93 protein-coding genes and 3 pseudogenes (2 of these 96 cut by a window edge) are annotated in these 115,343 nt (G+C 68.2%); 54 read left to right on the plus strand and 42 right to left on the minus strand.

The window, feature by feature from the left end:
- Positions 1 to 499: the 5' portion of a hypothetical protein gene (locus tag RJ1_RS04560; RefSeq protein WP_073358789.1), read on the minus strand. 131 nt of this gene lie to the left of the window's left edge; only the first 499 of its 630 coding nucleotides appear in the window; it begins with the start codon at positions 497 to 499; its stop codon lies beyond the left edge, outside the window.
- Positions 500 to 605: 106 nt separating this feature from the next.
- On the opposite strand from RJ1_RS04560, the gene RJ1_RS04565 reads away from it, so the two are divergent.
- On the plus strand, positions 606 to 1,055 hold the full coding sequence (locus tag RJ1_RS04565; protein WP_073358790.1) for a PPOX class F420-dependent oxidoreductase: 450 nt from the start codon (positions 606 to 608) through the stop codon (positions 1,053 to 1,055).
- 53 nt (positions 1,056 to 1,108) lie between these two features.
- Entirely contained in the window at positions 1,109 to 1,591 is a 483-nt protein-coding gene (locus tag RJ1_RS04570) for a hypothetical protein (RefSeq protein WP_073358791.1), read from the plus strand.
- Positions 1,592 to 1,670: 79 nt separating this feature from the next.
- Here RJ1_RS04570 and RJ1_RS04575 read toward each other — a convergent pair whose 3' ends face one another.
- From RJ1_RS04575 to RJ1_RS04600, 6 genes and pseudogenes are all read right to left on the minus strand, one after another.
- A complete protein-coding gene (locus RJ1_RS04575; RefSeq protein WP_073358792.1) occupies positions 1,671 to 1,898 on the minus strand; it encodes a hypothetical protein in 228 nt (75 codons plus the stop codon).
- A 110-nt stretch (positions 1,899 to 2,008) separates the two neighbouring features.
- Positions 2,009 to 2,764 (minus strand): AIM24 family protein, encoded by a 756-nt coding sequence (locus tag RJ1_RS04580; protein ID WP_011595185.1) that lies wholly within the window; start codon positions 2,762 to 2,764, stop codon positions 2,009 to 2,011.
- Positions 2,761 to 3,462: an AIM24 family protein gene (locus RJ1_RS04585; protein ID WP_073358900.1), complete on the minus strand. Its 702-nt coding sequence runs from the start codon at positions 3,460 to 3,462 to the stop codon at positions 2,761 to 2,763. The genes RJ1_RS04580 and RJ1_RS04585 overlap by 4 nt, the downstream gene beginning before the upstream one ends.
- A gap of 5 nt (positions 3,463 to 3,467) precedes the next feature.
- Entirely contained in the window at positions 3,468 to 4,091 is a 624-nt protein-coding gene (locus RJ1_RS04590; RefSeq protein WP_073358793.1) for an AIM24 family protein, read from the minus strand.
- Positions 4,092 to 4,171: 80 nt separating this feature from the next.
- Positions 4,172 to 5,313 (minus strand): annotated as a pseudogene (locus RJ1_RS04595) (DUF475 domain-containing protein).
- 118 nt (positions 5,314 to 5,431) lie between these two features.
- Positions 5,432 to 6,007: a TerD family protein gene (locus RJ1_RS04600; RefSeq protein WP_009475137.1), complete on the minus strand. Its 576-nt coding sequence runs from the start codon at positions 6,005 to 6,007 to the stop codon at positions 5,432 to 5,434.
- Positions 6,008 to 6,265: 258 nt separating this feature from the next.
- Here RJ1_RS04600 and RJ1_RS04605 point away from each other — a divergent pair, with 258 nt between their 5' ends.
- From RJ1_RS04605 to RJ1_RS04635, 7 genes are all read left to right on the plus strand, one after another.
- The gene (locus RJ1_RS04605; RefSeq protein WP_073358794.1) at positions 6,266 to 7,387 is read left to right on the plus strand and encodes a hypothetical protein; all 1,122 of its coding nucleotides are present in this window, start codon (positions 6,266 to 6,268) and stop codon (positions 7,385 to 7,387) included.
- A 12-nt stretch (positions 7,388 to 7,399) separates the two neighbouring features.
- Positions 7,400 to 8,599: an HpcH/HpaI aldolase/citrate lyase family protein gene (locus tag RJ1_RS04610; protein ID WP_073358795.1), complete on the plus strand. Its 1,200-nt coding sequence runs from the start codon at positions 7,400 to 7,402 to the stop codon at positions 8,597 to 8,599.
- Positions 8,596 to 9,879, plus strand: coding sequence for a phosphoribosyltransferase family protein (locus RJ1_RS04615; RefSeq protein WP_073358796.1), 1,284 nt, complete (start codon positions 8,596 to 8,598; stop codon positions 9,877 to 9,879). Before RJ1_RS04610 ends, RJ1_RS04615 begins: the two co-directional genes overlap by 4 nt.
- Positions 9,876 to 10,985: a cysteine protease StiP family protein gene (locus RJ1_RS04620; protein WP_073358797.1), complete on the plus strand. Its 1,110-nt coding sequence runs from the start codon at positions 9,876 to 9,878 to the stop codon at positions 10,983 to 10,985. Before RJ1_RS04615 ends, RJ1_RS04620 begins: the two co-directional genes overlap by 4 nt.
- Complete coding sequence (locus RJ1_RS04625; protein ID WP_073358798.1) at positions 10,982 to 11,857, plus strand: HAD family hydrolase; 876 nt, start codon at positions 10,982 to 10,984, stop codon at positions 11,855 to 11,857. Before RJ1_RS04620 ends, RJ1_RS04625 begins: the two co-directional genes overlap by 4 nt.
- 62 nt (positions 11,858 to 11,919) lie before the next feature.
- Positions 11,920 to 13,173 (plus strand): TerD family protein, encoded by a 1,254-nt coding sequence (locus RJ1_RS04630; RefSeq protein WP_073358799.1) that lies wholly within the window; start codon positions 11,920 to 11,922, stop codon positions 13,171 to 13,173.
- An 8-nt stretch (positions 13,174 to 13,181) separates the two neighbouring features.
- On the plus strand, positions 13,182 to 14,738 hold the full coding sequence (locus RJ1_RS04635) for a TerD family protein (protein ID WP_073358800.1): 1,557 nt from the start codon (positions 13,182 to 13,184) through the stop codon (positions 14,736 to 14,738).
- Between the two features lie 22 nt (positions 14,739 to 14,760).
- On the opposite strand, the gene RJ1_RS04640 is transcribed toward RJ1_RS04635, so the two are convergent.
- The 3 genes from RJ1_RS04640 to RJ1_RS04650 form a co-directional block, all read right to left on the minus strand.
- A complete protein-coding gene (locus RJ1_RS04640; RefSeq protein ID WP_073358801.1) occupies positions 14,761 to 16,167 on the minus strand; it encodes an ABC1 kinase family protein in 1,407 nt (468 codons plus the stop codon).
- 117 nt (positions 16,168 to 16,284) lie between these two features.
- Positions 16,285 to 17,139 carry an LLM class F420-dependent oxidoreductase gene (locus tag RJ1_RS04645; protein WP_073358802.1) on the minus strand — a complete coding sequence of 285 codons (855 nt, stop codon included), beginning with the start codon at positions 17,137 to 17,139 and terminating at the stop codon, positions 16,285 to 16,287.
- Between the two features lie 237 nt (positions 17,140 to 17,376).
- Positions 17,377 to 17,697 carry a GYD domain-containing protein gene (locus RJ1_RS04650; RefSeq protein ID WP_073358803.1) on the minus strand — a complete coding sequence of 107 codons (321 nt, stop codon included), beginning with the start codon at positions 17,695 to 17,697 and terminating at the stop codon, positions 17,377 to 17,379.
- Positions 17,698 to 17,780: 83 nt separating this feature from the next.
- Here RJ1_RS04650 and RJ1_RS04655 point away from each other — a divergent pair, with 83 nt between their 5' ends.
- Both RJ1_RS04655 and RJ1_RS04660 read left to right on the plus strand, forming a co-directional pair.
- Entirely contained in the window at positions 17,781 to 18,596 is an 816-nt protein-coding gene (locus RJ1_RS04655) for a DUF72 domain-containing protein (RefSeq protein ID WP_073358804.1), read from the plus strand.
- 92 nt (positions 18,597 to 18,688) lie between these two features.
- Positions 18,689 to 19,162: a hypothetical protein gene (locus tag RJ1_RS04660; protein WP_073358901.1), complete on the plus strand. Its 474-nt coding sequence runs from the start codon at positions 18,689 to 18,691 to the stop codon at positions 19,160 to 19,162.
- 5 nt (positions 19,163 to 19,167) lie between these two features.
- Here RJ1_RS04660 and RJ1_RS04665 read toward each other — a convergent pair whose 3' ends face one another.
- On the minus strand, positions 19,168 to 19,485 hold the full coding sequence (locus RJ1_RS04665; protein WP_073358805.1) for an ArsR/SmtB family transcription factor: 318 nt from the start codon (positions 19,483 to 19,485) through the stop codon (positions 19,168 to 19,170).
- A gap of 90 nt (positions 19,486 to 19,575) precedes the next feature.
- Between RJ1_RS04665 and RJ1_RS04670 the strand changes: the two genes are divergently transcribed.
- Positions 19,576 to 20,631, plus strand: coding sequence for an SDR family oxidoreductase (locus tag RJ1_RS04670; protein WP_378379668.1), 1,056 nt, complete (start codon positions 19,576 to 19,578; stop codon positions 20,629 to 20,631).
- A gap of 11 nt (positions 20,632 to 20,642) precedes the next feature.
- Here the strand turns inward: RJ1_RS04670 and RJ1_RS04675 are convergent, their stop codons facing one another.
- The gene (locus RJ1_RS04675; protein WP_073358807.1) at positions 20,643 to 21,167 is read right to left on the minus strand and encodes a MarR family winged helix-turn-helix transcriptional regulator; all 525 of its coding nucleotides are present in this window, start codon (positions 21,165 to 21,167) and stop codon (positions 20,643 to 20,645) included.
- A gap of 66 nt (positions 21,168 to 21,233) precedes the next feature.
- Between RJ1_RS04675 and RJ1_RS04680 the strand changes: the two genes are divergently transcribed.
- Positions 21,234 to 22,646, plus strand: coding sequence for an FUSC family protein (locus RJ1_RS04680; protein WP_073358808.1), 1,413 nt, complete (start codon positions 21,234 to 21,236; stop codon positions 22,644 to 22,646).
- A gap of 6 nt (positions 22,647 to 22,652) precedes the next feature.
- Here the strand turns inward: RJ1_RS04680 and RJ1_RS04685 are convergent, their stop codons facing one another.
- Together RJ1_RS04685 and RJ1_RS04690 are read right to left on the minus strand one after the other, a co-directional pair.
- Entirely contained in the window at positions 22,653 to 22,961 is a 309-nt protein-coding gene (locus tag RJ1_RS04685; protein ID WP_073358809.1) for a hypothetical protein, read from the minus strand.
- A gap of 89 nt (positions 22,962 to 23,050) precedes the next feature.
- Positions 23,051 to 23,650 (minus strand): TetR/AcrR family transcriptional regulator, encoded by a 600-nt coding sequence (locus tag RJ1_RS04690; protein WP_073358810.1) that lies wholly within the window; start codon positions 23,648 to 23,650, stop codon positions 23,051 to 23,053.
- A 95-nt stretch (positions 23,651 to 23,745) separates the two neighbouring features.
- Here RJ1_RS04690 and RJ1_RS04695 point away from each other — a divergent pair, with 95 nt between their 5' ends.
- From RJ1_RS04695 to RJ1_RS04710, 4 genes are all read left to right on the plus strand, one after another.
- Positions 23,746 to 24,780, plus strand: coding sequence for a hypothetical protein (locus RJ1_RS04695; RefSeq protein ID WP_073358811.1), 1,035 nt, complete (start codon positions 23,746 to 23,748; stop codon positions 24,778 to 24,780).
- Positions 24,781 to 24,800: 20 nt separating this feature from the next.
- Complete coding sequence (locus tag RJ1_RS04700; RefSeq protein ID WP_073358812.1) at positions 24,801 to 25,469, plus strand: SanA/YdcF family protein; 669 nt, start codon at positions 24,801 to 24,803, stop codon at positions 25,467 to 25,469.
- 68 nt (positions 25,470 to 25,537) lie between these two features.
- Positions 25,538 to 26,614 carry a VIT1/CCC1 transporter family protein gene (locus RJ1_RS04705; RefSeq protein WP_073358813.1) on the plus strand — a complete coding sequence of 359 codons (1,077 nt, stop codon included), beginning with the start codon at positions 25,538 to 25,540 and terminating at the stop codon, positions 26,612 to 26,614.
- A gap of 182 nt (positions 26,615 to 26,796) precedes the next feature.
- Positions 26,797 to 28,269, plus strand: coding sequence for a glycoside hydrolase family 183 protein (locus RJ1_RS04710; RefSeq protein WP_073358814.1), 1,473 nt, complete (start codon positions 26,797 to 26,799; stop codon positions 28,267 to 28,269).
- 8 nt (positions 28,270 to 28,277) lie between these two features.
- On the opposite strand, the gene RJ1_RS04715 is transcribed toward RJ1_RS04710, so the two are convergent.
- The 3 genes from RJ1_RS04715 to RJ1_RS04725 form a co-directional block, all read right to left on the minus strand.
- Positions 28,278 to 29,489, minus strand: coding sequence for an SfnB family sulfur acquisition oxidoreductase (locus tag RJ1_RS04715; RefSeq protein WP_073358815.1), 1,212 nt, complete (start codon positions 29,487 to 29,489; stop codon positions 28,278 to 28,280).
- Positions 29,490 to 29,569: 80 nt separating this feature from the next.
- Positions 29,570 to 30,793, minus strand: coding sequence for an acyl-CoA dehydrogenase family protein (locus tag RJ1_RS04720; RefSeq protein ID WP_073358816.1), 1,224 nt, complete (start codon positions 30,791 to 30,793; stop codon positions 29,570 to 29,572).
- Complete coding sequence (locus RJ1_RS04725; RefSeq protein WP_073358817.1) at positions 30,790 to 32,055, minus strand: acyl-CoA dehydrogenase family protein; 1,266 nt, start codon at positions 32,053 to 32,055, stop codon at positions 30,790 to 30,792. The genes RJ1_RS04720 and RJ1_RS04725 overlap by 4 nt, the downstream gene beginning before the upstream one ends.
- A 100-nt stretch (positions 32,056 to 32,155) precedes the next feature.
- Between RJ1_RS04725 and sfnG the strand changes: the two genes are divergently transcribed.
- Positions 32,156 to 33,271: a dimethylsulfone monooxygenase SfnG gene (gene sfnG / locus RJ1_RS04730; RefSeq protein ID WP_073358902.1), complete on the plus strand. Its 1,116-nt coding sequence runs from the start codon at positions 32,156 to 32,158 to the stop codon at positions 33,269 to 33,271.
- Between the two features lie 43 nt (positions 33,272 to 33,314).
- Here the strand turns inward: sfnG and RJ1_RS04735 are convergent, their stop codons facing one another.
- The 3 genes from RJ1_RS04735 to RJ1_RS04745 all read right to left on the minus strand — a co-directional run bounded on the left by RJ1_RS04735 (position 33,315) and on the right by RJ1_RS04745 (position 37,116).
- The gene (locus RJ1_RS04735; protein ID WP_073358818.1) at positions 33,315 to 34,970 is read right to left on the minus strand and encodes an FAD-binding dehydrogenase; all 1,656 of its coding nucleotides are present in this window, start codon (positions 34,968 to 34,970) and stop codon (positions 33,315 to 33,317) included.
- On the minus strand, positions 34,967 to 35,674 hold the full coding sequence (locus tag RJ1_RS04740) for a TetR/AcrR family transcriptional regulator (RefSeq protein ID WP_073358819.1): 708 nt from the start codon (positions 35,672 to 35,674) through the stop codon (positions 34,967 to 34,969). The genes RJ1_RS04735 and RJ1_RS04740 overlap by 4 nt, the downstream gene beginning before the upstream one ends.
- 116 nt (positions 35,675 to 35,790) lie before the next feature.
- Entirely contained in the window at positions 35,791 to 37,116 is a 1,326-nt protein-coding gene (locus tag RJ1_RS04745) for an MFS transporter (protein WP_073358820.1), read from the minus strand.
- A gap of 135 nt (positions 37,117 to 37,251) precedes the next feature.
- Between RJ1_RS04745 and RJ1_RS04750 the strand changes: the two genes are divergently transcribed.
- From RJ1_RS04750 to RJ1_RS04760, 3 genes are read left to right on the plus strand one after another with little or no spacing between them, the layout of a single operon-like run.
- On the plus strand, positions 37,252 to 38,421 hold the full coding sequence (locus tag RJ1_RS04750; RefSeq protein WP_073358821.1) for an LLM class flavin-dependent oxidoreductase: 1,170 nt from the start codon (positions 37,252 to 37,254) through the stop codon (positions 38,419 to 38,421).
- Between the two features lie 19 nt (positions 38,422 to 38,440).
- Positions 38,441 to 38,854 (plus strand): helix-turn-helix transcriptional regulator, encoded by a 414-nt coding sequence (locus RJ1_RS04755; protein WP_143048929.1) that lies wholly within the window; start codon positions 38,441 to 38,443, stop codon positions 38,852 to 38,854.
- Between the two features lie 53 nt (positions 38,855 to 38,907).
- Complete coding sequence (locus RJ1_RS04760; RefSeq protein WP_073358822.1) at positions 38,908 to 39,339, plus strand: VOC family protein; 432 nt, start codon at positions 38,908 to 38,910, stop codon at positions 39,337 to 39,339.
- Positions 39,340 to 39,349: 10 nt separating this feature from the next.
- On the opposite strand, the gene RJ1_RS04765 is transcribed toward RJ1_RS04760, so the two are convergent.
- Positions 39,350 to 39,862: a CGNR zinc finger domain-containing protein gene (locus tag RJ1_RS04765; RefSeq protein ID WP_073358823.1), complete on the minus strand. Its 513-nt coding sequence runs from the start codon at positions 39,860 to 39,862 to the stop codon at positions 39,350 to 39,352.
- 263 nt (positions 39,863 to 40,125) lie between these two features.
- Between RJ1_RS04765 and RJ1_RS04770 the strand changes: the two genes are divergently transcribed.
- Genes RJ1_RS04770 through RJ1_RS04785 form a run of 4 tightly spaced genes read left to right on the plus strand, consistent with a single transcriptional unit; the run spans position 40,126 to position 43,861 of the window.
- Complete coding sequence (locus tag RJ1_RS04770) at positions 40,126 to 41,976, plus strand: hypothetical protein (protein ID WP_073358824.1); 1,851 nt, start codon at positions 40,126 to 40,128, stop codon at positions 41,974 to 41,976.
- On the plus strand, positions 41,973 to 42,167 hold the full coding sequence (locus tag RJ1_RS04775; RefSeq protein WP_073358825.1) for a hypothetical protein: 195 nt from the start codon (positions 41,973 to 41,975) through the stop codon (positions 42,165 to 42,167). Before RJ1_RS04770 ends, RJ1_RS04775 begins: the two co-directional genes overlap by 4 nt.
- Positions 42,168 to 42,530 (plus strand): hypothetical protein, encoded by a 363-nt coding sequence (locus tag RJ1_RS04780; protein WP_073358826.1) that lies wholly within the window; start codon positions 42,168 to 42,170, stop codon positions 42,528 to 42,530. It begins immediately after the preceding gene.
- Positions 42,527 to 43,861, plus strand: a complete 1,335-nt coding sequence (locus RJ1_RS04785; protein WP_073358827.1) for a hypothetical protein — start codon at positions 42,527 to 42,529, stop codon at positions 43,859 to 43,861. Before RJ1_RS04780 ends, RJ1_RS04785 begins: the two co-directional genes overlap by 4 nt.
- A 14-nt stretch (positions 43,862 to 43,875) precedes the next feature.
- On the opposite strand, the gene RJ1_RS04790 is transcribed toward RJ1_RS04785, so the two are convergent.
- Positions 43,876 to 44,682, minus strand: a complete 807-nt coding sequence (locus RJ1_RS04790; RefSeq protein WP_073358828.1) for a family 1 encapsulin nanocompartment shell protein — start codon at positions 44,680 to 44,682, stop codon at positions 43,876 to 43,878.
- Positions 44,679 to 45,737 carry a Dyp-type peroxidase gene (locus tag RJ1_RS04795; protein ID WP_073358829.1) on the minus strand — a complete coding sequence of 353 codons (1,059 nt, stop codon included), beginning with the start codon at positions 45,735 to 45,737 and terminating at the stop codon, positions 44,679 to 44,681. Before RJ1_RS04795 ends, RJ1_RS04790 begins: the two co-directional genes overlap by 4 nt.
- A gap of 155 nt (positions 45,738 to 45,892) precedes the next feature.
- On the opposite strand from RJ1_RS04795, the gene RJ1_RS04800 reads away from it, so the two are divergent.
- From RJ1_RS04800 to RJ1_RS04820, 5 genes are all read left to right on the plus strand, one after another.
- Positions 45,893 to 46,318, plus strand: a complete 426-nt coding sequence (locus tag RJ1_RS04800; protein WP_073358830.1) for a pyridoxamine 5'-phosphate oxidase family protein — start codon at positions 45,893 to 45,895, stop codon at positions 46,316 to 46,318.
- Positions 46,319 to 46,513: 195 nt separating this feature from the next.
- Complete coding sequence (locus RJ1_RS04805) at positions 46,514 to 47,866, plus strand: MFS transporter (protein ID WP_073358831.1); 1,353 nt, start codon at positions 46,514 to 46,516, stop codon at positions 47,864 to 47,866.
- Complete coding sequence (locus tag RJ1_RS04810; RefSeq protein ID WP_073358832.1) at positions 47,863 to 48,891, plus strand: Gfo/Idh/MocA family protein; 1,029 nt, start codon at positions 47,863 to 47,865, stop codon at positions 48,889 to 48,891. The genes RJ1_RS04805 and RJ1_RS04810 overlap by 4 nt, the downstream gene beginning before the upstream one ends.
- Positions 48,888 to 49,940: an alcohol dehydrogenase catalytic domain-containing protein gene (locus RJ1_RS04815; protein ID WP_073358903.1), complete on the plus strand. Its 1,053-nt coding sequence runs from the start codon at positions 48,888 to 48,890 to the stop codon at positions 49,938 to 49,940. Before RJ1_RS04810 ends, RJ1_RS04815 begins: the two co-directional genes overlap by 4 nt.
- A gap of 101 nt (positions 49,941 to 50,041) precedes the next feature.
- Positions 50,042 to 51,055: a LacI family DNA-binding transcriptional regulator gene (locus RJ1_RS04820; protein WP_073358833.1), complete on the plus strand. Its 1,014-nt coding sequence runs from the start codon at positions 50,042 to 50,044 to the stop codon at positions 51,053 to 51,055.
- A 6-nt stretch (positions 51,056 to 51,061) separates the two neighbouring features.
- Here RJ1_RS04820 and RJ1_RS04825 read toward each other — a convergent pair whose 3' ends face one another.
- The gene (locus RJ1_RS04825) at positions 51,062 to 51,865 is read right to left on the minus strand and encodes a sugar phosphate isomerase/epimerase family protein (protein ID WP_073358834.1); all 804 of its coding nucleotides are present in this window, start codon (positions 51,863 to 51,865) and stop codon (positions 51,062 to 51,064) included.
- Position 51,866: 1 nt separating this feature from the next.
- Positions 51,867 to 53,024: a dihydrodipicolinate synthase family protein gene (locus RJ1_RS04830; protein ID WP_073358835.1), complete on the minus strand. Its 1,158-nt coding sequence runs from the start codon at positions 53,022 to 53,024 to the stop codon at positions 51,867 to 51,869.
- A gap of 118 nt (positions 53,025 to 53,142) precedes the next feature.
- Between RJ1_RS04830 and RJ1_RS04835 the strand changes: the two genes are divergently transcribed.
- From RJ1_RS04835 to RJ1_RS47520, 15 genes and pseudogenes are all read left to right on the plus strand, one after another.
- The gene (locus RJ1_RS04835) at positions 53,143 to 54,705 is read left to right on the plus strand and encodes a CoA-transferase (protein ID WP_073358836.1); all 1,563 of its coding nucleotides are present in this window, start codon (positions 53,143 to 53,145) and stop codon (positions 54,703 to 54,705) included.
- Positions 54,706 to 54,715: 10 nt separating this feature from the next.
- Positions 54,716 to 55,885, plus strand: coding sequence for an acyl-CoA dehydrogenase family protein (locus RJ1_RS04840; protein ID WP_073358837.1), 1,170 nt, complete (start codon positions 54,716 to 54,718; stop codon positions 55,883 to 55,885).
- Positions 55,882 to 56,640, plus strand: coding sequence for an SDR family NAD(P)-dependent oxidoreductase (locus RJ1_RS04845; RefSeq protein ID WP_073358838.1), 759 nt, complete (start codon positions 55,882 to 55,884; stop codon positions 56,638 to 56,640). The genes RJ1_RS04840 and RJ1_RS04845 overlap by 4 nt, the downstream gene beginning before the upstream one ends.
- A complete protein-coding gene (locus RJ1_RS04850) occupies positions 56,637 to 57,464 on the plus strand; it encodes an aldo/keto reductase (protein WP_073358839.1) in 828 nt (275 codons plus the stop codon). Before RJ1_RS04845 ends, RJ1_RS04850 begins: the two co-directional genes overlap by 4 nt.
- Complete coding sequence (locus RJ1_RS04855) at positions 57,451 to 58,575, plus strand: glycerate kinase (protein ID WP_073358840.1); 1,125 nt, start codon at positions 57,451 to 57,453, stop codon at positions 58,573 to 58,575. The genes RJ1_RS04850 and RJ1_RS04855 overlap by 14 nt, the downstream gene beginning before the upstream one ends.
- 190 nt (positions 58,576 to 58,765) lie before the next feature.
- On the plus strand, positions 58,766 to 59,806 hold the full coding sequence (locus RJ1_RS04860; RefSeq protein ID WP_073358841.1) for a sugar ABC transporter substrate-binding protein: 1,041 nt from the start codon (positions 58,766 to 58,768) through the stop codon (positions 59,804 to 59,806).
- Between the two features lie 49 nt (positions 59,807 to 59,855).
- A complete protein-coding gene (locus RJ1_RS04865) occupies positions 59,856 to 60,887 on the plus strand; it encodes an ABC transporter permease (protein ID WP_073358904.1) in 1,032 nt (343 codons plus the stop codon).
- Positions 60,884 to 62,401, plus strand: coding sequence for a sugar ABC transporter ATP-binding protein (locus tag RJ1_RS04870; RefSeq protein ID WP_073358842.1), 1,518 nt, complete (start codon positions 60,884 to 60,886; stop codon positions 62,399 to 62,401). Before RJ1_RS04865 ends, RJ1_RS04870 begins: the two co-directional genes overlap by 4 nt.
- A gap of 29 nt (positions 62,402 to 62,430) precedes the next feature.
- Entirely contained in the window at positions 62,431 to 63,408 is a 978-nt protein-coding gene (locus RJ1_RS04875) for an ABC transporter permease (RefSeq protein ID WP_073358843.1), read from the plus strand.
- Positions 63,409 to 63,442: 34 nt separating this feature from the next.
- The gene (locus RJ1_RS04880; protein WP_073358844.1) at positions 63,443 to 64,561 is read left to right on the plus strand and encodes a Zn-dependent alcohol dehydrogenase; all 1,119 of its coding nucleotides are present in this window, start codon (positions 63,443 to 63,445) and stop codon (positions 64,559 to 64,561) included.
- Positions 64,562 to 64,578: 17 nt separating this feature from the next.
- Complete coding sequence (locus tag RJ1_RS04885) at positions 64,579 to 66,090, plus strand: aldehyde dehydrogenase family protein (protein ID WP_073358845.1); 1,512 nt, start codon at positions 64,579 to 64,581, stop codon at positions 66,088 to 66,090.
- A complete protein-coding gene (locus RJ1_RS04890) occupies positions 66,087 to 67,691 on the plus strand; it encodes a GMC family oxidoreductase (protein WP_073358846.1) in 1,605 nt (534 codons plus the stop codon). The genes RJ1_RS04885 and RJ1_RS04890 overlap by 4 nt, the downstream gene beginning before the upstream one ends.
- A gap of 4 nt (positions 67,692 to 67,695) precedes the next feature.
- The gene (locus RJ1_RS04895; RefSeq protein ID WP_073358847.1) at positions 67,696 to 68,187 is read left to right on the plus strand and encodes a hypothetical protein; all 492 of its coding nucleotides are present in this window, start codon (positions 67,696 to 67,698) and stop codon (positions 68,185 to 68,187) included.
- Positions 68,188 to 68,228: 41 nt separating this feature from the next.
- Positions 68,229 to 68,570, plus strand: a pseudogene (locus RJ1_RS47515) (aldo/keto reductase); the annotation flags it as partial.
- Between the two features lie 157 nt (positions 68,571 to 68,727).
- Positions 68,728 to 69,219 carry an aldo/keto reductase gene (locus tag RJ1_RS47520; protein WP_255284868.1) on the plus strand — a complete coding sequence of 164 codons (492 nt, stop codon included), beginning with the start codon at positions 68,728 to 68,730 and terminating at the stop codon, positions 69,217 to 69,219.
- A 7-nt stretch (positions 69,220 to 69,226) separates the two neighbouring features.
- Here RJ1_RS47520 and RJ1_RS04905 read toward each other — a convergent pair whose 3' ends face one another.
- Entirely contained in the window at positions 69,227 to 72,718 is a 3,492-nt protein-coding gene (locus RJ1_RS04905; RefSeq protein ID WP_073358848.1) for a serine/threonine-protein kinase, read from the minus strand.
- Between the two features lie 71 nt (positions 72,719 to 72,789).
- Here RJ1_RS04905 and RJ1_RS04910 point away from each other — a divergent pair, with 71 nt between their 5' ends.
- Positions 72,790 to 73,461: a cyclase family protein gene (locus tag RJ1_RS04910; RefSeq protein ID WP_073358849.1), complete on the plus strand. Its 672-nt coding sequence runs from the start codon at positions 72,790 to 72,792 to the stop codon at positions 73,459 to 73,461.
- Between the two features lie 5 nt (positions 73,462 to 73,466).
- On the opposite strand, the gene RJ1_RS04915 is transcribed toward RJ1_RS04910, so the two are convergent.
- From RJ1_RS04915 to RJ1_RS04925, 3 genes are read right to left on the minus strand one after another with little or no spacing between them, the layout of a single operon-like run.
- Positions 73,467 to 73,757: a MoaD/ThiS family protein gene (locus tag RJ1_RS04915; protein WP_073358905.1), complete on the minus strand. Its 291-nt coding sequence runs from the start codon at positions 73,755 to 73,757 to the stop codon at positions 73,467 to 73,469.
- Complete coding sequence (locus RJ1_RS04920) at positions 73,754 to 74,851, minus strand: WD40/YVTN/BNR-like repeat-containing protein (protein WP_073358850.1); 1,098 nt, start codon at positions 74,849 to 74,851, stop codon at positions 73,754 to 73,756. The genes RJ1_RS04915 and RJ1_RS04920 overlap by 4 nt, the downstream gene beginning before the upstream one ends.
- A gap of 52 nt (positions 74,852 to 74,903) precedes the next feature.
- Positions 74,904 to 75,488 (minus strand): sigma-70 family RNA polymerase sigma factor, encoded by a 585-nt coding sequence (locus tag RJ1_RS04925; protein WP_073358851.1) that lies wholly within the window; start codon positions 75,486 to 75,488, stop codon positions 74,904 to 74,906.
- 170 nt (positions 75,489 to 75,658) lie between these two features.
- On the opposite strand from RJ1_RS04925, the gene RJ1_RS04930 reads away from it, so the two are divergent.
- The 3 genes from RJ1_RS04930 (at position 75,659) to RJ1_RS04940 (ending at position 79,679) form a co-directional block, all read left to right on the plus strand.
- Positions 75,659 to 76,846 carry a DUF8462 domain-containing protein gene (locus RJ1_RS04930; protein WP_073358852.1) on the plus strand — a complete coding sequence of 396 codons (1,188 nt, stop codon included), beginning with the start codon at positions 75,659 to 75,661 and terminating at the stop codon, positions 76,844 to 76,846.
- Between the two features lie 132 nt (positions 76,847 to 76,978).
- Positions 76,979 to 78,934, plus strand: a complete 1,956-nt coding sequence (locus RJ1_RS04935; RefSeq protein ID WP_073358853.1) for an aconitate hydratase — start codon at positions 76,979 to 76,981, stop codon at positions 78,932 to 78,934.
- Positions 78,935 to 78,962: 28 nt separating this feature from the next.
- Positions 78,963 to 79,679, plus strand: a complete 717-nt coding sequence (locus tag RJ1_RS04940; RefSeq protein WP_073358854.1) for a M50 family metallopeptidase — start codon at positions 78,963 to 78,965, stop codon at positions 79,677 to 79,679.
- On the opposite strand, the gene RJ1_RS04945 is transcribed toward RJ1_RS04940, so the two are convergent.
- A complete protein-coding gene (locus RJ1_RS04945) occupies positions 79,614 to 94,331 on the minus strand; it encodes a non-ribosomal peptide synthetase (protein WP_073358855.1) in 14,718 nt (4,905 codons plus the stop codon). The two genes, RJ1_RS04940 and RJ1_RS04945, sit on opposite strands and share 66 nt — an antisense overlap.
- Before the next feature lie 135 nt (positions 94,332 to 94,466).
- Complete coding sequence (locus tag RJ1_RS04950) at positions 94,467 to 95,474, minus strand: NAD(P)H-dependent glycerol-3-phosphate dehydrogenase (protein WP_073358856.1); 1,008 nt, start codon at positions 95,472 to 95,474, stop codon at positions 94,467 to 94,469.
- Positions 95,475 to 95,580: 106 nt separating this feature from the next.
- On the opposite strand from RJ1_RS04950, the gene RJ1_RS04955 reads away from it, so the two are divergent.
- Complete coding sequence (locus RJ1_RS04955; RefSeq protein WP_073358857.1) at positions 95,581 to 96,249, plus strand: Rv1157c family protein; 669 nt, start codon at positions 95,581 to 95,583, stop codon at positions 96,247 to 96,249.
- A 34-nt stretch (positions 96,250 to 96,283) separates the two neighbouring features.
- Here RJ1_RS04955 and RJ1_RS04960 read toward each other — a convergent pair.
- Positions 96,284 to 97,241: pseudogene (locus tag RJ1_RS04960) on the minus strand (HNH endonuclease); the annotation flags it as partial.
- Positions 97,242 to 97,400: 159 nt separating this feature from the next.
- On the opposite strand from RJ1_RS04960, the gene RJ1_RS04965 reads away from it, so the two are divergent.
- Positions 97,401 to 98,582 (plus strand): hypothetical protein, encoded by a 1,182-nt coding sequence (locus tag RJ1_RS04965; RefSeq protein ID WP_240319910.1) that lies wholly within the window; start codon positions 97,401 to 97,403, stop codon positions 98,580 to 98,582.
- A 24-nt stretch (positions 98,583 to 98,606) separates the two neighbouring features.
- Here the strand turns inward: RJ1_RS04965 and RJ1_RS04970 are convergent, their stop codons facing one another.
- Both RJ1_RS04970 and RJ1_RS04975 read right to left on the minus strand, forming a co-directional pair.
- Positions 98,607 to 99,443: a class I SAM-dependent methyltransferase gene (locus RJ1_RS04970; RefSeq protein WP_073358858.1), complete on the minus strand. Its 837-nt coding sequence runs from the start codon at positions 99,441 to 99,443 to the stop codon at positions 98,607 to 98,609.
- Between the two features lie 106 nt (positions 99,444 to 99,549).
- Positions 99,550 to 102,252, minus strand: a complete 2,703-nt coding sequence (locus RJ1_RS04975) for a helix-turn-helix transcriptional regulator (protein ID WP_073358859.1) — start codon at positions 102,250 to 102,252, stop codon at positions 99,550 to 99,552.
- Positions 102,253 to 102,374: 122 nt separating this feature from the next.
- On the opposite strand from RJ1_RS04975, the gene RJ1_RS04980 reads away from it, so the two are divergent.
- Positions 102,375 to 104,309 (plus strand): 2-oxoacid:acceptor oxidoreductase subunit alpha, encoded by a 1,935-nt coding sequence (locus RJ1_RS04980; RefSeq protein ID WP_073358860.1) that lies wholly within the window; start codon positions 102,375 to 102,377, stop codon positions 104,307 to 104,309.
- A 5-nt stretch (positions 104,310 to 104,314) separates the two neighbouring features.
- A complete protein-coding gene (locus RJ1_RS04985) occupies positions 104,315 to 105,382 on the plus strand; it encodes a 2-oxoacid:ferredoxin oxidoreductase subunit beta (RefSeq protein ID WP_073358908.1) in 1,068 nt (355 codons plus the stop codon).
- Here RJ1_RS04985 and RJ1_RS04990 read toward each other — a convergent pair.
- The 7 genes from RJ1_RS04990 to RJ1_RS05020 all read right to left on the minus strand — a co-directional run bounded on the left by RJ1_RS04990 (position 105,358) and on the right by RJ1_RS05020 (position 113,517).
- Positions 105,358 to 106,707 (minus strand): MFS transporter, encoded by a 1,350-nt coding sequence (locus tag RJ1_RS04990; RefSeq protein WP_073358907.1) that lies wholly within the window; start codon positions 106,705 to 106,707, stop codon positions 105,358 to 105,360. The two genes, RJ1_RS04985 and RJ1_RS04990, sit on opposite strands and share 25 nt — an antisense overlap.
- Before the next feature lie 146 nt (positions 106,708 to 106,853).
- Positions 106,854 to 107,648: a 1,6-dihydroxycyclohexa-2,4-diene-1-carboxylate dehydrogenase gene (locus tag RJ1_RS04995; RefSeq protein ID WP_073358861.1), complete on the minus strand. Its 795-nt coding sequence runs from the start codon at positions 107,646 to 107,648 to the stop codon at positions 106,854 to 106,856.
- Positions 107,645 to 109,183, minus strand: coding sequence for a benzoate 1,2-dioxygenase electron transfer component BenC (gene benC, locus RJ1_RS05000; RefSeq protein WP_073358862.1), 1,539 nt, complete (start codon positions 109,181 to 109,183; stop codon positions 107,645 to 107,647). Before benC ends, RJ1_RS04995 begins: the two co-directional genes overlap by 4 nt.
- 36 nt (positions 109,184 to 109,219) lie before the next feature.
- The gene (gene benB, locus RJ1_RS05005; RefSeq protein ID WP_073358863.1) at positions 109,220 to 109,729 is read right to left on the minus strand and encodes a benzoate 1,2-dioxygenase small subunit; all 510 of its coding nucleotides are present in this window, start codon (positions 109,727 to 109,729) and stop codon (positions 109,220 to 109,222) included.
- Between the two features lie 14 nt (positions 109,730 to 109,743).
- Positions 109,744 to 111,126: a benzoate 1,2-dioxygenase large subunit gene (gene benA / locus RJ1_RS05010; RefSeq protein ID WP_073358864.1), complete on the minus strand. Its 1,383-nt coding sequence runs from the start codon at positions 111,124 to 111,126 to the stop codon at positions 109,744 to 109,746.
- A 181-nt stretch (positions 111,127 to 111,307) separates the two neighbouring features.
- Positions 111,308 to 112,303, minus strand: coding sequence for a 2Fe-2S iron-sulfur cluster-binding protein (locus tag RJ1_RS05015; protein ID WP_073358865.1), 996 nt, complete (start codon positions 112,301 to 112,303; stop codon positions 111,308 to 111,310).
- A 2-nt stretch (positions 112,304 to 112,305) separates the two neighbouring features.
- Complete coding sequence (locus RJ1_RS05020) at positions 112,306 to 113,517, minus strand: cytochrome P450 (RefSeq protein WP_073358866.1); 1,212 nt, start codon at positions 113,515 to 113,517, stop codon at positions 112,306 to 112,308.
- Positions 113,518 to 113,721: 204 nt separating this feature from the next.
- Between RJ1_RS05020 and RJ1_RS05025 the strand changes: the two genes are divergently transcribed.
- Positions 113,722 to 114,669 (plus strand): AraC family transcriptional regulator, encoded by a 948-nt coding sequence (locus tag RJ1_RS05025; RefSeq protein WP_073358867.1) that lies wholly within the window; start codon positions 113,722 to 113,724, stop codon positions 114,667 to 114,669.
- A 20-nt stretch (positions 114,670 to 114,689) separates the two neighbouring features.
- On the opposite strand, the gene RJ1_RS05030 is transcribed toward RJ1_RS05025, so the two are convergent.
- A protein-coding gene (locus RJ1_RS05030) for a 4-hydroxyphenylacetate 3-hydroxylase family protein (protein ID WP_073358868.1) crosses the window boundary here: on the minus strand, positions 114,690 to 115,343 show its end. It continues 963 nt past the right edge of the window; the window shows 654 of its 1,617 coding nt (coding positions 964-1,617); its start codon lies off the right edge, out of view — the gene reads right to left on this strand; the stop codon is at positions 114,690 to 114,692.

Genomic DNA, 115,343 nt, shown 5'->3' on the forward strand with positions numbered 1-115,343 from the left:
CCAGCGTCCAGCGCGGCAGAACTCCCGTCCGCCACACGACGAGGGAGGTCGCGAAGATCATCACCGCCGTGCCCACCTGGCAGTAGTGATAGAACCACGACGCGATCGTCAGCAGGAGCGGCGCGATCTGATCGTCGAACGGCAGTTCGTCGAAACGCACGAGGGTCGCGGGGTACGCGACCTCCGCCGTGAACCCGGCCGCGGTCAGGGCTACGAACACGATTCCACCGGCCAGCGCCGTGCTCGCGAGGCCGGTCCGGTCGCCGTCCGCCCGCCGCAGCAGCCCGGCGAGCGCGCCGAGGAAGAACAGGAAGAACAGCACGTGCAGGATCGGAACCACGCCGTTGGCGGTGACGAAACCCGAGTACGACGAGTAGTACCGTTCCGCCTCCGTCGTGTCGATCGGACGATCCGGCGTCCCCACGACGTACGCCGGGATCATGACCAGAGCCGACAGGACCCCGAGCGCTCCACCGATTCTCACCATCGTCGTGTCCATGGCTTTCACCTCGCGAGTTCCGGTTCCTTACCCGAGGCAAACGAGGCGTGAGCATCCCGCGTGGAGGAACGGGAACACCGCCTCGGTGACCGTGGTTTGGTCAGTCATGAGCCTCGAAGCGAATGACGACCGACGTCCACTTCTCGACCTCGTCGCCTCTCACAGCCGGGCCGTCCTCGCGACGATCAAACGTGACGGCCGGCCGCAGCTGTCGAACGTGATCTACGCCTGGGACCCCGACACCCGGACCGCGCGGGTGTCGGTGACGGCCGATCGTGCCAAGACCCGGAACGCCGCGCGCGACCCCCGGGTGTCGCTGCACGTCAGCGCCACCGACTTCTGGAGCTACGCGGTGATCGAAGGCGACGCGGAACTGAGCGCGGTCGCGGCGGATCCGCACGACGCGGCGGCGGACGAACTCGTCGAGGTGTTTCGGCAGGCGGCGGGAAAAGAGCACGACGACTGGGAGGATTTCCGCCGGGCGATGGTGTCCGAGCGCCGGCAGGTGCTCCGGGTCCGCGCGACGAACGTGTACGGCATGGCCCAGCTGCCCTGAGCCGGCGAAACGTAGCTGTGGCAGCCGGTCGTGGCCGGTGGGACGATTGAGACATGCGCAGGAGGCGGTGGCCGGCGGCACCACCGCCCGCCACGGAGGGAGTCGTGGTGCACGGGCCGGTCGAGCTCGTGACGAGCCGCGATGTGAGCCTGCGCCTGTCGGAGGTCGTCGCCCACCCGACGGGCATGCAGCTGCACATCGAACTGACGGCGAGAGGCAGATCCGCCGATCTGGCGCGCCACGAGACACGTCCGCTCGACGATCCCGACGATCCGTCTGCGCGGTGGTCGTACCTCGCGGTGAACGTTCGCGTCGACGACGTGGAGGGTGTCGCCGATCCGCGCCACCCCCATTCGCCGTCGAAGCCGGACGCCGAGGGCGCGTCCGAATACCACTCCGCACCGCACTACTGGATCAGCGACTACCCGGAGTCGGGAACGATCACGCTGACCGTCGGGTGGAAGGAGATCGGTCTTCTGCCGAGAACCCGCACCATCACCCTCGGCCCGAATCCGAGTCTGCGGCCCGCCCGCTAGCCCTCCCGGACGTACGAAGGTGCCCTTCGGCGCCGTGGAAGCGTCGAAGGGCACATTCGCTCTGCGAGGGGAACGCAGATCAGGGCAGGGGAACCCAGGTGCCGAAGAACCAGAATCCGTGCGGGCTCGGCGCGGGAGCCTGCTGCTGCTGAGCGTGCTGGGGCTGGGGCTGCGGCTGCGGGGCCTGCTGCTGAGCGGGGGCGGGGTTGTGGTTCACCGGGTCGGCGCTGGCAACACCGGCCCCGATGCCGAGGGCTGCGAGGGCGATACCACCGGTTGCGACGGCCTTGGTCACGACGGACTTCATGCGGTTCCTCCTGGAACGTATCGGATGCGGTATCAGGACTTCCTGACACAGATCAGATTGCTCCCGGTCCCTGCCACAACTCTTCGCTCAGCCTGTCAATCTCCTGAAGGTCAGCGAGGCTGCTCCGCCAGCTTGGCCGCGATCACGCCGTTGAGCCGTTGCAGACCGCTCGGGGTGATGCCGTGGATCTGACCCTCGATGCTGCGCACGACATGGGTGTCGCTGAGGACCTTCTCGCTCGACTGGATCAGAACCGTTCCGGCGCCGGTGAAGTCGAACTGCCGTTCCTCCCCGGAATTGATTCCCATCATGTGGGCGCCGGCCGCGAGGAAGTTGCTGATCCACCCCTGGTCGTAATGGTGGCTGGGGGACGGGCAGTCGGCCCAGCCGACGAGCGCCTCGGGGTCGATCCGCAGCGGAGGTTCGGCGAACATCACCGGACCGTTGGACGACGCCAGGAACTTGCCGGTTCCGATGAGCGTCAGGAATCCGGGCACGATGGACTGGTTCAGGGCCAGACCCGGTTCGAACGCAAGGAGATTCGACGCCCGGATGGTGAGGTTGCCGTCGTCGAGGTCGTAGGAGTTGATGTCGTAGCCGCGGTCGCCGATGATCAGCTTTCCGAACCCCTCGGCCACCGCGTAGTCGCCCATGTACAGCGGCGCCGAGAACTGGTTGGCCACCATGTGCAGTGCGGCGCCGTGCAATCCGTGGGTCAGGGCCTGGAACTGCATCTGGCCGTAGTACGCGATCATCGCGCCCTTGCGGATGAACCACGGCGCGGTGAGGTCGATGCAGAATGCGTAGCTGTTGTCGGGAATGTTGTCGCTGGCGCCGAGAGTCGACGGGTTGTGGATGGCGGTCACAGTTTCTCCTCCGAAGCCTGAACGTAGACGATGCCCTGACCCGTGCACTGCAATTGCATTGCTTCCCCGACACCGCGGCCCATGGCCTCACGCCAGCCGACGGCCGACTTCAGCTCCACCTGGACGCTTCCGTACGTGCCGACGAACGCGTCGGGGTCGACGAACACGGGATTCGGTCCGCCCACAGGAAGTTCGATGAAACCGCCGTGCGCGAGCAGCACCGCCGACCCGTACCCCGACAGTTGCGTCGTGAACATCCCGGTACCGGAGAGTGCGCCCGCGGCGGCGCCGCGCAGGGCACCGAGCATGCCGCGCCCACCGCCGCCGCCACCCTGACTCGTCACCGAGATCACCGAACTCTGCAGTCCCGCATTGTGAGCGAGCAGCCGGGACGCCTCGACGCACAGCGAGCCGCCCTGCGACATGTCGACGACGTGCACCTCGAGTCCGGCGTGGCCGTAGTGCACCTCACCCTGACCCTGCGCCAGCATGGTGCGTTCGTGCTCGCCCTGCATCATGCGTCCGGCCATCCGGGTGAATCCGCCCATGCCGGCCATCGACTGCGAACCCGGCACCTGGTGCGGCGTGAACTGGACCTGACCCGTGTAGAACAGCATCGCGCCGGTGCGGGCCACCACACCGCCGGCGGCGCCGACGTCGACCTTGACGACTTTCGAGTTCACCTTCGAGAAGACCATGGTGTTCACCGCTCTGCCGGTTGAATGGAGACGACGCCGTGACCGTCCCACCTGAGGGAGAACGCCTCACCGTTGCCCTGACCCACGGCGTTGCGCCACGACACGTCGGTCACGAACGACTGCGTCACCTGCCCCCGCGCGGAGACGAACGCGTCGGGATCGACCACGAGCGGGTACTGCGGCGACACCTCCAGGTGGACGAGCGGCCCACCGGCCGACAGCAGAGCCACCTGGCCCTGGCCGGAGACGGTCGTGGTGAACAGGCCCTGACCGCCGACCCCGCCTCGCAGCCCGGTGAAGGTGACGTTGGTGTTCAGGTTGCCGCTCAGCGCGAGCAACTGCTGCGACTCCACCTGCAGGGTCTCGTTCGCCAGGTCGACGACGGAGACGTACTGGCCGCCGACGGCGAGATACACGACACCGTGACCGGAGCATTCCATCAACGACAGCGCCTCCCCGGTCGCGCGCCGCTTCATGCCGGCGAGCACACCGTCACCGCCGCCGAAACCCGCCGACTTGAAACCGACGTTGCCCTCGTAGGCGATCATCGAACCCTGTATCGCCCGGATGGTGGTTCCGGCGAGTTGCGCCTCCACCACCTTCGTGGACTTCTCGAGCAGCCGCCCCATGGGTGCCCTTTCCAGTGTCGAGCGGCAGTGCCCGTGACCGAGTCACGAGCACTGCCGCTGGATGTGAGTACAGGCAGAACCTAGCCGACGGACACCGACGTCTGCTCGTCCACGTCGTCCTCCAGGCTGCCGCCCGCTGCGACCGCCTTGCGGTTGCGGACGATGCTGGAGATGAACGCGGCGCCGATGAGGGCGACACCGACGAGTCCGGTGATGTTCTCGTTGACGTGGTAGCCGATGGACACCAGCAGGATGACGGCCAGTGCGCCGATGGCCCAGTGGGCGCCGTGCTCGAGGTACACGTAGTCCGACAGGGTGCCCTTGCGGACCAGGAACACCGTGATGGAGCGGACGAACATCGCGCCGACGAAGCCGAGGCCGAGGGCGATGATGATCGGGTCGGACGTGATCGCGAAGGCGCCGATCACGCCGTCGAAGGAGAACGACGCGTCGAGGACCTCGAGGTAGAGGAACAGGAAGAACCCGGCCTTGCCGGTGGCCTTGGCCAGGGTGGTCGGGCCGCCGCTCGATCCCTCGGCCACCTCGCCGTTCTCGTCTTCCTCGGGAGTGTTGAACAGCTCACCGAGGCCGTTGACGGCGATGTACGTGACCATGCCGAGGACACCGGCGATCATCACCGTGGAGACCGTGTCCGCGGGGGCGATGTAGGCGGCGGTGATCAGCAGCAGCGCGCCGGCGATGATGACGGCGAGCTGGTCGAGCTTGCCCGCGCGGGCGAGGGGCTTCTCCAGCCAGGACAGCCAGGTGATCTCGCGCTCTTCCAGGATGAAGCCGAGGAACAGCATGAGCAGGAACATGCCGCCGAACGCCGCGATCTGCGGGTGCGCGTCGGTGAGCAGGGTTTCGTAGCTGGCGCTGCCGTCGGGGAAGTACGCGGCACCGTCGGCAGGCGGGTTGAGAGCCAGGTCGAGGGCGGCGACGGGGCCGAGGCCGGACGCGAGCACACGATGACGAGGGGGAAGACCAGTCGCATGCCGAACACCGCGATGACGATGCCGACGGTGAGGAAGATCTTCTGCCAGAACTCGCTCATGCGTCGCAGGACGGTGGCGTTGATGACGGCGTTGTCGAAGGACAGCGAGATCTCGAGGATCGAGAGGATCACCACGAGGAGGACGGCCTGGGGGCCTCCGTAGATCGCGGCGACGATGAGGGAGATCACCGTCACGGCGAAGGAGAGACCGAATATTCGCAGAACCACGAAGCGTGGCCTTTCTCTAGTGGGCATGCAGGGTGGCTACTGCAGGTGGACGAACACCGGGGGAGGGTTTCACGTCAGGGCCGTGAAACCCTCCCCCGGCTGGAGAACGAAACGACTGTCAGACGTTGACGCCGTAGTCGCGGGCGATGCCGGCCAGACCGGACGCGTAGCCCTGGCCGATGGCGCGGAACTTCCACTCTGCGCCGTTGCGGTACAGCTCGCCGAAGACCATAGCGGTCTCGGTCGATGCGTCCTCGGACAGGTCGTAGCGAGCGAGCTCGTTGCCGTTGGCCTGGTCGACGACGCGGATGTAGGCGTTGCGCACCTGACCGAACGACTGCGAACGCGTCTCTGCATCGTAGATGGAGACGGGGAAGAGGATGCTCTCGATGTTCGCTGGGACCGCCGCCAGGTTGACGTTGATCACCTCGTCGTCGCCTTCACCGGCACCGGTGGTGTTGTCGCCGATGTGCTCGATCGAGCCGTCGGGGGAGCGCAGGTTGTTGAAGAACACGAAGTGCTGGTCCGACACGACCTTCTTGTCGGCACCCGCACCGATGGCGCTGGCGTCGAGGTCGAAGTCGGTGCCGGTGGTCGAGCGGGCATCCCATCCGAGTCCGACAGCCACCGCGGTCAGGTTCGGCGCCTCCTTCGTGAGAGAAACATTGCCGCCCTTGGTCAAGCTGACGCCCATTCAGGGGTCCTTTCGAGAGGAGGTGGGTGGACCCTCGACTGCTGTCGAAGTTCCGGGTTCGTCGTGCAACACCACGATAATGAATTTGTCCGACTTGTCCCATCCCGCGAACTGTCCACAGGTTTGTCCACAGGCGATTCCGGTCCCGCCGGTGGTGTCGCCCCGACCAGTACGATTCAGGACGTGACGAGCGGATGGGCGGGACGCTTCCGAGGAAGAGCCCGACACGACGACTCGGCTCGTCGCGCCCACGACACGATGGTCGCAGCGTTCCTCGATATGGACAACCGGCAGAGCATCGCCGCCGCGGCCGTGGACGCGTCCCAGCAACTCACCCCCGACCGCGGAGTCCGGCGAGCGTGGGAACCGGTTCGCGACGGCTGCTACCAGGCCGCGTCGGCGTATCTCGCGGCCGAAGACCAGTTCGGCGACGACCCGTCGCCTGCGGCCACCGCAGCCTTCGAGCAGGTGACACGGCAGCTGGTGGCGGCAACGCAGACGCTCGACGAGTTCTATCGCACACACCGCGGGCACCTCGAGGAGTCGACTGCGATGCTGGCGGCTGTTCCCCAACTCGCGCAGCAGGCACTCCAGGTCGCCTCCGCGGCGCAGCAGCGGGTGCAGACCGAGGGCGCCGCCTACGCCGGGTACCCGTCGGTGCGCGAGCGGGGAGCGGCACTCGACGCCGCGGTCGTGGCGCTGCAGGGTGCCCGCGGGGCCAATTCGGTCCGCGAATCGGCAGCGCGCGTGCGGGAGGAGTCGGCGGCGCTCGAGCAGGCGTTGGCATCCGCGCCGTCCAAGGAGCGGGACGCGGCGCACGCGGTGTCGTCGGTGACGACGAGGATCGCCGCGGTGCAGACTCGGGCCGAACGCCTCGCACCGGCCTATTCGGCCCTGCTCCGCGAGTTCAACGCGGCCAGTTCGGCGGATCTCGTCCACAACGACCGCGAGAGCCGCACGCACATCGAGCAGGCGGAGACCGATCTCGCGCAGGCCCGGAAGGCTCTGACTGCGGGCAATCCCGAGGGCGCGCTGGATCTGACGGCCGCGGCCAGGACGCACCTGGTCGATGCCGAGGCGAACGTGGACGGCGTCACCGATCGTCTGCTGTTGCTGCGGCAGGTCCGCGAGAACCCGCGGGCGAAGGAGAACGAGATCAGATTTCGCCTCCGCGACGCCCAGATGTTGGCTGTCAATCGTGGGCTCGTGAGGGAATGGGGGTCGGTTCTCGACGCTCAGCTCGAGCGGATAGACCGAGTTGCAGGGACACTGACCGGGAGGCATCCCGACTACTGGGCGTACGTCGCCCAGCTCGATGCCGTGTCGGCGTTCATCGCCGAGGTGGTTCAGAAGATGAGAGGACACACAGCGCAGCGATGACACGGGGGGACGATGAGCATTAGCGAAGAGACTACGTCGGCGGTAAAGCACGTTCGGCATTTCCATCACCTCGATCCCGAGACGCACGGCCGGCTGTTTCTGCACGCGCCCCGGGCGCTCGGGCCGGACGAGGAGCGAACGGTGCTGGCCGTCGCACTGGGCGCGACGCTGTATGTGCCGGCGACGAGGTCCGACCTCGCGGACACCATCCTCCGCCGGTCCGGTGACGGTGTCTGCTCGATGGTCCTGGACCTCGAGGACGCGGTGGCCGACGACCAGGTGGAAGCGGCGCTGCTCAACGCCGTCGACGCGCTCGACCGGCTCGCGGTCCACGGCGGCGCGCGCATGCAGTTGTTCGTGCGGGTGCGGGCGGCGGAGGACCTCCGGCGGATCGCCGACCTGCTGACCACCGGCGTCGAGGTGCTGTCCGGGTTCGTGATCCCGAAGTTCGGGAGTGCGACGGGCGGCGTCTTCCTCGACGAGTTGGCCGCGGCGTCCGAGCGGCTCGGGAAGCACCTGTACGCGATGCCGGTGCTCGAATCGCCGATGCTGGTGCACCGCGAGACCCGCGACGACGAACTCGCGAAGATCGGCGCACTGCTGGTCGAGCACCGCGAGCGGATCCTCGCGGTGCGCATCGGCGCCACCGACATGTGCGCCACCTTCGGAATCCGCCGCGACCGCGACCTGACGATCTATGACGTGCGGGTGGTCGCCGACGCGATTGCCGGCATCGTCAACTTCCTGGGCCGGGCCGACGACACCGGTCATGTGATCACCGGACCGGTGTGGGAGTACTTCGCCGATCACGAGCGGATGTTCCGGCCGACGCTGCGCGCCACGCCGTTCGAGGAGCACAACGAGGTGCGGTTCCGTCAGCAGTTGGTGAGCCGGGATCTGGACGGTCTGCTGCGTGAGATCGCCCTCGACCGTGCGAACGGCATCCAGGGCAAGACGGTCATCCACCCCACCCACGTCGCGGCGGTGCACGCGCTGTCGGCGGTCACGCACGAGGAGTACCACGATGCACTCGACATTCTCGGCGCCGAAAGCGCCGGTGGCGTCCAGGCGTCGGGATACCGCAACAAGATGAACGAAATGCGCCCACACCGAAGCTGGGCCGAGAAGACACTCGTCCGGGCACAGGTGTTCGGCGTGACAAACGAGGGAATCACGTTCGTGGATCTACTGACCGCTCTGGCCGTCCGATGAGCTCGCCCACCGTAGTTCGCGCCGTGCCCTGGGCCACGGAACATCTGGGACTGACTTTCACCCATGTCGATTCAGACACGGGGATGACGGTCCCCGACCTCGTCGAACCGGGACTGCGGCGCAACCCGCGCCGCGCCCACCTGCTCGTCTCCACGGTCCTCGGCAAGCATTTGCCCGCCGATCCGGGCGCCGTGATCGCCGCCGGCGACCGCCTCGGTGATCTGGTGGCCGACGTTCTCGGACCGGACGCGGACCCGGTCGTGCTCGGGTTCGCCGAGACCGCAACGGGTCTCGGTCACTGTGTCGCCGCCCGGTTGCGCGCCCGGTGCTACCTGCACTCCACCCGCCGTGACGTCCCCGAGATCGGCGCGTTCGCCGGATTCGAGGAGGGGCACTCGCACGCGACCAGTCACCAACTGCAGCCGACGTCCGCCGACTTGTTCACGGGCGACCGTCCTCTCGTCCTCGTGGACGACGAGATCTCCACCGGTGCCACCGCGGTCGACGCGATCCGCGCGCTGCATCTGCACAACCCGCGCGGCCGCTACGTGATCGCCTCGCTCGTCGACATGCGCGCACAGGATCACCGGGACGCCGTCGACGCCGCGGCCGCCGAACTGGGGGTGCAGATCGACAGCGTCAGTTTGGCGGTGGGGCGCACCGATCTTCCGGACGGGCTGATCGAATCCGTCGGCGCCCTTCCTGATCCGGTGCTCAATCCGGTCGGTGAGCGGAGCGGGACCGTCGACCGCGTCGACCTCGGCTGGCCCGCAGCAGTTCCGGACGGCGGGCGCCACGGGTTCCTGCGGGAAGACACCGAGCAGTTCGACGCGGCCGTCGCGTCCGCGGCTGCGGCGCTCGGCGACCGGCTCGACCCGCAGCGTCCGGTGATCGTCGTCGGACACGAAGAACTGATGTACCTGCCGTTGCGCATCGCGGAAGTGCTGTCCGCGTCCGGCTTCCGGGTCCGATTCCAGACGACGACGCGCTCACCCGCCTACGTCCTCGACATGCCCGGGTATCCGCTGCGCCGCGGATTCCGGTTCACGGCGCCGGAGGTCGGTGAGGACCAGCCGCGTTTCGTGTACAACGCGCAGTGGCCGGACGAGAACGCCGTCGTGGTCACGGTGATCGACTCACCGGCGGACACCGACCGGCTCACCGCGTCCGGCGGTCTCCTCGACGTCCTCACCGCGTCGGGAACGGACGTGCTCCTGGGTGTCGTGTCCGGAGCAGACCCGCGGTCGCTGCGGGCCGCCCGTGCGGGAGCGGGATCGTGACGGCGCCGCTGACCGGTCCGGGCTTCGGCTCGTACGCCGCCGACGAGGTGGCATGGCTCCTCAAGGACCTGTCGCACGTCGACCTCGAAGCCGACGTCGCCGAGCGGGAACGCCGCATCCAGTCCGGCGACGCCCACTACGCGGAGACCTTGCCCATTGAGTACCAGCCGGACGCCGAGTACCGCGAGCTGTTCGAGAAGGTGCTGCAGGACAGTTCCATTCGGTTGGCCCGCGCGGTCGGAACGGTCACCGATCTTGTGCTGACCGAGCGGGGCCGCGACGTCACGCTGGTGTCCCTGGCGCGGGCGGGCACGCCGGTGGGTGTGCTGATGCGACGCTGGGCGCGCGACGTCCACGGGTTGGAATTGCCGCACTATGCCGTCTCGATCGTCCGGGACCGGGGAATCGACGCCGTCGCTCTCGATTACCTTGCGCGCCATCACGACCCGGCGAATGTCGTCTTCGTCGACGGCTGGACGGGCAAGGGCGCCATCGCACGCGAGTTGTCGCAGGCGCTCGCCGACTACCGCGCGGCCGGAGGCGCGGAGTTCAACGGCGACCTCGCGGTCCTGGCGGATCCCGGGCACTGCGTCCGCACGTTCGGCACCCGCGACGACTTCCTGATCGCCTCGGCGTGCCTGAACTCCACCGTGTCGGGTCTGGTGTCGCGCACCGTCCTCAACGACACGCTGATCGGCCCCGGCGACTTCCACGGCGCCAAGTTCTACGCGCATCTCGCGGGCGAGGACGTGTCCACTCATCTCCTCGACTCCGTCAGCGCGTCCTTCGGCGACGTGCGCGGACACGTTCCCGGCGACGTCGAGCAATTGCTGCGGTCGGATCGGACGCCGACGTGGGACGGCTGGAAGTCCGTCGAGGCGGTCCGGGAGCAGTACGGCATCCGGAGCGTGAACTTCGTCAAGCCGGGTGTCGGCGAGACCACCCGGGTGTTGCTGCGCCGGGTGCCGTGGCGGGTGCTCGTCCGCGACCTCGACGCCCCCGAGCACGCGCATATCCGGTTGCTCGCCGCCGCGCGTTCCGTCCCCGTCGAAGAGGTTCCCGGCCTGGCGTATTCGTGCATGGGCCTGATCAAGGATCTGACATGACCGCACTGATCGCCACCGACCTCGACCGGACCATGATCTACTCGCGCGGCGCCATGGAACTCGCCGTCACCGAGAGCGACGTGGCGAGGGCAGGCGAAGAGGATCTGCTGTGTGTCGAGGTGTACGACGGCAAACCGCTGTCCTACGTCACGTCGGCGGCAGAGGCGATGCTGCGGCAGCTCACCGCGTCCGCCGTCGTGGTGCCCACCACCACGCGCACCGTCGCGCAGTTCCAGCGCATCGACCTGCCGGGTGCGCCGTGGCGGTACGCGATCACGACCAACGGCGGGAACATCCTCGTCGACGGCGTCCCCGACCGGAGTTGGCGGTCGGGTGTCGACATCGCAATGGCCGACGGTGGAGCGTCGCTCGTGGAGGTCGGCGCCGAACTGAGCCGTCGCATCGACGACAGCTGGGTGCGGGCGTCCCGGGTGGCCGACGAGTTGTTCTCGTACCTCGTCGTGGACCTCGACGCGATGCCGGCGGGCTTCGTCGAGGAGTGGCACGACTGGTGCGCCGAACGCGGGTGGGGAGCGTCCCGGCAGGGTCGCAAGATCTACACGATGCCCGACGCGGTGTGCAAGAGCCGAGCGGTTGCGGAGGTCCGTTCGCGGCTCGTCGACGACGGGGTCCTCGCACAGGAGGCCCCCGTGCTGGCGGCCGGGGACGGTGCCCTCGACGCCAACATGCTCAGCGCCGCCGACGCCGCCATCCGGCCCCGGCACGGCGAACTCGAAACGCTCGACTGGCAGCATCCGACCTTGTCGGTCACCGGAAGCAGCGGTATCGCCGCTGGTGAGGAGATTCTGCGCTGGTTCGCGGACCACGTCGCGCGGGGTGCGGGGACGACGGCGGTCGGCTCTCTTTTGTAGGTTGTAGGCAAACAGACCAAACGGGACAAACCCGACGCTCCCACAGTGAAGGAATCACCGCAGTGTCCACACCGCTAGCCAAGGGTCAGAACGGCCCACTGAGCGTCGCCGACGTCATCGTCTCCCTCGAACTGACGGCCGCCGCAGACCTGTCCGCGCTGCTCGTGACCGAGTCGGGGAAGGTGCGCTCGGACGCCGACTTCGTCTTCTTCAACCAGCCGACCGGTCCCGGTGTGCAACTGGTCCCCGGAGCGCCCGGTCAGGCGGCGTCGCTGAAGGTGTCCCTCGGCGCGGTCCCGGCCGACATCGCCCAGGTGCGTGCGGTGATCACGCTCGACGACGCGAACAGCAACTTCGGCCGCACCGCCCCGCCGACGGCCCGGGTCGCCGACGGCGCCGGAAACTCGCTGTACGAGTACAAGATCGAGGGTCTGAACTCCGAGTCGATCGTCATCGCGCTCGAGCTGTACCGGCGGCAGGGCGCCTGGAAGGTGCGGGCCGTCGGGCAGGGTTATGCCGGCGGGTTCGCCGCACTCGTCACCGATCACGGCGTGTCCGTCGACGACGCCCCCGCACCCGCGGCGGCCCCCGTTCAGCAGCCGCCCGCTCCGGCAGCTGCCTACCCGCCCCCGGCCGCACCGGTCGCGCCCGCTGCACCACCTGCGCCTGCAGCTCCCGCCGCGCCCGCTGCACCAGCCGCGCCCGCCGCTCCCGCCGAGGTCAGTCTCACCAAGGCGCGCCCGGTCAGCCTCTCCAAGGGGCAGAAGGTCACGCTCCGCAAGGACGGTGGCGTCGCACTGACGTACATCCAGATGGGACTCGGCTGGGATCCGATCGAGAAGCGCGGCATGTTCGGAAACCGTTCCGCCAACGTCGACCTCGACGCGTCCGCGGTCCTGTTCGCGGACAACAACATGGTCGACGTCGCCTACTACGGACAGCTGACGTCGAAGGACGGGTCGATCCGGCATCAAGGCGACAATCTCACCGGTGAGGGCGCGGGCGACGACGAGGTGATCCTGGTGGATCTCACCCGCATTCCGCCGCACGTCTCGACCATCGTGTTCATCGTGACGTCCTACCGCGGACACACGTTCGAGCAGGTGAAGAACGCCTTCTGCCGTCTGGTGGACACCACGTCGCACGCCGAACTCGCCCGGTTCACGCTGCAGGGCGGGATGCCGTTCACGGGAATGGTGATGGCCAAGGTGTACCGGGTGGGCGGTGAGTGGAAGCTGCAGGCCATCGGTGAGGGCATCCAGGCCAAGCACGCCGGCGAGGCTGCGCCTCAACTCGCCCGCTTCCTCGGCGTCTAGGGGCGGCGGTGACGGTCCACCTCGTTGCGGGGCAGAACACCCCGCTCCCGTCGCGGATACTGCGGTTCCGTGCCGAGAACGCGACGCCGATCGACGTGTCGGCGTTGATCGTCGACGCTGATCTGCGCACCCTGTCGTCCGACCATTTCGTGTTCTACAACCAGCCGCGTGCCGCCGGTGTGGCACTCGACGCGGACGGCACGGTCGGGCTGCGACTGGACGAGGTGGACGCCTCCGCGGTGGCGGTGCTGTGCGTGGTCAGCGTCGATCCGGCGGCCCCGGACGGTCCGTCGACGCTGGCCCGAGCGGGACTCGCGGCCACGCTCACCGACGACGATGGTCTTCCCCTGGTCGTTTTCGACGTTCCGCTGGTCGGTTCCGAGGCGGCCGCGATCTGCCTCGAGATCTACCGCCGCGGCTCCGACTGGAAGGTGCGGGCCGTCGGGCAGGGATACGACGGCGGTCTGGCCGAACTGATCACCCGGCACGGCGTCGAGGTGGACGAACCCGCCGCGGACGTTCCGGCGGTACCCGGGCCTGCGGGGATACCGCTCGACCCGGCACACTCGTTCGAGAGAGCGTGGATGATCTTCGAGGACGCGGCCCGGTCTGCGGCGTCGTTCCGGTCTTCGCGCGAGTACGCGCAGGTGCGCCTGGACGACGAACTGTCCGCGTCCGTGGCCGACCCGTCCACGCGCAACAGTCCGGCGGTCGTGCAGTCGCAGGCCGACGCACAGCAGCGGTGTGATGCCCTCGTCGCCGAGGCGCAGCGCAAATTCGACGGTGAGACCACACAATTGGCCGACGAACTCCGCGCCATCGACCCTCTGCTCCCGCGGTCGCTGGCCACCTTCGAGTCGGCTGTCTGGACGAGCCCGGTCACGAGTAGCGCGGTGACCGACGGACTGAGGCTCGGCGAGTTGTCCGCTCCCGATCTCGGTGAGCTACGGGTGCCGTTCTGCGTCCACTACCCGCTGGGGCGTCCTCTGTGGATCGTCGGCGGTCCGGCGGAGGCGGCTCCGGTGGTCGCGGCGCTGGCGGTACGCATGCTGGTGGCGTCGCCGGCAGCCGCACCGCGGTTGGACGTGGTCGACCTCAGCGGCTCACTGCGCACGCTCACCGAACCCCTCGGCGCGCTGCTGGCGTCTCCCGTGGTGACCTCGGCCTCTGACGTCACCGCCCGTCTCACCGCGGTGTCAGAGAGCGTCGACCTCGCAGAAATGGCGGTCCGCAGCGGAATCCGAGACGCCGTGCCGGAGCCGCGCCTGGTGATCCTCAGCGATTTCCCGCACGGATACGGCACCGAGGACGCCGCCCGCATCGTGCACCTCGCCGATCACGGCCCCGCGGTCGGGACGTCGCTGATCATCGTCGGCGACAGCGCCGGAGCGGACTCGGATCCGGGAGTCGCGGTGCTCGAACGCATCGCGCAACAGGTTCCGACGTCGGGAGTCCTCACCGTCTCCGACCCGTGGACGGGCAACGACTGGATCCTCACCCCTGATCGGCTCCCCGACCACCCACTCCACCGCGCCTCGGTGCTGGGTTCGCTGACCGGGCACTGAGTCGCCCGTCAGCGGGCGGTCGTCACTCGTCCGGCAGTTCCACGCCGAGTTCGCGGGCCTTCGCTGCCACGGCGTCGGGGAAGACGTTGCGGAACAGGAACAGGTCCTTCCCGATCACCCAGCCGGGCGCGAGTTCGGTGGCGTAGCGCTCGAAATAGCCCAGCTGCTTGCCGAAGAGCACCAGTTCTTCGGGGCTGGCGACGCCCCATTTCTTGCCGATGCCGATCAGCGCCATGATGAGTTCGCTGAGCCGCAGTTCGCCGAGGTCCCGGCCCAGGAGCGGCGCGAGGGCGGCGGCCACCTGGAGTCCGATCTCGTCGTCGGTGGCGTCGTTGTCCGTCGCGTAGCCGAGGGAGCGGATTCCGCGGGCCATGCGGGAGAAGTCGCCGTCGATCAGGGTCGCGTAGAACATGTCGCGGAGGATCTGCCGCCACGACTCGGGGAGCTCGCCGACGATGCCGAAGTCGAGCATCGCGATCCGGCCGTCGTCGAGGACCCACAGGTTTCCGGCGTGCACGTCGCCGTGGAACGGGCCGTGGAGGATCACGGATTCGATCCACACCTTGACGCCGCGGCGGATCAGCATGCGGGTGTCCATGTGGACGAGGTCGGGGAACCGGTCGAGCGGCAGGCCGTACATGCGTTCCATGCAGATCACGTGCGGGCCGCAGTAGTCCCAGTACACCTCGGGGGTGGTGACGCCCTTGTTGTCGCCGAACGCGCCGATGTTCGTCCTGAACCGCGCCTGCCGGTCGGCTTCCACCGCGCTGTTGAGTTCGGTCATCGTCGCTGCGTGGAGGTCGCGGATGATGGCGGTGGCGTTGGCGATGCGGAAGAACTCGAACAGCTTCTCGAGGACGCGCGCACCCCAGTAGGCGGTCCGCAGGTCGACCACCATGCGCCGGAAGATGTCGGGGCGTTGCACTTTGATGACGGCTTCGCGGCCGTCGGGGAGAACACAACCGTGCACCTGAGCGACGGATGCGGCGGCGAGGGGGACGTCGTCGAACGACGCGAACAGCGCGTCGACCGGATGTCCCAGATCTTCCTCGATCACCCGGCGCGCGTCCTGCGCCGGCACCGGCGGCACGTCGTCGAGACATCGCAGACATGCGTTGGCGAGCGGGGCGGGGAACACCCCGGACGACGACGCCATCAGCTGCCCGACCTTGACGAACGTCGGGCCCAGCACCTCGAAACCGTTGACCAGGCCTTCCGACGCCGCGTCCGCAAGGGTGCGGCCGCGACGTCGAAATGGCCAGGTGACCAGCGCGAACAGTGTGTATGCGACGACGACCACGCCGATGACCAGCGCCCGCCACAGCTCCGCGGTGCGGAAATGGTCGAGTCTCGCGGAGTGAACGGTCAGGGCGGCAGGCGGCGGCCCCGCAGCGTACGGGCCGACCGGACGTGGCGTTGGCTCTTGCACAGTTCCTACCTTGCGTTCAGTCCTGCCTGCCGTTCAGAAGGGGACCATACCCCGACCGTTTCGGCGAACCCCTTTCAGTATGCGGTACCCGTCATCACATCATTTCGTTAGCGGAACTCAGAGTTCCAGCGCGCCTGCGAGTTCCCGCAGGGCAGGGATCGGATCCTCCCCGGCGGGGAGGACCTGGATGGCGACGTGATCGGCGCCGGCGTCCAGATGTTCCCGGAGGCGGCCCGCGATGTACCCGGTGTCGCCGTGCGCGACGAGCGCGTCGATCAGGTCGTCGCTGCCCCCGTTCGCGATCTGCTCGTCGGTGTAGCCGAGCCGCTTCAGGTTGTTGACGTAATTGCGCAGGTGCAGGTACGGATTCTCGACGGCCGCACGTCCGATCGGACGCGCCCCTTCCGCGTCGGTGTCCAGCACGACCTTCTGCTCCGGTGCGATCACCGGACCCTGCCCGAGCAGCTCACGCGCTTCACGGGTGTGCTGCGGAGTGGTCAGGTACGGGTGGGCGCCGGCGGCGCGGGCCGCGGACAACTCGAGAACCTTCGGTCCGAGCGCGGCGAGAACCCGTCGCCCCGCCGGTACGCCGGCAGCATCGAGGACGTCGAGATATTCGACGAGCGCTGCATACGGCTTGTTGTAGTTCAGCCCGGGCTGCTCGGGATGGCCGACGCCGATGCCGAGCAGGAAGCGCCCCGGATGGCGGTCCTCGAGCCGGTGGAACGACTTCGCGATGTCCTCGGCGGACGCCGTCCAGATATTCACGATGCCGGTGGCGACGGTGATCGACGACGTCGCGTCGAGCAGCCGCTCGGCCACCTCGAGGTCGGCCGGCGGGGAACCGCCGATCCAGATCGCGCCGTAACCTGCCGATTCGATCGCCGCACCCACTTCGGGTGCCAATCCGCCGGCGTGACGCCAGACGCCGAACTGTCCTAGCTGCGGGGTTTCTGCTGTGGTCTCCGTCATGTGGCGTGCAACCTTCCCTCGGGGGCATTCATTCCGGTGTTCTCGAGTACGTGGTCTCAGATCTGATGCAGCCAGGACCGGAACAGCAGTGCCTCCGCGGCGGCGAACGCTCGCCGACCTGCTCGAACCCGCCACGGTCGGCGGCGTCGCGTTGCCAAGACATTGCTCGACGGTATCGGCCGGCTGCGCGGCCGCACATCATCCTGCAGAACGATATTCGCTACCGCAGGAGGTCGATCAGCTGCCCGGGGCCCGGTACTCGGCGTCCCGGCGCACTGCGTCGTCGACCTGCTCCGGAGTCAGCAGCACCACCGATTCGGACCTCGCCGCACCGGAGGCGGTGGTGCGGATACCGAGTGCGGCGGCCGCGACGTCGTCCGGCACGTCGCCGATCACGAACAGATCCCGGCCACCCAGTGCGAAGTAGCAGGATTCGACTGTGCCACCGACGCTTTCGACCATCTGTGTGATCGCGTCGCGTCGTGCGGTGCCGCCTTCGGCGAGCAGTCCGTTCGCGCCTTCGGGTGAGTACGTGACCTGCCAGAGGTATCTCGGCATCGGTGCCTCCTCGATTGTGGTGTCTTCTCATGGTTCTCCCGGGACGGGCCACATGCAATAGGTTCCGGCGCTAGGGTCGTGAGATGGCGCAGGCCCGAGTGGGCATCTCCGGCTGGACGTATCCGGGGTGGAGGGGCGACTTCTACCCGGACGGTCTGGCGCATCGCAAGGAGTTGGCCTACGCCGCGGGAAAATTGACGTCGATCGAAATCAACGGATCGTTCTATTCGCTGCAACGCCCGACGAGCTACGTGAAGTGGCACGACGAGACCCCCGAGGATTTCGTGTTCGCCGTCAAGGGCGGTCGCTACATCACGCACATGAAGAGGCTGGTCGGTGCTGAGACGGCGCTCGCCAATTTCTTCGCATCCGGGGTGCTCGCGTTGGGCCCCAAGCTCGGACCGCTGCTGTGGCAACTGCCCCCGACACTCGCGTTCGATTCGACGAGCCTCGCCGCCTTCTTCGACCAGTTGCCGCAGACGACCACCGAGGCCGCGGCGCTCGCATCGCGGCACGACGACAAGCTGGCCGAGGACCGGGTGTGGGCGGAGACCGACGCCGATCGCCCGGTGCGTCACGCACTCGAAGTCCGGCACCCCAGCTTCGGCACGGACGAGGCGAGGGAATTGCTCCGCGCGCACGACGTCGCGTTCGTCGTCGCCGACACCGCCGGCCGGTACCCGCACGTGGAAGCGGTCACGAGCGATTTCGTCTACCTCCGGTTGCACGGCGACAAGGAGTTGTATGCCAGCGGTTACACCGACGAGGCCCTGGACGAGTGGGCTCGCAAGATCGAGCGCCGCATCGGGGAGGGCCTCGACTGCTTCGCGTACTTCGACAACGACATGAAGGGATACGCGCCGTTCGATGCGCTGCGGTTGATCGAGCGGCTGGGCTGACTGCTAGTGCCCTATGGGACAGTGCGCCGCCCTGTCGGTGCCCTGTGGGACAGTTTCTCCGGTTCGACGGACACGAGAAGAGGATCTATCGGATGTGGCCCACTCACTGGCCTGCTGTCGCGCGCGACATCGCCGACGCGCTCGATGCCGCCCTCGTCGCGGCGCGTGCGTCGGATGCGGCGGCGTTGACCGAGGCGACGGAGAATCTGGCGGCCCTGCCCGCGGAGCAGGTCGGTGCGGTGCTGGCGGGGGTGGTCCGGGAATTGCTCGAGACATTGCACCCGGACGGTCTGACGGGTGAGGACGTGCAGGACGTGCTCACGCGATGCGTGCGGGCGTCGGCGCTGTGGTTTCCGGCAGTCGACGTCGACTCGCTGGTCACCGTGCTGACCGGCGCGCTCGGGGTGGCCGATGTCGAGGAGAACCCGCGCAGGCCCGAGCGGGCGGTGGAGGCCGCGATCCTGGTGATCGCCGATCTCCTGAGTGCGGCGGAGGTTCCCGCCGACGGCTACGTCCGTCGCGCGCTCGACGAGATCGCGCGCGCCGAGACCGTCGAGATGCCCTGATCCGTTCAGAGTTCGGTACGGATGTGATCGGCCAGGTGGGCGATCTGCTCCTCGTTGCGGCGGTAGTGGGTCCACTGGCCGATCCGATGGCTGGTCACCAGCCCCGCGTTCTGTAGGGCGGCCATGTATTGCGAGGCCGTCGACTGTGACACCTCGGCCCTCGCCTGAATGTGCTTCAGACACACGCCCACTTCTTCGGCCGGTTCGAGTTGCGGGGGGAAGCTGTCCGGCTCCTTCAGCCACTGCAGGATGCGGACGCGCGTCGGATTCGACAGCGCCTTGAAGACCAGGGCCAGGTCGGTCGGGTCCGGAAGTTCACTCACACCGCAATCGTACCGCGATATCGCGATTTTCCGATATGTGTGCTTCACTCGGTATATCGCAACTTCGCGATATACCGATAGGAGACGGTGATGGCGAAACGCAGAGTGGCAGTGGTCGTCGGTGCGCGTGGGGTGATCGGCGGAAATCTCATCGACCATCTCGAGGCGACCGGGGAGTGGGAGATCGTCGGATTGTCCCGCCGCGGCGGCGTCGACACCGATCGGGTGCGCCACATCGCGGTCGACCTCCTCGACGAGCACGACGCCGCCGAGAAGTTGAGCGAACTTCGCGACGTGACCCACATCTTCTATGCCGCCTACCAGGACCGGCCGTCGTGGGCGGAACTCGTCGCTCCCAACGTCGCGATGCTCGTCAACACGGTGAACGCGATAGAACCCGTGGCGGCGGGGCTCGAGCACATCAGCCTGATGCAGGGCTACAAGGTGTACGGCGCCCACCTCGGACCGTTCAAGACGCCGGCGCGGGAGAGCGACCCGCCGCACATGCCGCCCGAGTTCAACGTGGATCAGCAGCAGTTCCTCGAGGACCGTCAGCGCGGCACGCGCTGGACGTGGTCCGCGATCCGCCCGTCGGTCGTGTGTGGATTCGCGCTCGGAAACCCGATGAATCTCGCGCTGGTGATCGCGGTCTACGCGACGATGTCGAAGGAACTCGGAGTGCCACTGCGGTTTCCGGGCAAGCCGGGCGCGTACACGAGTCTGATCGAGATGACCGACGCGGGACTGCTGGCCGAGGCCACCGTCTGGGCCGCGACCACCCCGGAGCGCGCCAACCAGGCGTTCAACATCAACAACGGTGATCTGTTCCGGTGGGACGAGATGCTGCCGAAGATCGCAGAGTTCTTCGAACTGGACGTCGCGCCGCCGCTGCCGATGTCGATGGACGTCGTCATGGCCGACAAGGAACCGGTGTGGAACGGTCTCGTCGCGAAGCATGGGCTGGAACCCACGCCGTATTCGGACGTCTCGTCGTGGGCGTTCGGTGATTTCGTCTTCGGCTGGGACTACGACGTGATCGCCGACGGGTCGAAGGCGCGTCGGCTGGGTTTCCACCGTCACGTCGAAACCGCGCAGATGTTCCTCGACATCTTTCGTGATCTCCGGGCCCGGAAGATCATTCCCTGAAGCGAACGTCGCTACCGGCGAATTCCGGATTCGACGTTGGCGGCGATCCGCCGGAGCAGTCCGGCCAGCACGGCGCATTCGTCTTCGTCCAGTCCGTCGAGGAACTGGCGATCCCGCTCGACGCGCTGGGGGAACTCGGTGTCGACGAGCGCGCGACCGGTCTCGGTGAGGTGGAGCAGCACGACGCGTCCATCGCGTTCGAACGGCAACCGCTCCACGAGTCCCAGCCGGGCCAGGCGGTCGACGTGCTTGGTGGTGGACGCGCCGCTGAGCATGGTCACCGCGGTGACCTCGCTGGCCCGCAGGGGCCGATCGCTGCGGGCCAGCACGCACAGCACGTCGAATTCGGCCCGCGAGACCCCGCTCGCGTCGAGTGCGCGGTCGAGTTGCTGCAGGGCCTGGGATCCGATCCGGGTGATGCGACCCATCACCTCGATCGGCGACGTGTCCACTTCGGGATGGGTCTCGGCCCATTCGCGTCGGACGCGATCGGTGAAGTCCTCATCCGGACGTGGGGCAGGGCTCATGAAAACCATCGTAGCGACCAACTTCACACTATTTCAGAACTATTTTACTAGTGAAGTATACGGTACGCTGAAGCCATGCAGGCTTCCCTTCGATACGCACCCGACCTCAGCCGGCTCCATCACTCCCGTGGGGCGTTGGCCCATTCCGTGGCGCCGTCCACGTGGCGTCGTGCGTTCGAGGTCCGGACTGCGGATGCGACCATCGCGCCCGCGCTGCGGGTGGGTGCGGCGACGGCTCTGGTGCTGATCGTCGGGGGCCTGCTCGGGCACGGCAACCTCGCGGGATTCGCGGCGCTCGGCGCGCTGACCGCGGCGTTCGGCCGATACGAGCCGTACCCCCGGCTCGCCCGCAAGACCGGGCTCGTCGGTCTCGCGCTCATCGTCTTCGTCGCCGGGGGAGCGCTCCTCGGCGCGGCGGGACTGTCGCTCTGGCTGCAGATAGCGGTCATGGCCGTCGCGTCGGGCGTGGCCGCATGGCTTCTCGCGGCATTCCGCATCGCCGGCCCCGGCCCCGTCATCCTGATCTTCGCGGCGACCGCCGCCGTCGGATACGCGACCACGCTCACCGACCTCGTCCCGGCCGTGGTGGCCATCGCGACCGGTGTCGTCGTGGGCTGGCTCGCCGCCATGACGCCCTGCCTGTTCGTTCCGCTCGGTCCGGCCCGGCTGGCGGTGGCACGGGCACTCGCCGCAGTCGCCGAACTCGGGCGCGCACACGACGACGCCGCGATCGCGGGCGCACGCAAGGCGATCGGCAACGCGCGAGACGTGATCGCGCACAGCGGGCGGGGCCGGGACGGGCACTCCCACCAGCTGTTCGCGCTGCTCGCCGAGGCCGACGCGGTGGTCGATCGGTGGGCGCACGAGCGCGACCACGACACCCTGCGTGCCCTCGTCGATCACGAGCCCGAACTCCGTAAGGTGAAGCGTCGCAGCGACCTTTCCGCTTTCGGCGCGGATCCTGCGGAGCTGCCGAAGCCGGCAGGATTCTTCGCGGAAGGTCTCCGGGGACTGCGGTCACGGGAGGGGATCGTCAACGCGGCCCGCATCGCGGCGGCTGCCGCGCTGGCCGGATGGATCTGCGTGGCAATGGGATTGGAACACCCGCTGTGGGCGTCGATGGGTGCGATGGCCGCGATGCAGGGTTTCAACTTCAGCCAGACCGTGCAGCGGGGGATTCAACGCCTCGTCGGCAACGTGGCGGGCGCCGTTCTCGCCGCGGGACTGATCGCCGCAGCGATGGGGTACTGGCAGACCGTCGTCGTCATCGTGGTGCTGCAGACGCTCACCGAACTGGTCGTCATCAAGAACTACGCGTTCGCGTCCGTCGCCATCACACCCATGGCTCTGCTGCTCACCGGCCTCGGGTCGGCGGTCGCACCGGACATCGCCGTGAGCCGCGTCGTCGACACGCTCGTCGGGGTGGTGGTCGGTGTGATCGTCTCGGCTGTCGCGATCAGCCGGACGGACCACCATCACGTGGTCTGAGACGGCTCAGATCCCGGTCGCGGAGACGTAACCGGCGAATCCGATCGCGCAGGCGCCCGCGCAGAGGACCAACGTTCCGCACGCCACCGGCCACGCCAGGGTGCGCCGCGAGATGCGGGCGATCGTGACCACGCCGCCCATGGCGGTCACCAGTGCGGCGACCGCGAGGGCGACGCACACCGAGATCCACGCGTTCTCGGCGCTGCAGGTCTCGGGCGGGCAGTAGTCCAGGAAGAGCAGCCAGAACAAACCTGCGACCGCCGAGATGCTGGCGACCGCCACGGCGAGGACGAGCGCGGCAGCCGAGACCGCCACGTCCCATCCGTTGAGTGGCGGTCGTCGACCGTCATCCGGATGCGGATGATCCCATGGTTGTGGCAGAGGCCCCCCTGGCTGCATGTTCGTCAGGGTACAGCGGATTCCGGGTGGATCGGCGGCGGCAGCGGAGCCCCGTCCGGGCGCAATCCGGCGAGGAAGACCGTGATCAGCCGCGGAACCAGATTTGCCGTCGTGTCGTCGAACATCAGCACGTGCGGCCGGGTCAGCATGGCGATGCCCATGATGATCTCGAGCGGCACGACGTCCTCACGGACCAGCCCGACATCCTGGAGCCGGCGAATGAAGTCGGTGACCGTCGACTTCGTGAGCTCCCTCGACTCGCGGACGTCGGCCGGCAGCTCGTCGAGGCTGTTGACCAGTGCGGGAACCAGCGCTCCCATCCGCAGTTCGACCACGGCGTCGACGAACCGCAGCCACGCCCCCTCCGGGTCGTTTCCGCATTCGTCCAGTCCCCGGACGGCGAGTGCGCGGACTTCGGCGAGCGTCGTCCGGGCAACGGCGTGGGCGAGTTCGTCCCGGCTCGGAAAATTCCGGTAGAGGGTGGCGATCCCGACGCCTGCCTGCACGGCGATGGCGTCGAGCGGCGCGTCGTGCCCGCGGTCGGCGAACACCGCCCGGGCCGCCTTGATCAGGGTGTTGCGCCGTTCCAGCGCGTCAGCTCGCACGAGTGCACCTCTTTTCGTTGACAACCCAGCATAACCGGAGGAATATTCTCCACAAGTACTGGAGGAATTTCCTCCACTTAGTGAAGGGGAGTCCGATGAGCACTTCGGATACCGGGACACTCCACCCGCAGACGGTGCGCGGACAGCCGGAGACAGGCCCGTCCGATCCGGTGAAACTGATCGCTGTCGTGCTGGGCCTGACGGTGGTGATCACCGTGATGCTGCTGGCGTTCGCGTTGCCGGCCGTCCACAGCGGTCCGCACGACCTACGGCTGGGCGTCGCCGGACCCGACGTGGCAGTGGCCCAGATCGACACGGCACTCGCCGCGGGGCACCCGGGCGCGTTCGTCACCGAGCGCTATCCCGATTCCGGCGCGGTCCGGACGGCGATCGAACAGCGGGAGGTCGTCGGCGGAATCCTCGCGACTCCGGAGGGGATGACGGTCCTGTCGGCCGGTGCCGGCGGGGCGCCCATCGCACAGACGATGAACGGTCTCGCGGCGGGGATGAGCAAGGCAACGGGACAGCCTGTTCCGGTCGTGGACGTCGTTCCGCTCACGGCCGACGACCCCGCCGGGGCGGGTCTCGGCGCGTTGGCGCTTCCGCTGGTCTTCGGCGGCATGATCCCGGCGCTCGTGCTCGTGCGGCTGTTTCCGCACAGTGTCACCCGGCGGGTGGCCGGGGCGGTGCTGTTCGCCGCGAGCGCGGGTCTGGTGTTGACGGCGATTCTGCAGTTCGGCCTCGGAAGCGTCGACGGCAATTACTGGACGACGGCCGGTGCGGTCGTTCTCGGAATCGCCGCCATCTCGCTGACTATCCTGGGGCTCGAATCGGTGCTGGGCACAGCGGGATTCGCACTGGGAGCGGTGATCATGGTCTTCCTCGCCAACCCGCTGTCCGGTCTGGCGACCACCGGTGCGTGGCTGCCGTCGGGGTGGGGTGCGTTCGGTCAGCTCCTTCCGCCCGGAGCGGCGGGCACCGTGGTGCGGTCGACAGCGTTCTTCGCCGGACACGGAGCGGGTGCGGCACTGCTGGTGCTGACGTGCTGGATTCTGTTCGGGCTCGGACTGTGTCTGGTATCCGGAATGCGGGAACGGCGCGCCCGGGAAGAACTCGTCGCCGCCGTCTGACGCTGTGGTTTGATGGCGCCATGGGGGAACGACGGATCGTCCGCCGACTGGTCGGCGTCGGAGCGGGACTCGGTGCGCTCGCGGTCCTCGTCGTGGCGGCGTCGACGGTGTGGATTTCGCGTGAGGCGTCGGGCCACGTCTACGACGTCGACGACGCACCCGAAGCGCCCGTGGTCATCGTCCTCGGTGCGCAGGTGCGCGACGGCAAACCCCGGGAGTACCTGGCCGGACGCCTCGACGTCGCCGTGCAACTCGTGCAGGACGGCCGCGCACGCGCGGTGCTCGTCTCGGGCGACGGCAACGGCCGATCCGGCGACGAGATCGCGGCGATGACAGACTACCTGATCGAGAAGGGCATCGACCGCAGTCGGATCGTCGGCGACCGGTACGGGCTCGACACCTACGACACGTGTGCGCGGGCCGTCCATACGTACGGTGTGACCAAGGCGCTGATCGTCACTCAGGGTTTCCACGTCCCCCGGGCGGTGGCGCTGTGCCGCGGTGCGGGGATCGAAATCGCCGGCGTCAACGCCGGATGCGAGTGCCGCCCGATCACGATGGCCAGGAACACCGTGCGCGAATCGCTGGCCCGGCCGAAGGCCGTCCTCGACCTGCTGTCCGGCCGCGATCCCGTGGTGGTCTCCGAACCCGAGGACTCGCTCGGGAAGGCACTCACCGCCGAGGACTGACGTCGAACCGCCGCGGTGGGGATGCGCTCGTCGGTAGGCTTCTCCCGTCGACGATCGGGAGGCTCACGATGGTTGGTGCAAGACCGGATCCCGGTCCGCGTGAAGTCCGGAAATGGCGTCGTTACCTCGCCGACGAACGCGCCGAGGCCGCCGTCTACCGCGACCTCGCGAAACGTCGGACCGGTGAGGAACGCGAGATCCTGCTGGCACTCGCCGACGCCGAGGGACGACACGAGGCGCACTGGCGCGGACTGCTCGGCGAACACGTCGGCAAGCCCGTGCGCGGTGACGTCCGCACACGCATCCTCGGTGTGCTGGCCCGGCGGTTCGGATCGGTGTTCGTGCTGGCCCTCGCGCAGCGCGCGGAGACCCGGTCGCCGTACCCGACCGATGTCGACGCCACCCGCGCGATGGGCGCGGACGAGCGCATCCACGAAGAGGTGGTGCGGGCGCTGGCCGCGCGGGGACGAAATCGTCTGTCCGGCACGTTCCGGGCCGCCGTGTTCGGTGCCAACGACGGACTGGTCAGCAATCTCGCCCTGGTGCTCGGCATCAGTGGCAGCGGCGTCGACAATCACATCGTCCTCCTGACCGGGCTCGCGGGTCTGCTCGCGGGCGCGTTGTCGATGGGCGCAGGCGAGTACGTCTCCGTGCGGTCGCAGCGTGAACTGCTCGAGGCCTCGGCGCCGGGGCAGGGCGCCCGTGAGGCGGTGCCCCTCCTCGACGTCGATGCGAACGAACTCGCACTCGTGTACCGGGCGCGGGGCATGCCCGCGGAAGACGCCGAGAAACGCGCGGCGGACGTGCTGCGGAGAGCCGTTCAGCCCGAGCCCGTTTCGAGTCCGGAGGCCGTCGACGAGCACGAGGCCATCGGCACCGGACTCGGTGCGGCCGCCGCGAGTTTCTGCTTCTTCGCGTCCGGTGCCGTGATTCCCGTGCTGCCGTACCTCTTCGGGATGGAGGGCACCGCCGCCCTCGTGGTCGCCGCCGCGCTGGTCGGCATCGCGCTGCTCGGTACCGGTCTCGTGGTGGGGTTGCTGTCCGGCGGGCCGCCGGTGAAACGGGCGTTACGCCAATTGGCGATCGGGTACGGCGCAGCCGCCGCCACCTACCTGCTCGGCATGCTGTTCGGAACCGGCGGCTGAGCGGCTCCGCCGCCCGTGCGCGGTTGACGAGTGCAGGGACTCGTCAACCACGCACGAGCGCGCAGCGCGTATCGGGACGGAAATGTTACCGCCAGGTATGGCGTGTGGTAACCGGCGAGCGTCGAGAGGCGATGTTATGTTCCCCCCGCCGGGAGTGGCCGGAGTTGACGGAGGGGTCGGGGATGTCGAAGAGGTGGGTCGCGTCGTTCGCGGCTGTGGCGATCGGTTCGGGCGTGATCGCCTACTCGAACCAAGGCGCTGCCGTCGCGGAACCCGAGACCGTGTCCAACGGAATCCCCGGCAGCGGTCCGTGCGCGAGCGAGGTGTCCAACGAGACGCACTCGCTCATCCCGGAGAAGCTCGAGATCCCGATCCCGTACCCGAAGATCACGACGGTGCCGTATCCCGCCCCGGTCACGGACCCCGTCCGCGTCTCGCAGGCGTTGCCCGCCGACACGTGCACCGATCCGTGCCCCGACCTCACCGAGGAGACCGACCAGACCCCCGGGAACCTGTCCAGTGTGCTGAACATTCCCGACGTCAGCGTGAAGTTCACACCCTTCCACTTCGGTATCCCCGTCCCGGGCGCCGACATCCAGTTGCCCCCGCCGCCGCCCCTCGTGCACCCCGTGACCGAGGACGCGCCCCGCAGCCCGGCCCCGGCAACCCCGAAGGTCGGCGACGTGACCCGTGTAGCCAAGGTGACCGGGTCCGGTTCCGTCAGCCGCACCGACAAGCGTTACCAGGTCAACGGCACCGACCTCGGCATCATGTGGGAGAGTGCGCCCGACCAGATCGCGGTCGCGTTCGGCGACACGGTCGGCAAGGGATTCCAGCCCCCCGGCGGCCAGGGCGACGACTGGCGCAGCAACGTCCTCGGTTTCAGCTCCGACCGCAACCTGTCCGACGGCATGAGCCTCGACAGCATGGTCCAGGACAGTCGCTGCCACGCGGCCGAACTGCTCGACAGCCGCAAGCTCGACAACGTGGAGATCACCACCATCCCGACGTCGGGATTCGCCGTCGGGAACCGGCAGTACATGAGCTACATGTCGATCCGCACGTGGAACAGCATCCCCGCCACCTGGTGGACGAACTACGGCGGCATCGCCTACTCGGACGACGGCGGGTCGACGTGGACCAAGGACCCGTACGCCAAGTGGGACAACATCTTCGGGGTCACCAAATTCCAGGTCGCGTCGATGGTCCCCGCCGGCGACTTCGTGTACATGTTCGGCACCCCCAACACGCGGCTCGGTGCCATCGGCCTGGCCCGCGTCCCGGCCGCCGACGTGCTGAACACGTCGGCGTACCAGTACTGGCAGAACGGCAACTGGACGCCGGTCGGCGGCTACACGGAGGCGACGCCGATCGTGGACGCCCCCGCCGCCGAGTTGTCCGTACGCTACGAGGAGGCCACCGGCAAGTGGCAGATGGTCTACCTCGACACGTCCAAGGCGGCCATCGTTCTCCGTGAGTCCGACTCGCCGCAGGGCGTCTGGTCCGACGGCGCGCCGATGGTCAGCGCCGCCGAATACCCGGAACTGTACGGCGGTTTCATCCACCCGTGGTCGAGCGGCAACGACCTGTACTTCACCATGTCGACGTGGTCCGACTACAACGTCTTCCTGATGAAGGCGGACGTGGGCGGCTAGCGGAGGGCCTACAGCAGGCCGTGGCGCGGCGGGACGGTGCCCGAGAGTGTCCACCGGCCGATGTGCTGGATCTTCCACCGGGTGGGGTCGTGCAGCGTGTGGGTGCGGGCGTCGCGCCAGTACCGGGACAGGTTGGACGTGTCCGACGCACTGCGGGTGCCGCCGAGTTCGAACAGCACGCTCGACGCCTCGAGTGACGCCCGTGCGGCCGCGACCTTGGCGGCTGCGGCGTCGATCGACGCGGCCGCGGCGGTCTGCTCGGTCAGCTCGCGTCTGGCTGCGTCGATGCTGCGCGCACCCTCGCGGAGGAGTGCCGTCGCGGAGCGGACGCTGACCGCCGCCTCGCCGGCCAGCTGGATCAGCAGGGGGTCGTCGACGGCGTCGGTGACACCGGCCTCGAAGTAGGGCCGGGCCCGGCGTGCCTGTCGCGCACCTTCGTTCAGGGCTGCCGCGGCGATCCCGGCGTCGAGGGCGGCGTGCAGGATCTGGGCCTGCGAGCCGTACGTGGTGGGTGTGTCGAAGATGGGGGAGAACGGTACGACGTGGAACGCGGTCACCCGGACGGAATCCAGGGTGACGGTTCCGCTCGCCGTCGTCTTCTGCCCCATGCCGTCCCAGTCGTCGACGATCGACAGTCCCGCGGCCGCGCGCGGCACGTAGGCGACGGCCTTGGCGGGTGTGCCCGTCGGCGTGATCTGTCCGGGAAGCGTGGCCCGCACCGCGATCCAGTCGGCGAACAGGGCGCCGGTGCTGTAGTACTTGCGACCGTCGACGACGAAGTCGTCTCCCTCCTTCACGAGGGTCGTGTCGTCGACGTCGATCGTCTTCGTTCCGCGCTCGCTCTGGGCGTTGGCGAACTGCCGGCCCGCGAGCACCTCGGAGTAGAAGAAGTCCTGTTGGGCGGGGGTCCCCTGCCGGCGCAGCACCTCCAGGAACGTGTAGTGGCTGTGCGGGATCTGCGCGATGCTCGGGTCGCCCTCGGCAAGAAGGCGGAACACCTCGGTGAGGGTCTCGGTTCGCACGTCGATGCCGCCGTGCTCGACGGGAACGCCGAGCGCGAGAAGCCCGGAGGCGGCCAGTGCGCGGACCTGTTCGAACGGCAGCTGCCGCCCGGCATCGCGAGCGGCTGCCTCCTCCGCGAACTGTGCGGCGAGATCGGCAGCGACGGTGAGGGCTTCGGCCTCGTCGCTGATGCGGTGGGCGTTCTGGACGGCGGTCATGGGTCTCCGTGGGTCGGCGGTGCGGACGCACCGAATCCGGCTACCGGTCGAACGGCAGCCGGACTCGGAATTCGGAACGTCTAGGTGTACCAGGTGGGTTCGGGCAGTTCGCCGGCCAGCAGATGACTTCCGACCTCGCGCCTCTTGTACGCCACGGGATCGTGCAGCGTGTGCGTCCGCGCGTTCCGCCAGAAGATGTCGAGGCCCACCGTGTTCGAGGTGGCACGCGCACCCGTCAGTTCGAACACCCTGGTGCCGATCTCGAGCGCGACGTCGGCGGCTCGGATCTTGGCCGCGGCGATCCGCACCGCGAGCTCCCCGCGGGCCTGCTCCGTGAGGTTCTCCCGCGCGTCGTGGAGCACCGCGTTCGCTTCCCGGTTCACCTGGTCGACGAACGCCTCTGCCGCCCACAACTTGGACTGCAGGTCGCCGTAGCCCTCGCGCAGGTACCACTCGTCGGTCGCGAGTTCCTTGTCGTCCCCGCCGTACGGCCACGGACGCGTCCGGGTGCGGGCGTACTCGGCGGCGGTGTCGAGCGCGCCGCGGGCGATGCCGACGTAGAAGTTGGCGAACACGATCTCGAGTGCCGGAAAGTTCAGCGTGTTGTAGACGAGGGGCTGAAACTCCTTGTCCACGAATCCGGCTGCGCCCGACCAATCCACCTCGACGTCGTTGATCTCGACCGAGCCGGAGTCGGTGAGGCGCTGCCCGAGATTGTCCCAGTCGCCCCGGAACACGATGCCGTCCTGCGCCGTCGGCACGATCGCGAACACGTGGGTGGCGGTTCCCTCGATGATGCCCTCGAGCACGGTGAGGTCGGTGGCGCGGCCGCCCGTCGAGAACGACTTCACCCCGTTGTAGACGAGGGTGTCGCCGCGGTCGACGATGGTGAGGTCGGTGTCGCGCGGATTGACCGCCCCGCCGAAGAAGAAGCGGTTGCTCGTGTACAGCTCCTCGACGGCCCCGATCTGCGGTTCGGTGCCCACGAGACGCACCGCCCACGCCCACAGGTAGTGGTAGCCGAGGAGCTGCCCGATCGATCCGTCGCCGCGCGCGATCTCGCGGACCACCTGGTAGGCGGTCTCCCACGGCTGCCCGCCGCCACCGAATTCGGCGGGCCCCAGCAGGGTGACGAGTCCGCTGTCCTTGAGGAGCTGGACTTCCTCGAACGGCGGGGCACCGGCGCGGTCGCGTTCGACGGCGTCGCGGGCGAGGATCGCGCTCACCTCACGTGCACGTGCGACCCAGCCTTCGGCGGTGGCCGGAGCGTCCGCCCAGGCCCTCTGTTCGGTGGTGACGGTCATGCTTTTTCTCCCTGTGCGCTCGGTGCGGTGCCGATGGCCCACACGTAGACGGGTTCGGTTCCGTTGATTTCGAAGTCGCCGACGACCTTGGCCTTGAACACCGTCGGGTTGTGGCTGGCGACGGTGCGTGCGTTTCGCCAGAAGCGGTCGAGGTCCCAGTCGCGGCCGACCCCGGACGCGCCGAGTGCGTCGAAGATCTGGGCGGTGGCGGGGACGACGAGTGCGGTGGACGAGATCTGGCCCTGCGCCGACGCGATCTCGGCCGCGATGTTGGCGGACTTCTCCTCGTCCGGGCTGCCGGTGAACGCGGCCTCGTACGCCCACTGTGCGGGTTCCGCGGCGTGCAGTGCGATCGCCTCGGCGGCGTGCGCGGCGGCCGATACCTCGCCCACGACCTGCTGGATCTGCGCATCCTGCGCGTAGGTGGGGGCGTTGCCGTGACTGAACGTGCGGGTGCGGGCCGCGACCCGGCGGGAGATCGCCTCCGTCGCCGCCCGCGCGATTCCCGCCAGCGTCGCCAGGTGGAACAACTGGTAGAACGCGGTCTGGTACTTGAACCGGGTGGAGAAGTCGAAGATGTTCTCCGGCAATACGAGAGCGTTGTCGTACGTCGAGGTGCCGGAGCCGGTGGTCTGCTGACCGAAACCGTTCCAGTCGTCGCTGTGGGTGACGGCCGGCTGACGCGCCTCGACCGCGGCGATCACGAACGCACCCGTGTCGGTCCGTTGGGAGTACAGGTCGATCCAGTCGGCGAAGATCGACCCGGTGCTGTAGTACTTCTTGCCGTTGGCCACGAAATGGGACTCGCCGGGGACGGGGGAGACCTTGGTGTTTGCCTCGCCGAGGGCCACGTCGCCGATCTCGGTCCACGCGTTGCCGACGAGCTGACCGTCGGCGAACCGGCGCAACCACGTGTCGCGGTCGGGGCCGTCCGCGGCGACCAGCCGGTCCTCGACGAACGCGAAGTGTCCGCGCAGTGCCTGCGTGATGTTGGAATCCGCAGCGGACAGTTCGACGAGCAGTCGGAACAGTTGGGGAATGCTCGCACCCGAACCGCCGTGTGACGTCGGCACCCGCACCGCCCCGAAACCGGCCCGCTTCAGGGCGTCGATCTGCTCATAGGGAAGGACGTGGTCGCGCTCGCGTTCCACCACCCCCTCGGCGATGTCGGCGAAGATCGGACGGAACTTGGCGGCGAGGGTGGGATAGTCGGTTTCGCTCGCGATCGGTTGTGCAGCTCTTCGTTCCTGTACGGCTGTCATGCCGTCGAACCTCACACGGGCCCGCGAACCGAGTGAAGGGTTGGACGCGCTCTGATTAGAAGGGTGGGCGCGGGCACGGCGGGCGGGTTGCATGCTGGGTATGTCAACCGAACACATCGCTGAGCAGATCAAGTTCGCCTACTGGGTGCCCAACGTCAGTGGCGGGCTGGTCACGTCCGACATCGAACAGCGGACCAGCTGGGACTACGAGTACAACAAGAAACTCGCCCAGACCGCCGAGAACAACGGGTTCGAGTACGCGCTCAGCCAGGTCCGGTACGAGGCCAGCTACGGGGCCGAATTCCAGCACGAGTCGACCAGCTTCAGCCTCGCACTGCTGCTGGCCACCGAACGGCTGAAGGTGATCGCCGCGGTCCATCCGGGCCTGTGGCAGCCCGCGGTCCTGGCGAAGCTGGGCGCCACCGCCGACCACCTGTCGAACGGCCGGTTTGCCGTGAACGTCGTGAGCGGATGGTTCAAGGACGAGTTCACCCACCTCGGGGAGCCGTGGCTCGAGCACGACGAGCGGTACCGGCGCAGCGCCGAGTTCCTGCAGGTTCTCCGCAAGATCTGGACCGAGGACGACGTCGATTTCCGCGGCGACTTCTACCGCATCCACGACTTCACGCTCAAGCCGAAACCGCTGAACACGCCCGACCGGCCGAATCCCGAACTGTTCCAGGGCGGCAACTCCGCGGCCGCGCGGGAGAACGCGGGCCGCTACTCCGACTGGTACTTCAGCAACGGCAAGGACTACGACGGCATCACGGAGCAGATCGTCGACGTGCGCCGGGTGGCGCGCGAACACAACCGGGAAGTGAAGTTCGGGCTCAACGGATTCATCATCGCCCGGGACACCGAGAAGGAGGCGCGGGACACCCTCCGCGAAATCATCGAGAAGGCGAACAAGCCGGCGGTCGAGGGATTCAGGTCTGCCGTCCAGCAGGCCGGGGCGTCCACCGCCGACAAGTCGGGGATGTGGGCGGACTCGACGTTCGAGGACCTCGTCCAGTACAACGACGGGTTCCGCTCCCAGCTGATCGGGACACCGGAGCAGATCGCCGAACGCATCGTCGAGTACCGCCGCCGCGGAGTCGATCTCATCCTGGGCGGTTTCCTGCATTTCCAGGAGGAGATCGAGTACTTCGGCGCCAACGTGCTGCCGCTGGTCCGCGAACTGGAGGCCGCCGACAGGCTCGCGCCCGTGAGTGGTTAGCGAGTCCAGGGACTCGTCAACCACGCACGGGCGGCGGAGCCGCCTACAGCGCGCGGGCCAGCGCCCGACCTGCGGCCCGGCCGGAGAAGATGCAGCCGCCGAGGAAGGTGCCCTCGAGTGCGCTGTACCCGTGGACGCCGCCACCGCCGAATCCGGCGACCTCACCGGCGGCGTACAGACCCTCGAACGGTGTGCCGTCGGGCCTGATCACCTGCGAGTCGAGGTTCGTCTCGAGGCCGCCGAGGGTTTTGCGGGTGAGCAGGTGCAGCCGGACCGCGATCAGGGGTCCGTTCTTCGGGTCGAGCAGCTCGTGCGGGCTCACGACGCGGGTGATCTTGTCGGCCAGCAGGTTCCGCGCGTTGTGGATCGCCATGATCTGGAAATCCTTGCTGTAGCTGTTCTTCACCTCGCGGTCGCGGGCCACGATCTCGCGTTCGAGGTCCTCGTACTTCAGCGGTGCATCGGGGGTCAGGGCGTTCATGCCGTCGACGAGGTCGCGGAGATTGTCGCGGACCACGAAGTCCACCCCGTGCTGCTTGAACGCCTCGACGGGACCGGGCGCCCCCTTCTTGAGGCGTTCGGCGAGCAGTTTGAAATCGCGGCCGGTGATGTCCGGGTTCTGCTCGGAACCCGACAGCGCGAATTCCTTCTCGATGATCTTCTGGTCGAGGACGAACCACGTGTGGTGGTGGCCGCTGTTCATGATGTGGTCGAGGGTTCCCATGGTGTCGAAACCGGGGAAGTTGGGGCTGGGGAGGCGTTTTCCGTTACCGTCGAACCACATCGACGACGGGCCGGGGATGATGCGGATGCCGTGGTTGGGCCAGATCGGGTCCCAGTTCTGGATGCCCTCGGTGTAGTGCCACATGCGGTCGCGGTTCACGATGTTGCCGCCGGCGTTCTCGGTGATCTCGAGCATGCGGCCGTCGACGTGGGCGGGAACGCCGGCGAGCATGTTCTCCGGTGCCTTGCCGAGCCGGGCGGGCCAATTCTTCTTGACCAGTTCAGGATTGCCGCCGATGCCGCCGGACGTGACGACCACCGCCTGCGCCGAGAACTCGAATTCCCCGACCGCGGTGCGTGAACTCTTCACGCCGCGCGCTTCGGTGGACGATTCGAGGACGGTGCCGCGCACGCCGGTGGCCGCGCCGTCGGTGACGACGATCTCGTCGACCTGGTGACGGTGCTTGAACGTGACGAGTCCCCGCTTCGATGCGGCGAGGACGCGGGTGAGGAAGACCTCGACGACCCCCGGGCCGGTGCCCCAGGTGATGTGGAATCGCGGGACGGAATTGCCCTGTCCGAGAGCGGATCCGCGTCCGCGTTCCGCCCACCCGACGTTCGGCATCAACCGCAGGCCGAGGTCGTGGAGGTACTGCCGCTTCTCGCCGGCTGCGAATTCGACGTACGCCTGCGCCCACAGCCGCGGCCACTGGTCTTCGCGCTCGCGATCGAAGGCCGCGGTGCCCATCCAGTCCTGGATGGCCAGCTCGTACGAGTCCTTGATGCCGAGGCGTCGCTGTTCGGGGCTGTCGACGAGGAACAGGCCGCCGAGCGACCAGAAGGCCTGCCCGCCGAGGTTCGCCGAACTCTCCTGATCGACCACGAGGACCTTCCGGCCCGTCTTGACCATCTCGTGGGTGGCGACGAGTCCGGCCAATCCTGCGCCGACGACGATCACATCAGCCTGTTCGGTCACGAGGACACCTCTTTCCGGTGTGTGTGGGTGTGGGTGGTGTCGGGTTCGGTGTACGCGGCCACGACGTGGGTGAACAGTTCGAGACGCAGTTCGCGGGCGGAACGGTCGTCGTTCTCGATCAGGCACTGGACGCTCGTGCCGTCGTGCAGGGCCACGAGCGCGCGGCCGAGGATCCGGGGATCGCCGACGACGCGGCGCCCGAGCCGGTGCAGTGCCTTCTCGAGGATCGGCACGATGGTGTCCAGGATCGTGTCCTCACGGGCCGCGAGGGCCTTCTTCAAGGAAGGGTTGCGCAGGGCGTGGGCGGTGAATTCGGCGTTGATCCGGTACCACTGGTCGTCGACGGGGACGACGCCGAGCACCAGTTCCGTGCCGGTACGGAGTTTTTGGTCGGGGGTGAGCCCGGAGAGGTCGATGCTCGACGAGTCGGCGGCGAGCCGGATCTGCGCGAGCATCGCGCTGGAGCGCTGTTCCCACATGGCGAAGAACATCTCGTCCAGCGACGCGAAGTTGGAGTAGAAGGCGCCGCGGGTGTAGCCGCCGCGCTCGCAGATCTGCTCGACCGTCGACCGTCCGAAGCCGTTCTCGGCGAACACCTCGACCGCGGCGTCGAGCAGACGCCGACGGGTCTGGCCTCGCCGTTTCGTCACCCGCGGGGGTGTGGCGGTGGCAGGCGCGGAGGAGCGCGCCGGTGACGTCGGCATGGTTGCTCCTCCGATCGGGTCGACAGCAGTGTTCGATACACTAGCGTATCGGATACACGAGCGTATCGAACTCGGCTATCGGAGCCCGTTCGGCAAGGCCAGAGGTCCCTGCGGTCTCAGAGGTAGAGGTCCTGCTTCCGGATCAGGGAAGTCGCGACGACGCTGACCACCGAGGTGGCGACCAGGTAGCCGCAGGCCAGCCACGGGGTTCCGCCGCCGGCCGCGATCAGGGCCGTGAGGATCATCGGCGTGATGCCCGACGCGTAGATCCCGGAGAACTGGTACACCACAGACAGGCCCGTGTAGCGGATCTCGGTGGGATACAGGCTCGCGTACAGAGTGCCCTGCGCCCCGTAGAAGAGCGCATGGACGACACCGAACACGAGCACCATCGCGACCCCGAACAGGACGAGGTTCTCCGTTCCGAACAGCGCGAACGCGGGGAACACCGCGAGTCCGTAGGCCCCGATCCCGATGAGGTAGATCCGCTTGGCGCCGTACCGGTCGACCAGCAGGCCGGAGAACGGCAGGAGCACGGCCATGACCGTCGCGGCGACGGTGACGACCAGGAGGACGGGAATCTTCGCGAACTCAAGGTTCTTGGTGGCGTATGTGATCGCGAAGACGCCCCAGGTGTTGAACGCGGCGCCCTCGCCCCAGCGGGAGAGCAGTCCGAGGATGCTGCCCCGGCGCACCCGTCCGCGAAACACGTCCTTCAGTGGGGCGGAGGAGCGCTTCTCGAGGTCGTGGACTTCCTGGAACGCCGGCGTCTCCTCGACCTTCAGCCGGACCACGAAACCGACGAAGACGAGAATCAGGCTCAGCAGGAACGCGATTCGCCACCCGTAGGTCAGGAACTGGGCGTCGTCGAAGAGCACTTGCAAGGCGGCGAACACGCCGGTGCCCAGGGCAAGTCCCAGCGCCAGACCGATCTGGGGGATGCTGCCGAAGATGCCGCGTTTCTTCGCGGGGCTGTGTTCGACGGCGAGGAGCACGGCGCCCGCCCATTCACCGCCCAGAGCGAATCCCTGCAGGACGCGCAGCAGGAGCAGGAGGATCGGCGCGATCACCCCGACCTGCGCGGCGGTGGGCAGCACGCCCATCAGGGCGGTGGCGACGCCCATGATGAACATGGTGAGCGCGAGCGTCTTCTTGCGGCCGATGCGGTCGCCGATGTGGCCGAAGACGACTCCGCCGATCGGTCGGACCACGAACCCGACCGCGAACGTGGCGAACGCCAGCATGGTGCCGACGAACGAACTCTGGTCGGGGAAGAACAACTGGTTGAACACCAGGCTCGCGGCCGTGGCATAGAGGAAGAAGTCGTACCACTCGACTGTCGTACCCAGAAGGCTGGCGGCGACGACGGTCCGGAGCCGCTTGCGCCGCTCGAGGTCGGATTCCGTCGCGGATGTGTAAGGGGGATCGGACAGCGTAGTCATAGCGCCGCGACGCTATGACCTTTCACTCCGGCGGCGCACCGGTCCGAATCACCGTGATCGAAACCCTCGCGCCGCGGCCCGCCCGGTGATGAACTGGATGGTGCTGCCCAGCTGTCGTCGACAAGAGGATCGCGCGTGTCTCTGCATTTCCACTGGTTCCTTCCCACCTACGGTGATTCCCGCAACCTGATGGCCGGCGGTCACGGGAGTTCCATGGCAGGAGACCGCCCCGCGACCCTTCGCTACCTCAACCAGATCGGCGCGGCGGCGGAGTCGAGCGGGTTCGAGTCGGTCCTGACGCCCACCGGTGCGTGGTGCGAGGACGCCTGGCTGACCACCGCCATGATGCTCGAGACCACCGAGACGCTGAAGTTCCTGGTGGCGCTGCGGCCGGGACTGCTCAGCCCCACGCTGGCCGCGCAGATGGCGTCGACGTTCCAGTGGCAGTCGCAGGGCCGACTGCTGCTCAACGTCGTCACCGGCGGCGAGGATCACGAGCAGCGCACGTACGGCGACTACCTCGACAAGAACCAGCGCTACGCCCGCTGCGGCGAATTCCTCGACGTCATCCGGAAGCTGTGGGCGGGAACCGGCCCGGTCGACTACACGGGCGACTACATCCGGGTCGAAAATGCTCAGCTGCAACGCATCCCCGACCCGGTGCCGCCGATCTTCTTCGGCGGTTCGTCGCCGGCCGCGGGCACCGTCGCGTCCCAGTTCGCCGACACCTACCTCACCTGGGGTGAGCCACCCAGCGCCGTCGCCGCGAAGATCGCCTGGATCCGCGACCTCGCCGACGTCCAGGGACGCACACTCGACTACGGCATCCGGCTGCACGTGATCAGCCGCGACACGTCCGAGGAGGCATGGGCCGAGGCCGACCGCCTGCTGTCCGCCCTCGACCCGGCGACGGTCGAGCAGGCGCAGCAGAGCCTGGCGCGGTCGGGGTCGGAGGGCCAGCGGCGAATGCGTGAATTGCACGGCGGCGGCAGCGCGTACACGAAGGACGCCGGAGCCCGCGCGCTCGAGGTGGCGCCCAACCTGTGGTCCGGGGTGGGACTCGTCCGCGGCGGTGCCGGAACCGCCCTCGTCGGCTCCCACGAGGAGGTCGCCGACCGCATCGCCGAATACGCGGCACTCGGACTCGACCACTTCGTCCTGTCCGGATACCCACACCTCGAAGGGGCCTACAACTTCGGTGAGGGTGTCCGGCCGATCCTCGAACGCCGCGGACTGGTGCAGTCGCGCACCCACCGTCCCGGCGACCTGTCGGGGTCGACGGCCTTCCTGTCCTCGGGGCGGTAGCCACTGCCAGACTGGGGGCATGGCGTCGACTGCCCGAGTGTCCGCGGAACTGCTCCCGCACCTGCGCCGTGCCCGCGACCTCGCCGACCGTGACTACGCCCAACCACTCGACCTCGGAGAACTCGCGGCGACGGCGGGGGTGTCGAAGTACCACTTCCTCCGTTGCTTCGCGGCGGTCTACGGCCGGACCCCCGGGGTCTATCTCGCGGAGCGTCGCGTCGAGCGGGCCCAGGACCTGTTGCGGGCGACGAACCTGACGGTCACCGAGATCTGCCACCTCGTCGGGTACACCAGCCTCGGGTCGTTCAGCGCCAAGTTCCGTCAGCTGGTCGGCACGTCACCGTCGCTGTACCAGGCGAAGTTCGCCGAGCACGGCGCTCCGCGCATCCCCGGCTGCTACGTGTTCATGCACGGGCTGAGCGATCGGCGCTGAACACCGCAATTTCCGAGAAGCGGCGTCCGTCGTGCCGGACATAGGTTGGTCGCATGATCACCAACGTTTCACTCGTCACCCTGTGGGTCACCGACCAGGACGACGCCAAGAAGTTCTACATCGACACACTGGGGTTCGTCGAGGGCACCGACGTCACGATGGGCGACGGGTTCCGGTGGGTGACGATCCTGCATCCCGACCATCCGGAGCTCGAGGTCACGCTGATGAAACCCGGGCCGCCGGTCGACGCCGACATGGCGGAGGCGATCCGTCGGTCCCTTGCCGCCGGCACGATGGGCGGATTCGGGCTGACCACCACCGACTGTCACGAGACATACCGCGATCTGGTCGCCAAGGGCGTCGAGTTCACCCAGCCGCCGGCCGAGCGGCCCTACGGCATCGAGGCGGTGATGCGGGACAACTCCGGCAACTGGTTGGTGCTGGTGGAGAAGCGGGAGTACACCGGAGAATCCTTCCCACACTGAGCGATACGGGTCAGCGCGCGCGGTGGCGTCGGACGGCGTCCCGGTTTGCGCACTTCGGTGAGCAGTACCGCTGGCGGCCGTTGCGGGAGGTGTCGGCGTAGATGGCGGTGCATTCCTCGAGTGCGCAGCGGCCGAGCCGGTGCATGCCGCGGCCGACGAGGTGCAGGGCGGTACCGACGGAGAACAGCGCCTCGAGCACACCGGCGAGGGAATGCTGGTCGTCGCGGTAGTGGAGGTGCCAGCCGTCGCCGGCGTGGTTGGTCAGTCGCGGGTAGGCGGACGCCTTCGTGAGCATGAGGTTCACCTGTTCGGCGCGGGCTTCGTCGCTGGTGGTGTCTGCGATCGACGACCACCGGTCGAGCATCTCGACCACATCCGCGAGGTCGTGGTCGCTGACGGGGAAGTCGACGACGATGCCGGCGTCGACGCACCGGGCTACGAGTTCGCCGGTCGATTCGGGCGGGCGGTTCGTGAGGTCGGCGGCGAGCGTGACCGCGTATTCGCCGTAAGGGTTGAGATGCACAATGCCATTACATCACGCTGGGTGCATGAGCGAACATCACGAACACGACTGGCAGGAAGTATCTCGGCACCGGACGAGCACGGGAGTGGTCACGTACCTCGGCTGCTCGTGCGGTCGATGGCAGTTGTCGCTGGTCGAGTCCTCGCTAGAGGAATCTAGCCATATCTACGTTTGATCGCAGATGTGAATAGATTCGTATACGGATCGCCGGGCGGGCGCACGAGGGTCTGGCATTTTCCACCCGAGGCGCACATAATCACCACGTGAGCCAAGTTACTGTTACTCCGAGTTCACCCATTCTTGCCCAATCGGGAGGGGAGGGTGGCGGTGCGGCATTCGACCAGATCATCGGAATCTCGGTGGCGACGGCGATCATCACCGTGGGTCTGCTGTGGATCGCGTACCTGCACCGCACACGCAAGATCACGTGGCTGCAGACGATCGCCGACGCGGCGGGACGCGCGCTCGACCGGCCCCCGTGGGTGGCGCTGCCGCTCGTGACGTTCGTCGGGACGATCCTCACGGCGTTCTTCGGCTTCATCTGGGACGTCAGCCTGCACATCGGGCGGGGCCGCGACGACGGGCCGCTCGCCAACCCCGCGCACTACTTCATCCTCGTCGGGCTCTTCCTGCTGTTCATCACGGGAATGCTGGCGATGATCCTGCCGCGCGACGAGAAACCCGGTCCGGCGGCGATCAAGATCACCCGTACGTGGTACGTCCCCGTCGGCGGCGTCCTCGTTGCCGGGGCGGGGCTGTACGCGCTCATCGGGTTCCCGCTCGACGACGTCTGGCATCGCATCTTCGGTCAGGACGTCACGCTGTGGGGCCCGACGCACCTCATGCTGATCGGCGGGGCAGGACTGTCGCTGATCGGCGTGCTGCTGCTGGACTACGAGGGCCGGATGGCGACGCCCGGTGAGCCGAAACAGGACAGCAGGCTCATCTGGTTCCTGCGGTGCGGCATGTTCGGTGGCCTGCTCATCGGCCTGTCCGTGTTCCAGATCGAATACGACTTCGGTGTCGAGCAGTTCCGTCTGGTCCTGCAACCGATGATGATCGCCGGGGCGGCCGCGTTCACCCTGGTTACGGCCCGCATCGTCCTCGGACCCTTCGCGGCGATCGTGGCCGTGGCGGTCGCCGGGGCGGTCCGCCTGCTCACGGCCCTGATCGTCGGACCGGTTCTCGGCGCCCCCACCAACGTCTTCGAGTTGTGTCTCGGCGCCGCCGTGCTCATCGAACTGCTCGCTCTCACACCACTGATCAAGAACCGGGTGGCCTTCGGGGCCGTCGGCGGACTGCTGGTCGCGACGGTCGGGCTCTGGCTCGAATCGCTGTGGATCGACGCGGTGTACATCTACCCCTGGCCCACCAGTATGTGGCCCGAGGCGCTGGCGATGGCCGTGCCCGTGGGTATCGCCGCCGGTGCCTGCGGTGCCCTGCTCGGCCGGGTCCTGCGATCCGAGGGTCTTCCTCGCCCGGCGATCAGCCGCACCATCGTGGTTGCCACGGTCCTGGTAATCGCTGCGGCCACGGCCAACGGCCTCATCGCCACCGTCCCGGACAAGGCCACCGCGACAATCGCTCTCACGGAGGCTGCCCCGGACGGCGGCCGGATGGTCGACGCCGAGGTCCGCATCGATCCGCCCGACCTCGCCGGCGAGAATCCCGAATGGGTGTCCATCCTGTCCTGGCAGGGCGGCCCCGGACTGGGCAATGGGTTCACCGTCGACCGACTCGAACGCACCGGGCCCGGCACCTACCGGACCCACGAACCCGTGCCGGCCCACGGAACGTGGAAGACGTTGCTGCGGGTGCAGGACGGGGGCACGATGACAGCCGTCCCGATCTACCTGCCCAGCGACCCGGGCATCGGCGCCGAGGAACTCCCGGCCGTGGCGTCCTCGACCCGCGACTTCGTCCCGGAGATCACCATCCTGCAGCGGGAGCGGAATTTCGATCACCCCTCCTGGTTGTTCGCCGCCGCGTCGCTGGTGGTACTCGTGTGCACGCTTGCACTGGTCACCGCACTGGCGTGGGGAGCGGGCCGGATCAGCAAGTACACGCAGGGGCAGCCGAGCACCGACACCCGCGAGGACGTGAAGGTGACGTGAACCCGGTGAACGACCCGGATGTCGTGTACCTCGCCGATCATTCGGTCCTGCTGGCGATCCCCGCGTTCGTCCCCGCGTTCCTGGTGGCCGGACTGGTGATCTACCTTGCGGTCCGGGACCGCAAGGCGGAGGCCGCGGAGAACGCAGACAAGGCGAAGAACGGCGTGAGCGAGAAAGACGAGGAAAACTAGGTGATCAGGCGGTTGGCCGGACTTGTCGTCATTCCCGCTGTCGCGCTCGCCCTGGTGGCGGGCTGCGGAAGCGAAGACGATGCACCGGCGACGAACGACGGCGTCGTCATCGACGTCGTGATCAAGGGCGGCACGGTCACACCCGGCGACGAGCGCATCGACGCCGCAGTGGGGGAGACCGTCACGGTGCGGATCGACAGTGACGCCGACGACGAACTGCACGTGCACGCCGTGCCGGAGCATTCGTTCGAGATTCACCCGGGAACGCAGGAAACCCAGTTCTCCGTGGATGTTCCGGGCCAGGTGGCGATGGAACTGCACGACGCGGGCAAGACGGTGGCCACCCTGCTCGTGCGTCCATGATCGCTGTTCTCGCGCACGGTCTCGGCGGCTCCACTGATCTTCCGATTCCGTTCACGTACGCCCTGGTCGGGGCCAGTTGGGCGCTCACCGTCTCCTTCGTGGTGCTGGCCTTCGCCTGGCGCACACCGAAACTGGACCCGGACAACCCGGGGCACAGGCTGCCCGCATGGATGACACGGTTCGCCGACTCGCCGATCACGCGAAACGCGCTCGCGGTGCTCGCCCTGGTGTTCGCGGTGTGGGTGGCGCTCGCGGCCTTCTTCGGCCCGTCGGAATCCTCGGAGAACGCCCTGCCGGGCGTGTTCTACGTGCTGCTCTGGGTGGGGCTCGTCGCGGCGTCGCTGGCATTCGGCCCGGTCTGGCGAGTGCTCTCGCCGGTGCGCACCGTCCACCGGGCATTCTGCGCCGTGATCGGCCGATCGCCGACGGAAGGTGATGCGCGCTACCGCGGCTCGTGGGGGTACCGGCCCGCGGTCGTCGGCCTGTTCGCCTTCGTCTGGCTCGAACTCGCCTCCGGCGATCCGGGTTCCGTGGCAGCCGTGCGTACCTGGCTGCTCGCCTATGTCGTGATCACCGCGGCCGGAGCGTTCGCGTGCGGCGAGCGCTGGTGTGAACGCGGCGATCCGTTCGAGGTGTACAGCACGCTGGCGTCACGGCTGTCGCCGCTGAGCCGCGACCGGAACGACGGCCGGATCGTGCTGCGCAACCCACTGGACCACCTGGGTTCGATGCCCGTCCGCGCCGGTTCGGTGGCGCTGATGGCAACGCTGCTGGGCTCCACGGCCTTCGACAGTTTCTCGGCGTTTCCCTGGTGGTCGCGGATGGTGGACGGCATCGGTTCCCCGATCGGTGCCACCCTCGTACGCACCGCCGGCCTGCTCGTCTTCATCGGCTTCGTCGGGGTGTCGTTCTGGTCGGCTTCCCGGGCTGCGGGCGGACTGCGCCCCGAGCAGCGCGCCGCCCTGCCCGGGCAGCTGTCGCATTCGCTGATCCCGATCATCATCGGCTACGTCTTCGCCCACTACCTCACCTATCTGGTGGAGAAGGGGCAGGCAACGGTGATCCTGCTGGCGGACCCGATGGGCCAGGGATGGAACCTCCTGGGCCTCGGGGATGCCGACGTCTCCTATGTCCTCTCCGAGCACCCGGCCGCGACGGCGTCGATCAAGGTGCTGTGCGTTCTCGCCGGACACGTACTCGGAGTGATTGCGGCGCACGACAAATCCGTGCGGGTCCTGCCCCGGGGCCATCAGCTGACCGGACAGCTGGCACTGCTGCTCACCATGGTCACCTACACCTTCGGTGGGCTGTACCTGCTGTTCGGTGGCTGACGGCTCGCCGTGTGTCAGCGTGCGAGGACGACTGCCGCCTCCGCGGTGAGCGAGGCGAACGTGAACGTCTCCTCGAGATAGAGCGTGACTTCGGTGGCGGTGTGGCTGTCGTAGCCGATCGACAGATCCGTGCCGAGGGTCAGCTGGTTGTCGCCGCCACGAGTGGACAGCACGTACCCGCCGCTGATGGCGGGCGCCCAGATGATGTCGCCGGTGACCAGGTCGCGCAGGTGATGGAACACGGGATGTCCCTCGTCACGGGTCTCGCTGACCGCGGTGTACGCGTCGGCGTCGAGCACCACCGAATACGGTCCCTCGACACCGGCGAGGCGCAGCGCCGACAGCGCGGAGGCTACGGCGTCGGGGATCAGCAGCGGATCCTCCGGCAGGCTGAGAACCGGGTTGTCGCTGGACGGTCCGAGCCCGCGGATGCCGGCCTCGTCGAATCCTTGGAAGATCGACTGGTCCTCGGCGAATGCGACGGCTTTCGCGGCATCCTTGACGGGCTGCCAGTCGGAGTCGAGGGAACCGCGGGCGACGTCGTCGACCTCGGCGCGGCTGAGGGTGAACGGGAATCGGAGTTCGACGAGAGGATCGACCTGCCGCTGCTGAGCCCGGATCCTGCTGTCCGAAGTCTTGATCGGGGTGACCCGCCCGAGGTTGTGGGCCGAATAGGAGTATCCGAACGGTCCCGCGACGTCGACGACACGTCGACCCGCGACGTGGCGCTTGAACGTGCGGGTGGCCTCTTCACCGATCTGCTGCCAGGCGGCTTCCGTGACGGGCGCCAGATTGCGGTGCAGATTGCTCGAATCACTCATTGCGATACTCCTTTGAGGCCACCGATTTTCAGGGACAATTCATACGGATCGGCCGCAGCGGGCTCGACCGGTTCTTGTTCTTCGGGTGTGGACTCCGCGGCGGCCGCTTCGCTGCCGAGCGACTCGAGCACCTCGCGGCTCGGCACGAAGAACAACGTGCCGGTGGCCGCTGTGGAGAAGTCGAGGATGCGGTCGTAATTGCCGGGCGGCTCACCGAGAAACATTCTCCGCAACATCAGCTCGGTGACGGCGGGGTCCTTGGCGTACCCGATGAAGTACGTGCCGTACTCGGCGGCGCCGAGGCTGCCGAATGCCATGTTGTCGCGGAGGATCTCGTGTTCGACGCCGTCGTCGTCGACGATGCTGTTGAGGGTGACGTGCGAATTGCTGGGCTGGACGTCGTCGTCGAGTTCGACGTTCTCGAGCTTGGTACGCCCGATGACCCGTTCCTGTTCCTCGGTGCTCAGCGTGTTCCACTCGCTCATCTCGTGCAGGTACTTCTGCACGATCACGTAACTGCCGCCCCGGAAGTCGGGATCCTCGTCGCCGATCAGTGCGGCGTCCGCGGCGTCGTCCTCGGTGGGATTCTCGGTGCCGTCCACGAATCCGAGGAGGTCGCGGGAGTCGAAGTAGCGGAAGCCGTGCACCTCGTCGACGACGGTGGCGGCGGATCCCAGTGCGGAGACGATCTGGCGGCCCAGTTCGAAGCACAGGTCCTTGCGGGCGGCCTTGATGTGGAACAGGACGTCGCCCGGAGTGGACGGCGCGCTGTGCACCGGCCCGGACAGCGGGACGAAGGGATGCAGGCGCGCCGGCTTCGACGACGGATTCACCCGGTCCCAGAATTCCGAACCGACACCGACCACGCACGACAGGGAGCCGGCGAGTTCGCGGAATCCCACCGCCTTGAGCGGCCCGTCGATGCCGGCGATCACGTCGCACACCGTTGCGCGGTCTTCCTCGGACTCTCCGGCGACGAGCACCAGGAACAGGGAGGCAGGGCTGGGCGGAGTGAGGACTGCTTGGGGTGCCAACCTCGCAACTGGGCCTGGCATCGATTGCCTCCGTTCACTTCGACGTACGACGCTGCACTGTCCGGAACCTCAGGTCCCATCTAACCGTTTCGAACCGTCAGGTTCCATTCCATCGGTCCGCCGCGCCGCCCCGGAGCGCCCGGAATCTGTCGGTGGGGGCTCCTATCGTCGAGGTCATGCCATTGTCTGTGTCCGAGCGCGAACAGTTTCTGTCCGAGCCGCACATTGCGGCGCTGTCGGTCTCCGCTGGTGAGAGCCGCGGACCTTTGACCGTCCCGATCTGGTATCAGTACGCCGCGGGAGGTGAACTCTGGGTACTGACCGGCGCCGATTCGGAGAAGGCGCGTCTCATCGAGGCGGCGGGGCGGTTCACCATGATGGTCGAGCGGGTCGACCCCACCGTCCGCTACGTCTCCGTCGAGGGCGCGGTGACGCGAACCGCCCCGGGAACCGACGACATGCTGCGGGAAATCACCCGGCGCTACCTCCCACCTGAGAAGGTTGACGGCTACCTCGACTTCGCCAGGGCCGAACTCGGCGAACAGGTCGCCATCTATCTCCGGCCCGACCACTGGCGATCCGCCGACATGGGGTCTGCCTGACGGTCGACGGCCGGTCGCATCTGCTGCCGATGAAAGCGATATCTGACCCGGTCCAGTCGATAGATGTCGAGCACAGTGCTGTGAACTGAGGAAACGGAAATTCCGCCGCGTAGTCGAGAAAGCGTTTACAAACTCGGTGACGTGGGTCATAGTAGTCGGGTTCCGGCAGTTTCCTTTCACAGTCAGGAGTTCTCGATGGGCATGACCGAACTCGGCACCGAGCGGGCCACCGCGGTGCCGCACGGGTCGGCAGGGCAGCAGCGCCGCCGGGTGATCAAGGCGAGCGCGGCGGGAACCGTGATCGAGTGGTACGACTTCACGCTCTACGGCCTCGCCGCTGCCCTCGTCTTCGGGCCGCTCTACTTCCCCGGGGCAGGATCCCTGGCCGGCACGATGGCCGCCTTCGGGACGTTCGCCGTCGGGCTCGGTGCCCGCCCGATCGGTGGGCTGGTGTTCGCGCACTTCGGCGACCGGCTCGGCCGCAAGCCGATGCTCCTCATGACCCTGCTCGTCATGGGTGCGTCGACGACGCTGATCGGTGCGCTGCCCACCGCGGACGCGATCGGGATCTGGGCGCCGATCCTCCTCATCGTGCTCCGCCTGTTCCAGGGCGCCGGCGCGGGCGCCGAGTTCGCCGGGGCGATCACGATGGTCACCGAATCCACCGACAGCTCCCGCCGCGCTCTCTCCAGCGCGTATCCGGGAGCCGCGATCTACGTCGGGACCGGCGGTGCCACCATGATCTTCGCGCTGCTCACGCTGATGCCCGACGACCAGTTTCTGTCCTGGGGCTGGCGTATTCCGTTCCTGGCCAGCGCCGTCATCGTCCTCGTCGCCGGCTATCTGCGGCTGAAGGTGAACGAGACGGCCGTGTTCACGGAGGCCGCGAAGCACGGTGAGGTGGACCGTGCACCGCTGGTCGAGGCGGTCCGCAACCACTGGCGGCAGATCCTGTGCGGACTGGCCCTGTTCAGCTTCGTGATTCCGTGGGCCTACGTCATGCAGGTCTTCGCGCTGTCGTTCGTGACCAAGACCCTCGGCGTCGATTCCACCCAGGCGCTGATCGGATTGATCGTCGCCGAGTTCTGCGCCATTCCCGTCATCATCGGGTTCGGTCGCCTGGCCGACCGGGTAGGGCGCAAGCCGGTTCTGTTGTCCGGTGCGATCTTCGGCATCGTGTTTCCGTTCCCGATGTTCATGATGCTCGACACCCGGTCGCCGTGGATGGTCGGACTGGCGCTGGTCCTGGGGATCTGCCTCGTCCAGGGCACGACGTCCGGCCCGGGCGGTGCGCTGCTGTCGGAGCTGTTCCCCACCAAGATCCGGTGGAGCGGCATCGCGATCTCCCGCGAGATCCCGGCCGCGGTGGTCGGTGGCACCATCCCGCTGGTCGCCACCGCCCTCGTTGCCGTCGCGGGTGGAACGCCCTGGCTCGTCGCGAGCTATCTCATGGGTCTGAGCGTGGTGGGTCTCATCGGCATCGCCCTGCTTCCCGAGACCCTCGGCCGGAGCGTGGGCTCGCGACAGACCGTCGAGGCCGCATCGTGACGCGTCGCGTCGTGGTGGTCGGCGCCGGGCTCGCGAGCGCCGCGCATCTCACGGCCCTCCGGGCGGTCGGCGCCGAGGTGGTCGGCGTGGTGACGCGCGACAAGACGAGGGCAGCGGCCGCGCGGCGGCTGGCACCGGACGCACGGATCCTTCCCGATGTGGACGCGGCAGCCGGCCTGGACGCCGACACAGCGGTCGTGGTCACACCCCCGTCGAGTCACCTGGCCGTCGCGTCGGCACTGGCCGAGCGCGGCCTGGACCTGGTGATCGACAAACCGCTGGCGGCCTCGTTGCACGATGCGCGGGCGATTGTGGACGTCGCCGAGCGGTGCGGAGTACGGGCCGCGGTCACGCTCCAGCACCGCTACAAGGAGGCGGCGCGACGGGCCCGGCAGCTACTCTCGGACGGCGCGATCGGCGCCCTCCGCTCGGCCACCGTCACCGTTCCGCTGTGGCGCCCCGACTCCTACTACGCCGAGGCCGGACGCGGCACCCGGGACCGCGACGGCGGCGGAGTGCTGATCACCCAGGCCATCCACACCCTCGACCTCTACCTGTCGCTGACCGGACCCGCCCGCAGCGTCGTGGCAGCGGCCTCCACCAGCCGGGGCCGGCTCGAGGCCGAGGACACCGTTCACCTCCTGATCGACCAGGGTTCACTCGCGGCGTCGGTGACGGCGAGCACGGCCGCCTGGCCGGGCGGGGCCGAGACGATCCACCTCTACGGCGACGCGGGACAGCTTCGGCTCGAAGGTGATTCGCTCGTCCGGATCGACGCGGACAGTCGCTCACTCGTCGACGGGACCGTCGACGCGTCCGGGCCGGACCCGCTGTCGATGACGGCCTGGTTCCGGTCGCTGTACGAGGACGTCTTCACCAGCTGGGCCGCAGGCGCGGCACCCCTGTGCGACGCCCGGTCCGGGCTGCCCGTGCAATCGGTGATCGACGCCGCCTACAGGTCCGCCGCGGCCGGCTCGACGCCGGTCGCCATCTCGCAGGAAAGGGAAAGCGCATGTCAGTCTTGAGTATCCGGGTCGACGGCCCGAACGACTATCGCCTCGACCACGGTGACGCCGCGGCGCCCGGTGAGGGAGAGGTGCTCGTCGCACTCGACTCGGCCGGCATCTGCGGCGGCGACCTCTCCCACCTGCGTGGCCGGAACGCGGTCGCCGCATACCCGACGGTGCTGGGCCACGAATGCGCCGGACGGGTGTCGCGGGTGGGTCCGGGCACGAGTCTCGCGGTCGGCCAACCGGTGATGGTCTACCCGACCACCGGCTGCGGCCGATGCCGCGCGTGCCGCGACGGCAGGATCAACAATTGTCCGAGCATCCGGGTGTTCGGGTTGTCCGATCCGCGTGGGTGTTTCAGTGAGGAGTTCGTCGTTCCCGAGGCGCAGTGCGTGCCCGTGAGCGACGCGGTGCTGGACCGTTTCGGGGCCCTCGTCGAGCCGCTCGCCGTCGGGGTGCACGTGGTGCGGCGCGGTGGCACGTCGGAGGGCGACACGGCGCTGGTCGTCGGGACCGGCGCGATCGGTCTCGCGACCACGCTGGTGGCCCGGAGCCGAGGCGTCCGGGTGCTCGGCGTCGACCGGTATCCCGAGCGTGAGCAGCCCGCGCGGGCGTGCGGAACGAGCGACTTCACGACGCGGTCCGGGGACGCCCTCGAAGGCTGGGTGCGCGAGCGGGCGGAGTCGATCGACCTCGTCTACGACACGGTCTGCACCGCGGAATCCTCTCGGCTGGCGTTGCAGGTTCTCGCTCCCGGCGGCCGCTACGTGGCGATCGCATCCGCGAAACCCGGACACGAACTGACCCTCGACTACAGCGCGCTCTATGCGCGCGAACTGTCCGTCGTGGCCTGCAGGAATTATGTGCGGCAGGACTTCGTCGAGGCGGCCGAACTGCTGGAATCGGGGCAGGTCGACGCGTCGCCGCTGCACACCGCGACGTTCGGTCTGGACGAGTTCGGCCGCGCGGTCGAGGAACTGGAAACGAACGGAAGCCGGCACGTCAAGGTGCTGCTGACGTCGCGGAAGCTGCTCGGCACCCGCGCGTTGTTGCGCAAGGTGTGAGCTTCGGCGTGATCCGGGGCCACCTTCGCGATACGCTGTAAGCGTTTCCACCCACAGGGTGGCGGACGGTGGTAATGGTGACGAGAGATGCAGAGGCAGCAATGGCTGATCAGACCCGAGTGCCCGCGAGCCGTCGCGTCACGATCAATACCGTAGCCAAGGCGGCCGGTGTCTCGATCGCCACCGTCTCCCGTGTCATGAGCGGCAGCTCGTCGGTGACCCCGGACCTCGCCGCCCGGGTCCACAAGGTCGCCGACGAGCTGTCCTACCGGCCCAGCACCGCCGCCAGGGGCCTCGTCCTCGGGTCGCTGCGGAACATGGGCGTGATCCTGCCCGACCTGGCCAACGCGTACTTCTTCGACGTCGTCAAGCAGATGCACCACGGCGCCACCGCCGACGGCTACCGCATGCTCGTCGCCGACTACTCCGGTGACGCGGCCGACGAACTCGCCACCGCCCTCGACCTGCTCGGTCAGGTCGACGGCCTGGTGCTGCTCTCCTCGAGGATTCCGACGAGTGGTCTGAAGGAACTGGCCAGGCAGTCGACTCCGGTGCTGCTCGTCAACCGGGTGGAGCTGGAAGTCGATCTCCCGATGGTCGCGGTCGACAACTTCACCCCCATGATGGAGCTGTGCGGGCACCTCGCGAAGCTCGGCCATCGACGGATCGTCTACATCAAGGGCTCAGATCTGGCGTGGCAGAACCGCGAGCGGTGGCGGGCCATCGAAATGGCGAAGGTACTCGGGATCGAGGCGACCGCGGTCCCGTCGGACGGCACGATCGAGGGCGGCTACGACGTGGTGGAAGAAGCGCTCACGCACGAGCCGACCGCACTCGTCTGCTTCAACGACCTGACCGCGCTGGGCGCCATCTCGAAACTGCGCGAGCGCGGACTCCGCGTCCCCGATGACATTTCGGTCACCGGCTTCGACGACATCGACATGGCACGCCACCTCGCGCCGCGCCTGACCACAGTGGTGAGCCCGAAGATCGAACTGGGCGACCAGGCGTGGTCGCTGATGCGCGCGGCGCTGAACAACGAGACCACCACGTCGCCGCCGCTGATCCCCGCCGACGTCGTCATTCGCGAGTCGACGGGGCCCGTCTCGAGCTGAGTACGGTCAGACGGCGGAGAGACCGGTGGCCGCCGCGCGCACGGCGGCCGCCGACTCCTCCGACCACCAACGGTCGCTGAGGATCTCGACCTCCACGAGTCCCCGATACCCGGCGTTCGCGCAGTCGGCGACGAATCCCGACATGTCGATGCAGCCTTCGCCGGGCATGCCGCGGCTGCTGAGTTCTCCGTGGATCGGGGTGATCCAATCGGCGAGTTGCACCGAGAACAGGCGTTCGCCGGCCCGGGCAATCTGTTCCGGCAGCGCCGCGTCCCACCACACGTGATACGAGTCGAGGGCGATCCCGACGAGGTCGGAGTCGATCGCCTCGACGAGGTCGTTGGCCTCGCCGAGTGAGGTGATGACCGACCGGTTCGACGCCATCATCGGGTGCATCGGCTCGACCGCGAGCCGCACACCGGCGGCTCGTGCGTACGGTTCGAGTTCGGCGATGCCGTCGCGGACCTGCTGCCGTGCGCCGGCGAGGTCGCGGTGAGCGGCGCCGCAGACCAGCACGAGGCACTCGGCGCCGAGGGTGTGGGCCTGATCGACCGCAACACGGTTGTCGGCCATGGTTTCTCGCCACCGACCGGGCGTCGGCTGCGGAAACATTCCGCCCCGGCAGATGCTGGTGACGCGCAGTCCCGACTGCCGGAGCCGGGACGACGCGTCGGTCAGGTCCACGCCGTCGAGAACGTCCCGCCACAGGCCGACGCCGCCGAACCCCCACTGCTCGGCGAGGGCGGCGACGTCGGTGAAGCCGGCACCCTTGACGGTGACGGAGTTGAGACTGCACTGCGCGAGTTCCATGTCAGCGGATTCCGTGCACGGCGAAGTACGCCGAGGTGCGGGCGGCGGTGAAGTCGGGATCGGTGAACAGGCCGATCGCATCCGCCGCGCGTACGAGTTCGGCGAGATGGGTGAGGCTGCGGCCGGTCTCGAAACCGCCGATCATCCGGAAATGATCCTGCTTGCCGTTCAGGTAGGCCAGCCACGCGACCCCGACCTTGTAGTACTGCGTCGGGGCGGCGAACAGCAGCCGGCTCAGGGTTTCGGTGGGGCCGAGGATGTTCCGGAAGCCCTGCTCGTCACCCGCATCGAGGCGGGCGAAGGCGGCGGAGGCGAACGGGCCGAGCGCGGCGAACGCACCGAGGAGGGCGTCGCTGGTGTGGGTGCCGTCGCCGGCGATCAGATCGACGTAGTTGTAGTCGTCGCCGGTGAACACCCGCACGCCACCCGGCATACGCCGGCGCAGGGCGATCTCGAGCGCCGGATCGAGCAGGGACACCTTGATGCCCCGCACCGTGTCCCGGTGCGCGTCGATGATCTGCAGGACGGTATCCATCGCGGCGTCCGGATCAGCGAATCCCCAGTAGCCGTCGAGTGCGAGATCGAACACCGAACCCAGCCAATGGAGTACGACGGGCCGGGTGGCCGCCGACAGCACGGCGTCGTACACCGAAAGATAGTCGTCGGGTCCGGTGGCGGCGCGGGCGAGGTGCCGACTCGCCATCAGCACCACCTCGCCGCCCGCCGATTCGATCGCCTCGACCTGCTCGAGGTAGGCGTCGCGGATCTCGTCGAGTGACGGGGTGTCGGACTTCAGTTGATCGGTGGCGACTCCGACGACGACCTTGCCGCCGACTGCCCTCGCCTCGGTGAGGGTGCGGACGGCGAGTTCGCGGGCGCCGGCCCAGTCGAGCCCCATGCCGCGCTGGGCGGTGTCCATCGACTCGGCCACCCCGAGCCCCAGCGACCACAGGTCGCGGCGCAGTTGCAGGGTGGCGTCCCAGTCGATCTGATCCGCGGCATTCTCGGCGGAGGCCCGCAGCGGGTCGGCGACCACGTGGGAGGCCGCGTACACCGCCCTGCTGGTGGGCGGTGTGGACCGGGTGCCCAGCCGAGCCGGTGCGTTCACCGTGAGAGTGCTGGTCGAGCCGTCGCGATCGGGCAGCAGGATCGAGGCCATGAAATCTCCTGTAATCGTTTTCTTGATGTTGTGCAGCTCACAATATACTGTGTCAATCACCGAGGTCCATAGCGTTAAAGGGCCGATTGGCAGAATGTAAGCATTTACAGGAGCGGATATGACACAGCCCGGAACGGGTGCCGCGGCGAGGCGCTGGACACCGACCACCGCGACACGAGCCGTGAGCGACATCGCGCCAGGATCGACGATTGCCCTCACCGGTTCCGGGGGCGGAATCCTCGAAGCGGACACCGTCCTGCAGGCGCTCGAGGAGTGCTTCCTCGCGACCGGGTCGCCGAGGGACCTCACGATCGTGCACGCCCTCGGCATCGGCGACCGGGTGCGCCGCGGAACCAACCACCTCGCCCACAAGGGCATGGTCAAGCGGGTCATCGGCGGCCACTGGACGTGGTCGCCGACGATGATCGACCTCGTCCGGAACGACGAGATCGAGGCGTACGCCTGGCCCGGCGGCGCGATCAGTCAGCTGCTGCGGGAGATCGGCGCGCGCCGGCCGGGTCTGATCACGGCCACCGGACTCGACACGTTCGTCGATCCGCGGCACGGCGGGGGCAAGTTCACGCCGTCCGCCACCGAGGACCTCGTCGAACTCCTCACGCTGGACGGTCGCGAGTACCTGCGTTACAAGCCGTTTCCCGTCGACGTGGCCATCGTCCGCGGCGATTCCATCGACCCGTCCGGGAACGTCACCTGCTCGGGTGAGGCGGCCCAACTCGACGCGCTGGCCGTGGCCCAGGCGGCGAAGGCGAGCGGCGGCCGGGTCATCGTCCAGGTGAAGAACCTGCTGGACCGGCCCATCGATCCGCGGCTCGTGCACATTCCGGCGGTCCTGATCGACGACGTCGTCCATGCGCCGAACCAATGGCAGACGTACGCGGGCGAATTCGACCCCGAACTCTCCGGCGACGCGGCGAACTCGGGGTTCGGCGCCGCGGACCACGACCCGATCCGCATGCTGATCGCCCGGCGGGCCGCCGCCGAGGTCCGGGACGGCGACGTCCTGAACGTCGGTTTCGGGGTGTCCGCTCTGGTCGTCGACGCCCTCGCCGAACAGGATCGCCTCGACGACATCACCCTTGCCATCGAGCAGGGGCTGATCGACGGCATCCCCGTCTCCGGCGACCTGTTCGGAGCCGCACGCGGACCGAAGGTCGTGCACTCGTCGATCACCCAGTTCGACCTGTTCTCGGGCGGAATGCTCGACGTCAGCTGCCTGGGCATGGCCGAGGTCGACGCGACCGGCGCCGTCAACGTCAGCAAGATCGGCGGCGGCATCGTCGGGCCGGGCGGCTTCATCGACATCTCCCAGAACTCGCCGCGCGCCGTGTTCTGCGGGACGTTCACCGCCCGCGGACTGGACGTCGAGATCGTCGGGGGCGAACTCGTGATCCGGCGCGAAGGTTCCGTGCCGAAGTTCGTCGACCGCGTCGATCAGGTCACCTACTCCGGCGCTCTCGCCGTCCGGGAGGGACGCGAGGCCGTCTATGTCACCGAACGGGCGGTCTTCGTGCTCACCCGGGACGGCCTCGAACTCGCCGAGATCGCACCCGGCATCGATGTCGACCGGGACATTCTGCCGCACATGGGCTTCCGTCCGATCATCAAGAACCCCCGCCTGATGGACGCGGGGCTGTTCGCCCCCGTCGCCGTACACATCTGAGGAGAACTACATGTCAACCGGACACAGCGTCATTCCGTCGTCGGTGCTCGGCGCCGACGAACGCACGCTCGTCGCCGAATTCGTCGACGAACGGATCCGGCCCGTCGCCACCGAACTGGACGAGACCGAACGATTCCCCGAGGAGATCTACCGGGAGATGGGCAAGATCGGGCTCTTCGGCATCACCGTGCCCGAGAAGTTCGGCGGATTCGGCGGCACCGCGCTCGACTACCTGTTCGTCATGGAGTCGCTGTCCTACGGGTACGCGTCGGTGGCCGACCAGTGCGGGCTCGTCGAGATCCTCGGCAGCCTGCTCAGCGCCTACGGCACACCCGAACAGCAGGAGCAGTACCTGCGCCCGATGCTGTCGGCCGAGAAGCGCTGCGCCTACGCGCTCACCGAACCGGGATCCGGATCCGACCTCGGATCCATCTCCACGCGAGCGGTGCGCAGCGGCGACGGCTGGGTGCTCAGCGGCGAGAAGATCTACATCCACAACGCGCCCGTCGCCGACTTCGCGGTGGTCCTCGCCGTCACCGACCCCGAACTCGGGAAGCGCGGGGGCATCTCCGTCTTCCTGGTGGACGTCGACCAGCCCGGCGTCAGCCGCGCGTACCACGAACACAAGATGGGTCAGCGGGCGTCCCAGGTCGGCGGGCTGGTGTTCGACTCCGTCCAGTTGTCGGCCGACGCCCTCCTCGGCGAGGAAGGCAAGGCGTTCGGCTACATGATGAAGGTGCTGGCCAAGGGCCGTCTCGGCATCTCGGGCCTGAGCCTCGGCATCAGCCGCGCCGCCCTGGACGCGGCGACCCGGCAGTCCCTCGACCGCAGCCAGTTCGGCAAGCCGATCTCCGCGAATCAAGGCATCTCCTTCTCCCTCGCCACCGTCGCCACCGAACTGCGGGCCGGCACCGCGCTGTCGGTCGAGGCGGCGCGGGCGCTCGACAGCGGCGCATCGGACGCCGAGACGCTCTGCTCGATGGCCAAGCTCTACGCGTCCGAGGGATGCGTGCGCCACGCCGACGCCGCCGTGCAGGTGTTCGGCGGCAACGGTTTCATCCGCGGATACGAGGTCGAGCGCCTCTACCGCGACGCCCGCATCACGAAGATCTACGAAGGCACCAGCGAAATGCAGCGGCTCATCATCAGCCGCGCAGTCTTGAAGGGAGCCGCGGCATGAGCGGCGTTGCACGACAAACCCACTCGGTCGACCTCTCCGGGAAGACCGCCATCGTGACCGGTGCGGCCGGCGGGATCGGTTCGGCAATCGCCCGGGCCCTCGCGCGGAGCGGGGCACTCGTGGTGGCGACGGATGCCGACCCGAAGGTCGGCGACGTCGCAGCGGAGTTCGGCGGCCACGGTCTCTGCGGAGACCTCACCGACCCCGAGTTCGGCGCGCGCGCCGTCGACCTCGCCCAGCAGCTGTCGGGGCGCCTGGACATCCTGATCAACGCGGCCGGGATCCAGTTGCGGACCACGGCGATCGACGTGGACGAGGACGGATGGGAACGCCTCCTCGACGTCAACCTGTCGGCGGCCTACCGGTTGACGCGGCAGGCGGCCAAGTCGCTCGTCGCCACCCGCGGCGCCATCGTGAACATTGCGTCGCTGTCCGCGGATCGCGCCGTCGCGGGCATCGTTCCCTACGGTGCGACGAAGGCCGCGCTGACGCAACTCGGCAAGGGTCTGGCCGTGGAACTCGGCCCCCACGGCGTGCGCGTCAACACCGTCTCGCCGGGCTACATCGAAACCCCGATGACGGCGGATGTGCTGGGGCAGGAAGACTTCCGGGCCCAGAAACTGAGCCGGATCCCGTTGCAACGGTTCGCGGACGGCGACGACGTCGCCGACGTGGTGCTGTTCCTCGTCTCCGATGCCGCGCGGTACGTCACCGGGGTGGTCCTGCCCGTCGACGGCGGGTACTCGATCACATGACGAACCTGGCGACCGTTCCCTCGGTCACGTTGAACAACGACGTCACGATGCCCGCGCTCGGGTTCGGCCTGTTCACGATCCCCGACGAGGACATGGACTCCACAGTGTCGCATGCCCTGTCCGCCGGCTATCGCGCATTCGACACGGCCCCGATGTACGGCAACGAGGCGGCCCTCGGGCGCGCGCTGACCCGGGCCGACGTCGATCGGGACGAGATCTTCGTGACCACCAAGATCTCCAACGAGGACCAGGGCTACCAGCCGACACTGGCCGCGTTCGAGGCGAGTGCGGCGAAACTCGGCCGCATCGACCTGTGCCTCATCCACTGGCCGGCGCCGAGCCGCGGACAGTATCTGGAGACGTGGCGGGCACTCGAGAAGCTGTACTACGACGGGCGGGTGCGGGCGATCGGCGTGTCGAACTTCCAGCCCGACCAGCTCGAGCGGCTCGCGGAGATCGCCACGATCACCCCGGCCGTGAACCAGATCGAACTGCACCCGCTGCTCACGCAGACGGCACTGACGGATCTGCACCGGTCGCTGGGCATCCGCACCCAGGCGTGGGCGCCGCTGGCGAGGGGGCACCTGAACGACCACACACTGTTGGCAGCGCTCGCCGCCCGGCACGGTGTGTCGGTCGCGCAGGTCGTTCTGCGCTGGCACCTGCAGATCGGGACCATTCCGCTTCCCAAATCTTCGGCGGCGCACAGGATGCGGCAGAACGCCGAGGTGTTCGGGTTCCGGCTGTCCGCCGCCGAGATGGACGCGATCTCGGCTCTGAACCGGGACCAGCGCACGGGACCACACCCCGATGACGTCGACTGACGCCGGCTCGATGCGGGTGGTGCTGGCCCCGGACTCGTTCAAGGGCTCACTGACCGCCACGGAGGTGGCGGCGGCCCTGGCGGCGGGATGGTCGACGGTCCGACCGGACGACGAGCTGGTCCTGCTCCCGCAGGCGGATGGCGGCGAAGGCACCGTGGACGCCGTCGCGTCCTGTCACGACACCGGTGTGTGGCGTGAGGTGCCGGGCGTGCAGGGCCCCGACGGGCGTTCGATAACCGGACGCTGGCTACTCCTCGAGGACGGGACGGCGGTGGTCGAGCTCGCGCAGATGAGCGGGTTGCCGCTGATGGGGTCGCCGGATCCGGGTGGCGCCTCGACGACCGGACTGGGGCAGGTGATCGTCGCAGCACTGGCGGACGGCGCGAAGGCGCTACATATCGGACTCGGCGGTTCCGCGTCCACCGACGGCGGCGCGGGCGCGCTGCGGGCGCTGGGCGCGAAGCTTCTGGACCGCGACGGCCGGGAGGTCCCCGACGGGGGTGCGGCCCTGACCGATCTCGCCACGATCGACGTGAACTTGCTGATCGAGCCGCCACCCGGTGGCGTCGAACTGCTGACGGACACGACGGCCGTGCTCTGCGGCCTGCACGGCGCCGCGCAGATCTTCGGGCCGCAGAAGGGCGCCGACCCCGCGGAGTGCGACCGCCTGGATCGCGCGCTCGCGAATCTTGCCGGATGTCTCGGCGCACGACTGCCGTGCAGTCCCGACGAACCCGGAGTGGGAGCGGCGGGCGGCACCGGATTCGGGCTGTCGGCCTGGGGCGGCCGGCTGGTGCCGGGCGCCGCCCGCATCGCCGAGCTCACCGGGCTGAGCGCCGAGTTCGGCCACGCCGACGTCGTGGTCACCGGTGAGGGTCAATTCGACGCGACGTCGCTGTCCGGCAAACTCGTCGGCTCCGTGCTGGAGCGGTGCGCGGAGACCGCGACCCGATCGGTGGTCGTCGCGGGCCGCCTCGCGGCGTCGCCACCCGGCATCGGGATCTCACTGTCCGACCTGGCGGGGAGCGCGGACGGGGCACTCGCCGCACCCACGACGTGGTGCCGCGTTGCGGGGGCGGTCGCGGCCGCCCGGCTCACCGGAACTGTGTAACCGATTTCTCACCTGTCCGGCTCGCCCGGACAACCTATGACCACACCATGCAGCGCTTGACTTGTGACGCCGATCACGGTAAGAAAGCGTTTACATTCTTTTTCAGGGAAGTGGACGAACGATGACACGGACGCAACGATCAATCAGGGCGGTAGCCCGGGCCGTCGGCGTAGCCGCGGCAGTCTCCGTCATGGCGAGTTCCGCCATCGCCTGCTCGACGGGATCGGAACGGATCGAGCGGGACGGAGCAGCCGTCGACCGCGGTGACATGGTGATGGTCTCCGAGGTCCGGTCGCTCACCAACCCGTACGAGGCCGCGTGGGTGCAGGGCAGCCGCGCGTACGCCGAGTCGCTGGGCATCGAGCTGAAGGTGATCGTCTACGGCGGCGACTCGCAGAACGCGCTGTCGCAGTTGCAGTCGGTGCTGGCCGCAGGCAAGACCGTGCTGCTCAACATCAACCCGAACACGAGCGCCGACACCCCCGCGATCGTGCGCGCCGTGCAGAACAGCGGCGGGTGCGCGGTCACCCAGTGGAGCAAACCGGCCGATCTGCATCCCTGGGACGTCGGCAACGGGTGGGCGTCCTACGTCGCCTACGACGGCGTCCAGCAGGGCGCCGACACGGGGAAGGCCCTCGTCGATTCGCTCGGCGGCACCGGCGGCGTGATCGCGCTGCAGGGTCTGCTCGCCAACGAGATCAGCCAGACCCGGTTCCAGGGCTTCCAGCAGGCGATGGACGGACAGTTCGGCGTCACCCTGCTCGACGACCAGCCCGCCGACTTCGACCGCAACAAGGCCTACACCACCACGCAGACCCTGCTCAACAAGTACGGCGACCAGGTGAACGGTATCTGGGCCGCAACGGATTCCATGGCACTCGGCGCGCTGCAGGCGGTGCGTGAGGCGGGCCGCGCGGGGGAGATCAAGATCGCCAGCGCCGCGGACGCCACCCCGGAAGGATTGGGCGCCATCGCGAACGGGGAACTGCTCTCCACCTACACGACCGACCCCTACTTCAACGGCGCGATGGGACTGGCGATCTGCTATCAGGCGATGACCGGGGGAATCGACGTCGAGTCGCTGCCCCGCGAGAACCGCGAGTTCTACGTCGACCAGTCGCTGATCACCGCGAGCAACGTCGACCAGTTCCTCGCCGTGCCGACCGACGAGGAGATCGTGCGGTCCGTGCAGGATCCGTACTCCCGCATCACCGGGCCCGTCGCCCGATAACCCCCCCGAATAGCTCCCCGAACACCACCGAACCTCCGAAGGAGTGACCATGTCGACGACCGAAATGACCGGGGAGGTGACGACCCCCGCCGAACCCGCCACACCCGTGCGCACCACGCGACCACGCGTGCGCCGGCTGCTCGCCACCGCCGGCCCGCTCACCGCGCTGCTGGGACTGTGCGCCGTCTTCGCGGTGCTGGCTCCCGGCTTCGCGACAGCGAGCAACGCGGCGGCGATCGTCGAGCAGGCCGCGATTCCCGTGGTTCTCGCGATGGGCGCCACGCTGGTGGTCCTGGTGGGCGGCGTCGACCTGTCGATCGAGGGCGTGATGGCGGCCAGCGGGCTGACGTTCGTCCTCCTCGCGGCGAACAGCGTGAACGGCAACGACCTGGGGCTCCTCGCCGTCCTGCTGGCGCTGGGCGTCGGCCTGCTCTTCGGAGTGGTCAACGGCGTGCTGCACGTCGTCGCCCGGGTGCCGTCGTTCCTCGTCACGCTGGGAACCTGGTTCGTCGGGCTCGGTGTGGCCACCGTCCTGTTCGGCACGAGCACCCCGCAGCTCGCCGACCCGGCCCTCACGGCCTGGGCAGGCGGTCACTGGTTCGGACTTCCGGTCGTCGTGGTGTTCGCGCTCGCCGCCGTGGCCCTGACGGTGCTGCTGTGCAAGGGAACCCGACTCGGCATGCACACCTACGCGATCGGCGGTGACGAGGCGACCAGCCGCCTGGCCGGAGTCCCGGTCGGGCGCACCAAGATCGTCCTGTTCGCCGTCGCCGGGTTGCTGTCCGGGCTCGGGGGAGTGCTCGCCACGATCCGGCTCGGCGTCGGCGACGTGAGCGTCGGTTCGGGAAGCCTCTTCCTCACCCTGTCTGCCGTGGTCGTCGGCGGCACGCTCCTCAGCGGCGGTCGCGGCGGTCCGCTGCACTCCCTGGTGGGTGTGCTGCTCCTGGTGGTCCTCGGCAACGGACTTCTGCTCTCGGGCGCCAGCCCGTACATCCAACAGGGCGCGCAGGGACTCATCATCGTGGTGGCCGTGATCGCCACCGGGTGGCCCGCCCGCAGTCGACTGAGGGTCGTGAAATGACATCTCTCCTGGAACTCCGCAACGTCACGAAGAAATTCGGACCCAACACCGTCCTCGACGACGTCAGCCTGTCGATCGCACCGAACGAGGTCGTGGGGCTGATCGGCGAGAACGGCGCCGGAAAGTCCACGCTGCTCAAGATCCTCGCCGGCGTGCACCGCCAGGACGGCGGCTCGATGCTGCTCGGCGGGCGCGAGGTGAGCTTCGGGAGCCCGGCCGACGCCGCCGACCACGGAGTCGGGGTCGTGCACCAGGAACAGTCGCTGCTGCCGAACCTCACCGTCGGCCAGAACCTGATCCTCGGGCACGAAGGAGACACCGCTCGCGCCGGATTCCTGCGCCGGCGCCGGATTCGTGCCCGCGCCCAGGAGATGCTGTCGGTGGTGGAGTCGACGGTCGACCCGGGCGCACTCACCGAAAGCCTCGGTTTCGCCCAACGCCAGATGGTGGAGGTGGCACGCGCGGTTGCCGGCAGGCAGGTCGACCACTCGCCGCTCCTCATCCTCGACGAACCGACGTCGGTGCTCGAACCGGAGGACGTCGAGGTGCTGCACCGGCGGGTCACCGCCCTGAAGGAACGCGGTTCCGTCATCTTCGTCTCCCACCGTCTCGACGAGGTGCTCCGCTTCTCCGACCGCGTGTACGTACTGCGCGACGGCAAGGTCGTCGGTGAGCGGATCGCGTCGGCGGCAACGGAAGCCGAGCTCTACCAGCTGATGATCGGTAAGGGTGCGGCCGAGGAGATCTACTCGTCGAAGCGCAAGCAGGCAGTCTCCCGGACGGGCACCCCGACGCTGTCGGTCCGCAACCTCACCTGCGGCGGCAAGGCGACGGACGTGTCGCTCGACATCCACGCCGGCGAAATCGTGTCGGTGGTGGGCGTGGTCGACTCGGGCCGCGAGGAGATGGCCCGGGCCGTCTTCGGCGCCGTCCCCATCGACTCCGGGACGGTCGAGATCGACGGACAGCGTTCGGCCCCCGGATCGCCCGCGGACGCCGTGCGGTCCGGTGTCGCCTACGTTCCCGCCGAGCGACGCGTCGAGGGCATGATCGCCGGAGCGACCGTCGCGCAGAACATCGCGACCGTGCACCCGGTGAAGGCGGGTGGCGGGCGGATCTCCTCCGGCGCCCGGCTGGACGAGACGGCGCGCACCTGGATCGAGAAACTCGGTATCCGGCCCGCCGACCCCGACGCCGACATCGCGCGACTGTCGGGTGGCAATCAGCAGAAGGCCGTGGTGGCCAAGTGGATTCTGGGCGACGGACTGAAGGTGCTCGTCCTCGACCATCCCACCCGCGGCCTCGACATCGGCGCGAAGGAAGACCTCTACGCCGTGTTCCGCGACCTCTCCGACCGGGGAGTCGCGATCCTGGTGCTCGCCGACACCCTCGACGAGGCGATCGGTCTCGGACACCGCGTGATCGTGATGCGGGACGGCGAGATCACCGGCGCCTTCGACTCACCGCCCGGGAACCCGCCCAGCAAACTCCAACTCCTCGAGAAGATGATGTGATCGCCGTGGCAACAATAACTTCCACCAAGATGCGCGCTCCCGAGGGTGCGGCGCCGAGCGTGGCGCGGACGACGCGGGACCGGTTGCGGCTGGCCGGACCGTCGGTCGTGCTGGTCGCACTCGTTCTCCTCGTCGCTCTCGCCGAACCGAATTTCCTGTCGATGAACGCGCTGGCCGTGGTCTCGGCGCAGGCGGTCCCGATCCTGCTTCTCGGACTGGGGCAGATGTTCGTCATCCTCACCGGAGGCATCGACCTGTCGGTGGCGGCGCTCGCCTCCCTCGCCACCGTGATCCTGGCGACGGTGATCGGGCCCCTCGGTCCGCTCGCGATCGTCGTGACCCTCGTGGCGCTCACCCTGGTCGGGGCGCTCACCGGTCTGCTGATCGTGTTCGGGCAGGTGCCGTCGTTCGTCGTGTCGCTCGGGGCGCTGGGGTTCTGGGGCGCGGTCGCGCTGGTGGCGTCGGGTTCGACCACCATCTACATCAGCGGGGGCTACGACGCGATCTTCTGGCTCAGTTCGTGGACGGTGCTGGGACTTCCCCTGGCGGTGTGGGCGGGCGTGGCCGTGGTGGCCGCGGTGTTCTGCGCCATGCGGTTCTCGCCTCGCGGCAACGTCTTTCACCTCGTCGGACTGGGGGAGAAGGCGGCGATGATGAGCGGCGTCCGGACCCGTGGCGTCCGGATCGGTGCGTTCGCGCTGTCCGGATTCTTCGCCGGCGCGGCCGGGATCGTCCTGTCGGCCCAGCAGCAGAGCGCCGCACCGCAACTCGCGGATTCGCTGCTCCTGCCTGCCATCGCGGCCGTGCTGGTCGGCGGCTGCGCCATCACCGGTGGAATCGGCGGAGCATGGCGGGTGCTCGTCGGCGCCCTGGTGGTCACCGTCCTCCGCGTCGGCGGCTCGGTGGCCGGCATCGACCCCAGCTTCCAGCAGATCGTGTACGGCGCGGTGGTCATCGTGGCGGTCGCCGCGACCCTCGACCGCAGCCGGCTCTCGATCATCAAGTAAAACTCTGTGTCAGTGTGAGATTCGAAGGAGAACGATGAGTACGACGGCACGCGGTGCGGTGATCCACCAGGTCGGTGGCAAATGGGAGGTCGACGACCTCGTCCTCGCGGAGCCCGGTCCCGGAGAAGTGCGAATCAAGGTGATGGCGTCCGGACTCTGCCACTCCGACGATCACCTCGTCACCGGTGACATCCCCAACACGCTGCCGCTGGTCGGGGGCCACGAGGGTGCCGGTGTGATCGACGCGGTCGGTCCCGGGGTCACCCGGCTCGCCGTCGGCGACCACGTCGCCACCGCCTACCTCCCGGCCTGCGGAACTTGCGCCTGGTGCGCGCAGGGGATGCAATATATCTGCGACACGGGGGCCGGTATGGAGGCTGGTTTCATGCTCGACGGAACGGCACGGTTCGCCACGCGGTCCGGGCAGCCGATCGGCGCCATGCAACGCCTGGGCACGTTCGCGAACTACCTCGTCACGTCTCAGGCCCAGGCCGTCAGGATCGACGACGGCATCCCGTTCGACGTCGCGTGCCTCGTCTCCTGCGGTGTCGCCACCGGCTGGGGTTCCGCGGTGAACGGCGCGGGGGTCCGTCCACGGGACACCGCCATGATCGTCGGGGTGGGCGGAGTCGGCATCAACGCGGTCCAGGGTGCGCACCACGCCGGCGCCGCACACGTCGTCGCCGTCGACCCGGTGGCCTTCAAACGCGAACGCGCCCTCGAACTGGGCGCCACGCACGCCTACGCGTCGATCGACGAGGCCATGCCGTTCGTCCGTTCCGTCACCAACGGTCAGGGCGCCGACAACGCCGTCGTCACCGTCGGAGTGGTCGACGGACAGTTGATCGCCGACGCGTTCGGCGCCGTCCGCAAGGAAGGCACGGTCGCGGTCGTGTCGATCGGCCAGAACGAGCCGGGGATCCCGATCAGTCCGCTCGAACTGGTGGTCTACGCGAAGCACCTGCGCGGGGTCCTGTTCGGTAACTGCAATCCCACGCGGGACATCCCCGCGCTGCTGGACTACTACAAGTCGGGGCGGCTGAAGCTCGACGAACTGATCACCCGGCGCTACACCCTGGACCAGGTGAACGACGCATACGTGGACATGCACGCGGGTCTCAACCTGCGCGGCGTCCTGATTCACGAACACTGACGAGGAACGGTTTGAGCATGTCGACAGTCGAAGCAACACAGATCCGTAGCTACGGACACTTCATCGGCGGGCGCAGCGTGCCCCCGGCGGAGACCATCATCGAACGGGTCAGCCCGGCCGACGGCCGCGTCGTCGCCACGTTCACCGGGGGCACCCGAGCCGACGCGGCCCTGGCCGTCACGGTCGCGCGGGAGGCCTTCGACGAGGGCGAGTGGCCGCACTGGACCGCGATGGACCGCGGCCGCGCGCTCCTGCGCTGTGCGGGCCTGATGCGTGAGCACGAGGAACGTCTCGCCCGGATCGACGCCGAGGAGTGCGGCAAGCCGATCACCCTCGCCCGCGGGGACGTCGCGGCGAGTATCGAACTGTTCGAGTACGCCGCGGCGCTGGCCATGACGATGCACGGCGAGGCGCACACCGCGCTCGGCGACGACTGCACCGCGATGGTGGTCCGCGAACCCGCCGGTGTGGTCGGCATGATCATCCCGTGGAACTTTCCGCTGCTCCTGCTGTCGCAGAAGCTGCCGTTCGCGCTCGGCGCGGGCTGCACGGCGGTGGTGAAGCCGTCCGAGTTCACGTCCGGGACCGCTGTCGAGCTGGCCCGGCTGCTCACCGAGGCCGGGGTGCCGGGCGGTGTGGTGAACGTGGTGACGGGCGCCGGCGCCGAGGTCGGTGCGCCGCTCGCGGAGAGCAGCCTGGTCGACATCCTGTCGTTCACCGGGAGCACCGCCACCGGCAAGCGCATCGTCGAGGCGTCCGCGGGCAGCGTCAAGCGGTTGTCGATGGAACTGGGCGGCAAGGCCGCCAGCGTCGTGTTCGACGACGCCGACCTCGACGACGCACTCGACGGGGTCCTGTTCGGTGTGTTCTTCAACCAGGGTGAGTGCTGCGTGTCCGGTGCCCGGCTCCTGGTCCAGGACTCGATCGCGGACGCCTTCCTCGACCGCCTCGTCGAGGCCGCCGGCCGGATCACCGTCGGCGGACCGCTGGACGAGGCGAGCGAACTGGGCCCGATGATCGACGCCGGCCACCTCGAGAAGGTGCTCGGGCACATCGACGCGGCGCGGCGGGACGGCGCGACCGTCCTGACCGGCGGTGATCGGCTGGGCGGAGAGAACTGGGGGAGCGGGCATTTCGTCGCCCCCACGATCCTCGACGGCGTGGCCGAGGAGTCCGCCGCCTTCCAGGAGGAGATCTTTGGTCCCGTGCTCACCGTCACCCGGTTCAGCGACGTCGACCACGCCATCCGGCTCGCCAACGCCACCGAATACGGACTCGCCGGATCGATCTGGACCAAGAACATCGACAAGGCGCTGCGGGTGGCGAAGGAGATTCGCAGCGGCCGCGTGTGGGTGAACACCACCATCGACGGCGCCCCGCAGCTCCCTGCGGGCGGCATGAAGCAGAGCGGGTTCGGCCGGGAGATGGGGCAGGCCGGATTCGACGAGTTCACCGACGTCAAGACCATTCAGATCCGCACCGGAGCTCGCAAACGCGTGTTCCCCCATTGGACCGGAGGCAACCGATGAGTGCCGACACCTACGACTACGTCATCGCGGGCGGCGGCACCGCCGGCTGTGTGCTGGCCGGACGGCTGACGGAAGATCCGGCGGTCCGGGTTCTCCTGCTGGAGGCCGGCGGCAACGACCGGCATCCGTTCATCCACGTGCCCGCAGGCTTCGCGAAACTCACCGCGAGCAGATACGACTGGGGATTCTCGAGCGTTCCGCAGAAACACTGCAACGACCGGGTCATTCCGCTCGCGCAGGGCAAGGTCATCGGCGGTGGCGGCTCGATCAACGCCCAGGTGTTCACCCGCGGCGCGCACGAGGACTACGACGAGTGGGCGCTGAAATACGGTTGCGCGGGATGGTCGTTCGAGGAGATTCAGAAGTACTTCCTGCGGTCCGAGGACAACGAACGGCTGTCGGCGCCGTACCACGGCACCGACGGGCCGCTCGGCGTCTCCGATCCCGTCAATCCGCATCCACTGTCGAAGTCGTTCGTCCAGGCGGGTCAGGAATTCGGACTGCCGTTCAACGGTGACTTCAACGGCGACCACCAGTACGGTGTCGGCCTCTACCAGACGACCACGAAGAACGCCCGGCGGTGCAGCGCCGCGGTCGCGTACCTCGCACCCGCCAGGAAGCGACCCAACCTGACGGTCCGGGAGAACATCGCCGTGTCGCGGGTTCTGCTCGACGGCGGTCGCGCCACCGGGATCGAGGTGCTCACCCCGCACGGCGTGGAGACGTTCCGCGCCACGCGGGAGGTGCTCGTCGCCGCAGGCGCATTCGGATCACCCAAGATCCTACAACTGTCGGGGATCGGCCACCCCGACGACCTCCGCGACGCGAATGTCGAGGTGGCCCATGCCCTTCCCGGAGTCGGACGGAACCTGCACGATCATTGCGACCTCGACGTCATCTACGAACTGCGTGAATACCAGAGTCTCGACCGGCTGAACCTGATGCGTCCCGCGACGGCGAAGGCGGGACTCGAGTACGCGGCGTTCCGGCGGGGCCCATTGGCGTCGACCGTCGTCGAAGCCGGTGGGTTCAGCTTCGGGCATGCGGGGGAGTCCATTCCGGACCTGCAGTTCCACTTCCTGCCCGCCGCCGGTGTCGAAGCCGGTGTCGCGGCGGTCCGCCCGGGATACGGCTGCACCCTCAACTCGTACTCACTGCGGCCGGAGAGCCGGGGCTCGGTGAAGATCAGGTCGAATGATCCCACCGCCCAGCCGCTGATCGACCCGAACTTCCTCGCCACGGACTTCGACCTGGAGTCGAGCATCGAGGGGCTTCGGCAGAGCCGGGAGATCATGGCGCAGTCGTCGATGGCGCGGCACATCAAGGCGGAGCACCTGGCGGGTGGTCTGTCGGTGAATACGAAGGACGACTACGTGAAATTCGTTCGCGCGTACGGCCGCACGTCGTACCACCCGGTCGGCACGTGCGCGATGGGGGTCGGCGACGACGCCGTGGTCTCACCGGAATTGAAGGTGATGGGCGTCGAGGGCCTGCGGGTGATCGACTCGTCCGTCATGCCGCGGATCGTCAGTTCCAACACCCAGGCTCCCACGGTGATGATCGCCGAGAAGGCGGTCGATCTGATCCGTGGGGAAAGATGACCGGATGACAAATTTTTCCGGACTGACCGAGAACGTCGCTCGGGAGGCCGTCGAACTCGCTCGGCCGTCGATCGAGAACCTCTCCCACGGCTCTGCAGGGCATCTTGTCGTGCTCCGGCCGGGTGTCGCGCCGTCGCCCGACGCGGAGTTGCCCGTCGTCTTCCGCTGCAGCTGGGGTGAGAAGAAGGACTGGGCCGGGCCGTACGACGCGATTGCCGAGTCGAAAGCGCGGATCAGCTGGAACACCGGGCTGCCCTCGCACGCCGTGCAGCAGCTGCATCCGTACCTCTACCAGGACGGCTGGACCAAATGGGGTGGCAGCGCGGTGGGCGAGGGCGGGCTGGTCGTCGCGTACAGCGGCGACACGTGGTTCCACGACCAGTTCTATTCCGAGCTCGTCGTCGCCGCGATCAAGCTCGTGTGCCACCGCGAGATGGACGCCGTGATGCGCGACCCGGGCACCCTGTTCCTCGGCACCGGAGGCGAGAACTCGTGAAGGCGAACGACATTCGGACGTTCGGGCGGGCCGGCTTCGACGTGACGCTGTTCGGATACGGCGGTGCGCCCATCGGCAACATCTTCCGGCCGATCCCCGAAGAGGAGGCGCAGGCGCAGATCGCCGAGGCCTGGAACATGGGGGTGCGGTCGTTCGACACCGCACCCATGTACGGGCACGGACTGTCCGAGCACCGGGTCGGCCATGCGCTGCTGACGAAGAACCGTGACGACTACGTGCTGTCCACGAAGGTGGGGCGCACGTTGACGCCGGCTCGCCGCGGGTCGTTCGACACCGGAATCTGGGTGGACACCCCGCCGTTCCGGGCCGACTTCGACTACTCGTACGACGCGGTCCTGCGGCAGGTGGAGGACAGCCTGCAGCGCATGTGCCAGGACAGTTTCGACATCCTCTACGTGCACGACGTCGACCGGTACACGCACGGCGACGCCCAGCCCGCACGGCGACGCCCAGCCCGCACGGTTCGCGGAAGCGCTCGAGGGTGCGTTCCCCGCGCTCATCCGGTTGCGGGAGGAGGGTGTGGTCCGGGCGATCGGTATCGGGGTCAACGAGGCCGACGTCTGCGTCGACGCCCTCGAACGCGTCGATCTCGACTGTGTACTCCTCGCGGGGAGATACACACTGCTCGAACAGGATCCGGTGAAGGACCTTTTGCCGCTCGCGGTGGAGCGCGCCGTCGCCGTCGTCCTCGGCGGTGTGTTCAACTCGGGCATTCTCGCCACCGGCGCGGTGCCCAGGGCCAAGTTCAACTACCAGCCGGCACCGGACGAGGTGCGCAGCCGTGTTCGCGCCATCGAGAAGTTCTGCGAGCGTCACCGGGTTCCGCTGGCGGCCGCCTCGATTCAGTTCGCGGCGGCGCATCCTGCGGTGCGGGAGCTGCTGCTGGGAGCCCGGAACTGCGACCAGTTGCGGCAGAACGCGGCCTGGCTCGAAACCCCGATTCCCGCCGAATTCTGGGACGATCTGAGGGCCGCGGACCTGATCCTGGACGAGGCGCCCACTCCGACCTGACGGTGGGTCACATCGTGTACGGGGCCGTCGAGTTGTGCAGTTCCTCGAGAAAGTCGGAGGGTACCGCCGGCCAGTCGGGTCGCCAGTTGCCGGCCAGCTGATCGGCCCGGAGATCGGCGACGAGGGCGACGACGAACGGCCCGCCGTCGGGAAGGACCCGGAGGAGTCCCCGCGCCGCGCAGATCGAGGCGATGGAGGCGAGGACCGTCTTCGCCTCGTCTTCGCGGCCCGCGGCGGCGAGGCACGCCACCCGGAGGCGTTCGGCCAGCAGGTCGGCGCGGTTGCGGCCGGTGCCTGCCAGCCGGTCCGTCCATTCCTGCGCCCAGGTGCACGCGAGTTCGATGTTCGCGGGGGATCCGGTGGCGAGCAGTTGCCGGATGGCGGTGGCCTCCTCCACCTGCGCGACGATCTCGCCGATTCCCGACACGGGGCGTCGCCGGTCCTCGTATCGAACCGGTTCGGGGACGTGCAGGGTGGGGTGTGGGGCGATGCCGAGCCGGCGACGTTCGTTCTCGATGCGGGCCCGAAGCCGGGCGAGGGAATAGGTCTCGGCCACCTCCAGTCCTGCGTGCAGGCGTACCGTCGCCTCCTCGCGGTCGCCCCGCAGCGCCTTCACGTGGGCGCCGGTGACGTAGCGGGCGACCTTGAAATCGACCCCGCCGGTCTCGACGGCAAGGGTGTATCCGTCGTCGAGGAGCCGCTCGGCTTCTTCGACGTCCCCGCGTTCGTAGAGCACCTCACCGAGCAGCGATCCGGCGAGCCTCGCGGACGGCGCCCTCGGCCCGCCCAGCTTCCGGCCTGCCCGGCGGGCCCGCCGGAACCGGTCGACGGCGTCGTCGATGTCGAGCTGCTCGTAGGACGCGACGCCCAGATAGCTCTGGCCGTGAACGACGTTGTGCGGACCCTTGTTCCGTTCGTAGAAGGGTCGCGCGACTTCCTGGATCCGGCGCACCTCCGCGAAGTCGAAGCGGTACACCGCGGCGAACGTCGAGACGTTGAATGCGGCGCACACCACCCACGGGTGCAGTGACTCCGGCTGCGCGAGGACGTCGGCGACGAGGTCGTCGATGCGCTCGATCCGGTCTGCCCGGAGTTCGATCACGGCGCGGACCGCGCCGACCTCGGCGCGCAGGGCGGCGGCGTCGGCGGTTTCGGTGTGCTCGAGCGCCCACTCGGCCCGTTCGAGTGCCCGTTCGGCCGTCGACATCCGGTGCGCCATCGCGTGCGCCCACGCGGTGGTGATCTGCAGGCGCGCGCTCGCCGCGACGAGGCCGGGCGGGAGTGTGTCCATCACCGACGTCAACGTCGCCGATTGCGACTGCTCGAGCAGGAGCAATCCATCGGCCTCGACGAGCTGGACGGCGCGCTGCTCCTCCCCGCCGGCGAGGGCGTGGTCGACGGCCTCGCGAAGCAGACTGTGGTCGCAGAACCAGCGGGACGCGGCACGGTGCAGTTCCTGGACGCGGTCGGGTTGGTCGCGTTCGAGCCGGCGGCGCAGGAACTCCGCGAAGAGGGAGTGGTAGCGGAACCATGTCCGCTCGTCGTCGATGTGGCGCAGGAACAGGTCCCGGTCCTCGGCCGCCTCGAGCATCGCCTGCCCACGGGCAGTGTGGGCGAGGGTGCCGGCGAGACTGCCGCAGGTGCGTTCGGTGATCGAGGTGGCCAGGAGGAAGTCGAGCATCTCCGGTTCGAGGGTGTCGAGGACGTTCTCGGCGAGAAATTCGCCGATCGCGTGGTGGCGTCCGGACAATCCGGCGATCAGTTCCGACGGATCCGATCGTCCGCGCAGCGACAGGGACGCCAGTTGCAGTGCCGCCACCCAGCCGTCGGTCGAGTCGCGGAGCTCGGTGACGTCCTCGCTGTCGAGGGGCAGACCACCGAGGTCGACGAGGAACGACCGGGCTTCGGAATCGTCGAAACGCAGTTCCGAGTAGTCGATTTCGACGAGTTCGTCCTTGACGCGCATCCGGCTCATCGGCAAACCGGCCCTGGTTCGACTCGTCACCACGACCTGCAGGTGGTGGCACCCGTTGTCGAGGAGGAACTCGAGGGCGGCGATCGTCGCGGGTTCGGACACGCGCTGCCAGTCGTCGATGATCAGGGCGATCCGTTCGCCGCTCTCGTGGATCTGGTTGACGAGCGAGGTGAGCACGTAGCGTTCGGCCTCGTCGTCGTGTTCTTCGAGGACCTGGCCGAGTTCCTTGGCCAGGTTGGGTCGCACGCGGCGGATCGCCTCGATGAGGTGCGCGACGAACCAGACCACGTTGTCGTCGTCGCTGTCGACCGTGAGCCACGCGACTGCGACGCCCTCGTCGGCGAGGACGTTCCGCCACTGGGCGGCCAGGGTGCTCTTGCCGAATCCGGTGGGGCCGTGGATCACGGTCAGCAGCCGTCGGCGTCCGGCGCGCAGCAGGTCGATCAGCCGGTTCCGCTCCACGAGCTGCCGGGTGGCGGCGGGTGGCCGGAACCGGGTGGCCGGCGCGGGCGGCGGGGTCGACGCGTAGCGGGGGCGTCCCGTGGTGGAGGTCCGGAACGGACCGGAGACGGTCGAGACCGTGCCGGGCGAGGAATCCTCCATGTGGTGGACGCCGGCGTCGACGGGCATCGCCATCTCGTCGACGGCCAATCCGTGGTGGCGTTCGACCTCCCGCAGTTCGTCCCCGAACGCGGCGGCGGACGCGGGGCGATCCTCCGGCGTCCCGGCCATGGCCCGCTGGATCACGGCGCTGAGGTCGTCGGGGAAACCCTCGGTCCGCAGGTCCGGGACGGGCTGGGTGGTGATCCGCAGGAACTGCGCGATCACCTCCTCGCCGTTGTGCCGTTCGAAGGCCGCGTGCCCGGTGATCGCGCTGAACAGAGTCGCGCCGAGGCTGTACACGTCGGAGGCGGCGGTCGGCGTCCGCCCCGACAGCACCTCGGGGGCTGTGAACGCGGGAGACCCGGTGACTGTGCCCGCCGTCGTCTCGAACGCCCCCGACATCCGGGCGATGCCGAAATCGGTGAGCTGGGGTTCGCCGTATTCCGTCAGCAGGATGTTTCCCGGTTTGACGTCCCGGTGGAGGATGCCCACCCGGTGCGCGGTTTCGAGTGCACCGGCGAGTTTCACCCCGATTCGCACGGCGTCGCTCCAGGGGAGGGGGCCGCGCCGGCGGATCTGTATGTCCAGCGAATCGTGGGGGTGGTATTGCATCACGATGTACGGCCGGCCGGTGTCGGTGGTCCCGACCTGCATGATGTTGACGATGTGCGGGTGGCCGCTCAGCCGGCCCATGGCGCGTTGCTCTCGCAGGAACCGTTCGAGGTTCTCAGCATCGAGCGCCGCGGTAAGGACCTTGACCGCCACGGTTCGATCGAGTTCAGGTTGCGCACACCGATAGACCACCCCGAACCCACCGTGCCCGATCTCCCTGGCATCCTCGAGACCGACCGCGGACAGCTCGGTTGTGAGGGTTTTCGACACCGACTCACGCTGGGTGGCGAGCGGGTCAAAATCGGTCATTCCACCACCTCTTCGCTCGTCATCGAGCATATCGCGGTACCGGTGACGCCGAGGCCGGTCACAATCGAGCGATGGCACATGTTCGAAGAATCGTGGATCTGTCCCACACGATCAGGCCGGGGATGCAGGTGTATCCCGGCGATCCGGTGCCGACGCTGATCCGGCACTGCACTCTCGAGCGCGACGGCTACAACGTGCTGGATGTCAGGATCGGCTCGCAGTCCGGGACACACGTCGACGCCCCGGCGCATCTGAAGGCGGGGGCCGCGACCATCGACCGGCTGGCACCGGAACTGTTCGTCGGCCGCGCCGTCGTGTTCGATCTCCGTGAGCTCGTTGCGCGGCAGGCGATTACCCGCGAACTGATCATGTCGCGAGCAGGCGACGTCGGGCCGGGCGACATCGCCGTGTTCCATACCGGCTGGTCTCGGTACTACGGAACGGATGCCTACTACTCGCATCCCTTTCTCGACCCCGCGGCCTGCACGGTGCTGCTCGACCGGGGAGTGCGGACGTTCTGCCTCGACGCCCCGAGCATCGACGAGACACCGGACGGCGACCACGCCGGGGCCGGTTACCCGGTCCACCATCTGATCGCCGACGCCGGCGGAGTGATCGGCGAAAATCTGTGCCGGCTCGACCGGATCGACTTCCCCGACCCGCTCGTCAGCCTCCTCCCGATCACGCTGGAGGGCGGCGACGGGGCGCCCACCCGGGCCGTGGCGATGGAACTGGCCGGGTGACCCGTTCAGCCGCCGGCCACGGACTGCAGGATCTGCAGTTCCTGGCCGGGGGTCACCTCTGTGCCGACGCCGCCGAGCAACCGGACGTCCTCACCGTCCACGTACACGTTGACGTACCGCCGCAGGGCTCCGGTCTCGTCGCGAATCCGGCGACCGAGAATCGGGAACTCACCGGCGAGGACGTCGAGCACATGAGACACCGTCGAGGTGGCGCCGAGGGGCACGTGGACGGAACGCTCCCCGCCGACGATCGACGCCAGTGCCCGCGGAACGTGCACCGTCACGCCCCCGCTCACGACGCGCTCACCGCCGCCCGCACGCACAGGACGTCGGGCAGGTGCGCCGCGACCGTGGTGAACGACGCGCCCTCGTCGGCGCTCCCGTAGACCTCGCCGCCGCGCGTGCCGAAATACACGCCGACCGGGTCGGCGGTGTCGACGGCGGCGGCGTCGCGGAGCACCACGTTGTAGTCGTGTTCCGGCAGCCCGCTGTCGAGGCGGGTCCAACTGTTTCCGGCGTCCTCGCTGCGGTAGACGGCGAGCCGGCCGTCCGGTGGGATCCGTTCACGGTCCGCCTCGATCGGGACCACCCACACCGTTCCCTCGCGGCGGGGATGGGTGAGCATCACGAACCCGAAGTCGGACGGCAACCCGTCGGCGATCGACTTCCACGTGTCGCCGCTGTCGTCGGAGCGGTACACGCCGTGATGGTTCTGGGCGTACAGCCGGTTCGGGACGACGGCGTCGCGGGCGATCTTGTGGACGCACTGGCCGAATTCCGGATTCGGATCCGGCAGGAAGTGGGCCGCGATCCCGGTGTTGCGCGGCTCCCACGACGCACCGCCGTCGGTGGTCCGGTAGACGCCCCCGGTGCTCATGGCGACGTGCACCGTGTTCGCGTCCCGCGGGTGGGGTACCACGGAATGTGCTGCGGCGCCGCCGTATCCGGCTCCCCACTCCGGCCGGTGCGGATGGTCCCACAGCCCGCGCTCGAGGTCGAAGTGCTCCCCGCCGTCGACGGACCGCCACACCGAGATGGGTTCGCAACCGGCCCACACGACGCCGGGACGGTCGTCCGTGTCGGGTCGGAGCTGCCACACCCGCTCGAGTGCGGCGCCGTCACCGTCGCCGAAGCGGATGGCGCCGTGGTCCGGTTCGGTCCAGGTTGCCCCCAGATCGTCGGAATGGGCGACGGTCGGACCCCAGTGTTCGGACCGGACCCCGACCAGAATGCGGGTGCGGCCACCGCGGGTGTCGATCCCGATACTCGGAATCTCGTTCATCAGGAAGTGCGGGCCCGACAGCGACCAGGCCGCGCGGTCGCGGCTGGTGGCCAGCCACAGGCCCTTCTTCGTTCCGATCGCGAGCAGGACGGCGTCGGCTGCGCTCATGAATCCATCGGACCACTCGGCCCGGTGAATGGCAACGGTGGAACGGGAACCGTCAGCGGGCCGGACCGTGCCCGATCCGCGACCGCAGATGGCTCAGCGCCCGGTGCTGGGCGACCCGGACGGCGCCCGGAGTGGTGTCCAGGACCCGTGCGGTCTGCTCGGCCGTCATACCGACGATGATCCGCATGAAGAGGATCTGCTGGTGCCGGACCGGAAGGGTGTCCACGAGCTCGCCCATCTCGCCGCGGAGTTCGCGGCGCAGGACATGGTGTTCGGGGCCGTCCTCGACGTCGACGACGTGATGTGCGGCGGCGGAGCGTGCGGTCGGCGTGGACAAGCGAGTGGCGCGGCGCCGGGCGTCGGAGACCTTGTGCGCCGCGATGCCGAAGATGAACGACAGCAGCGACTTTCCCCGATTCTCGTACGTCCGGAGGGCGGTCATCAAGGCGAGGCACACGTCCTGGGTGACGTCGTCTGCAGTGGCGTGCGGGTGATCCACCGACTCGAGCCGGGTGGTGCAGTAGCGGTGCACGAGCGGGTGCGCGATCCGGAGAACCTCTTCGACGGCGTCTTCGTCGCCCGTCGTTGCGTACGGCGCGAGTCGTTCCAATTCGGCTCTGACGTCCAATTCGATCATGGTGTTCTCCCTGTTCCTGCGGCTGTATCAAGCCTCGGGGGAACGCGCGATCGTCGATAGGCACCGAAGGGTGCCTAACCACCCACCCCTGGCCAGGACTTCATAGCGGGATCTAGGACACGCGCTAGATGAGCGCAGATTCGGCAACAGAGATTGTTACCTTCGTGGCCATGGACCCTGTCCGTAACCCCTATGCGCCCGGTGCGGGGCAACGCCCGCCCGAGCTCGCGGGACGAACCAGGCAGCTCGACGCGTTCGATGTGGTGCTCGAGCGGATCGCGCGCGGTCGCCCCGAACGCAGTGTGATGCTGACGGGTCTGCGCGGGGTCGGAAAGACGGTGCTGCTGAACCACCTGCGGTCGGCCGCCATCTCTCGACGGTGGGGAACGGGAAAGATCGAGGCCCGCCCGGACCAGGATCTGCGGAGGCCGCTGTCGTCGGCGTTGCACATGGCGGTTCGTGAGATCGCGGGCTCGCATCGCGACCCGGACCGGGTGGAGGAGTTCCTCGGCGTCCTGAAGTCGTTCGCCCTGCGTGCGACCGCCGACAAGGGCATGCGGGAGCGGTGGCAGCCGGGTATCGACGCCCCCGCGGTGAAGGGTCGCGCGGATTCCGGGGACATCGAGATCGACCTGGTGGAATTGCTGCTCGACGCGTCCTCCCTGGCCCGCGACGTCGGGGTGGGGATCGCGCTGTTCATCGACGAGATGCAGGACCTGGGCGCCGCGGACGTCTCGGCGGTGTGCGGGGCCTGTCACGAGCTCAGCCAGGACGCGGCGCCACTGATCGTGGTCGGAGCCGGACTGCCGCACCTGCCCGCGGTGCTGTCGGCGTCCAAGAGTTATTCGGAGCGGCTGTTCAGCTATCACCGCATCGACCGTCTCGACCGGGCGTCCGCGGATCGGGCGTTGATCGCGCCTGCCGAGCGGGAAGACGTGAAGTTCACCGACGAGGCACTCGACGCGTTGTATGCCGCGGCCGACGGCTATCCCTATTTCGTCCAGGCCTACGGCAAGACGACGTGGGACGTGGCGGCGGCGAGCCCCATCACCGAGGAGGACGTGCGAGTGGCCGCGCCGACCGCGGAGGAGGAACTGGCGGTCGGGTTCTTCGGGTCGCGGTACGAGCGGGCGACGCCGGCCGAGCGGGAGTACATGCGGGCGATGGCCGACCTCTCCGGGGACGACGGTCCGGTCGCGACGGCGGCGATCGCCTCGGAGTTGGGGCGCAAACCCGCGTCGCTGTCTCCCGCCCGGGACGGGTTGATCAAGAAGGGCCTGATCTATTCGGCCGAGCGTGGATCGATCGGTTTCACCGTGCCGCACTTCGGTCGATATCTGCGTGCGCAGAACGACTAGCAGAATCTAGCTCTCTCTACGGATTTCACTAGAGAGTCGAAGATTGTCCTGTCGAGTCCCGGATATGTGTCTCGGGCGCTGGCACTCGCCGTGGCTCCGGCGCATCCTGGAGTGACGACGAAGGGATCAGCGATGTCGGACACTGTCGCCCGCAAGGTCATCGGTGCACACCTCCTCGACGGCCGGATGGAACCGGGAGAGGAGATCTCGATCCGGATCGACCAGACCCTCACCCAGGACGCCACCGGAACGCTGGTGATGCAGGAACTCGAGGCGCTCCACCTCGATCGCATCAAGACCGAGTTGAGCGCGCAGTACGTCGACCACAATCTGCTGCAGGCCGACGAGAAGAACGCCGAGGACCACGAGTTCCTCCGCACCGCCGCCCTGCGGTACGGGCTGTGGTTCTCGAAGCCGGGCAACGGGGTCTCGCATCCCACCCACATGCAGCGGTTCGGTGTTCCCGGCAAGACCATGGTCGGTTCCGACTCGCACACCCCGGCGGCCGGATCGCTGGGCATGCTCGCGATCGGCGTCGGTGGGCTCGAGGTCGCCATGGCGATCGCGGGCCAGCCCTTGCACCTGCGCATGCCTCAGATCTGGGGTGTGGAGGTGACCGGCAGGCTCCCCGACTGGAGTTCGGCGAAAGACGTCATCCTCGAGATGCTCCGCCGCCACGGGGTCAAGGGTGGGCTCAACAGGATCATCGAATACCACGGTGAGGGGCTCGCGACGTTGACGGCGATGGATCGTCACGTCATCGCGAACATGGGCGCCGAACTGGGCGCCACGACGTCCATCTTTCCCGCCGACGAGGCGGTCCGCGACTTCCTGCGTTCCGAGGGCAGGGAAGACGACTTCGTGGAACTGCTCGCCGATGCAGGCGCGGAGTACGACGTACACGAACACCTCGACCTGTCGACGATCGTGCCGCTGATCGCGAAACCGTCTTCGCCGGGAAACGTGGTGCCCGTCCGGGAGGTCGCCGGTGAGGACGTCAGCCAGGTGGTGATCGGGTCGTCCGCCAATCCCGGACTGCGCGACTTCGCGATCGCTGCGGCCATGGTGTCGGGGAGGCAGACAGACCCGAGCGTGAGCTTCGACGTCAATCCGAGTTCGCGGGAGATCCTGGCCGACCTGACCAAGATGGGCGCCACGCTCGAACTCGTCGTGGCAGGCGCGCGAATTCACCAATCCGGGTGCATGGGCTGTATCGGCATGGGCCAGGCGCCGGCGACCGGCCGGAATTCTCTCCGGACGATGCCCCGCAATTTCCCAGGGCGTTCGGGCACCCGCGAGGATTCCGTGTGGCTGTGTTCACCCGAGACAGCGGCCGCGTCGGCTCTTACCGGGGTGATCACCGACCCGCGGGACTGGGCGGAGAAAGAGGGGATGCCGTACCCGGAGATCACGCTTCCGGACGAGGCCACGGTCAACACGGCCATGCTGGTGGCTCCGCTGCCCGAGGACGAGGCGCGGCACGTCGAACTCGTGAAGGGACCCAACATCTCGTCTCTGCCCGAGTTTCCGCCCCTGCCCGAGCGCATCGAGGCTCCTGTACTCCTGAAGGTCGGTGACAACATCTCCACCGACGAGATCTCTCCGGCCGGGGCGCGGGCCCTGCCGTTCCGCTCCAACATTCCCAAGCTGTCCCGGTTCACGTTCACACAGGTCGACGAGACCTATCCGGCGCGCGCGGAGGAGACGGCGAAGAGCACCGGGCATTTCATCGTAGGCGGCGACAACTACGGGCAGGGGTCCTCGCGCGAGCATGCCGCGATCACCCCGCGCTACCTCGGGTTGCACGCGGTGATCGCCACCTCGTTCGCTCGTATCCACTGGCAGAACCTCGCCAACTTCGGTGTGCTCGCGCTCGAATTCGAGAACCCGGACGATTACGACACGATCCGGCAGGGCGACGTGCTGGTCCTCGACGGAGTGCGGGAGGCCGTTCGTTCCGGCCCTCGTCTGACCCTGTTCGACTCGACCCGTGACGTGGAGATCCCGGTGCGTCATCGGCTGTCCCCACGTCAGGTCGACGACGTGCTCGCGGGCGGATTGATTCCCCAGCTGGCACGCAGGGAGTGATCAGCCGGTCGCCGTACACTCGGCGCCGATGAATGGAATTCACTCGCTGTGGGAGCGCATGAGCGCGGTCAGCCCCGCGCCGGCACCCTGGATCGTTCAGCTCACGGCGGTGGTGGCGGTGATACTCGTCCTCGAACCGCACGCGTGGCGACTCACCCGCAATGTGGTCACCATCGTGCACGAGGGCGCGCATCTGGTGGTCGCCCTGCTGTTCGGTCGAACCCTGAAGGGGGTGCGGCTGCACTCGGACACGTCCGGTGTGGCGATCTCGTCCGGTAAACCGACGGGGCTCGGTGTGGTCCTCATGACGTTCGCCGGCTACGTCGGCCCCGCCGTGCTCGGGCTCGGCGCGGCCTGGGTGCTGGGCACCCAGCACGCGGTCGCGGTGCTGTGGATCGGTGTCGTGGCTCTCGCCGCCATGCTGATCCTCGTCCGGAACCTGTACGGGTTGTTCTCCCTCACCGTGGTCGGGGCGCTGCTGTTCGGACTCGTCTGGTTCGGGACGCAGGACCAGCAGGTGGGCGCGGCCTATCTGATCACGCTGTTCATGCTCGTCGCCGCCCCGCGACCGGTCCTCGAACTACAGCGTCACCGCGCCCGCGGCGCGGCCCCGGAGTCGGACGCCGATCAGCTGGCACGGCTCACCCGCATTCCCGGCATCGTCTGGGTGGGTCTGTTCCTACTCGTGACGGTGAGCTGCCTCGCGCTGGGTGGCTGGTGGATTCTCCGCCCCGTCGGGGGCTGAGGCGCCGCCGAGGTGCTCGGCCAGGATCGGTCCGATGACGGCGAGCGCCGCCGGATCGGTCATCTGCGCGTGCGGGTGGTCGACGGTGTGGGCGATCACGTCGCCGGCGATCCACGGCCGCCACGTCGCACTCGCGGCGACCGGCTGGGATGCGTCCTCCGATGCGCCGAAGAACAGCAGGTTGCCGTCGAAGCGTTCCGGCACGAAATCGGCGGCGGAGTCGATGACGTCGACGTAGTCCTCGTACAACCGGGTCAGGTGCTCCGGTCCGAGCTGCTCCTCCACGTCACCGCCGAATTCCCGCAGTAGCTCCGGAAGTGTCGGTGCCGGGGTGTCCCGCTCGGCCGACGCATAGCTGTCGATCATCGTGAGCAGCCCGACCTCCTCGCCGAGCGACCGCAACTCGACGGCCATCGCGTGCGCGATCACGCCACCCACCGAGTACCCGAGGAGGTGGTACGGCCCCCGCGGCTGCACTCGCCGGATCTCCTCGACGTATCGGTGGGCGCGCTGCGAGATGGTGGTGAACCGTTCGCCGGGCACGGTCACGGCGGGGGACTGGACACCGTAGACGGGCCGGTCGGCGCCGAGGTGCGCACTCAATCCCGAATAGCACCAGGACAGTCCGATGGCCGGATGGATGCAGAACAGCGGCTCCCTGCTGCCGTCCGGGTGCAGCGGAAGCAGCACCCCGAGCGCGGTCGAGGCATCGGTGGCGGCGGCGAAACTCGACGAGACCCGACCGGCGATGCCCTCCGCGGTCGCGTCGGTGAAGAACCATTCGAGCCGCACCTCGACGTTCGTCGTGGCATGCAGCCGTGACGCCGCCCGGGTCGCGGACAGGGAGTTGCCGCCCAGCTCGAAGAAGTTGTCGTCCAGCCCCACCAGACCGGCGCCGAGAACGTCCGCGAACACCGCGGTGACCAGCTTCTCGGTGCGGGTGGTCGGTGGACGGAACCGCTGCGCCCGGGGCACACCGGGATCGGGGAGCGCCCGTCGGTCCAGCTTGCCGTGGAGTGTCGACGGCAACGACTCCAGCACCACGATCTGGTTGGGCACCATGTACCGGGGAAGGCGCTGCGCCAGTTCCGCCGACACTGCGCGGGTGTCCACGACCGTGCCCGGGCGGGGCACGACGTAGCCGACGAGCCGGACGCCGGTGTTCGGGGATTCGTACACGGCCGCCGCGGATTGCGCGACGGCGTGGTGGCGTCGCAGCGCAGCCTCGATCTCCTGCAGTTCGACGCGTTGACCCCGAATCTTCACCTGTAGATCGCGTCGGCCGAGGTACTCGATCGTGCCGTCCCTGCGCCGGCGCACCACGTCGCCCGTCCGGTACATCCGAGTGCCGGGCGGTCCCCACGGTGCGGCGGGGAACCGGTGGGCCGTCACCCCCGGTTGCCCGAGATAGCCGCGGGCGAGCTGGGCCCCGGCGAGATAGAGCTCGCCCGGCACGCCGACGGGCACCGGATGCAACCGCGAATCCAGCACCAGCACACCGATCCCGTTCTGCGGCACACCGATCGGGACGGTCGCGTCGACGGTGCCGACCACGGCGCGCGTCACGGCCACCGCTGTCTCGGTGGGGCCGTATTCGTTGTACAGCACCGCCTCCGGGCATCGAGCGTGGAAATTGTGCGCGGTGCCCGGCGGTAGGGTCTCCCCGCCACACGACACCTGCCGCAGTGACGTGAGATCCGCATCGGGAATCGCCAGGATCTCGGCCAGCATCAGCGGAAGGAAGTATCCCGCGGTCACCCGGTGCCGACCGATCAGATCGGCGAGATGCCGGGGGTCGCGGTGGCCGTCCGGTCGAGCGATCACCAGGCGAGCACCCGCGATCAAGGGCCACCAGAACTCGCGAACCGAGGCGTCGAACGTGTACTGCAACTTGAGCATCACCGTGTCGTCGGAGCCGAGCGGGTCGGCGTCCTGCCGCCAGCGCAGGAAGCTCACGACGGCCGCATGGGTCACGACCACCCCCTTGGGGGTCCCGGTCGATCCCGACGTGTGGATCACGTACGCCGGGTTCCGGTCCCGCAGTGGCGCGATCCGGTCACGGTGGGAGATCGGCGAGGCATCTTCTTCGGCGAGGTCCAGTCGGTCGACGACGAAGAGCCGCGTCTCCGACGGCAGGACGTCCGAGATGTCGAATCGATCCCGCTCGGTGGTGAGGACGACACGCGCGCCCGAGGACCGAATGACCTCGGCATTGCGCTGGGCAGGGTGATCGGGGTCGATCGGGACGTACGCCGCGCCCGTCTTCGCGACGGCATACATCCCGACGAGGAGTTCGACGGAGCGGCGAATCGCCATTCCCACCATGGACTCCGGGCCGACATCGGAGGCGATCAGGTGGCGCGCCAGCCTGTTGACCGCCTCGTCGAGTTCGCGGTAGGTGAGTTCATGTTCCCCGGAGACGACGGCGGTCGCGTCGGGCGTGGCCGCGACCTGCCGGTCGAAGAGATCGACGAGCGTCTCACCGGAGGAGGGCACCGCGGCGGGAACATCCGGGTGCGGATCGAGGAGGGCGAGGTCGCCGACGGCCAGATCCGGTTGTGCGACAGATTCGCTCAACGTCCGGACGAAGCGTTCGCCGATCTCCACGACGGTGTGATGGTCGAACAGATCGGTGGCGTAGGTGAACACGGCCGTCCGCCGGGTGCGTTCCGTCGACGGATCCGGATCGGCGGCCACCGTGAGTTGCAGGTCGAATCGCGCCGACCGGGTCGGGGGAGACATCTCCGACACCCGCAGTCCGGGCAGGGTGAGCGGGGTGTGGTCGAGGTTCTGAAACGCCAGGGCCACCTGGAACAGCGGATTGCGTGCACGCGACCGGGCGGGATCGAGCACCTCGACCACGGTTTCGAACGGAACGGTGGAGTGCGCGAACGCGTCCAGGTCGTCCTCCCGGACCCGGCCGAGGAGTTCCGCGAAGCTTTCCGCGGGTATCACCTCGGTGCGGAGAACGAGGTTGTTGACGAACATCCCGACCAGTTCGTCGAGGGCCTGGTCCCCGCGCCCGGCGACGGGAGTGCCGATCACGATGTCGGTGGATCCGCCGAGTTTCCCGAGCAGCACCGCGAACACCGCGTGCACCACCATGAACGGGGTGACGGCATGGGTCGAAGCGGTGTGCACGATGTCGCGATACAGCTCGTCGTCGAGCGCGAATTCGACTGTGCCGCCGCGGTGCGACGCCACCGCGGGATGTGGCCGGTCCGTCGGAAGAGGCAGTTGTTCCGGCGCCCCCGACAGCGTGTCCGACCAGTACGACAGTTCCCGCGCAGCGACGGACCGGGGATCGTCGCGGTCGCCCAGTACCTCGTGCTGCCACAGGGTGTAGTCCGTGTACTGGACGGGCAGTTCGGCCCACGGCGGTGCCGCACCGGAGATTCGTGCCTCGTAGGCGGTCATCAGATCGCGGACGAGCAACGGCACCGAGTAACCGTCCGCGCTGATGTGATGGACCATGACGGCGAGGACCCACTCGTCGGGGGCCGGCGAGAACAGCCGGGCGCGGATCGGCGGTTCGGCGCCCAGCGTGAAACCCCGCGACACGAACGCCGCGACCCGTGCGGCCACGTCGCCGCGAGGGACGATCACCGGGGTGAGGGAGGGGGCGGCCCGCGACACCGGGACCACCTGCTGGTAGGCGACGCCGTCACTGTCGGGGTAGAGCGTGTGCAGCGGTTCGTGACGACCCACCACGTCGGCCACTGCGGCACCGAGGGCGGCGACGTCCAGCGACCCGGTGAGCCGCAACGCCATCGGGATGTTGTACTCGGGGGAGCCCGGGGCCAGCCGGGAGAGGAACCACAGTCGTTGCTGCGCCGGCGACAGCGGTATCCGCGGCGGACGTGGGCGCACGGTCAGGGCGGGGTGCGCCGCGCCGTCGGTCGGTTCGGTGACGGCCGCCGCGAGCGCGGAGACGGTGGGGGTGTCGAACACCACGCGCACGGGCACCGTCGTCTGCAGTGCGGCGCCGATCCGGGATGCGGCACGCGTGGCGGACAGGGACGTACCACCGAGGGCGAAGAAGTTCTCGTCGCGTCCGACGAGGTCGAGTCCGAGTACCTCGGCGAACACCGTCGCCACCACCCGTTCGGCGGGCGTGTGCGGTGCCTCGAAGGCCGTGGCCGGCGGTGTGGGGTCGGGCAGCGCCGCACGATCCAGTTTCCCGCTCCCGGTGAGCGGCACGGTATCCACCACGACCACGGTCGCGGGCACCAGTGCGGCGGGGAGCCGCGCTGCCAGGTAGCGGATCAGCTGCTCGGGATCGACTGTCTCGCTGGGTGCCGGGAGCACGTACGACACGAGCGCGTCGACGCCGTCCCGCAGTTCACGTACATCCGTGGCCGCGAACCGGACGCTCGGATGGGTGCGAAGGGTCGCGTCGATCTCGCCGAGTTCGATTCGGACACCGCGCAGTTCGATTTGCGTGTCGTTGCGGTACAGGTACTCGATCGACCCGTCGCGGTGCCACCGCCCCACATCACCCGTCCGGTACATCCGCTCCCCGGAGGAGTCGAACGGGCAGGCGACGAAGCGTGCGGCGGTCAGCGTAGGCCTGCGATGGTAGCCGCGGGCGACGCCCGGCCCGCAGATGTATAGTTCGCCGGCCACTCCCGTCGGCACCGGGTGCAGGCGCGAATCCAGCAGGAGGACCGCGGCGCCGCGAACCGGACGTCCGATGGTGACCGGGCCGCCGGCCGCCGACGGATCGCTGATGGTCGTCATCACCGTCGTCTCGGTGGGGCCGTAGCCGTTGAACAGCGAGAGTTGCTTCTGTGCCGCCCAGACTGTCACGAGTTCCGGCGGGCACGGTTCGCCTCCCACCACGACAGCCCGGAGGTCGTGCAGGGCACGCGGGTCGACCGTCGCCAGCACCGTCGGTGTCGTGAACACGTGACTGACCCGCTCGGCGACCAGCAGGTCCGCGAGCTGGTCGTCGCCGTAGACGGTCGGTGGTGCGACCACCATGCAGGCGCCCGCACCGACGGCGAGCAGTATCTCCAGGACGGCGCCGTCGAAGCTGGGCGACGACGCGTGCAGGGTGCGCGACGACGCCGTCACCGAATAGCGCTCACGCTGCTCGGCCGTGAAGTCGGCGAGCCCACGGTGGGTCACCACGACTCCCTTGGGGTTTCCCGTCGAACCGGACGTGTAGATCACGTACGCCGGGTGGCGGACATCCAGCGGCTCGGAACGTTCGGCATCGGTGATCGGGGCCGAAGGCAGGCCGCGACTTTCGGTTCGGAAGGCGGGGTCGTCGAGCAGCAGCCAGTCCGTGGCGTCCGGCAGGGCCTCACGGTCCGCGACGGTTGTCAGGCCGAGGGCGGCACCGGAATCGTTCACCAGATACTCGACCCGCTGTGCGGGGTAGTGCGGGTCGACGGGGACGAAGGCGGCGCCGGTCTTCGCGACGGCCCACACCGACACGACGGACAGCAGCGACCGCGGCAGACCGAGTGCCACGAGCGTGTTGGGTCCCACCCCGCGCCGCATCAGTGCGCGCGCAAGCCGATTCGACTCGGCGTCGAGTTCCCGGTAGGTCATCGACCGGCCGCCGGCCGTCAACGCCGGACCCTCCGGATTATTGTCGGCGGCCGCAGCCATCAGGTCGGGCAGCGTCCGCTGCGGAAGCGACGGTGCACCGGCGTGCTGGGCCTCCTTCTCCTCGCGGTCGAGGAGGTCGATGTCACCGACCACGACGGACGGATGCGCGAGCGCGGCGCGGAGCACCCGCCGGAATCGATCCGCGAACCCCGACACCGTGCTGTCGTCGAACAGATCGGTGGCGTAGGTGAAGACGCACGCGAGCGGTCCGGCGCCGTCGTCGTCGAACGATTCGCTGACCGTCAGCTGGAGGTCGAACTTGGCGGTGTTCGTGTCGATCTCGACGATCTGGGCGGAGACCTCCGGCAGGTCGACCGCGACCGGCGCCGTGTTGTGGTAGGCGAATGCCAGCTGGAACAGCGGATTGCGGCTGCGCGACCGAGCGGGCGCGACCGCCTCGACGACCTCCTCGAACGGGACGTCCGCGTGGGAGAACGCGTCGAGGTCGACGCCGCGCACCCGGTCGAGCACGTCGCCGAAGGTGCTGCTGCACGGAACGTCGGTCCGGAGTACCAGTGTGTTGACGAACATTCCGACGAGGTCGTCGAGCGCGCGGGGCCCGCGTCCTGCGATGGGCGTGCCGACGACGATGTCCGAGGTGCCGCTCAGCCTGGCCGCGAGGACGGCGAGCGCCGCGTGGAGCACCATGAACGGGGTGGCGGCGTGGGCGCGCGCGAGTGCACGAATCCGCCGATGCGTCTCGGCGTCGAGAGTGAATTCGACGTCGGCGCCGCGGTGCGTCGCGATGGCGGGACGCGCCCGGTCGAACGGCAGAGGTAGCAGCTCGGGCATCCCGGACAGGGTCTGCGTCCACAACGGCAGGCTCCGCGGTCCGTCCTGCAGTTCACGCTGCCAGAGGGCGTAGTCGGCGTACCGGACGGGGAGAGGCGTCCACGCCGGATACTCACCGTGGGCCCGCGCGCGGTACGCCGCCATCACGTCGCGGGCCAGCGGTCCCAGCGAGAACCCGTCGGCGCTGATGTGATGGACGACGAGGGTCAGCACCCACTCGCTGTCGCTCACCGCGACGAGTTCGGTGCGAACCGGTGGTTCGGTGGTGAGGTCGAATCCCGCCGACACGAGGTCGCGCACCCGGGCGGTAGCGTCGGTCGTCTTCCGCACTACACACGGCGGCACGGCGGAGGCGGCCAGAACGTGCTGGCAGGGGATGCCGTCGTGCTCGGGGTACACGGTGCGGAGCGGTTCGTGACGTTCGATCACGTCACCCACCGCCGCGCACAGTGCCGACTCGTCGAGCGTGCCGGTGAGGCGGAGCACGACGGGAATGGTGTCGGTGGCCGAGCGACCGTCGAGACGGTTCAGAAACCACAGTCGTTGCTGCGCGAGGGCGAGCGGAACGTGGGCTGCCGGGGCCCGGGGGATCAGCGGCGCGCGCTCGGTCTCGTGCGCCCGTTCCGCGAGGTGTTCGGACAGTCCCGCAACCGTCGGGTGCTCGAACAACTCCCGGAGCTCGAGGGAGGTCCCCAGGGCCGCCCCGACGCGGGCGGCGACCTGCGCCGCGGTCAACGAGTTTCCGCCGGCAGCAAAGAAGTTGACGTTACGTCCCACCTGCCCGGCGCCGATCACCTCGGCGAACACGAACGCGACCACGTCCTCGACGGGGGTGGCGGGGGGATCGGAGACGGATCCCGCGGATGCCGGGTCCGGTAGGGCCGCGCGATCCAGCTTTCCGCTGGTCGTGACGGGCAGTGCGGGCAGCGCAACGAACATCGAGGGAATCATGTAGGCCGGGAGCAGGCCCGCGAGGCGTTCGGCGATCCGCGTGTCGTCCAGGTGTTCACCCTCCGCGGCAACGACATAGGCGATCAGCCGATCTCCGGCGTCCGGGTGTCGCTGCACGGCGACCGCGGCGTGTTTCACCGCCGGATCGGATGTCAACGCGGCTTCGATCTCTCCGGGTTCGATGCGCTGGCCACGGAGCTTGATCTGGAAGTCGGTGCGCCCGAGGTATTCGAGCCGGCCGGTCTCGTTCCACCGGACCGCGTCTCCGGTGCGGTACATCCGTCCGCCCGTGCCGCCGTAGGGATCGGCGACGAAGCGTTCGGCCGTCAAGTCGGGACGTCCGGCGTAGCCGCGCGCCACGTACGCACCGGCGAGGTACAACTCGCCCCTCGTCCCGACCGGCACCGGTCGCAGTCGACTGTCGAGTACATACGTACGTATGTTGTGGACAGGGCGGCCCAGAGCGACGACCCGACCGAAGTCGTTGCCGTCGACCGACTCCGAGGTTGCCACCGCCACCTCACACGGGCCGTACCAGTTGAACAGCGCAGCGGCACTGTGCTCCGTGAACCGCGCTGCTGTCGCGGCTGACAGTGCCTCCCCTGCCGAGAACACGCGGCGCAGCGTGGACGGCGTCCGGCGCCCGCACTGCTCCACGAAGGCGTCGAGCATCGACGGCACGACATGGAGAGTCGTGATCGACTCCTGCTCGACGATCCGCGCCAGATAGCGCGGATCGCGGTGACCGCCGGGTTCGGCGATCACCACCCGCGCGCCGGTCTGCAGGGGCCACAACAGTTCCCACGCGGAGATGTCGAACGTGAGCGGAGTCTTGTGCAGCACCGCATCGGAACCGTCGAGCGGCGTCAGCGTCTGCGCCCAGCGGAACTGGTTCACCATCATCGCGTGAGTCACCGTGACGCCCTTCGGCCGACCGGTCGAGCCGGACGTGAAGATGACGTACGCGGCGTTCGCCGGGCGCAGCGGCGAGTGTCGCGCGGAATCCGTCACCGGCGCAGAGTCGTACCCGGACACGTCGAGCAGATCGAGATCCACCACGGTCACTCCGTCCGGAGCCGTGCGATTCCCGGCACCGGCCGTGAGCAGCAGTGCGGGTGCGGCGGAGTCGACGACGAGCGCCGTGTGCGCGAACGGGTGCTCTGGGTCGACGGGAAGGTAGGCGCCGCCGGCCTTCAGCACCGCGTACAGTGCGACGAGTAGCTGAATCGAACGGGGAATCGACACGCCGACCACGGTTTCCGGTCCGACGCCCTTCGCCACGAGATACCGCGCGAGTCGATTCACCCGCACGTCGAACTCGGCGTACGTCAACCGATCTGCACCGAAGACCACCGCCACGGCAGCGGGCGAGCCAGCCACCTGCGCGTCGAACAGGTCGACCAGGGTGTCCGGCGGCACCGGCACGTCCGTCGCGTTCCAGGTGCGCAGAACCGTGTCCTTCTCCACCTCGCCGAGAAGGTCGAACGTGCCGATTGCCAGGTGGGGGTCCCTGCCGATGTGCTCGAGTGCGCGGCCCACCCTCGCCAGCAGGGCAACCCCGTCGTACCGGTGTGACCGGCACTGCGCCGTCAGCCGCAGGGTCCCGGTCACCGTCGCCGCGAGTGTCACTGCATAGTGCGAGGAATCGTGTGCGCGCACTGCGTCCAGCGTGACGCCGTCCACGGGTTCCGACTGCCCGCTCCGGTCGATGGGGTACGACTCGAACGCGACCAGCGTGTCGAAGAGCGGAGCCACACCGACCGCCCTCTGGATGTCCGCAAGCCCCAGGTAGTGGTGCTCGAGGAGCCCGACGTGGCCGGCCTGCAGGCGGGCGAGCAGGGTGGCGGCATCGACGTCGGGGTCGAGCGGGATGCGCACGGGAACGGTGTTGACGAACAACCCCACCGCGTTCTCCACGCCGGTGAGTTCCGGGGGTCTACCGGAGACGGTCGCGCCGATCACGACTTCTTCCCGGCCCGTCGCCTGCCCGAGAACGATTCCCCACGCGGCCTGGACAACTGTGCTCAACGTGACCCCGAGTTCTGTCGCACGTGCCGTCAGCGCCCGGGTGTCCTCCTCACTCAACTCCAGCACGGCCTCCGACGTGGCGACGGTGCGCTCGGTGGGTGCGGCGGCAGCGATGCCGTCGAGCGCCGAGGCCCACGCCCGCATCGAAACTTCGGTGTCCCGGGTCGCGAGCCACTCGAGGAATCCGCGGTACGGGCTCGCATCCGGCGGCTCGGTGCGGATCTCGCCGTGCCGGTACGCGCTGAAGACTTCGCGCATCAGCAACGGCATGGACCAGCCGTCGAGCACGATGTGGTGGCTGGTGATCGCCAGTTCGGCGCGGTTCGGGCCTCGCGACAGCAGGGTGAACCGAATCAGCGGTGGGGCAGACAGGTCGAAGCGGGTGGTGCGGTCCTCGACGAGGATCTTCTCGGGGTCATCCGTGAGGTCGATCTGCCGCCAGCGCAACGGCACCTCGTGGAGCACGAGTTGCGCGGGGACGCCGCGGCCGTCGCGCACGAAGGCGGTGCGCAGATTCGCGTGCCCCGCGACGACGGCGGCGCACGCGTTTCGGAGTCGCTCGGGGTCGAGGTGCCCGGACAGGGTCAGGATCACCTGCAGCGCATACGGATCGGCGTCGGAGCCGGTGAGCGCCGCGTGGAACGACAGCCCCGACTGCAACGGCGTCAGCGGCCACACGTCGAGCAGTCCGGGATACTCGCGTTCCCAGGCGTCGATGTCGGCCCGGTCGACCGCGACGAGCGGCAGATCGGAGGGGGTCAGCCCACTGCCGTGCGGAGAACGCGCCACCGCGGCGAGGGCGGTGAGCGCCTGCACCCACAGGTCGGCCAGCTGCTGAATCTCCTCGGCTGGAATCGCACCCGCCGGGAACGCGAAGGTGGTGTCGAGGACGCCGTCGGTCGTGGACGCGGTGATGTCGATCAGCGCGGTGACCTGCATCGACGGCTCGGCCGACGAGAACACGGCGGTGCCGTCCCGCACCGGCCGCCAGTCCCGTTCGGTGTCCGCGGTGTCGAGCCGGCCGAGGTAGTTGAACGCGATCTGGCCCTCGGGCCGCTCACGCAACTGCCGCGCCGTGGCGTCCCCGAAGTACCGCAGCAGCCCGTAGCCGATGCCCTTGTCGGGAACGGCGCGCAGTTGTTCCTTCACCGCCTTGATCGCGACGCTCGCGGAAGGGCCGCCGGCGAAGGCCTCGTCCAGGTCGACGCCCGTGATGTCGAGGCGGATCGGAAAGATGCTGGTGAACCACCCCACGGTCCGGGAGACGTCTGCCCCGGGCAGTACGGATTCCTCACGGCCGTGGCCCTCGAGCCTGATCAAAGGCACGGTCGGCGGCCGCCGCCGATTGCGCTGCCACTGCGCCAGCGCGAGGGCGAGTGCGGTGAGCAGTGCGTCGTTGACGTCGCAGTGGAAGGCGGCCGGGAGGTCGGTGAGCAACGAGCGCGTTGCAGACACTTCCGTGTGAATCCGCTCGACGGTCGCATTGACGTCGCGCGCCGCGTCGAGTGGTCGCGTCCCGAGCGGCGGCTTCTCGCCACCGGTCACGTCTCGCCAGAAGGTCAGCTCCGACGTCCTGCCGGGTCGCTGCGCCTCGTCGGCCAGTCCGTGCGACCACCGGCGCAGGGAGGTGCCGATCGCGGGCAGGTCGGGCGGCGCTCCCGCCTCCCTGTGTGCCCACGCGGCGGTGAGGTCGCCGATCAGGATTCGCCACGAGACGCCGTCGATCACCAGGTGGTGGGCGACGAGCAGGAGCCGCCCCCGACTGTCCGGTCCGCTGTCGAGCCAGACGCACTGCATCATCACGCCCGCAGCCGGATTCAACCGTCGGGTCGCGGCGTCGTGCTCGTCCCGGGTGCGTTGCGCCGGATCGGAGTGTTCGGGTAGCGGGACCCGGCGGATCGTGCCTTCCGGCACCGGTGCGCCGACCGGGCTCGCGGTGAGAAACACGGTCCCGTCCGATTGGCGAATCAGCCGCGTCCGCAGCGCGTCGTGCCGGTCGACTACGGCGCCGATCACCCCGCGCAGTCGCTCGGCGTCGATTCCGCGTGGCAATTCCACCACCACGGCCTGTGCGTAGCGGTCGATGTCGCGGACCCTGTCGAGAAGGAATCGGGCCGCCGGGGTGAGCGGCATGTCGCCGATCCCGCCGCCGGGAAGCTCCTCGAGGGTGGGCCGGTCGAGCGCGGCGCGGTCGGCGATCACACCGAGACGGGAGACCGTCCGCTGCTCGAACACATCGCGCGGACTGAACGTGATTCCCGCACTCCGTGCCCGGGACGCCAATTGGATGGCCATGATGCTGTCGCCGCCGAGTGCGAAGAACGAGTCGTCCACACCGAAATCGGAGGTCCCGAGGATGTCGGCGTAGATGCCGTGGAGCGTCCGTTCACGCGCAGTGGCCGGGGCGGTCCGGGTAGCCGATCGGGGACCGCTCGCGGGCAGAGCGCTGCGGTCCACCTTGCCCGACGGGGTCAGCGGGATGTTGCGCAGCGCGACGACGGCGGCCGGCACGACCTGCGGGGGCAGTTCGGCGGTGAGGTAGGAAAGCAGTTCCTGCTCGGTCACGTCGTCGGCGCCCACCACGTACGACATGAGCTGATCACCGGCGGCCTGCGAGCGAATCACGGTGACGGCGAAGCGAACCGACGGATGGCGGCGCAGGGCCGCGTCGACCTCGCCGGGTTCGACGCGCAGACCGCGGAGATTCACCTGTTCGTCGCTGCGGCCGAGGTACTCGAGTTCGTGGTCGCGGGTCCACCGGACGGTGTCGCCGGTACGGTACACGCGGGTGCCCGGCGGCCCGTACGGATCGGCGACGAACCGTTCCGACGTCTGCCGCGCCTTGCGGTGGTACCCGCGGGCCAGAGCCGTCCCCGCGACGTACAACTCGCCGACCACACCGACCGGGACCGGGCGGAGCCGGTGGTCGAGGACCACCGCTCGCGTCCCGCGGATCGGCCGGCCGATGGTGACCGGACCGGCCGCGGGGAGGGGATCGCTGACGGTCGCCATCACGGTGGTCTCCGCCGGGCCGTACGCGTCGACGACCGTGCATCGGGTGGCCCACCGGGACAACAGTTCCGGTGGGCACGCTTCACCGGCAACGGCCAGTGTGCGCAGGCCTCCGACTTCGCCGGGGTCCATCGACGCCAGGACCGACGGTGTGATCACCGCGTGGGTGATGCGTTCGGTGGTCATCAGTTGCGCGAGTGGTGATCCACCGTAGACCGTGGGTGGGGCGACGACGAGAGTGGCGGCGGAGCCGAAGGCCATCAGCATCTCGAAGATCGACGCGTCGAAGCTCGGCGACGCGACGTGCAGAACCCGCGCGGCGGCGTCGAGGTCGAGGTGCGTGCGCTGAGCGGCCACGAGGTTGGCGATCCCGCGGTGGGTGACCGCCACCCCTTTGGGGACGCCGGTCGATCCCGACGTGTAGATGAGGTAGGCGACGTCGTCGAGTCGTGTTGCCGGTGTGCGTGACTCGGGTGCGGCGGTACCGACCGCGTCTTCGAGCAGGAGCCATTCGGTCGTCGCCGGCACGGTGTCGGCGTACTCCGCGCAGGTCAACCCGACTGTCGCCCGCGCGTCGTCGAGCATGTGCCGCACCCGCGCGACCGGGTAGTTCGGATCCACCGGCAGGAAGGCGGCCCCCGTCTTCGCGACGGCCCAGACCGCGCACACGTAGTCGGGGGACCGTGGCAGAGCCACCGCGACGATGTCGCCGGACCCGACGCCGAACCGTGCCAGCATCGCAGCGATCCGGTCCGATCGCCCGTCGAGTTCGCGGTAGCTGATCGTGTGGCCCGCGCTGACGACGGCGGTCGCGTCCGGATCCTGTGCGGCGGAAGCGCGGAACACGTCGGCGAGCGTGACGGGCGCGATGTCGGGAGGTCCGGTGAAGGGGACCAGCGCAGTCGTTTCGTCCTCCGTGAGGACCGGGAGTTCGCCGACCGGGAGGGACGCATCGGCGTCGAGGAAATGCCGGAAGAACCGCAGGAACCTCGTGTGGTGTCTCTCCACGTCCTCCTGCGAATACATACGCGGATTCGCCTTGAAGTCGAGGTGCACTTGTCCTCGGGGCCCATACCGGCAGAGGTTGACGAGGAGGTCCTCGATCGGACCCGAAGACAGCACATGCAAGTGGCCCGTCAGCGAGCCGAGTTCGATCTCCTCGGGGAACAGCATGATGTTGACGGCGGGGCCGAACAGTCGGGGCTCGGACGGCGCGCCCCCGTGGTCTGCGCGGATGTCCTCGTGCCGGTAACGCTGATGCCGCAACGCGCCGGACATCGCGAGGCGCGTGCGGGACACCAGATCGCCGACCGTCGCCGTCCCCGCAGACGCGATGCGCAGCGGCACCACATTCGACACCATGCCACCGGACCGGAGCAGGGCCGCCGTCGTGCGGGCCGACACCGGCAGGCTGAGCGTGACATCGTCCTCGCCGCTCATCCTCGCCACATACCCGGCGACCGCACCGACGGTGAGCGTCGCGGGATTGACTCCGTGCGCCGCCGCGCACTTCTCGAGCCGATCGACAGTCTCGGTGGTCAACGTTCCGCCCACATCCCGGGAACCGGCGGTCGCCGGAGCGGAGCCGCGCGCCAGGGAACTCGCATGCGTGACGCCGCGCATCGTCTCGGACCAGTAGTCCCGGTCGGCCACCCAGCGTGCGGAGTCGCGGTAGCCGATCTCGAGTTCGTGAATGCGGCGAACACCGAGGGCCCTGCTCGGGGGCAGCGGCAGGCCACGCACCGCGGCGGAGTAGAGCGCGGCGATCCGATAGACCATCGTGACGGAGCCGTAACCGTCCAAGGCGATGTGGTGGGCGCGTGAATACCAGAAATAGTGGTTCTCCCCGACGTGGAGAAGAAACGAGACCGTCAGGCGGTCACGCCGGATGTCGATCGGCGCGACGGTCTCGGTGCGCATCCACACGTGCGCCGACGCCGCGGGATCCGGCGCGTCCCGGAAATCGACGTAGCCCACAGTGGCACCCACGCTCGAATCCACCCATTGCACAGGTTCCCCGTCGGTCTCGGAGATCTTCAGGAAGAACGATTCGAACTCGGCCGCCGCCCGCACACACGCCGAGGTCAGGGCGTCACGGTTCAGCTCACCGCGGATGTCGACATACTGGGCAACGGACACGGGAACCGCGGGGTCGACGTGCTGCGCGAGCCACATCCCCCTCTGCGCGGGTGACAGCGGGAAGGCGTGCGCAGACGAGTCTCCGGAACCAACCGAGGTCGGTGAACTCATCGCTGACTTCTCTCACGCATCCGTCCCCGCACGACGCTGCTAGCCGAGGTACCTCCACTCAGGAGTCTGCCCCAGATTTCTAGGAGATTGCTTAGAAACCTCTAGATAGTGCTACTGCCGGTTGCAGATGAACGATTACGCCACCTCGTCCTCTCCGCCGGCAGCGACTTTCCGCAGGCCACGATAGGCGCCTTCCGGAGTCTGCCGCCCCGCGACCACAGCTTCGACCTCGGCGGCGATGGGCATGTCCACGTTGTAATCGCGGGCCAACTCCATCACCGTCGGGGCAGTCTTGACGCCCTCAGCCACCTGCCCCAGCTTGGCGACAGCCTCGTCGACCGTCATGCCGCGCGCAATGAACTCACCCACCCGCCGGTTGCGCGAACTCGGGGCCATGCACGTGGCGATCAGGTCGCCCACCCCGGTGAGTCCCGCGAACGTCCGCGGATTCGCTCCCATCGCCTCACCCAGCCGGGTCATCTCCGCCAGCCCGCGTGCCAGGACCATCGCGCGCGTGTTGTCGCCGACGTCCAGCCCGTCGGCCATTCCCGACGCGATGGCCACGATGTTCTTCAGCACACCACCGAGTTCGCAGCCCAGCACATCGGTGTTGCGGTACACGCGGAACACGGCGGACGCGAACAACGGCTGCAACGCAGTCGCCACCCGGACGTCCTGCGTGGCGACGACCGATGCCGCAGCAAGTCCGTCGACGATCTCCCGCGCAATGTTGGGGCCCGCGAGAAGTCCGACCGGATGACCGGGCAGGCATTCGGCGATCACCTCGGTGGGACGCAACCGGGTTCCCGGCTCGAGCCCCTTCGCCAACGACAGCACCGGCACCCACGCCCGGACCTCGTTGGTGATCTGGGCGAGCGTGCTGCGGACCGCATGCGACGGCACCCCCACCACCAGGACGTCGGCTTCCTGCGCGGCCTCCACCAAATCGGCCGTGGACCGCATGGAGTCGGGGAGCGGGCGGTCGCCGAGGTAGCGGGAATTGCGGTGCTCGGAGTTGATCTCGTCCGCGGTTTCCGTGCTTCGCGCCCACAGCAGCGTCGGTGTGTTGTGGGCGGCCAGACCGGCCACCGTCGTTCCCCACGAACCGGCGCCGAGCACGACGACACGTACCGGCCGGGCCATTACCGATCACCCATCGAACTGATGCTGTCCATGACATCCAGCGTGGCACTTGCCGGGCGTTCACGAAGCTGATTCGGCAAGTCCCGGTGGCCGCTAACATCCATTCATGCGTGGACGAATTGCGGTACTTGCGGCGTGTGTCGGTGTGCTCGTTTCCACCGCGGCCGGCGAAGCACAGGCCTCGCCCACGCCGCTGAATGACGTGGCTGCGGTGCACGCGGCACTCCAGTCGGCTGCCATGCCGATCAGCACCCGCACCGCGCAGTCGATCGCGACGACCATCGAACGCGTCGCGAGCGGGGCGCCGCGATACAACTACTTCCCCCGATCGGTTCACCTCGTCGAGGGCACGGCCCAGCCGTTCCTCTACGACACCACGGCCGCGGACTGCCTCCCCGCCGGCTTCGGCGAACAGAACGATTCGGTCGGCATCGCACGAGCAATAGCCGGCCCCGCCGTCGACGAGAACCTGCCCGTCCCCGTCATTCCGCCGGGGAAGGTCAACGTCTTCTTCAGCGGGATGAACACGGCGATGTCGTCGCCGTTGCAGGCTGACCTCGTCGAAGTCGCGTGGCTGAACCTGAACACCATGCAGTCGGGGCGAGCACCGCTCTATCAAGAACGCCCCGCCGACTACATCGTCACGTTGTCCAACACCCTCGAGACGGGCAGGGGCACAATCGTGTTCGCCGTATTCGGAAGCATCCTCGACAACACCAGCAGAGCGCTGCCCCCGTGCGATTACGCGCCGGTGGTCGGCGTCGTCCAGGCGTGACCGCACGATCATGACGCGCGCAGGTGCGCCGGGGTTCCTTCGCATAGTTGCACGCCTCGCACAGGCCGGACCCGTTGCGCGCACTGGTCGGACCCGACTTGCCGTGCGGGCGGATGTGGTCGTGATGGCGGATCGGCGCATCGCACCACGGCGTTCGGCAGGTCCGGTCGCGGAGGTCGATCAGCTTCGCCAGACCCTTCGGGAACATCCGGGACTGCGATTCCATCGCCGTCAGCGCCCCCGACTGCGGGCAGGCGTACACGCGCTGCAGCGACACCTCGGTATCCGCACTCACCGCGTCGGCCACCCACTGACGGGCGATCCCCGCGGGCACCGGCCCGTACCCGTGCAACTGCGCCGGCTCGTTCCCACCAGCGAGCAGCGTTTCGTCCGACAACACCAGGTTCACCGCCACCGGCACACCGGAAGCCACGGCCTGTCCGGTGCCGCGTGCGAACAGCAGGTCCACCATCACCTGATTGCGAGTCCGTCCATCGCCGTTTCCCCTGGCGATGAGACTGTCCGCATCGCGGCCCAAGGTGGCCTGCAAGCATACGGCCTGCACCACCGGCATCAACACGCTGAGGTACGCCATGGAGTCCGGTGCGGGCCGCGTCGTCACCCGCCGTTCCGACACCGCCTTCTTATTCCGGCGGACCACGGCCGCGGCGTCGAGTTCTACCGCCAACGCCCGCGAACCCCAGATGCCGCCCACCGCGGTTGGGTGATTCCCTGCGCGCCAACGCAATCTGCGACGCGATCCCCCGGTCCCACTCGGCGCGCGGCACGCTGTCAGCCTTCCGCTCCGCCCGAATGCAGGTCGCGACGGCATCGGTGATCACAGCCTGTGCCGCACACCCCACCGACTTCAACGTTTCGATCGCATCGAGCCACTCGATCCCCAAGCCGGCATTCCCACCGGCCTCGACACACCGCAGCCGCGCGGTGAACACAAGCAACTCGTCCAGATCCGGTGCCATCAATTCCCCCACAACCAACCTCCCCCAAGGTCGTTCGAATATGTGTTCGACTGTATCAATCGAGCCCGGACAGGGCAATACCCCGGTCGTCGACTGGGTAACGTGGGCACGATCGGGGAGGGAGGTGTGATGACGGAGCGGGCTCAGCCGAAGTGGCGCAAGAGTATCTGGATGGATGTGACAGTGGTCGTGTCGGTGGTTGCGGCGGGGACCGTGGTTGCGGGCCTGTCGAACGAGCCTCCGGTGGAGATTCCGGGTTGTGACGTCGTCGTGCCACCGACGGAACCCAGGCGCTTCAGCGTCGGGTATTCTCCGTCGCAGGATTACGACAACGCGAAGTATCCGTGGTTCTCCGGTGCGAAGGCGACGGCGATGACCGACGCGATTCTCGAGTCGCTGCCCGGTGATGTGGACGTGGTGTTTGCCAGTCCCGTCGAGTCTTTCGAGTTTCAACCGATCGACGACATCGCGCAATCGCAGTTGCCCGACTTCGTCGACGCGGAACTGTTCAACGGGTCGACCAGCGCCCGCGGGTCGCTCATTCGCGACGGACATGTCGGCACGTTGACGGTGGATGTCCGTTCCTGGGATCGGCCGATACCGCCGTGTATTGCCGGTGCACAGGACCGACGGGACGAGCTTCCGAACGGCACCGTGCTCGATTCGCAGGACACGGTGGCGGACATCGGCGGGGTGCGGAGTGTGCGCCGCACCGTGGTGGCGTACCTACCCGACGGAACCAGGGTGGTGGCCCGGTCCGACGACAGCGCGCGCATCCCACTGACCCTCGAGGAGCTCAGTGCTGTTACCACGACGCCGGATTTGGCTGTCACAGCCGAGGTTCCGCCGGGCACACTGCCACCGATGCCTCCGTGCAGTGCGGATTCGAATGGGACGGGACCTGTGTTGACGCGAGAATCCGTTGCCGAACTCAACCGGGCGCTCGACGAGCGGTGGGCCGCGGCGCCGCGCACGGGCAGCTCCCTGGATCGTCCGCTCGGATCGCTGCGTCCGGGAGATTTCGGCAAAGACAATGTGTGCGAAGCGCTCACGGCCACATCCGGGGGTAGCTCCGGGCGGCTCGAGATCTCGATCCGGAGTGGCAGAGATGCGCGGTCGCCTCACGAGCAACTTCTCTCGGAACTCGATCGGGACCGGAAGGCCGAGACACTGCCGGACGGTTCTGTCATCGTCCGCGCGTCCTATCCTTCGAACGGCAGTGAATTCGTGTCGATTACCAGGCCGTCCGGTGCCCAGGTCGTGGTCAGCGCCTCTGCACCCGGAGCGTCCGCGTCGCCGTTGTCCTTGGCGGAACTCGAGTTCATCGCGACCACACCGGGGCTCGCGTCATGAGCACCATCGACCCGGCAGTGCTCGCTACCACTTCCGTGCGGTGAGCAGGAGGTACTCCCAATTCATCACGGTGCTGCCGGTTCCGTAGTCGTAGCGACGTGCGAGATCGGCGAGTTCGCGGTCCAGTGCGGCCACCCGGTCGGGGTCGCCGGCGATGTTCCGGTACACCGCGATGGTCGGGCCGTAACGGGTCTTGAAGTAGTCGCGGAAGTCTTCCGGTGATCGGAACTGGTCGACGCGCAACGTCTTCCGGGTCGCCACGACATCGGTGACCCGATGGGAGAACAAGGCCCGGACGTGGTCTTCGCGTCCCCACAGCGGCGGGGGCTGCGCACCGGGAGGGGGCGGTGGTGCGTACGGTTTCATCGTGGCGAACATCTGACCGATGAATCCTTCGGGCGTCCAGCTGAGCAGGCTGATCGTTCCACCGGGCCGGCAGACACGGACCAGTTCGTCGGCGCTCGCCTGATGGTGTGGGGCGAACATGACGCCGACGCAGGACATCACGGTGTCGAATTCGTCGTCGGCGAACGGCATGGCCTCGGCGTCGGCCTGCTGCCATTCCACGTGGGCTCCGACTTCGGCGGCGCGTCGGCGTCCGGCGTCGAACAATTCGGGGGTGAGATCGCCGGCCACGACGCTCGCGCCTGACAGCGCCGCGGGGATGGCGGCGTTGCCGGATCCTGCCGCGACGTCGAGAACACGGTCACCGGGCCTGATGCGGCTTGCCTGGACCAGGGTGGGCCCGAGGTCCGCGATGATGTCGGTGGCCAGGGCGGGATAGTCGCCGAGTGCCCACATCGCGCGGTGTTTGTTCTTCAGTTCGCGGTCGGCGTGCACTGCGTCGATCGTGTCATCCATGTCGGAACTCCAGGGAGGTCGGCTGCGTCGGTTGCGTTCCAGCCTGGGCGGACGGCGTCGTCTCCGACAGGCACCCTCGGGGTGGGTTCCGGTCACCCCGGGGCCGTCAATCCTGGTCGCGGAACTGCGCGGCGAGTTCGCTGCGCGAGCGGATGCCGAGCTTCGCGTAGACCCGGGTCAGGTGGTACTGCACGGTCTTGACGGACAGGAACAGCTCTCCCGCCGCCTCCTTGTTGCTGGCCCCGCCCGCGACGAGTTCCGTCACGGCGCGTTCCTGCGGAGTCAGTTCGTCGAGTGTGAACCGGCTGCGTTTGAGGTTGAGGCCGCCGGCCTTCAGTTCGCGGTCGCACCGCTGCACGTAGGAGGTGGCGCCGAGCGCGAAGTAGCTTTCTCGGGCGGCCTGCATGACGGCGTCCGCCTCGCGCCGCTTGCCTGCCCGGCGCAGGGTCTGGCCGTAGGCGAAGTTGACGCGGGCGCGGTCGTAGGGGAGCGGCAAGGTGTCGAGATGCGTCAACGCCTTCTCGAAGACGTCCCGGGCACCGTCGATGTCGCCTCGCGCGCCGGCGATCCGGCCGCGAGCGTAGCCGAGTCGCGCCATCGCGGACCGGTGCCCCCGCTCCGCGGCTCGTTCCTCGTGGGGGATGAGGAAGGTGTCTGCGTCGTCGACGCGACCGGCCATCACGAGCGCGTTCGCGTAGACGTCGGGCCACTGCCAGAAGCCGGGTTCGTCGATGCCCTCCCGGGGTTGCAGACGGGTGAGTGGCTCCAGCGCCCTGATGACGGTGGCGTAGTCGGCCTCGACCTCGGCGCACTGGGCGCGCGCCAGTGAAGCCGGAATGAACATCATCGGGTAGTCGTGCGAACTCGCCGCCGCAAGACGGAGGTGCTCCCGTGCCGCGGGCCAGTTGCCGCGCAGCGCGTGGGTCTGCGCGCCGGTCCAGTGCACAAGGGGCCGGACGAGGTCGAGCGCGGCGTCCTCGAGTTGGTGCCCGGCACGGTCGACGGTGGCGATGGCGCCGCTCCAGTCGCCGAGGGCGAATTGTGTTCGCGCCAGCCAGGCTTGCGCCCACAGCGAGATGCGCGTCGAGCCCATCCGGAAGGCCGTCGGGACGGCGCTCTCGAGTTCCTGACGTGCCGATTCGGGATCGTCCAGCGCCAGGTCGAGCCAGCCCCGGGCCATGTCGAAGCGCTGGGACTGGGCACCGAGGGCGATCTTCGCGGACAGTGTGTCGTATGCGGCCCGCGCCTCCCCGATCCGACCCGTGGCAGCGAGTCCGAGTCCCATGATCGCCGCCGATTCGACGGCCGACGGATCACACGGGTCGACGAGAGCGACTGCCCGGCTGGCCCATTCGACGAGGTCCGGTCCGTGCCAGCGGACGAGTGAGTCCAGGACGCGGCGCTGACAGATCAGCGCGGCGGTGGCCGGATCGGTAGCCGGGTCGCATGCGGACCACGACTGGGTGAGCAGCAGATCGGCCTCCGCGGGACGCCCCCGGAGGATCGCGAGGTAACCGAGCACGGCGTCGCGTAACGGACTCTCCGGGAAGCTCTCGATTTCCGGTGCGAAAGCCAGTGCCTGCGGAAGGTTGCTGGCACCGACGAGAGCGTCCACGGCGCGGATGAGGCGTTGTTCGCGTTCGCCGCGGTCCGCGGTGAGGCGGCTCGACTTGATCAGTGCGTCCGCGACCGCCGACCACGCCCCGACGGCCGCCCTGCGCGCGGAGTATTTGTCGAGTTCGTCCGCGAGTGCGGGATCGGCGAACGGGGCGGCAGCGGCGCGATGGTCCAGTCGCCTGCCCTCGTCCTCGACGATCCGTGCGGCATGGTCGTGCAGGTCGCGCAGTCGGATCGGCCCGAGGCTGCGGTATACGGCGGCGCGGGTGAGCGGTGACGGGAAGGTCAGCACGGTCACGCCGCGACGCTCGCCGACGGTGAGAAGGCCTGCCCGATGGATTTCGTCGAGGGCCTCCACCGGATGCTCGATGCCGGCGAGTGCGGCAGCGTCGGCGAATCGGGGATCCCCGGCGAGGACGGCAGCCGATTCGACGAGCGTGCGGGCGGGGGGCGAGCACGCCGACAGCCGCGCCAGTACCTTCGCGGCGAAGGTGCGCGGCACCGGGAGGACAGGTTGCCACTGGCCCCACGCGCTCGGATCGACTTCCTGCAGAAGCTGCGTGAGGTGCCGAGGGTTCCCGGCAGTGTGCTGAACCAGTTGGTGCGCCACCGGGACCGGAAGGGCGACGTGCGCAAGGTCGTTCGCGAGTCTCCGGAGGTCGGACGCATCGAGTGGGCGCACGCGTATCCGGTGCCGCCGATGCCGGTCGAGAAGGTCGAGAACGGTCGCGGGAACACCGTCGGGCGGCTCCGAGTTCGTGACCAGGACGATCATGGCCGGCCGGTCGAGGAGATGCACGGCGGACGTCAAAGCCTGCAGCGAGACGACGTCGGCCCAGTGCGCGTCGTCGAGCACGACGACGAACGGTTCGTCTCCGGCACGTGTGGCCACGGCCGCGACGAGGTCGCGGGCGACGTCGACGGGGTCCTCCGACGTCACGCCCGCACCCAGGAGCTGTTCGGCGACGCCGAAGGGATGACCGGACGCCCACGGCGCGCAGACTGCCGAGAACGCGGGCAGGCCGGGATGCGCGGCGAGGAAGTGCTCCACGAGCGTGGTCTTGCCGATGCCCGGAACACCCTCGACCACGACGACGACCGGCACGTTCTCGGTCGCCTCCTGCAGGACGGCCGCGAGTTCGGCGAGCTCGCGGGAACGTCCGACAAGCTCCATGTTGCCTGGATCACTCACACCACTCACCGTATCGCGACGCGTTTTTTCGGCGTGTGCCTGGCGAAAACGTGGATCGCTTGTAACGTGAAGTGAGAAGCTGCTGGTCAGCTCGACCACGAGTCGAAGGATTCGGTGCATTCATGACGACGGAGGCGAACTCCACAAAGCTGGAGCGGGTGGCCATCCGCTTTGCCGGCGACTCGGGCGACGGCATGCAGTTGACCGGCGACCGGTTCACGTCGGAGGCGGCGGCGTTCGGAAACGACCTCGCCACCCAGCCCAACTTCCCCGCCGAGATCCGGGCGCCGCAGGGCACGCTCCCGGGTGTGTCGTCGTTCCAGATCCAGATCGCGGACTACGACATCCTCACAGCCGGCGACCGCCCGGACGTCCTGGTCGCGATGAACCCGGCGGCGTTGAAGGCGAACCTGGCCGATCTGCCGCGCGGCGGCATGATCATCGTCAACACGGACGAGTTCACCAAACGGAATCTCGCGAAGGTCGGGTACACCGCCAGCCCCCTCGACGACGACTCCCTCGAGGACTACGTCGTGCACCCGGTGGCGATGTCGACGTTGACGGTCGGCGCGGTGGAACCCGCCGGCCTGAGCCGCAAGGATGGCGAGCGGGCGAAGAACATGTTCGCCCTCGGGCTGCTGTCGTGGATGTACAACCGGCCCACGCACAGCATCGAGCGGTTCCTGCAGACCAAGTTCGCCGCGAAGCCGCAGATCGCGGAGGGCAACCTGCTCGCGTTCAAGGCCGGGTGGAATTACGGGGAGACGACGGAGAGCTTCGCGACCACCTACGAGGTGTCGGCGGCGACGCTCCCGCCCGCCACGTACCGCCAGGTCACCGGAAATACCGCACTGGCCTACGGGGTGGTGACGGCGGGCCGGCTGGCGTCGCGGGACGTCTTTCTCGGGACCTATCCGATCACCCCGGCGTCGGACATCCTGCACGAACTGACCAAGCACCGGAACCTCGGCGTCACCACGTTCCAGGCCGAGGACGAGATCGCGGGGATCGGCGCGGCGCTGGGCGCGTCGATCGGAGGTGCTCTCGGCGTGACGAGCACGTCCGGTCCCGGGCTGGCGCTGAAGAGCGAGGCGATCGGGCTGGCGGTGATGACGGAGGTGCCGCTCCTCGTCATCGACGTCCAGCGTGGTGGCCCCTCCACCGGCCTCCCGACGAAGACCGAACAATCGGACCTCTTGCAGGCGATGTACGGCCGCAACGGTGAGTCGCCCGTCGCCGTGATCGCGCCGCGCTCACCCGCGGACTGCTTCGAGGCCGCGGTCGAGGCCGCGCGGATCGCGTTCACGTACCGCACCCCGGTGCTGTTGCTGTCGGACGGCGCCATCGCGAACGGCAGCGAACCGTGGGCCATCCCGGACGTGTCCGCACTGGAGCGGATCGATCCCGGCAGCGAGACGGCACCACCGGTGGACGGTGAGTTCGCGCCGTACGCCCGGGACCGGGACACGCTCGCGCGTGCTGTGGCGATACCGGGAACCCCCGGACTCGAACACCGCATCGGCGGTCTGGAGAAGGCCGACGGCAGCGGCGACATCTCCTACGATCCCGCCAACCACGACCTGATGGTCCGGTTGCGGCAGGCGAAGATCGACGGGATCGCGGTTCCCGACGTGGTCGTCGACGACCCTTCCGGGGAGGCCGACCTGTTGCTCGTCGGGTGGGGCAGCTCGTACGGGCCCATCGGCGAGGCCTGCCGGCGTGCGCGTCGGGAGGGTAAGAAGGTGGCCCACGTACACGTGCGCAACCTCAACCCGCTGCCGGCGAATCTCGGTGCGGTGCTGCGCAGCTACGGCACCGTCGTCGCACCGGAGATGAATCTCGGCCAGCTGGCGATGATCCTGCGTTCGAGGTTCCTGGTCGACGTGCAGTCGGTGACGAAGGTGCAGGGACTCGCGTTTCTCAGCGACGAGCTACACGAGGTGATCGACACTGCCCTGACCGGAACGTTGCGTGAGCACGAGCTCGCGAAGACCACCGACGCGCTCGCGTCGGCGACCTACCGATCGACCGGACCCCGGTGGGAGGAATCGGTGTGACACAGATGATCAGTCGTGTCGGTGCAGATCTCGGACTGAGCGCCACCGCTCACGTTCCGACCACCGACGAACCGCAGAAGGCCAAGGACTTCACCTCGGACCAGGAGGTCCGTTGGTGTCCGGGGTGCGGTGACTACGTCATTCTCGCCACCATCCGAAGTTTCCTGCCGGAGTTGGGACTCCGACGCGAGAATCTGATGTTCGTCTCCGGCATCGGATGCTCGAGTCGGTTCCCGTACTACCTCGACACCTACGGCCTGCATTCGATCCACGGCCGCGCCCCGGCCATCGCGACCGGTTTGGCGGTGACGCGACCCGACCTGTCGGTGTGGGTGGTGACCGGTGACGGCGACGCCCTCTCGATCGGCGGCAACCACCTCATCCACGCCCTGCGGAGAAACGTCAACATGACGATCCTGCTGTTCAACAACAGGATCTACGGGCTGACCAAGGGGCAGTACTCACCGACCTCCGAGGTCGGCAAGATCACCAAGTCGACACCGCTGGGGTCGGTGGATCACCCGTTCAACACGCTGTCCCTCGTGCTGGGAGCGGAGGCGACTTTCGCGGCCCGTGCGATGGACTCGGACCGCAAGGGTCTGACGGAGGTGCTGCGGCAGGCGGCGGCGCACCGCGGCACGTCGTTCGTGGAGATCTACCAGGACTGCCCGATCTTCAACGACGGCTCCTTCGACGTCTTGCGCAAGGACGGGTCGGAGCAGCGCCTGATCCCGCTGACCCACGGTGAGCCGATCGTGTTCGGCGGTGCAGGCGAATACTGCGTCGTCCAATCGGGTTTCGGTTTGACGGTGGTCGCGACCGTCGACGTCGACCCGGCCGAGATCGTGGTGCACGACGCCCACACCGACGACCCCGATTACGCGTACGCGCTGTCGAGGCTCTCCGATCAGGACCTCACCCACACCGTGACCGGGGTGTTCCGCAGCGTCGCGCGGGACACGTACGACGACATGGTTCGCCTGCAGAACGAGATCGCCCGGGAGAACGACCCCGTCGACGACGGCTCGCTGCAGCGCCTGCTGACCGGTCACGACACCTGGACGGTGGAGTAGGTGGTCGCCGGCTCGGGACGGGTGGCTCGTGCGCGTGGGACGAAGAAGGTGACGAACCCGCCGAGAACGGCGATGCCCGCGAAGACGTAGAACGCCACCTGGCTGCTGATGCCTGCGCTGATCAGGGCGCCGCCGATCAGGGGGCCGAAGATGCCGCCCAGCCGGCCGAACCCGGCGCACCAGGCAACGCCGGCGCCGCGTGCGGACGTGGAGTAGTAGTTGGAGACGAATCCGTAGATCAGGACCTGGGTGCCGATGGTGCCGACTCCGGCGACGGCGACGGACGCGAGGAGCACCGGCAGCGGGAACCCGAGCGTGAGAAGTATCAAGGCCAGCGCGGCGAGCCCGAACGTCGTGGCGACGACGCGTTGCGGTCCGATGCCGTCGGCGACCTTGGAGGCGATCAGACCGCCGAGGATGGCGCCGCCGTTGAGGACGAGCAGAAACGACAGCGAGCCTTTCGCGTTGAAACCTGCGTCCTCCATGATCTTCGGGAGCCAGGTGTTGAGCCCGTAGGTGAGCAGTAGTCCGGAGAAGCTCATCAGACCGAGAAGCGCAGTGCCCCAGGCGTAACGGCGCGTCGCGAGTGCGGCGAAGCCGACCTTCTCGTCCGACGCCCGTTCCGCGGCGATCTCCTGGGCGCCGGGCATCGGGATTCCCGTGCGTTCGGAGATGCGACGCGCCTTGTCCTCGTGTCCGCGGGCGACGAGCCACTTCGGTGACTCCGGCAGTTTCACGAGCGCCAGCGGCAGCAGGATCACGATGGGCAGGGCGCCGATCCAGAAGAGGCCGCGCCAGCCGATCGTGTCGCGCAGGACGATCGCGAGCAGGGATGCGAGCACTCCGCCGGCGGGGACGCCGCTGTAGACGACGGCGTTGTACAGGTTCCGCTTTCCGGGAGGTGCGAACTCCGCCACCATCGCGCCGGCGGTGGCGACGAGGCCACCGACGCCGATTCCGGTGAAGAAGCGCAGCAGACCGAACATGGTGACGCTCGTCGACATCGCGGCGAGGCCCATTCCGACGGAAAACCAGGCGATGTTGATCAGCATCATCCGTCGGCGTCCCAGGTAGTCGCCCACGGCGCCGGCGGCGAGTGCGCCTACCATGACGCCGATGAGGGCGTACGAGCCCAGCGCACCGGCCTGCTGGGCGGAGATCTCGCCGAGTTGACCGGGATCGTTCATCAATGTCGGCAGGATCGTGCCGTACACGACGAGGTCGTAGCCGTCGAAGATGATCGCGAGGGTGGCGATCGCGACGATCCAGGTGACGGCGCTGCGGTGTCTTGGGCCGGCCCAGGTGTCGGGGGTGGATGGATTCATGGTGATCTCCGCTCGGTGAGTGTGACGGGGAACCGGGTCCTGCTCGTAAGTGCGCTGTGTCACAGGTGAATTCAGCTAGAAAAATGCCCCATCGACGAGACGAAATGATGCGTCCCGCCGATGAGGCGGTCGAGAGCTGTGAATTGCTAGCCCAGGTCGCCACCGGCGACGGGCAGTACCGTCCCGGTGATGTAGGTGGCTTCGTCCGAGGCGAGGAAGACGATGGCTGCGGCCTGCTCGTCGAGCGTTCCGTACCGCTTCATCAGCGATGAGTCGACCGTCTGGTCGACGATCTGCTGGTACCAGACCCTTTCCTGATCGGTCTCCGCGCCGGGGCCGCGGGGAACGCGCCGGGCCGGCGCCTCGGTGCCGCCGGGAGCAGTGGCCACCACGCGGATTCCGTACTGCGCGGCCTCGAGAGCGAGGGCCGCGGTGACGGCGTTGACGCCACCCTTCGATGCCGCGTAGGGCACGCGGTTGACGCCCCGGGTGGCCACGGAGGACACGTTGACGATCGTGCCCGACTGCTGCGCGATCAGGTGGGGAAGGACGGCGCGGCACGTCCACAGCGTCGGGAACAGTGACCGCTGCACCTCCGCCTGGATCTGCTCGGCGGTGTAGTGCTCGTACGGCTTGGCCCAGATCGTGCCGCCGACGTTGTTGATCAGCACATCGAGCCGGCCGTGCTGCTGCCGTGCCTCGTCGATCGCCGCCTCGGCGTCGGCGAACTGCTCCAGATCGGCGGTGATGCTGTGCGCCTCGGTGCCGTTCTCGCGCAATCCCTTCGCGACCTCGTGGACGAGTTCGGCACGGTCGATCAGGATCACCGACGCGCCCTCGGCCGCGAGCCGGGTGGCGACCGTCAGGCCGATGCCCTGCGCGGCACCGGTGACCGCGACGACCTTGCCGTCGAAGCGGTGCGGGGTGACGAATCCGCTCATGCGACGGCGCTCCTCTCGATGGCGCGGCACATGGTGGCCTTCGCGTGCGCGCTGTGGCTGACGATCAACTCGTGAGCGGCGGCCCGGTCACCCTTCTCGAACGCGGTGACGATGTCGAGGTGGTCGTGCTGGATGTGCTCGTCCACCCAATCCGCCGTGCGGAGCACCTTGCTCATCAGCTGCGTGACCTCCAGGCGGTTGTACGCCTCGAGGAGCACGTCGTTGGCGGTGCACCGGAACAAGAACTCGTGGAACGCGGCATTGGTGTCGGTGAAGGCGCCGGCGTCCGTGAAGTGGTCGTTCTCGATCGACTCGCACGAGGTCTCGGCGAGGATTCGGTACTCGGACAGCTGTTCCTGCGTCATCCGGCCGATGGTCAGTTCCATCGCACCGAGTTCGAGTGCCATGCGGGCGTCGAACTGCGCGTCCGACTCGGACAGCGGCTGGTGCTCCTCGCCGATCTCGTACTCGGGGGCGGCCTCGACCGTGTCGGTCACGGACGGTGTGGATTCCTCGGACCCACCCGGCGTCGCCGCATTGTTGAACTTCTCGAAGTAGAAGTTCGCCGGCGTGACGCCCTCCGACTTCAGGTGGTCGCGGACGGCCTCGACCATGGGCGGCGGACCGCACAGGTACACGTCCACGTCGCCGTCGTTGAGATGCGCGGGCTCGAACAGGCCGGTGACGTACCCCGTGTTCGGGGCGCTGCTGGCGGGGTCGGACACGCAGTAGTCGAACGTGAACTGCGGCAGGGACTTCGTGTATTCCTCGAGCTTGTCGAGCTCCACCAGGTCCGCGTCGGAGGAGACGCCGTAGACCAGGTGCACGGGGTGGTCGGCGGCGTCGGTGCGCATCTTGTCGAGGATCGACAGCAGCGGGGCCAGCCCGGTGCCGCCGGCCAGCAGCAGAGCGCGGCGCTTCTGCTCACGCAGGAAGAAGCTTCCCATCGGGCCGGTGAACTCGAGTGTGTCGCCGACCTGCGCCCGCTCGCGCAGGTACTCCGACATCAGGCCGCCGTCGGTGATCTTGACCAGGAACGACAGGTCCTTCGACGTGGGGCCGGTGCTGAACGAGTACGAGCGTGTCGCTTCGGTCCCGGGAACGGTGATGTTCACGTACTGCCCGGGGAGGAAGACGAGGTCGTCGCGGTTCGCGATGTCGATCGTGAACCCGATGGTGGTGTCGGAGAACTTCCGGATCTCGGTGATCGTCGACGAGAACGTCCCCGCCGCCGTCTTGGCGACGTCGGAGGTCGTCGGAATCTGCAGCACCAGATCGCTTTCCGGCATCATCTGGCACGGAAGGCAGAAGCCCTGCTCCGCCTCTTCGTCGGTGAGCGCTTCCTCGATGTAGTCGCCGCCGTCGTACGTGCCGGATTCGCAGAGCGACTTGCAGGTGCCGCACGCCCCGTCTCGGCAGTCGAGGGGGATGTTGATCCGCGCGCGGTAGGACGCGTCGGCGACCGTCTCGTCGCCGTCACACTTGATGAAGCGGGTGATCCCGTCCTCGAAACTCAGTGCAACTTGGAAAGTCATGGAAAACAGCTCGATTCGCAAAGATTGGGGAGGAACTCAGATGTGGTAGATGTCGACCACGTGGTGGATGTAGTCGTTCTTGAGCACGACCTTCTTCTTCGTGATCAGTGGCTGCGCACCGGAGAAATCGATCGTGTAGAAGGAGTTTCCGAAGTACGTGTCGACCGTGTTGTACCGGAAGTAGAGCGTGAACCAGTTGAACCGGACATCCACGACGTCGCCGCGACGATCGGTGACCTCGACGTTCGAGATGTTGTGACCGGTGCGGGGTTCCGGAAGGCTCGTGGCGCTCGACCTGTCGGTCTTGATGCGGAACACCCGGTCCTCGATGCCGCCGCGGTTGGCGTAGTAGATCAGCGAGATCTCGGTCATCGGGTCGGTGGTCAGCTCGCCGTCATCGGCCCACGCCGGCATCCAGAACTCGGAGTCGGGGTGATAGCACTCGATCCACTTCTCGAACTCGCGGTCATCGAGGTAGCGGGCCTCACGGTAGAGGAACTGCTCGATATCGTGCTGGGTGACGGTGTTTTCGGCTACTGCAGTCATGTCTCTCGTCTCCCTCAGCGGTTGTTCGCGGCAGCGGCAGCGTCGGCGTCGAGTGCCTTGGTGAGCGCCTGCACCCAGTAACCGTGCTGGATCGGGTAGAGGCCCTCGTCCTCGGTCTTCACACCGCTGGAGATGGGGTTGATGCCGATCTTCTTCGCGTCCTCGTCCGGGCCCTGGAGCTGGTGGGTGACACCGCGACTGAGGTCGTTGAACGGTGCGGCTCCGGCCTGATACGCCTTCTGGCAGGAGCGGAACTCCTCGAGATCGTCCGGGGTGGCCATGCCGGTGGCGTTGAAGAAGTCCTCGTACTGCCGGATGCGGGCGGCGCGTGCCGTGCGGCTCTCACCCTTGGGGGCGATGCAGTAGATGGTGACCTCGGTCTTGTCGACGGAGATCGGACGGAAATGCCGGATCTGCGAACCGAACTGGTCCATCAGGTACACGTTCGGGTACAGGCACAGGTTGCGGGACACGCCGATCATCCAGTCGGCGCGGTCTTCGCCGTACTCGGCGACCAGTTCGTCGCGGCGCTCGTTCAGCGGACGGTTGGTGGGGTCGGCCCACTTCGTCCACAGCAGCAAATGGCCGTTGTCGAACGAGTAGTAGCCGCCCTGCTGCTTCGACCACTTGCCGGCATCCATCGCCTTCGTGGCATTGGTGGACTCACCCGACTCGCGCCTCGACGTGGTCGCGGCGTAGTTCCAGTGGGTCGCGGACACGTGGTACCCGTCCGCGCCGTTCTCGGTCTGCAGCTTCCAGTTGCCGTCGTACGTGTAGGTGGACGCACCGCGCAGCACCTCGAGGCCGTCGGGCGACTGGTCGACGATCATGTCGATGATCTTCGTGGTGTCACCGAGGTGTTCCTCGAGCGGCGGGACGTCGGCGTTGAGGCTGCCGAACAGGAATCCGCGGTAGTTCTCGAACCGCGCGACCTTGGTGAGGTCGTGGGAGCCGTCCTTGTTGAACTGTTCCGGGTAGCCGGCCTCACGCGGGTCCTTGACCTTGAGGAGCTTGCCGGAGTTGTTGAACGTCCAGCCGTGGAAGGGGCAGGTGAACGTGGTCCGGTTGTCCGTCTTGCGCCGGCAGAGCATGGCGCCGCGGTGGCTGCACGCGTTGACGAGGGCGTTGAGTTCGCCCTCCTTGTTGCGGGAGATGACGATCGGCTGGCGGCCCATGTACGTGGTGAAGTAGTCGCCGACGTTCGGAATCTGGCTCTCGTGGGCCAGGTAGATCCAGTTGCCCTCGAAGATGTGCTTCATCTCGAGTTCGAACAGGTCCTCGTCCGTGAAGACGCTGCGTCGCACCTGGTAGCGGCCGGTTTCTGCGTCTTCGATCAGTGCGTCGGCCAACTTGGTGCGTACGTCCTCGGACGGCGCTGTGTACAGGGTGTCAGTCATGGGATCCTCCAAGATCTCCGGGGGGCTTGCGCCCTGCGAGGGCGCCCGGGTCCGGCAATGGATTCCACTCTTGCAGCCTGTGCGCTGCATCACACTAGGCATTTACCGAGTGCTGACTAGGACGTGTTCGGCATGCGCACACCGGGGTCTCGGAGAACCCCGGTGTGCGTCGGTGCCGCGATCAGACGGCAGGCGTGAACTTCTCCCGGAAGATGCGCCGCGGAGCCATGCGCCGGCGTTTGAACGCTGTGAGGCCGGCGTCGACCATGGCCGGCGGTCCGCACAGATACCCGGAGTATCCGCGACAGGTGTCGAAGTCCTCCACGAACGCGTCCGTGACGTAGCCGGACCGCCCCGACCACGACTGGTCGCTCAGACACGGCACGTACCGGAAGCCCGGGTGCGCGCGCTCCCACTCCTGGAACAGGTCGACGTCGTACAGGTCGGACTCCTCGCGCACGCCGTGATACAGATGGATCGCGCGGTCCGGAGCCGACGTGAGTGCCTGGCGGGCCATGGCTTTCAACGGAGCCAATCCTGTCCCGCCGCCGAGCAGGACCATCGGCCCCTCGTCGTCCGGATCGAGGCGGAAGTCGCCGAGCGGGCCCAGCAGGTCGACGCGCTCGCCGACGGACATCGACCCGAAAACCCATCCGTCCGTGGCTACTCCGCCCGGCTGCCGGCGGATGTGGAATTCGAGCACCTTCGATTCACCGGGTGGATTGGCCATGGAGTACTGACGACCCTGGTCGGTGCCGGGTACCCGCAATTCGACGTGCTGGCCCGCCGAGAATTCGAGCGGGCTGTCGAGCGTGACGAGTACGCGCCGGGTGTCGCGGGCGACGTCGTCGATCGCGCTCACGGTGCCGACGAGGTCCCGAAGCGTGTGGACGGTGCGCGTCGGCGCCGTGTCCAGGCGCTCCACCACCGTGTCGCTGCACGGAGTGGCCTGGCAGGCCAGCGCGAACCCCTGCTCGCGCTCGGACGGGGAGAGCGTGTGCTCGGGCGACAGCCCGTGATCGACGGACCCCGACACGACCCGCAGTTTGCACGTTCCGCACGTGCCCTGATTGCAGGAGTTCGGCATCCACACGCCGCCCCGGAGAAACGCGTCCAGCAGTGATTGGTCCGGTCCGCACTCCATGGTGTCGGCGGCGACCGAAACGGTGAAGGTCACGGCTACACCTCCCACGTGGTCTGGAGTGCGGTGGGGCCGCGGAAGCCCCAGCCCCAGAACTCGACGTCCGCGCCGGTGTCGCGCTCGAGGTTGGGGATCGCCTCGAACAGTTCCTCCAGTCCGATCCGGCACACGTGATTGGCGAAATAGATTCCCGCGCACGCGTGGTTGCCCGAACCGAACGCGAGGTGGGGGAGCGGGGGACGGGTCATGTCGTACCGGGTGGGGGCGTCGTAGACGTCCGTGTCGTGGTTGGCCGAACCGTACGACAGCAGGACGACGGATCCCTCGGGGAGGAACACGTCGCCGAGCGTGACGTCCGTGGTGCTGATGCGTGCGGTGGCCGACCAGATCGGGGACGTCCAGCGCATCCCCTCGGAGATGGCCCGCGGAATCAGGGCAGGCTCGTCGACGACGGCTTCCAGTTGCTCGGGCCGGGTGAACAGGCCGACGAGCGTCGACGCCATGCCGTGGCCGGGTTCCTGCATCGCGCCCAGCAAATAGACGAAGAGGGTGGGGTAGATGTACTCCCGGTCGCGAACCCGGCCCTCGGGCATGCCGTCGTGCAACCAGTGCGAGATCGCGCTGTCGTCGGGGTTGACGATCCAGTTGTCGATCAGCGGATCGACGATTGCCCGGATCTCGGCTTTCGCCTCGTCACCCTGGACGAATCCCTCGGGGTTGGTGAACTCGCCGTTCGCGTCCACACCGGCGTTGGTGAAGGAGTTCGACAGCCGGTGGAACCAGTCGCGCAGCGTGTCCGAGCTGACGTCGTTCAGGCCGAGCAGGTCGCCGAGTGCGCGGACGCTGACGGGCTCGCAGTACTGGGACACCAGGTCGGCCTTGCCGTCGTTCTCGAACTGCTCCACGTAACGCCGGGCGATGGGGCGGACGAGTCCGTCGACCCAGCGGTCCACCTCCGACGGCTGCAGTGCGGGGTCGACCATCGAGCGGAGGTCGCGGTGGATCTCGCCGTTGACCCCGATCACGGCGGGGTGACCGAACGTACGGCCGCCGGCCTTGGTGATGATCCCCTCGAAGTCGGGGCTGTTGGCGATGGTGCGGCACAGGTCGGCGGTGGTCGCGACGAACGAACCGAGAACCGGGACGTACGCCAGCGGCGCCTCGGCGCGTAGCCGTTCGTACACCGGGTACGGGTTGCGCTCGAGTTCCGTCATCGTGATCTCGTCGATCCAAGACAGGGTGGCGGTCATGTCAATTCTCCTCTTCGGAAACAGCTTTCGCGGCCATGGCGGCATGGAGGAGAACGTATTGCGCAGATCGGCGGGTCGTCTAGCCATTCTGCGCGGGGTCTGGACGATGTGCGCGACCAGTTGTGATCGGGGTCTCAGTTATCCTCGACTCGGCGTCCCGGCGCAGCTTCAATAGGTCGGAACGACTCTTACCGAGGCAGGTGCATGACGATGGCATCGACGATCACCGAGACCCACGACTGGGATGCGGCGTCGAGAGCGGTGGCCGGTGCGTATTTTCCGCACACGCTGACCGACCTGTCGTCGGGCGGTGCGATGACGCTGTCGATGCGGACCGTCGACTTCGGTCCCGTCACGCTCGGCAGGCTGGACTGGGGCGCGGACGTGTCGATCGAATGCGACTACCCGGGCGCGTACGAGGTCAACATCCCGCTGTCCGGTTCACTGGAATCCTGTTCGCAGGGCGACACGGTGGTGTCGCGTCCGGGGCAGGCCACGGTCTTCCGGGCCGACGAGCCGACTCTGATCAGCCGGTGGAGCGGCGATTGCACGGTGCTCGGCGTCAAGTTCGACAGCGACTACCTCCAGCGGGAGGCCGACCGGATTCTCGGCGCCGACCTGCGGCTCGGGCTGCGCCTGCCGTCCCAGATCGATCTCACCGGTGCATCGGAGAGCAGCTGGTTTCGGCTGGTCCGTTCGCTGACCGCGCAGCTGCGGGAGCCGGCCGACCTCCTCGCCAACCCGGTGGTCGGCCCGCAGCTCGCCGGCGCGATCACGTCGGCCTTCGTCCTCGCCGTCACGCCCGACGAGGAGGTGCGCGGCGGCGCGCCCCGACCGCGGATCGTCAAGCGGGTCCTCGACGGGTTGAACGACGACCCGGCCCGGGCCTGGACGGCGGCCGACATGGCCGAACTCGCCGGCACCAGTGTGCGCCGGTTGCAGGAGGGGTTCCGTCAGTACGTCGGGCGCAGCCCGTCCGAGTGCCTCCTCGACATCCGGCTCAGCCGCGCGCACGCCGACCTGAGGGCGCTGGGCCCGGGTGGCACCGTCTCCGAAGTCGCGGCGAGGTGGGGCTTCACCCACGCGGGCAGGTTCTCCGCTGCGTACCGTCGCCGGTACGGCAAATCCCCGTCAGAGCTCGTTCGCTTCTGACGGGGATTTGCGCGTGTGTGCTACTTGTTGCCGAAGTACGAGACGTCGTCGTTGCCGATGAGGTCGGGGACCGTCCAGCCGTCGAGGTCGTACTCGGACAGGCACTGCTCGGCCAAGCCCTTCATGGAGGCGACGTCACCACGGTTCTCGGCGGCGAACAGCAGTTCGGCCTTGACGTTTTCGTGGTTGCCGGAGTAGTTGCGCTCGTAGAGTTCGTGGCGGCCACCGAACTCGCTGCCGATCGAATCCCACAGCGCCTTCATGATCTTCACTCGCTCGACCGCGGTCATGCCGTCGGAGCCGCGGACGTACTTGTCCAGGTACGGGCGGACGTCGGGGCTCTTGAAGTCGCGAGCGCTCGAGGGCAGGTAGATCAGGCCGGACGCGACGTCCTGTTCGATGATCTCCTTGATCCGCGGGTACCCCTGGATCATGAACATGCGGTACGTGAGGCCGTATTCGAGCTTGGGGATGACGGTGTCGCCGATCCACGGCTCAGGGTTGCGTGCCATCGATTCGGTCAACGACCAGAACAAGTTTCGCCAGCCGATCACTTCACCGACGCGGGTCTGCACACCGCGGAATCCGCCGGCGCCGGTGGCGTCGAGGGCCTTCATCAGCATGCCGGCGATGAAGTCGAGCTTGACGGCCAGGCGGGTGCAGCCCTGGAAGGT

The organism is Rhodococcus jostii NBRC 16295 (genome assembly GCF_001894825.1).
Taxonomy (GTDB): domain Bacteria; phylum Actinomycetota; class Actinomycetes; order Mycobacteriales; family Mycobacteriaceae; genus Rhodococcus_F; species Rhodococcus_F jostii.

What these genes read in the sequence shown, in the direction of transcription:
- RJ1_RS04565 (WP_073358790.1), top strand. Translation starts at nt 606, where the DNA reads ATGAGCCTCGAAGCGAATGACGACCGACGTCCACTTCTCGACCTCGTC.
- RJ1_RS04570 (WP_073358791.1), top strand. Translation starts at nt 1,109, where the DNA reads ATGCGCAGGAGGCGGTGGCCGGCGGCACCACCGCCCGCCACGGAGGGA.
- RJ1_RS04575 (WP_073358792.1), bottom strand. Translation starts at nt 1,898, where the DNA reads ATGAAGTCCGTCGTGACCAAGGCCGTCGCAACCGGTGGTATCGCCCTC.
- RJ1_RS04585 (WP_073358900.1), bottom strand. Translation starts at nt 3,462, where the DNA reads ATGGTCTTCTCGAAGGTGAACTCGAAAGTCGTCAAGGTCGACGTCGGC.
- RJ1_RS04590 (WP_073358793.1), bottom strand. Translation starts at nt 4,091, where the DNA reads ATGGGGCGGCTGCTCGAGAAGTCCACGAAGGTGGTGGAGGCGCAACTC.
- RJ1_RS04600 (WP_009475137.1), bottom strand. Translation starts at nt 6,007, where the DNA reads ATGGGCGTCAGCTTGACCAAGGGCGGCAATGTTTCTCTCACGAAGGAG.
- RJ1_RS04605 (WP_073358794.1), top strand. Translation starts at nt 6,266, where the DNA reads ATGGTCGCAGCGTTCCTCGATATGGACAACCGGCAGAGCATCGCCGCC.
- RJ1_RS04610 (WP_073358795.1), top strand. Translation starts at nt 7,400, where the DNA reads ATGAGCATTAGCGAAGAGACTACGTCGGCGGTAAAGCACGTTCGGCAT.
- RJ1_RS04615 (WP_073358796.1), top strand. Translation starts at nt 8,596, where the DNA reads ATGAGCTCGCCCACCGTAGTTCGCGCCGTGCCCTGGGCCACGGAACAT.
- RJ1_RS04625 (WP_073358798.1), top strand. Translation starts at nt 10,982, where the DNA reads ATGACCGCACTGATCGCCACCGACCTCGACCGGACCATGATCTACTCG.
- RJ1_RS04645 (WP_073358802.1), bottom strand. Translation starts at nt 17,139, where the DNA reads ATGACGGAGACCACAGCAGAAACCCCGCAGCTAGGACAGTTCGGCGTC.
- RJ1_RS04650 (WP_073358803.1), bottom strand. Translation starts at nt 17,697, where the DNA reads ATGCCGAGATACCTCTGGCAGGTCACGTACTCACCCGAAGGCGCGAAC.
- RJ1_RS04655 (WP_073358804.1), top strand. Translation starts at nt 17,781, where the DNA reads ATGGCGCAGGCCCGAGTGGGCATCTCCGGCTGGACGTATCCGGGGTGG.
- RJ1_RS04660 (WP_073358901.1), top strand. Translation starts at nt 18,689, where the DNA reads ATGTGGCCCACTCACTGGCCTGCTGTCGCGCGCGACATCGCCGACGCG.
- RJ1_RS04670 (WP_378379668.1), top strand. Translation starts at nt 19,576, where the DNA reads ATGGCGAAACGCAGAGTGGCAGTGGTCGTCGGTGCGCGTGGGGTGATC.
- RJ1_RS04675 (WP_073358807.1), bottom strand. Translation starts at nt 21,167, where the DNA reads ATGGTTTTCATGAGCCCTGCCCCACGTCCGGATGAGGACTTCACCGAT.
- RJ1_RS04680 (WP_073358808.1), top strand. Translation starts at nt 21,234, where the DNA reads ATGCAGGCTTCCCTTCGATACGCACCCGACCTCAGCCGGCTCCATCAC.
- RJ1_RS04695 (WP_073358811.1), top strand. Translation starts at nt 23,746, where the DNA reads ATGAGCACTTCGGATACCGGGACACTCCACCCGCAGACGGTGCGCGGA.
- RJ1_RS04700 (WP_073358812.1), top strand. Translation starts at nt 24,801, where the DNA reads ATGGGGGAACGACGGATCGTCCGCCGACTGGTCGGCGTCGGAGCGGGA.
- RJ1_RS04705 (WP_073358813.1), top strand. Translation starts at nt 25,538, where the DNA reads ATGGTTGGTGCAAGACCGGATCCCGGTCCGCGTGAAGTCCGGAAATGG.
- RJ1_RS04710 (WP_073358814.1), top strand. Translation starts at nt 26,797, where the DNA reads ATGTCGAAGAGGTGGGTCGCGTCGTTCGCGGCTGTGGCGATCGGTTCG.
- RJ1_RS04715 (WP_073358815.1), bottom strand. Translation starts at nt 29,489, where the DNA reads ATGACCGCCGTCCAGAACGCCCACCGCATCAGCGACGAGGCCGAAGCC.
- RJ1_RS04720 (WP_073358816.1), bottom strand. Translation starts at nt 30,793, where the DNA reads ATGACCGTCACCACCGAACAGAGGGCCTGGGCGGACGCTCCGGCCACC.
- RJ1_RS04725 (WP_073358817.1), bottom strand. Translation starts at nt 32,055, where the DNA reads ATGACAGCCGTACAGGAACGAAGAGCTGCACAACCGATCGCGAGCGAA.
- sfnG (WP_073358902.1), top strand. Translation starts at nt 32,156, where the DNA reads ATGTCAACCGAACACATCGCTGAGCAGATCAAGTTCGCCTACTGGGTG.
- RJ1_RS04740 (WP_073358819.1), bottom strand. Translation starts at nt 35,674, where the DNA reads ATGCCGACGTCACCGGCGCGCTCCTCCGCGCCTGCCACCGCCACACCC.
- RJ1_RS04745 (WP_073358820.1), bottom strand. Translation starts at nt 37,116, where the DNA reads ATGACTACGCTGTCCGATCCCCCTTACACATCCGCGACGGAATCCGAC.
- RJ1_RS04755 (WP_143048929.1), top strand. Translation starts at nt 38,441, where the DNA reads ATGGCGTCGACTGCCCGAGTGTCCGCGGAACTGCTCCCGCACCTGCGC.
- RJ1_RS04760 (WP_073358822.1), top strand. Translation starts at nt 38,908, where the DNA reads ATGATCACCAACGTTTCACTCGTCACCCTGTGGGTCACCGACCAGGAC.
- RJ1_RS04785 (WP_073358827.1), top strand. Translation starts at nt 42,527, where the DNA reads ATGATCGCTGTTCTCGCGCACGGTCTCGGCGGCTCCACTGATCTTCCG.
- RJ1_RS04790 (WP_073358828.1), bottom strand. Translation starts at nt 44,682, where the DNA reads ATGAGTGATTCGAGCAATCTGCACCGCAATCTGGCGCCCGTCACGGAA.
- RJ1_RS04795 (WP_073358829.1), bottom strand. Translation starts at nt 45,737, where the DNA reads ATGCCAGGCCCAGTTGCGAGGTTGGCACCCCAAGCAGTCCTCACTCCG.
- RJ1_RS04800 (WP_073358830.1), top strand. Translation starts at nt 45,893, where the DNA reads ATGCCATTGTCTGTGTCCGAGCGCGAACAGTTTCTGTCCGAGCCGCAC.
- RJ1_RS04805 (WP_073358831.1), top strand. Translation starts at nt 46,514, where the DNA reads ATGGGCATGACCGAACTCGGCACCGAGCGGGCCACCGCGGTGCCGCAC.
- RJ1_RS04820 (WP_073358833.1), top strand. Translation starts at nt 50,042, where the DNA reads ATGGCTGATCAGACCCGAGTGCCCGCGAGCCGTCGCGTCACGATCAAT.
- RJ1_RS04825 (WP_073358834.1), bottom strand. Translation starts at nt 51,865, where the DNA reads ATGGAACTCGCGCAGTGCAGTCTCAACTCCGTCACCGTCAAGGGTGCC.
- RJ1_RS04830 (WP_073358835.1), bottom strand. Translation starts at nt 53,024, where the DNA reads ATGGCCTCGATCCTGCTGCCCGATCGCGACGGCTCGACCAGCACTCTC.
- RJ1_RS04835 (WP_073358836.1), top strand. Translation starts at nt 53,143, where the DNA reads ATGACACAGCCCGGAACGGGTGCCGCGGCGAGGCGCTGGACACCGACC.
- RJ1_RS04840 (WP_073358837.1), top strand. Translation starts at nt 54,716, where the DNA reads ATGTCAACCGGACACAGCGTCATTCCGTCGTCGGTGCTCGGCGCCGAC.
- RJ1_RS04845 (WP_073358838.1), top strand. Translation starts at nt 55,882, where the DNA reads ATGAGCGGCGTTGCACGACAAACCCACTCGGTCGACCTCTCCGGGAAG.
- RJ1_RS04850 (WP_073358839.1), top strand. Translation starts at nt 56,637, where the DNA reads ATGACGAACCTGGCGACCGTTCCCTCGGTCACGTTGAACAACGACGTC.
- RJ1_RS04855 (WP_073358840.1), top strand. Translation starts at nt 57,451, where the DNA reads ATGACGTCGACTGACGCCGGCTCGATGCGGGTGGTGCTGGCCCCGGAC.
- RJ1_RS04860 (WP_073358841.1), top strand. Translation starts at nt 58,766, where the DNA reads ATGGCGAGTTCCGCCATCGCCTGCTCGACGGGATCGGAACGGATCGAG.
- RJ1_RS04865 (WP_073358904.1), top strand. Translation starts at nt 59,856, where the DNA reads ATGTCGACGACCGAAATGACCGGGGAGGTGACGACCCCCGCCGAACCC.
- RJ1_RS04870 (WP_073358842.1), top strand. Translation starts at nt 60,884, where the DNA reads ATGACATCTCTCCTGGAACTCCGCAACGTCACGAAGAAATTCGGACCC.
- RJ1_RS04875 (WP_073358843.1), top strand. Translation starts at nt 62,431, where the DNA reads ATGCGCGCTCCCGAGGGTGCGGCGCCGAGCGTGGCGCGGACGACGCGG.
- RJ1_RS04880 (WP_073358844.1), top strand. Translation starts at nt 63,443, where the DNA reads ATGAGTACGACGGCACGCGGTGCGGTGATCCACCAGGTCGGTGGCAAA.
- RJ1_RS04885 (WP_073358845.1), top strand. Translation starts at nt 64,579, where the DNA reads ATGTCGACAGTCGAAGCAACACAGATCCGTAGCTACGGACACTTCATC.
- RJ1_RS04890 (WP_073358846.1), top strand. Translation starts at nt 66,087, where the DNA reads ATGAGTGCCGACACCTACGACTACGTCATCGCGGGCGGCGGCACCGCC.
- RJ1_RS04895 (WP_073358847.1), top strand. Translation starts at nt 67,696, where the DNA reads ATGACAAATTTTTCCGGACTGACCGAGAACGTCGCTCGGGAGGCCGTC.
- RJ1_RS04905 (WP_073358848.1), bottom strand. Translation starts at nt 72,718, where the DNA reads ATGACCGATTTTGACCCGCTCGCCACCCAGCGTGAGTCGGTGTCGAAA.
- RJ1_RS04910 (WP_073358849.1), top strand. Translation starts at nt 72,790, where the DNA reads ATGGCACATGTTCGAAGAATCGTGGATCTGTCCCACACGATCAGGCCG.
- RJ1_RS04920 (WP_073358850.1), bottom strand. Translation starts at nt 74,851, where the DNA reads ATGAGCGCAGCCGACGCCGTCCTGCTCGCGATCGGAACGAAGAAGGGC.
- RJ1_RS04925 (WP_073358851.1), bottom strand. Translation starts at nt 75,488, where the DNA reads ATGATCGAATTGGACGTCAGAGCCGAATTGGAACGACTCGCGCCGTAC.
- RJ1_RS04930 (WP_073358852.1), top strand. Translation starts at nt 75,659, where the DNA reads ATGGACCCTGTCCGTAACCCCTATGCGCCCGGTGCGGGGCAACGCCCG.
- RJ1_RS04935 (WP_073358853.1), top strand. Translation starts at nt 76,979, where the DNA reads ATGTCGGACACTGTCGCCCGCAAGGTCATCGGTGCACACCTCCTCGAC.
- RJ1_RS04940 (WP_073358854.1), top strand. Translation starts at nt 78,963, where the DNA reads ATGAATGGAATTCACTCGCTGTGGGAGCGCATGAGCGCGGTCAGCCCC.
- RJ1_RS04945 (WP_073358855.1), bottom strand. Translation starts at nt 94,331, where the DNA reads ATGAGTTCACCGACCTCGGTTGGTTCCGGAGACTCGTCTGCGCACGCC.
- RJ1_RS04950 (WP_073358856.1), bottom strand. Translation starts at nt 95,474, where the DNA reads ATGGCCCGGCCGGTACGTGTCGTCGTGCTCGGCGCCGGTTCGTGGGGA.
- RJ1_RS04955 (WP_073358857.1), top strand. Translation starts at nt 95,581, where the DNA reads ATGCGTGGACGAATTGCGGTACTTGCGGCGTGTGTCGGTGTGCTCGTT.
- RJ1_RS04965 (WP_240319910.1), top strand. Translation starts at nt 97,401, where the DNA reads ATGGATGTGACAGTGGTCGTGTCGGTGGTTGCGGCGGGGACCGTGGTT.
- RJ1_RS04970 (WP_073358858.1), bottom strand. Translation starts at nt 99,443, where the DNA reads ATGGATGACACGATCGACGCAGTGCACGCCGACCGCGAACTGAAGAAC.
- RJ1_RS04980 (WP_073358860.1), top strand. Translation starts at nt 102,375, where the DNA reads ATGACGACGGAGGCGAACTCCACAAAGCTGGAGCGGGTGGCCATCCGC.
- RJ1_RS04985 (WP_073358908.1), top strand. Translation starts at nt 104,315, where the DNA reads ATGATCAGTCGTGTCGGTGCAGATCTCGGACTGAGCGCCACCGCTCAC.
- RJ1_RS04990 (WP_073358907.1), bottom strand. Translation starts at nt 106,707, where the DNA reads ATGAATCCATCCACCCCCGACACCTGGGCCGGCCCAAGACACCGCAGC.
- RJ1_RS04995 (WP_073358861.1), bottom strand. Translation starts at nt 107,648, where the DNA reads ATGAGCGGATTCGTCACCCCGCACCGCTTCGACGGCAAGGTCGTCGCG.
- benC (WP_073358862.1), bottom strand. Translation starts at nt 109,183, where the DNA reads ATGACTTTCCAAGTTGCACTGAGTTTCGAGGACGGGATCACCCGCTTC.
- benB (WP_073358863.1), bottom strand. Translation starts at nt 109,729, where the DNA reads ATGACTGCAGTAGCCGAAAACACCGTCACCCAGCACGATATCGAGCAG.
- benA (WP_073358864.1), bottom strand. Translation starts at nt 111,126, where the DNA reads ATGACTGACACCCTGTACACAGCGCCGTCCGAGGACGTACGCACCAAG.
- RJ1_RS05020 (WP_073358866.1), bottom strand. Translation starts at nt 113,517, where the DNA reads ATGACCGCCACCCTGTCTTGGATCGACGAGATCACGATGACGGAACTC.
- RJ1_RS05025 (WP_073358867.1), top strand. Translation starts at nt 113,722, where the DNA reads ATGACGATGGCATCGACGATCACCGAGACCCACGACTGGGATGCGGCG.